We start from the raw sequence: 93401 nt of genomic DNA, 5'->3' as shown, positions 1-93401 counted from the left end.
TGGGGCGGCTGACGGTCAGCAGTCGAGACAACGAAGTGGTGGACCAGCGCCAGTACGACGCGGCCGGGCGGGTGCTCGGCAGCGGCACCGTGCGGGCCGTGTTCGACTCGAACTACGCGCTGAACTATCTGGCGGCCACGGGCAGCAGCCTGCAGTACCGCACCAGCCAGTACGGCGCCAACGGCGAGCTCACCCACCAGAGCACCAGCGAGTGGCGAATGGTGCAGGCCGATCCAGTGTCGGTGCCGAACAGCTTCAAGAGCGATGTGAGCTACACCGACTATGACGGTGAAGGCAACCTGCGCAGCTACACCGCAGCCAGCCTGAACGCCACATCGCAGGCCTTCAGCAGCAGCACCACCACCTTGAGCTATGTGCGGGCGCAGGGCTATCAGCAGGTCAAGAACAGCACGCAGAGCGCGAGCGCTTCTGGCGATCTCTACCAAGACTATGACGTCAACGGCCACCTGATCCATACGGGCAACACAGGCGGCTTCAACACGCGCGACCACAGCTTCGTGAACGACGCCAATGGCACGGCGCTGTTCGGCTTCTACGGCGACAGCGCCAATCCGCAGCAGGGCCAGCGCCAGGTGGTGGTCAACGGCGAGGTGCTGGGCCGCTACGGCTGGGTGCCCGACGAGCGCTACGAGGGCTGGAGCTTCCCGGTGCCCGGGTTCACGCCCTTCACCCAGAAGACGGACATCCAGTTGGGCACTCAGCCCCTGAGCAGTGCAGCCAGCGCGCCGAGCACCTGGTCGGTGGCCCGGGGCGACACCCTGCAGGGCATCGCCCGAAGCGTCTACGGCGACGAGAGCCTGTGGTACCGGATCGCGGACGCCAATGGCCTGAGCGGCAATGCCGATCTCAAGCTCGGGCAGGTGCTGCGTGTCAGTGGCACTCCAATAATCCCCAGTTGTGGCATCTGAAATTTCCCCACCCATCGACAACGCGAAGGAGCGAGAGATGGAAAAGGAAAAGCAAGATCAAGATCAAGATCAAGACAAGGCGGCGCAGGCCGCTACCGTGCCCGTTGGAGAACGAAGCATGGAGGTGGCCGTGGTTGGCCAGGAGCAATGGCAGGCGATACGCGAGCGCGGAGCTGCAGGCCAGGCCGTCTCGTTGATCGCACGGGAGATGGGGCTGGATCGCAAGACGGTGAGGAACTGCTTGCGGCGCGAGACATGGAAGCCGTACAGGCGCGAAGTGACAAGGCCTACGCTGCTCGATGCGCACATGGAGTGGCTGCGCTGGCGGGCGCCACAAGTGGGTTTCTCCGCACGTGTGCTGTTCCAGGAACTGCGCACGCGCGGGTTCACGGGCTGCTACGAAGTGGTGAAGGTCGCAGTGCGGCCGTTGCGCGCGAACGCCTCGGTGGCCGCGCTCACGCAGATGCGCTTTGAGACCGCGCCGGGCGAGCAGGCCCAGGTTGACTGGGGCCAGGTCAAGGTCTGGCTGGGCGAGCAGCCCACGCGCGTGCACGTGTTCGTGATGACGCTGGGTTACAGCCGGCGCGGTTATGCCGAGGGTATCTGAACGAGCGCATGGACAGCCTGCTGTCGGCGCACGAACGTGCCTTCGCGCACTTCGGCGGCGTGTGCCAGACGCTGCTGTACGACCGTATGCGCACGGTTGCCATCGGCACGAGCGAGGACGATGCCGGTGTGCACCGGGCCAAGCTGAACGCCACCTTCCAGGCCTTTGCCGGCCACTGGGGCTTCGTGATCCGGCTGTGCCGACCCTACCGCGCCCAGACCAAAGGCAAGGTCGAGTCGGGGGTGAAGTACATCAAGCGCAACTTCGTGCCCGGCCGCCGGTTCCGGGATCTGGAGGACTTCAACGCCCAGCTCGCAGCCTGGCAGGCCGAGATCGCCGACGTGCGCGTGCACGGCACCACGCACCAGCGGCCCATCGAGCGCTTCGCCGAGGAAGCGCGCGCACTGATGCCTGCTACCGGCCAGCGCAGCTTCCTTGAGGCCATGGTGCGCGAGCGTGTGGTCGCCGAGGACTGGTTGGTGGCCATCGATGCCAACCGCTACTCGGTGCCGTTCCGCCTGATCGGCAAGACCGTGCAGGTCAGTCGTGAAGGCGGTCACTGGGTCATCCGTCACAAAGGCAAGGTGGTGGCCGAGCACGCGGTGCTCAGCGGGCGTGCACAACTCAGCGTGCTGCCCGAGCACGGCCCCGGGGCCATCCCGCGCAACCAGCGCCAGCGCTTCGCGGTGGTCGCGGACCGGCCGGCGCCGGTTCACAGCGAACGCGACGTCGAGGTCCGCGACCTCGGTGTCTACGACCAGTTGCTGGACGCCGTGCGGGAGGCTGCGTGATGACCAGCACCACTCGCACCCCGAAAATCGCCCAGGCGGTCATGACGCCCTCGGCCATGACGACACCGGCGCAGCTCGAACGCCTCGGCGAGCACCTGCGCAAGCTGCGACTGCTCAAGAGCGGCGAGCGGCTGGAGGCGCTGTTGCAGCACGCCGCCGCGCAGGAGCTGCCGTACGCCGAGTTCCTGGAGCAGGTGCTCGGCGAGGAGGTGGCGGCCAAGACCAGCAAGAACATCGCCATGCGCACGGCGATGGCCCGGCTGCCGTTCGTCAAACCGCTGGAGACCTTCGAGTTCGACTACCAACCCTCCATCGACCGCAAGCAGGTGCAGGTGCTTGCCAGCTGCCACTTCATTGAGCACGGCGACAACGTGATCGTGCTGGGGCCTCCGGGCGTGGGCAAGACGCACCTAGCGGCCTCGCTGGGCCTGAAGGCCATCGGCAACGGCTACCGGGTGTTGTTCACCACAGCGGCCAACCTGATCGCCGTGCTCACCAGGGCGCACGCCGAGGGGCGGCTGGAAGAGAAGCTCAAGGTCTACGCCACGCCCAGGCTGTTGATCATTGATGAGATCGGCTACCTGCCCATCGACCGGCTGGGGGCCAACCTGTTCTTCCAGCTGATCAGCCGGCGCTACGAGCGCGGTCCCATGATCCTGACCAGCAACCAGAGCTTCTCGGCCTGGGGTGACGTCTTTGGCGACCGGGTCATCGCCACGGCCATCCTGGACCGGCTGCTGCACCACGCAGTGACGCTGAACATACGGGGCAACTCGTACCGGCTGAAAGACAAACTCAAGGCCGGCCTCATCCGAACCAACGACAACGAGGGTTCACAACCGGGTGGGGAAATTTAGATTGCCATGGGTGGGGAAAATTGAAATGCCCTTGACACCCTACGACGGATGGGGCCGCCTGTCGGGCTACATCGACATCGGCCGAGCCAGCCACGGCTACGCCTACGACCACGCCGGCCAGCTCGTGGCACAAAGCAGCAGCCGGGGCCAGAACCGGGTCTACAGCTACGACGCGGCCGGCCAGCTGGTGCAGATCAACGACATCGCCCTGGGCCAGACCACCCGCTACCTCCAACTTCTAATCGCTTAGGCTCAGCCACAGTCCAACACCATCCACTGAAATCCTAGGTGTTGCACTTCAGGTTTGAATTTACCCAGGGACCTCGCCCTTCGCCAGCTGTCTAGGGAAGGTCTGCAAAACCCCGTTTTCGCGGAGACCGACGTGCATCGAGGCGTATTGATCGATGCTTGAGGTCCTGGGGGCGTCCCACAAGGCTCTGCATGCCCCTTCGTACCTGCACCTGCACGCTGTCACGGGGCTGCTGGTGCCCCAGCGGACACAGTTATCCCTGCGTGCTCAACAAATGCCGCCGCGCCATCCACAGATTGCTCATCGCGAACAGCATCGTCACGCGAGCCGTGTTCTTGGCCAAGCCGCGATAGCGGACCTTGGCATGGCCGAACTGCTGCTTGATCACTCTGAACGGGTGTTCGACCTTCGCTCGAACGCTCGCCTTCAGTTGCTCCAGTCCCTGCCGCAGACGGTCCACTTCGCTATCTGCCTGCAGCGCCCGGCGCTTGCCCGGGCGCATGGCGATGTGCCACGTCACGTCCAACTGCCTGGCCTCTTCGCGCTTGGCAACACCCTGGTTGCCCGCATCCCCGAATACATGCTGCTCCTGGCCGTGCAACAACGCCGCCGCCTGCGTCACGTCGTTGACGTTGGCCGCCGTGCCGATGACCGTGTGCACCAGTCCCGATTCGGCATCCACGCCAACGTGCGCCTTCATGCCAAAGTGCCATTGGTTGCCCTTCTTGGTCTGATGCATCTGCGGATCGCGCGCGTTGTCCTTGTTCTTGGTCGAACTGGGCGCCGCGATGATCGTGGCATCCACCACGGTGCCGGTACGCAGCATCAGGCCGTGCTCGGCGAGATGGGCGTTGATGGTGGCCAACACCTGCGGAGCCAGCGCATGCCGCTGCAGGAGGTGGCGAAAGCGAAGGATCGTGGTCTCGTCGGGCATGCGCGCTGCGCCCTCCAGCCCGGCGAAGCGGCGATACAGCGGGCGCTCGTGCAGTTCTTCTTCCACGGCCGGATCGCTAAGGTTCCACCAAAGCTGCAGGCAGTGGATGCGCAGCATGGTCTCGATGGCAAACGGGGGCCGTCCGCCGAGCGCCTGGTGCGCACCGCGCGCATAGGGCTGGATCAAGGCAACCAGCGCAGCCCAGGGCACGACCTGGTTCATCTCTTCCAGGAAGACCTCCTTGCGCGTCTTCCTGGGCAACGGATCAAGACCGAGTGGAATCTGGCTCATGCCCGCATCCTCACCGATGCTCGACTACTGCGCCAGCCCTATCGCAAGGGGTTTTGCAGACCTTCCCTAGCAATAGAAAACGAGAGGCTGTTGATCGGATCGATAACCAATGAAGGTCGCGCAAGCGATTCGCTGACGCGCCCCTTCCGTCATGACGATCGCGTGCATGGAAGTTGATCTAAAGAGAATGAGATCCCCCTGCTCCGGGCCGATGCGGAGCGTCGAGGGCGGCAGTTGATCGCGCAGAACACCCGCCTTCCCCGGCGCGCGGATGGACTGATACGCGGAGCGGGGCAACGACAGATCCCAGATCTCCAGTTCACCGCCCTTGCTTGACGTGCGCAGATAGATGTTCGCCGCCAACTGCTCGGCAATGCTCGCGGACAGGTCAATGTCTCCCGCGATCAGGCGATCCTGATGGGGTTCGGTAGACCCTCCGGCATTGACGATGCGCACCACGCCCGTGAAGGCTTTGGAGCCATTGATGACCCCTAAGTGCGCGCCAGCCGGCCAAGCCTCGTCCAAGGCCAAGCGCAGCTTGTCGATCGGAGTGAGATAAGGTGAGCACAGGGCCCTGAGCGCGCCGACCTCTTCAGCAGCGGCCTGCTGATAGGCCTGCATGGCAACCGGCGACCCCGCAGATTCTCCAAGGGATGGTCCATACCGCTCCATGCGGGTGGCCAGTTTGAACTGCCGCAAAGCCGGATAGTCAAGAACACGCTCAGCGACTTGCTCGCATTGGGCTCGGGGATAGAAGTGAGAGATTCGCAGCGCGAGGAAATCACCTCTGATGAGGGCGAGCAGATCCGCCGTGCAAAGATCTTGGCATTCTTTCAATGTACTTTTCATGAGGCTGCGGCGCTCTGCTCTAAAAATAAACTGACTTCGTTGGACAGTCGAACAACTCGCTGAGCATCGTGTCGTAGCCGTGGTGGGGAAAGAGAGGGTTCGAATTCAATTCAAGCCACCACAGGCGGCCCTCGTTGTCGAGCACTGCGTCGATGCTGCTGATCACAGGGGCGCGGGTCGCTTGCTGGAGGGCTCGGGCCACGGCCGTGCCTGCGCCGAGAAGCTGGGATCCGCATCGTTGTTGCAGTTCGGGAAGTCGGTTGGGCGTGTTCCGCAGCGCGCTGGGCGGGCGAAAGGTTCGACCGTACCGGAAATCGATCCAGACGGACTGTCCCGGTTCGGGAATGCTGTCGCTGTCCAGACCTTGGAACCGGACGCACGCCAGCATCAAAGCGCTATCGGCGCCGAAGCTGGAACCTTCGGCACCATGCAGGCGTTGAGTGATGAGCGCCTCCATCCGTGAGATGCCATCGCCAGTGACAGTGGGCCAGTCCTGTATGTCGGCGCATACGGGGCGAGCGCCCCAAAGCCACACCTTGACGCTGCGGCCCTCCAGGAATTGTTCGGCAAAGCAACCACTGGACGTTGGCATGCAGGGGGGATCAAGTTGGCCCGGCAGAACCGGGCCGCACATGCCCTCACCAAAGGAGCCACCTTGCCGCTTCTGGATGTAGGGAAGTGCAGGTCGCTGGTCCGCAGGCCAAGTGGCCGGTACACGAAGCCCTTGAGAGGCAAAGTACGACTTGAAAAGCAGCTTGTCGGTAGTGAGGGGCGTCTTGTACTCGCGGTACGGGCGCCAGCCGCAGAATCCGCCGGCAGCAGGCGTCAATTGGCGCGTATAGCCAAGTTGCCCTTGATGGACGACGCTGAATTGCGGGTAGAAGACGAAGTAGCGGTTGGCGCAGCGAATCTCCACTTCGAAGGTTTTCACGTCGAGAGTGGCCTCCGCACTGTGCCTCTCTGCCCACGTGCGGACTGCGCGGAAGTGATCCAGCAGGGTAGACATGGCCATGTGACAGACAGCCTCAGGGGAGGGGGTGCGGAAAGCGACCATGGGGATGGACATCAGTGCCCATTCCCCGCGGCAAGGCATCCCAACCAATTGCCAAAGGGATGAGCCCCGGGACCAGCACCCGCACCGTTCTTATGATCTGGCCACTGGGCGCGAGCGGGGCATCGAGAGGTGTCATGTCGACCCAGGCGGCCCCGACCAAGCCGTGCTCTTCCAGACGGGCCTGCAATGAAGTGGGCCACCTCTGCCGGGCGTGCTCGAAGCTCAGCTCGATAGTGCTTTGTGTGATGGCGTGGGCACGGCGGAAATAGCGGCGTTGTGCGTACAGATCACCATGATCTACCGCCCGCCGGCAGTTGAACGGCCCCACATTGCCCCCACGGGAAGGCAGACTGCATCGGAGCACCGCTGTTACGAGCGACTCGGCCAGGGAATGCTCCAACGCTGCTTCCAGGTCGTTTCCACAGGCGGTCGACACGACGCAAACGCCTTGGCGGGCATGGGTACAGGCAGTTATCACCACGGGGCCCCCTGCTCCTTGGAGGATGCCAACATCCACCTCCAGCGACTGCCCTTCGGCGTGTCGCAGCAACTCGCGGACGATGGGTGGCAGCGTCTTCCGCAGGATGGAATGCGATGGCTTCTGCGCGAGCCAATGTCTTGCCAGGGCGTCGCGCTCGACGACCTCCAACCCCGCCCTCTCAATGGCGAGGTGCACGTTTACGTCGCTTGCACAACCAGAGGTGGTCGGCCACATGAGCGCGCAATCTGGCGCTTCCCCATGGGAGGAGCGCACGTCGTAGACCAGTTGAGCATGACACCACGTGGGCTGATCGTCCTGAAGCTGAGTTGCCTTCAACCAGGGATGTTGATCGCTACTTGAATACGGCTTCAGGGCCAGTGCTGGATTCCTGTACTGTTCCGGCGCGTACTGAATCAGCGTCAGAGGACTCATGTGGCGCGGCAATTCCGAGGATTTACAAACGCGGATCGCTCGCGGAGGATGGCGGTACGCGTACCTTTCGCATGCCTCGGAGCGTGCGATATCCATGGCCATTTGCGCCTCTGCTGACCGGCCGAACCCCATTGCCAGAGGTGCGGCGGAGCCCATGACCGTCGCTTGAAAGGACTTGAAGCCAAGGTCGGTGACTGCTGCTGGCAGTTGTGGGTCAAGCGACGTCAATTGGATGGCCGCTCGCCGCGGCTGCACTGCGGCCGGGCCATCCGTCGTCATCGCCCCTTGAAGAAGCAGGCCATCCAGAAACCCAGACACAAATGGCCAAGCAGTCCGTGCAACCAACTCTGCTTCAATTTCGGAGCGTGAGCGGGAGCCGTCGCCCACGTGAATCAGTGCGTTCAACACCCTAGCCGGCGCTTGAATCTCTGCTTTTCCATCCGCCTTCTCCACAATCAAGCAGCGTGAACCATGCTTGAGGATCTTTCCCAAGCGCAGAAGTGGTGAAGTTCCGCGCGCGGACGTCATGAGCATCAGGCGGAGTGAAGCTCAAGCTTTCTCAACAGGTCTTGCGCGGCGGGGCGACCACTTAACCCCTGCCAGCCATTGGCGGGGGTAAGGGAGCCAAGGCAGTGACTGAACGCTGCGAAGCCTTCAACAAAGACCGCGCAGCCTTTCTCTGTAGCGATGTTGTACAACTGCGTCGATGGTGCCAAGTGATGGTAGATCGGCTGCGCATGCACCCAACCGGTCTCGTGGGCCAGTTGCTCTGGAATGTCGATTTGCAAGGGCACGGGCAGCGACGGTAGCCGCGGCTCGATGGAGTTACGCATCTCGTACATGAGGTGGTTGAGGTTGTATGTTCCCCATGTGTCGTCGCTCTTTCCATCTGCGTCCAGACGACGCACCCAAAGAGGATGCTCGTCTGAGATCACGAGGCAGTCATCGCCAAGGCCGCGCAGTTCGATGACTTTTCGGGACAATCCAAGTTTGGGCTGCTCCAGGGCCCGGACCCGGTCGGGACCTTGCATCGTCAGCACAAGATCACCGATCTTGATGCGCTCGACGGCCTTTTGTGACCCGTCCGCCATCCGAACGCGATTGCCGGCCAGATAACAGGTGTTTTCCCCAGTGTTGCAAAGAAATTCGGGTGGGATAGCCCCAGTTTCCAGTGCTGGCCGATAGGGCCGGGTGGTAATCGACCACCCTTCAGGATCATCCTGCTGCGACTCCCGATCAAGCACCGCGGACACATTGCCGTTCACATGTACAGCGCCAGAGTTTTGAATGATGCCCATGGCTGATTCCTCTATAGATCTGCTGTTGTAGAAAGCCACCGGCGAATAGACCTGCGGCTAGCCGCATATCCGATTGCTCTCTCCTTTGTTTAGTAGCCTTGGACGTCGCTCGGATACTAGGCGCCTGCGCTGTCCGTATAGGGATCGCGATGCGCATCGTGGTGCTCTCGCGGGGCCAGATCGGACGTAAGCGTCCCCTCACGCTACCCTGCAGTGCAGGTTGCAATACAGCAGCATGCCTGCACTTGCGAGACAGAGCACCCATCCCGATGTGGCGCGATGAGCGCATCGAGCGCACCAACGCAGGCGGCCGTCATCGTTGTCCGTTCCGATCAATGGAGAGTGGCCCCTCATGGGCCCGGCGGGAAAGTGCAAAGGTCTTGTATTGGGGCGACGCCAACACCCAAGGTTCGCCACCCCCGACGGTGCGCGTCGGGACGCGTCTCAACTCAGTCCGTGCTTATGGACGAGGCGCCACCGCTTTCGCGCCGGCTGCGTTGGGGCAGTAGCCCACGCAGTGCCCGAGCGCTTCCGGGAACGCCTGACTGAGGAGGAGCGTCCTGTCCAGAACGACCTGCAGGCGAATACGGGGAGCAGCGTGTACGGCCGCAGGAAGCGCTCGGCTGGGCCGAGGCCGTCGAAGTGTTAGCCCGAGCTATGGACGGTGCGCTCCTGATGAGAGCGTTCCGGCGTTGCCCCTCACTCCACCGTCACGCTCTTCGCCAGGTTCCGCGGCTTGTCCACATCCGTCCCCCTTGCACAGGCCGTGTGATACGCCAGCAGCTGCAGCGGCACCACATGCAGCAGCGGTGACAGGCGACCGTAGTGCTCGGGCATGCGGATCACATGCAGGCCTTCGCTGTTCTCGATGTGCGTGTCGCCGTCGGCCAGCACGTAGAGCACGCCGCCGCGGGCGCGCACTTCCTGCAGGTTGCTCTTGAGCTTGTCCAGCAGCGCGTCGTTGGGCGCCACGGCCACCACGGGCATCTCGCTGGTGACCAGCGCCAGGGGCCCGTGCTTGAGCTCGCCGGCGGCATAGGCCTCGGCATGGATGTAGGTCACTTCCTTGAGCTTGAGCGCGCCTTCCAGGGCAATGGGGTAGTGCAGGCCGCGGCCGAGGAAGAGCGCGTTCTCCTTGCGCGCGAAGTCCTCGGCCCAGGCCACCACCTGCGGCTCCAGCGCCAACACCGACTGCAGCGCCACGGGCAGGTGACGCATCTCCTTGAGGTAGCGCGCTTCGTCCTCCTCGCTCAGCCGGCCCTTGGACTGGGCCAGCGCCAGCGTCAGCAGGAAGAGCCCGGCCAGCTGCGTGGTGAAGGCCTTGGTCGAGGCCACGCCGATCTCCACCCCGGCGCGCGTGATGTAGGCCAGCTTGCATTCGCGCACCATCGCACTGGTGGCCACGTTGCAGATGGTCAGCGTCTGTTCCATGCCCAGGCTGCGCGCATGGCGCAGGGCGGCCAGCGTGTCGGCCGTCTCGCCCGACTGGCTGATCGTGACCACCAGCGTGCGCGGGTTGGGCACCGAATCGCGGTAGCGGTATTCGCTGGCGATCTCCACCTGTGTCGGCACGCCGGCGATGCCCTCCAGCCAGTACTTGGCGGTGCAGCCGCTGTAGTAGCTGGTGCCGCAGGCCAGGATCAGCACCTGGTCGATCTCCTGGAACACGCGGTAGGCGCTGGCGCCGGGCTGGCCGTCCACCTCGGCGCCGTCGAAGAGCTCGGGCACGATGCCTTCGACGCCTTCCAGCGTGTCGGCGATGGCGCGAGGCTGCTCGAAGATCTCCTTCTGCATGTAGTGGCGATAGGGGCCCAGCTCGGCCGCGCCACTGTGGGCATGCACCGTGCGCACGCGGCGCTCCACCCGCTTGTGCTGGCGGTCGGCGATCCAGTACTTGCCGGGCTGAAGGTCGACCAGATCACCCTCTTCCAGGTAGACGATCTGGTCGGTCACGCCGGCCAGGGCCATGGCGTCGCTGGCCAGGAAGTTCTCGCCCTGGCCCACGCCCAGCACCAGCGGCGAGCCGGCGCGCGCGCCGACCACGCGGTGCGGCTCGTCGCGGCAGATGACGGCGATGGCATAGGCGCCATGCAGTTGCGCCACGGCGGTCTTCACAGCCTCGAACAGGTCGCCGTCGTAGGCGCTGTCGATGAGGTGGGCGATGACCTCGGTGTCGGTCTGGCTGGCGAAGACGTAGCCGCGCGCCTGCAGTTGGGTGCGCAGGCTCTCGTGGTTCTCGATGATGCCGTTGTGCACCAGTGCGATCCGCGGCGGGCGCTGGCTGTTAGGCAGCTCGCCCACGCCATGGCTGAAGTGCGGATGGGCGTTGTGCACGGCCGGCGCGCCGTGCGTGGCCCAGCGCGTGTGGGCGATGCCGGTCTGGCCCTCGATGTGCTCGGTGCTCACCTGCGTGAGCAGGTCGGCCACGCGCGAGGTGGTGCGCGCCCGCCCCAGGCCGCCGCCCGCATGCACGGCCACGCCGCAGGAGTCATAGCCGCGGTATTCCAGCCGCTGCAGGCCCTGCACCAGCAGGGGAACGATGTCGCGATGGGAGGCTGCGCCGACGATGCCGCACATGGGGAGGTCTCCAGAAAGGTGGGAGCAGCAGGCGTGCTGCCGAGGTGGGCGATGCTAGGCGAGGCAGAATGAACGTTGCTTTCGTTTTTCTTTCCTAATTGACTGTTTATTCCGTTGCCTCCGATGAATGGAATAAACCCTCATTCAAGCATCAATTCATGGAATTTTCTAACCTCGATGCCATTGACCGGCGTCTGCTGGAAGCCCTCCAGCGCGATGCCTCGCGCACCAACCAGCAGCTGGCGGCCGACCTGCACCTGTCGCCTCCTACCTGTCTGCGGCGCGTGCAGCGCCTGCGCCAGTCGGGCCTGATCGCGCGCGAGGTGGCGTTACTGGACGTGGACCGCTTGGGCGCCACGCTCACGGCCATCGTGGAGATCTCGCTGGACCGGCAGGACGAGCAATCCCTGACCGCCTTCGAGGCGCGCGTTGCCCTGGACGAGGCGGTGCAGCAGTGCTACCGCGTCTCGCCCGGGCCAGACTTCGTGCTCATCGTCACCGTGCGCGACATGCCCGCCTACCAGGCGCTGGCGCAGCGACTGTTCACCAGCGATGCGAACGTGCGCAACGTGAAGGCCTTCTTCAGCGTGCGCCGGGCCAAGTTCGAGCCGCGGGTGCCGTTGGAATAGGGCACCTGCCCATTGCACCTGGACGGCGAACCCTTCTCCCCGTGCGGCAGTGGGATTGGGGGAAAGGGGATGCTTCACCCCAGCCGGGCCGCGCGCCCGCACTGCGGCCCCTCGTCCCCACCCTCTCCGGCGACGGAGAGGGAGCCGGTCATGCTGTCAGGGCTTCTTCGCGCCCTTCACGGGCCGCTTCCAGTTCGCGAAGCTCACCTGCCGCGCCCGGGCCACCGTCAACGCACCGGGCTCGGTGCTCTTGCCGATGGTCGAGCCGCCGCCGATGGTGCCGCCGGCACCGATCGTCACCGGCGCGATCAGCACGCAGTTGCTGCCCACGTGCACGTCGTCGCCGATCACCGTGCGGTGCTTGTTGGCGCCGTCGTAGTTGGCCGTGATGCTGCCGGCGCCGTAGTTGACACGCTCGCCCACCGTGGCGTCGCCCAAGTAGGCCAGGTGATTGGCCTTGGCGCCGTCGGCCAGGATCGAGTTCTTCACCTCGACGAAGTTGCCGATGTGCACCTCGCGGCCCAGTTGCGCGCCGGGGCGCAGGCGGGCATAGGGGCCGATGAGCGCGCCCGCGCCCACGACCACGCCGGCCGCTTCGCCGGCGATGTGGGTGTAGGGATGGATCACCGCGCCGGCCTCGATGCGCGCATCCGAGATGACGCAGTGCGCGCCGATGCGCACGCCCTCGCCCAGGTTCACGCGGCCTTCGAAGATGCAGTTGATGTCGATCTCGACATCGGCGGCGCATTCCAGCTCGCCGCGCAGGTCGAAGCGCGCCGGGTCGGCCAGGCGCACACCGGCGTCCATCAGGCGCTCGGCCTGGCGGCGCTGCCAGTCGCGCTCCAGGGCAGCCAGTTGCGCGGGGCTGTTGATGCCGGCCACCTGCAGCGCGTCGGTGGTCTTCTGCGCCACCACGGGCAGGCCCTCGGCCACGGCCATGCCGACCACGTCGGGCAAGTAGTACTCGCCCTGGGCGTTGTCGTTGGACAGCCGCGCCAGCCAGCCGGCCAGCGCGCGGGCGGGCGCCGCCATCACGCCCGAATAGATCTCTCGCACCTGGCGCTGGGCCTCGGTCGCGTCCTTGTGCTCGACGATGGCCTGCACGCCACCGGCCGCATCGCGCAGCACCCGGCCGTAGCCGGTGGGGTCGGGCAGGTCGATGGTGAGCAGCGCCAGACGCTCGCCCCCGCTGGCCTCGACCAGGGCGCGCAGCGTGTCCTCGGCGATCAGCGGCACGTCGCCCGAGAGCACCAGCACCACGCCATCGCCGGCCAGCGCCGGCACCGCCTGCTGCACGGCGTGGCCGGTGCCCAGCTGCGGCGACTGGCGCACGCAGCGCACATCGGCGCCCACCTGCCACGCCGGGATGGCGGCCTCGACCTCTTCCGCGCCATGGCCGGTGACGACCACCACGCGCCGCGCGCCCAGGCCGGCAGCCGTACGCAGCACATGGGCAAGCAGCGGCCGGCCGGCCAATCGATGCAACACTTTGGGCAGGCGACTCTTCATGCGCGTGCCCTTGCCGGCGGCCATGACGACGACATCGACGGCGATCGAGGAAAGGCTGGACGTGGTGGGTGCAATGGTCATGGTCGGTGCTGCGTCGGCAGCGTTCGAAGAGGCGGAAAGCGGTCCGCGCGAGGGGCCGCGAGGCGGCGGCAGCGGGCTGCGAAAAGTGGCGCGGATTATCGGCGCGCTGCTGCTGGCCTTCGTGCTCGGCGGCTGCAGCGCGGTGCGCCTGGCCTACAACAACCTGCCCGAGATCAGCTACTGGTGGCTGGACGGCTACCTGGACTTCGACGGCGCCCAGAGCCTGCAGGTGAAGGCGGCCCTGGCAGGCCTGCAGGAGTGGCACCGCCGCGAGGAACTGCCCCGCTTCGTCGCCCTGGCCGGTCAGGCCCGGGACCTGGCACGCGGCGACATCACGGCCGCGCAGGTCTGCGCCATGTCGGACGCGGTGCAGGCCCGCCTGCTGGCCCTGGCCGTGCGCGCCGAGCCCGAGGCGACCACGCTCGCACAGAGCCTGTCGCCCGCCCAGCTCCAGGTGCTGGAGCGCAAGTTCACCCGCATCAACGGCGAGTTCCGCCGCGAATGGCTGCGCCTGCTGCCGGCCGAGGTGCAGGACAAGCGCTACGACACCTTCCTGGACCGTTACGAGGACTTCTATGGTCCGCTTGATGCGCGCCAGCGCGAGCTGCTGCGGCAACTCGTGCGCCAGTCGGCCTTCAGCCCGCAGAAGCTGGACAACGTGCGCCGGGCGCGTCAGGCGGATGTGATGGCGCTGCTCCGGGGACTGCAGCAGCAGCCCGGCCTGCCGGCGGCGGAGGCGCAGCAACGTGTGCATGCGCTGGTGATGCGCGTCTTCGAGCCGCCGCCGGGCGAATGGCGCACGCAGCAGGACGCGCTGACGCAGGAGGGCTGCCGCAACACGGCTCAACTCCACGCGGTGATGAGCCCCGCGCAACGCGAGCGGGCCGCTCAACGCATCGAGGACTACCGGCAAGACCTGATCGCACTCACCGCGCCTTGAGGCGGCCGCAGCGCCGCGCGGCGTGTCAGTTTTCCACGGCAGTGACGCGCCGCCCACACGGCATGAAACGGGCGCCGCCACCCCGATCAAAGGGCCGCGGAGCAGGCCACGCCAGTGCACCCGCGGAACGGGCTTTGCCCGGCCGCCGGGTGCGCCCCTTGAGGGGGATGGGACTTCCACACGCAGTGAGGAAGTCCAAACGGGGTGAGCGTTAAAGCAACGGCACCGGCCGCATCGGCCGCTCGAAGTAGTCGCCCAGCGCCTCCAGCGCATGGGGCTCCAGGATCTCCAGCCAGCCGCCTTCCAGCCGGTGCAGGCCCAGGCGCTGCAGCTTGCGCAGCGTCTTGTTGGTGTGCACCAGAGACAGGCCCAGCGCATCGGCGATGTGCTGCTGCTGGAAGGGAAACTCCACCTTGTCGCCTTCCGTCATGCCCAGGTGCTGGGCACGGCGGTACAGGTGCATCAGCAGCATCGCGACCCGTTCGGCCGCCGTGCGGCGTCCGGTGGTGACGAGGTTGTCGTCCACCATCTTCTCCTCGCGCGCGGCCAGCCAGGTGATGTCGTAGCCCAGCTTGGGATGCTGCAGAAAGAAGTCCCACAGCCGGTCACGGGGAAAGGTGCAGAGCACCACGTCCGAGGCGGCCTCCACGCCGTGGGTACGGCCATCGGCGAACTCGTCCTGCAGGCCGAGCAGGTCACCCGGCAAGAGGAAGTTCAGGATCTGCCGCCGCCCATCGCCGAGCGTCTTGTAGCGGAAGGCCCAGCCCGAATAGAGCGTGTAGAGCTGGTCGCTGCGCACATGCTCGCCGATGATGCGTTCTCCCGCGGCCACACGCCGGCTGCCGGTGCGCCATTCGGCGACGGCCCGACGCTCGGGTTCGGAGAGGGCAAGAAAGGCGGGAAGGCTGCGCAGGCGGCATTCGCTGCACGGATGGCCACAGGCCGAATGGGACACCGACATCGGGCGGATGCAAGGGTTGGAGGTCGCCCAATATAGACAGTCGCCCTGTGTCTTTTGACATTCGTCCAACCCCGCTGGACGTCGGCCGTCGCCCTAAAGTGGATGGCGATGCCTGCTGACGCCCACAGCCTTTACGAGTTCTTCTACACCAGCCAACTCGATCCCCAGACCTCCCCCACTGTGGTGGGACAGATCCTGTCGAGGGCCAGGCCCCACAACGCGCAGGCGGGCGTGAGCGGACTGCTGGTGTTCGACGGCCTGCGCTTCTTCCAGCACCTGGAAGGCCCACGCGCGATGCTCGAACCGTTGATGGGCCGCATCGTCGGCGACGCCCGGCACGAGGACGTGCGCATCCTGTATGAAGGCGTGCTCGACCAGCGGCGCTACCACCGCTTCGACATGGGCTACGCCCAGACCGACGACCTCGATGCGCTTGCCGCATTGATCAGCCTCTCCGGCCTGCCCGCCGTCGAGCGCTTTTTGCATATGCGATCAGGCTTCGACATCCAGGCCTGACGGCGCGCCGACGCGCTGCATTCAAGCCGCGCGCGCCACGTCCATCCGATCTCGGGCGGCCGCGGAGCAGGCCACGCGGGACCATCCGCGGAACCGGCTCCGCCGGGCCGCAGGATGTGCCCCCTGAAAGGGGGTGGGCGGCGCGCAAAGCGCAGAGCCTGGGGGTTAGTCTTGATCCCAGGTGTAGGTCGCGCCGAAGCCGTCCCACGGCTCCATCACGATGCGCTGGCCGGCCTCGACCACCAGCGACTCGCCGGGGCCGACGACCAGGTCTTCGCTGCCCCATTGGGCCGTGGCATCGCGGGTGACCCACACGCGGCCCTGCCGCATCCGCAGCACACTGCGGCTCTGCGCCCGCAGGCTGATGGCCTGACCCGCCTTGAGCTGCCAGGCGCCACGGCGCACGGCCGGCGGAATCGCGGCGGCAGGCGCGGCGATCAGGGCTTCGCGGGTCGTGGTGCTCAGGGTGGCGGCGGTCATGGCGGTTTCTCCTCGTCGGGCAGCGTGTCGCCCATTGCGCCACGTCTGCTTCGGGAACCGATCATCTGCAGCAAGGCGCGGCCGGTCCAATGAAAACGCGCTAGGCTACTGATGCCGGCGACGCATCAATCGCCGCCCGCCCCTCCTGTCCGTCCCGCCCATGCAGCACTCCCAGACCCACCTGCGCACCCGGCCCATCGGCGCCGGCTACCTGCGCGCCTTCGAGGCCGTGGCCCGACATCTGAACTTCCGCGCCGCGGCGGAGGAGATGGCGCTGACGCAGTCCGCGGTCAGCCGCCAGATCCAGTCGCTCGAAGAAGAGGTGGGCGTGCCGCTCTTCCTGCGCCACACCCGGGCGGTGGAGCTGACCAGCGCCGGCGCACAGTTGCTGCTGGCCACGCAGCAGGCGCTGCCGCGCATCGACGGCGCCGTGCGGCTCATCCGCCAGAGCGCCGGCCGCAAGAGCGTGGCGCTGACCACTTTTGCCTCTTTCGCATCGATGTGGCTGATCCCGCGGCTGGAGGCCTTCCAGCAGGAGCATCCGGACATCGACATCCGCATCGATGCCAGCGACGTGGCGGTGGACCTGGAACTGGTCGACATCGACATGGCGCTGCGCTACGGCCCCGCCGAAGCCATGCCCGCGGGCGCGGTGCGCCTCTTCGGCGAGACGCTGATGCCGGTGGCCAGCCCCTGGCTCATCAAGAGCAGCCCGGCCATCCGTGAGCCGGCCGACATCGCCCGCTTCACGCTGATCGAGGCCGGCGACGCACATCGCTCGCATCTGGAGTGGCTGACCTGGCGTCGCTGGTTCGAGACCAACGGCCTGGCCCGCACCCAGCCGCGGCGCTGGCTGTACTTCAACTATGCGTACCAGATGGTGCAGGCCGCACTGTCGGGCCAGGGTGTGGTGCTGGCGCGCAGCCCGCTCATCGCCGAGAGCCTGGCCAGCGGCGACCTCGTGGAGGTGCTGCCGCGCCAGCGCATGGATTCGCCGATGGCCTACTGGCTGCTGGTGGCGCCGCGCAGCACCGCACGGCCGGAGATCCGCGCCTTCTGCGACTGGCTGCGCCAACAGGCCGCGGTCACGCGCAAGACCATCGGCGACGGGCCGGACCCGGACACGCTCACGGAGTTGGACTGAACACCGGCCGCGCAGGGTGTCTGCGCGGTCGGCGCAATCGCCCATCCAGCGAGATCGGTACCCATAAGGCACCCAGAGGCGCAGGTCAGCCGACGGGCCAGACCACGCCGTTGTCGTTGAGGATCGCGTCCAGCGGCACGTCGTGCGCCTCGGGCTCGAAGTCGTCGACGAAGCCGTTGGCAAAGCCCAGGCCCACGGTGAAGGGCCGGGGCTCCAGCGCCGCCAGCGTGCGGTCGTAGAAGCCGCCGCCGTAGCCCAGCCGGTAGCCGCCGGCGCTGTAGCCCAGGCAGGGCACGAACAGCAGCGTGGGCACGATCAGCTCGGTGTCCTTGGGCTTGGGGATGTCGTAGGCATCGTTCTCCATCGGGCAGCCGGGGTACCAGACGTGGAAAGTGAGCGTCTTGGTCTCGCGGTCCACCACCGGCAGGCCGATGCGGCGGCGCTGGGGCTCTTCCATCAGCTCGCCGTCCTCCTTCCAGCGATGCAGCGCCGGCAGGGGGTCGAACTCGCCCTTGATGGGCCAGTAGGCGCCGATCACCGTGTCGGGCCGGCCCACCAGCCAGAAGCGCATCACGCGCTGCAGCAGGTCGGCGCGCTGTAGGCGGTCGGGCATCGCCAGGCGTTGCTCGATGAGCGCCGCGCGGACCTGGGACTTGAGAAAGGCCGCCGTGCCCGCGCGTTCTTCACCGTGTGCTTTGTCCATAATCCTTCGATGCAGTTTCAAGGCATTTTGTCACCCCGCCGCGGCTGGCTCGCCGCCCTGGCCCTGGTGGCCGCCACCCTCGCACCGCCAGCCTGCGCCCAGGCCAACCGCAACGACGATGTGCTGCTGCAGATGAAGCAGGCCTTCCAGCGCGGCGACAAGGCCCGCCTCACGGCCCTGCTGCCGCAGGCCCGCGGCCATGTGCTCGAACCCTGGGCCGCGTACTGGGAGCTCAAGGCGCGCCTGGGCGACGCGAGCAGCGACGAGGTCAACGCCTTCTTTGCGCGCTACCCCGGCACCTACCAGGAAGACCGCCTGCGCAACGACTGGCTGCTGCTGATGGGCCAGCGCCGCGCCTGGGACGAGTTCGCCGCCGCGCATGCGGCCTTCCGCATGAACGACGACCGCGAGGTGCAGTGCTATGCCGTGCTGGTCGATGCGCTGCGCAGCGGTCGCGCCACCACGGCGCAGGTCGAGCAGGTGCGCCGCAACTGGCTGGCGCAGCGCGACCTGGACGACGGTTGCCTCACCGCCGCCGATCGGCTGATCGCCGCCGGCGCCATGCCGAAGTCCGACGCCTGGAAGAAGGCGCGCATCGCCATGGAGGCCAATCGCCCCAGCGCCGCCCGCGCGGCCATCAACCTCGTCGCGCCCGAGGCGCTGCCCACCTTCGACCAGGTCAACGCCAGCGCCGTCAAGTTCCTGCTCGGCGCGGCCTCGGCCGCCTCCCGTGGCCGCAAGGAGATGGTCGTGCTGGCGCTGCTGCGCATGGCCGTGGCCGATCCCGACACCGCCGCCGCGCAGCTCGACAGCAAGTGGGGCCCGATGCTCAGCCCCGAAGAGCGCAACTGGGTCTGGGGCAGCATCGGCCGCCAGGCCGCGCAGAAGCTCTCGCCGCAGGCCTTCGGCTACTTCGCCAACGTCAGCAAGAACGGCGACCTCACCGACGACATGCTCGGCTGGAAGGTGCGCGCATCGCTGCGCATGGGCCAGTGGAAGGAGGTCGACGCCGCCGTCCGCGCCATGAGCGAAGAGGCGCAGCAGGACCCGACCTGGGTCTACTGGCGCGCCCGCGCCCTCCTGGCCCAGGGTGGCGAACGCCGCCAGCAGGAGGCCCGCACGCTGCTGGAGACCATCGCCGGCACGCGCGGCTTCTACGAACTGCTGGCGCTCGAAGAACTGGGCCAGCGCGCCCAGGTGCCCACGCCGCCCGCGCCCCTCACGCCCGAGGAGCGCGCCGCCGCGCAGAACAACCCCTCGCTGCAGCGCGGCCTCTACGCCATCGCCATGGGCCTGCGCCCCGAGGGCGTGCGCGAGTGGAACTACGCCACCAACCTGCACGACCGCGGCGGCATGGACGACCGCGCGCTGCTGGCCGCCGCCGACCTGGCGTGCCAGCGCGAGGTGTGGGACCGCTGCATCAACACCAGCGAACGCACCAAGGGCACCATCGACGCGGTGCAGCGCTTTCCCATGCCCTTCCACGACACGGTTCTGCGCAAGAGCCAGGACATCGGCCTGGACCCGGCCTACGTCTACGGCCTGATCCGCCAGGAAAGCCGCTTCATCATGGATGCGCGCTCGGGCGTCGGCGCCTCGGGCCTGATGCAGGTGATGCCCGCCACCGCACGCTGGACGGCGCGCAAGATCGGCCTGCCCTATTCGCCGGACATGATCACCGACCGCGAGACCAACATCACCATCGGCACCAACTACCTCAAGTTGGCGCTGGACGACTTCGACGGCTCCATGCCGCTGGCCGCCGCCGCCTACAACGCCGGCCCGGGCCGGCCGCGCAACTGGCGCAACGGGCCGGTGCTCGACGCCGCCATCTGGGCCGAGAACATTCCCTTTGCCGAGACGCGCGACTACGTGAAGAAGGTGATCGCCAACACCACCAACTATGCGGCGCTGATCTACGGCCGGCCGCAGTCCATCAAGGAACGCCTGGGCAGCGTGGGCCCGCGCAACCCGACAGAGCCCGAACCCAACAAGGACCTGCCCTGAACCGCTGAACCACCCGAAGCGCCATGGACTGGATGGACATCGTCGCCGACACGCTGGCCACCGAGTTCTCGGACGTGCCCGATCTCGCCCAGCTGGTGCGCATCGTGGTGCGCCTGCTTCTGGCGGCGCTGCTGGGCCTGCTGCTGGGCTTCGAGCGCGAGTACGAGGGCAAGGCCGCCGGGGTGCGCACGCACATGCTGGTGGCCATCGGCTCGGCGCTGTTCGTGCTGGTGCCGCAGCAGGCCGGCATCGAGCCGGCCGACATGAGCCGCGTGATCCAGGGCCTGGTGGCTGGGGTCGGCTTCCTGTGCGCCGGCACCATCCTCAAGCGTGGCCGCAATGAGGAGCAGGTGGAAGGCCTGACCACCGCCGCCGGCCTGTGGATGACGGCCGCCATCGGCATGGCCTGCGGGCTGGGTCGCGAGGTGACGGCCATCCTGAGCGCGCTGCTCGGCTTGGCGGTGCTGCAGGCCATGCCGCGGCTGGTGATCTGGGTGAGCCGCAGGGCCGGGCCGCCGCGCGGCGCCGACCGCATGGACGAGACGCGGATGACCGCCAGCCGGGGCGTCGACACCAAGCAGGGCCGCAGCACGAGGGACTGAGCGATGCGCTGGCGCCGGATGCCGCCACGCGGCGGCAGCGAAGCCGCTGGCACGGCACGGCACGGCACGGCACGGCACGGCACGGCACGGCACGGCACGGCACGCATCAATCTCCGCCATTTTTTGCATCGATGGGCCGGGGAATCGCCCCTAGCATGCCTCTCGCCCGCTCTTTCACTCAGCCCCGGAGATCTCCATGTCCACCCTCCAGCTCTACATCGGCAACAAGAACTACTCGTCCTGGTCCATGCGCCCCTGGGTGCTGATGAAGCAGGCGGGCATCCCCTTCGAGGAGGTGATGGTGCGCTTCGACAGTTTCGAGGCCGACTCGCGCTTCAAGGCCGTGGTGGGTGCCGTCAACCCAACGGGCAAGGTGCCGGTGCTGGTGGATGGTCCGGTGGTGGTGTGGGACACGCTGGCCATCGCCGAATACCTGGCCGAGCGCTTCCCCGACAAGCAGTTGTGGCCTGCCGACGTCGCGGCCCGCGCACATGCCCGCAGCATCTGCGCCGAGATGCATGCCGGCTTCGGCGCCCTGCGCAACCACTGCGGCATGAACATCGAGGCGTCGCTGCCCGAGGTCGGCGCCCGCCTCCTGCGCGAGCAGCCCGGCGTCGTGGTCGATCTGGACCGCATCTGCCAGATGTGGGAAGGGCTGCTGCAGGCCCACGGCGGCCCGATGCTGTTCGGCGATTTCGGCATCGCCGACGCCTACTACGCGCCCGTGGCCACGCGCATCCGCACCTATGCGCTGCCCGTGCCCGCCGCCATCGATGCCTACATCGACCGCCTCTACGCGCTGCCCGGCGTGAAGGCCTGGATCGACGAGGCGCTGGCCGAACACGACTTCGTCCCGATGGACGAGCCCTACCGTACCTCGCGCGACTGAGCCACTCAGCCGCTGAGCGAAAGAGCGACCAAGCGGGCAGGCGGCAGCGCCACCGATCAGCGGTGCGCCCGCCCCTACACTGCCCCGATGCAGAAGTTTCTTGTGGGCGGCGCCATCCGCGATGCGCTGTTGGGGCGGCCCGGCAGCGACCGCGACTGGGTGGTGGTGGGCGCGACCCCGCAGCAGATGCTGGACGCCGGCTACTTGCCGGTGGGCCGCGACTTTCCGGTCTTCCTCCATCCCGACACGCGCGAGGAATACGCCCTTGCGCGAACCGAGCGCAAGAGCGGCCCGGGCTACCGCGGCTTCGTGGTCCATGCCGCGCCCGAGGTCACGCTGGACGAGGACCTGGCCCGCCGCGACCTGACCATCAATGCCATCGCCCTGTCCGCCGATCTGGCCGACACCAAACCGCTGCGCACCGACGCCCTCGTCGACCCCTTCCACGGCCAGCGCGACCTGCAGCAGAAGGTGCTGCGCCATGTGACCGACGCCTTCCGCGAGGACCCCGTGCGCATCCTGCGCCTGGCGCGCTTCGCCGCCAAGCTGCACGACTTCAGCGTGGCGCCCGAGACCCTGGCGCTGATGCGCGGCATGGTCGAGGCGGGCGAGGCCGATGCGCTGGTGCCCGAGCGCGTGTGGCAGGAACTGGCCCGCGGCCTGATGGAGCCGAAGCCTTCGCGCATGTTCGAGGTGCTGCGCGCCTGTGGCGCCCTGCGCGTGCTGTTGCCGGAAGTGGACCGCCTGTGGGGCGTGCCGCAGCGCGCCGAGCACCATCCAGAAGTCGACACCGGCGTGCACCTGATGATGGTGCTGGACATGAGCGCCCGCCTGCAGGCGCCACTGCCCGTGCGTTTCGCCTGCCTCACGCACGACCTGGGCAAGGGCACCACGCCCGCCGACGTGCTGCCGCGCCACATCGGCCACGAACAGCGCAGCGCCCGCCTGCTTGCCGGCCTGTGCGAGCGCTGGCGCGTGCCCACCGAGGTGCGCGAGCTGGCCGACGTGGTCGCGCGCGAGCACGGCAACATCCATCGCAGCAATGAACTGGGCGCAGCGGCCCTGCTGCGCCTGCTGGAGCGCTGCGACGCCCTGCGCCGGCCCGAGCGCTTCGCGGATGCACTCCTCGCCTGCGAATGCGACGCCCGCGGCCGCCTGGGCTTCGAGGAGCGGCCCTATGCGCCGCGCGAGCGCCTGCTGGCCGTGCTGGCCGCCGTGCAGGCCGTGGCCACCGAGCCCATCGCCCGAGAAGCCCTGGCCCGCGGCGCCAAGGGACCGCAGATCGGGCAGGCGATCCAGGCGGCGCGCGAAGCGGCGATTTCAGGGATGACGGGCTGATCCCGCGGGTGGCGCGGCAACGTCGGGCATGGGGCGCAGCACAAGCTCCACGGCACTGTCCGCCACCGACACCCGCGGCGCTTCGGGATCCGCGTCCCAGCCGTTGATGCGGCGCACCTGCAGCACCCAGCGGCCGCCGCCGCGCAGATCGACGCGGGCCGTCACGGCATTGCCGTACTCACGGCAGCCCGCGCCGGCCGCTTCGTCGGCCAGCTTGAAGGGCAGGTCGCCCTTGCGCACGGGCACCGCCGACAGCAGCGTCACGCAGGCCGCGCGGTTGACCCGGAGCTGCGATTCGCCGTCGATCCGCAGGCCGACCGCCGTGGCGGCGGCTTCGGCAATGAAGCCGGCCCGGCCGACGAAGACGATCAGGCCGAGCAGGAGGCCCACGAAGACGTTGCTGACCAACGAGGCGCCCTTTCCCAATCCGGGCAGTGCATTGATCACGGTGAGCAGGCATGGCGCCGCCAACAGCGCGAGCCAGACTCCCCACTCTGGCACGTTGGGGTCCAACACGCCGAGCTTCAGAAGCCCGATCAAGGCGCCAAGGGCGAGCGCACAGCCCCCCGTACCGCTCGCCAGCACACTCAGCGTAGCGCGCCACCATCTCGCCCTCCTTGCCCGAATCAGTCGAAAGAGCGCCCCAGCCACCACGGCGAGTGCGATGACCAAGCCTCCGATCCATCCCGAAGCGTCACGCGTGGTCCTCGCGACAATCCATATGGCGAATGCCAGAAACGCCACCAACTGTGTGAGCACGGCCTCCTTGAAGCCGAGACGCGGAAGTTCATACAGCGCAGTGATCCAGACCGGCGCCTGCAAAAGAATCCACAGGCTCACCAAGCCCAGCAGCACGACCAGCGCGACGGCCGCCCCGAAACCGATCGACACGCTCGCCTCCGGGCCATAGCCGATCAACATGCAGTAGCGGTGCACCACCGCAGCGCCCGCCATCACCGACAGCGCGCTCAGCGCCGCCATCGGCACTTCCTGGAGCGTGGCAAAGAGGTTGCGCACGACCGGCCACCAGAACGACCGCGATGGCCCTTGAGTGCTGCGCTTTCGCGCAGCCATCCGCGCGGATGGCTTGATGGACATGGGGTGGCTTTCAGCAGTTTTCACAGACTCCCTCCTCACTGACGTATTGGTATGGCCACGCCGCGCGGCGCGAGCGCAGATCATCGTCCCTGCGCCCTCAGCACCGCGCGGCATTGGCCGACGCAGCCCCCGCCCTCTGGCTGCTAAGGTCCAGTCGATGCAAATGCCTTTCCTGCCAGGGCGCGACGCCGCCCTGTTCCTGGACTTCGACGGCACATTGGTCGGCATCGCGGAGACGCCCGAGGCCGTCAAGGTGCCCGACGGCTTGGTGCCGCTGCTGGCCCAGTTGCACGACGCCCTGGAGGGCGCCGTGGCCATCGTCTCCGGCCGGCCTGTCGATGTGCTCGACCGCTTCCTCGCCCCCCTGCGTCTGCCTACCGCCGGTGAGCACGGCGCGCATCGGCGCGATGCCGACGGGCACTTGATGGAGCGTGCGCCCACCGACCTGTCCGAAGTCATTGCCGCAGCCAACGCGCTGGCCAACCGCCATACCGGCCTGCTGGTCGAGCGCAAGCAGGCCGCCGTCGCGCTGCACTACCGCCTCGCCCCCGAGCTTGAGCAACTCTGTCTGGACACCATGGCCGAGACGGTCGGCGACCGCCCGGAGTTCGAACTGCTGCACGGCAAATGCGTGGTGGAGATCAAGCCGGCCGGCACCAACAAGGGCACGGCCATCACGGCCTATCTGAAAGAAGCGCCCTTCCTCGACCGCAAGCCCTTCTTCTTCGGCGACGACACCACCGATGAGAGCGGATTCGCCGTGGCACAGGCCCATGGCGGTCTGGGCATCAAGGTGGGGCCGGGCAGCACCCGCGCCACGGCGCGGGTCGACGGTCCGGCTGCCGTGTACGAATGGCTCAGGCAGGCGGCCGACGCGCTGGCCGCCGCAGGGACGGCGCCCCGCTGAGCCGCCGCGCAACCGACGAGGAGAAGCAAAGAGACATGGCAAGACTGGTCGTGATTTCCAATCGCGTGGCCGATCCGCGCAAAGTGGCCGCAGGCGGCCTTGCGGTGGCACTGGGCGAATCCCTGCAACAGACGGGCGGCCTGTGGTTCGGCTGGAGCGGCACCATCGTCGAAGACGGCCCAACGGGCGAGGGCGAGCTGCACCGCCACCAGGCCGGCAAGGTGACGCTGGCCACGCTGGACCTCTGCCGCGAGGATCACGACGCCTACTACCTGGGCTACAGCAACAAGGTGCTCTGGCCCGTCTTCCACAACCGGCTGGACCTGGCGAATTTCGACGCCGGCTTCATCGGTGGCTACCGCCGCGTCAACCAGCTGTTCGCGCGCAAGCTGATGCCCCTGCTGCAGGAAGACGACATCCTGTGGGTGCACGACTACCACCTGATCCCACTGGCCGCCGAGCTGCGCGCCATGGGCTGCAAGCAGAAGATCGGCTTCTTCCTGCACATCCCGCTGCCGCCGCAGATCATCCTGGCGGCGATTCCGCAGCACGAGTGGCTGATGCGCTCGCTGTTCGCCTATGACGTGGTGGGCTTCCAGGCCCAGCAGGACGTGCAGCACTTCGAGCGCTATGTGAGCAACGAGGCGCATGGCGAGGCACTGGGCAACGACCAGTTCCGCGCCTGGGGCCAGACGGTGCGGGCGAGTGCCTTTCCCATCGGCATCGACGTGGACGAGTTCCTGGCGCTCACGCATGCCAAGGAAGCGCGCGACATGCACGAGACGGTGCGGCGCGAGTATTCGCAGCGCCGCCTGATGCTGGGCATCGACCGGCTCGACTATTCCAAGGGCATTCCGCAGCGGGCGCGGGCCTTCCGCGAGCTGCTGGCACGCTATCCGGAGAACCACCGCAGCGCCACGCTGATCCAGATCGCCTCGCCCACGCGCGAGGACGTGGATGCCTATGGCGACATCCGCCGCGAGCTGGAGTCGCTGTGCGGCGCCATCAACGGCGACTACGGCGAGCTCGACTGGATGCCGGTGCGCTACATCCACCGCACGGTGGCCCGCAAGCGGGTCCCGGGCCTGTGCCGCGCGGCGGCCGTGGGCCTGGTGACGCCGCTGCGCGATGGCATGAACCTGGTGGCCAAGGAGTACATCGCCGCGCAGGATCCGGCCGATCCGGGGGTGCTCGTGCTCTCGCGCTTCGCGGGTGCCGCGGAGCAGCTGAAGGAAGCGTTGCTGGTCAATCCCTACGACACCCACGGCACGGCCGAGACCATCCAGCAGGCCCTGCACATGCCGCTGGAAGAGCGCCGGGCCCGCCACCAGAAGCTGCTGTCGCGCATCCGCGAGCAGGACGTGCACTGGTGGCGCCGGACCTTCCTGGACGCGCTGCGCGACGCGCCGGGCGTGGACTGACCGCGCCGCGCAGAGTGCTCAGCGGCTGCGGGCCGCGTCGTCCTCGGCCAGGGCCTGGCCGACCAGGCCGGCCAGCCAGTCCATGAAGACCTGCAACCGGCGCGGCACCTGCCGCCGGTGCGCATAGAGCAGCGTGATCGGCAGCGGTGGCGCGCGCCATTCGGGCAGCACCTCCACCAGTTCTCCGCGCGCCAGCGCCTCCCGGTGGCCCAACACGGGCGCCTGGATCAGCCCCAGGCCGGCGCGGCAGGCGGCCTCGTAGGCCAGCGTGTTGTTCACCGTGATCACCGCCGGCATCTCGAAGCTGCGCGGCTCACCGCCCTCCTCGTACTCCCACAAGGCCGGCCAGCCCGCCAGGCGCGATGAATAGCGCACCAGCTGGTGGCCCTGGCGCAGCTCGTCCAGGTTGCGCGGGTGGCCGTGCTTCGCCAGGTAGGCGGGCGAGGCCAGGTTGGCCTGCACCATCTGCCCGACCGGCCGCGCCACCAGGCCCGACTCCTGCAGCACCCCGACGCGCAGCACGCAGTCGAAGCCGTCGTGCACCAGGTCCACCCGGCGGTCGGTGCTGCCCAGATCCACTTCCAGCAAGGGATGGTCGGCCAGGAAGGCGGGCAGGTTCGGCAGCACCACGCGGGCGCCCAGTTGCAGCGGCACATCGGCACGGATGCGCCCACGCAACGATCCCGGCTGGCGGCTGAACAGCGATTGCAGGTCCTCCGCCTCCGCCAGCAGCGCCTGCGCCCGCTCCACGAAGGCCTCGCCATCGGGCGTGACCCGAACGGTGCGGGTCGTGCGCTGCAGCAGCCGGGTGCCCACCGTCGCCTCCAGCTGCTGCACGACGGCCGACACGCGGGCCCGTGTCAGGCCCAGCCGCTCGGCGGCGCGGGTGAAGCTGGCCAGCTCGGCCACCTGGACATACACACGCAAGGAATCGAGGTCCATTGGTCACTCAGAAAAGACAGTGAATTCATTTTCTACGGATTTTTCTGGAGATTGCATCTTCTTAAAGTACCAGTCATCCCATCCACCCCTCCCCACAAGGAAGCAGCCATGACCGACACCGCCACCACTTCGATGCCCCGCATCGCCCTCATCACCGGCGGCAGCCGCGGCCTGGGCAAGAGCGCCGCCCTGCACCTCGCCCGCGACGGCGTGGACCTGCTGATCACCTACCGCAACCGCGCCGACGAGGCCGAGGCCGTGGTGCGCGAGGTGCAGGCCCTGGGCCGGCGCGCCGTGGCCCTGCCCCTGGACGTGTCGCGGGCCGACACCTTCGCCGGCTTTGCCGCCGCCGTGCGCGAGGGGCTCGCCGCCACCTGGGGCCGCACGCAATTCGACATCCTGCTCAACAACGCCGGCATGGGCATCCACGCCAGCTTCGAGGCCACCACCGAGACGCAGTTCGACGAGCTGATGGTCACGCACCTGAAGGGCCCCTTCTTCCTCACGCAGGCGCTGCTGCCGCTGCTGGCCGATGGCGGCAATGTGCTGAACGTGTCCTCGGGCCTGGCGCGCTTCTCGCTGCCCGGCTATGCGGCCTACGCCACCATGAAGGGCGGCATCGAGGTGCTGACGCGCTACCTGGCCAAGGAACTGGGCCCGCGCCGCATCGCCGTGAACGTGATCGCCCCCGGCGCCATCGAGACCGACTTCGGCGGCGGCGTGGTGCGCGACAACGCGCAGATGAACGCCGCCATCGCCGCGCAGACCGCGCAGGGCCGCGTCGGCCTGCCCGACGACATCGGCGGTGCCGTGGCCGCGCTGCTGCGGCCGGGCAACCACTGGATGACGGCGCAGCGCGTCGAGGTGTCGGGCGGGATGTTCATCTGAGCGCAGTCGGCCCACTGACCCTGCCGACGCGCGCCAGTCGCGCCAGGGCCGTCCGCCAGAGCGCCTGCAAGCAGGCCGCCAGCGCGGAGGTCGGCGCCGTTGGCGTGAGCCGGGCGACCCGCGCGGGCGCATCGTCCAGCGCCAGCACCTGAACCCAGCCCTCGGCATCGACCTGATGGGCTTGGCCAGCGTCCAGATGCTGGGACACGGCCAGCATCTGCTCCGCCACCCAGCGCGGCGCCTCCACCACCCGCACATGGCCTTCGACGGCGAAGAGCAGGGTGCCGCGGCTCACCGGCAGCAGCAGGCATTCGCCAGGGGCGATGCAGGCCGGATCGGCAGCACGGGAAAGGGCGGCATGGCGGGCGGTCATGGAAGCTCCTTGAACAGGGCGTTGAAGTGGCCTCCAGCGTAGGCCTGACGCTGCCAGCAAAACAGGCACACCCGGCGCGGACATCGACCGCAACAGCGGCGCCGAAAGGCGTTCTGTTATGGTCGATTCGCCGCCCAACTGCATCTGTTCCGATGCACCCGGCCGGCGCACCATCGCAGCCATGCCCCCCCTGCCCCGCTACCGCCAGCTGGCCCAGCACTACACCCAGGCCATCCGCGCCGGCACGCTGCAGCCCGGCGAGCGCCTGCCCTCGCTGCGCGAGCTGATGAAGCTGCATGGCGTGAGCCTGTCCACCGCCCTGCAGGTCTGCCGCACCCTCGAAGGCGATGGCTTCGCCGAGGCGCGCGAGCGCTCGGGCTACTTCGTGCGCCAGCCGCGCCGCCTGGCCATGGTGCCCATGGACGAGCCCGCCGCCGACCGGCCGCCCGATCCGGCGCAGTTCGTCGGCATCCACCAGACGGTGTCGGACTTCGTCACCCGCCGCCGCTGGGGCGAGGTGCACCTGGACCTGTCCTCCGCCCGCGCCTCGCCCGAGTTCTACCCGGCCGAGGCCCTGCGCACGGCCATGATGCGCAGCCTGCGCCAGCGGCCGCAGTTGCTCACGCAGGCATCGCCCTCGCGCAGCCGCACACCTTTCCGCGAGGCGGTGGCGCGGCGGGCGCTACGCGCCGGCATGCACCTCGCGCCCGAGGACGTGCTGCCCACCAACGGCTGCATCGAGGCGCTGAACCTGGCGCTGCGCGCGGTCGCCCAGCCCGGCGACACGGTGGCCGTCGAATCGCCCACCTTCTACGGCCTGCTGCAGGCGCTCGAAAGCCTGGGCATGCGCGCACTGGAGATTCCCACCAGCCCGCAGACCGGCCTGTCGCTGGACGCGCTGGAGCTCGCCCTGCGCACCTACGAAGGCATCAAGGCCGTCGCGGTGGTGCCGCACCTGCAGAACCCGCTGGGCAGCGTCATGCCCGACACCCACAAGCAGCGGCTGGTGCAGTTGTGCCGCGCGCACGGCACCGCGCTGATCGAGGACGACACCTACACCGAGCTGCTGGACATGGACGCCGTCCCGCGTGCCGTCCAGTCCTTCGACACCGACGGCGGCGTGATCCATTGCGCCTCGCTGCACAAGGTGCTGGCGCCCGGGCTGCGGCTGGGCTGGATCCACGCCGGCCGCTGGCATGCGCGGGTGGAGATGCTCAAGTTCGCCCAGACGCGGATGAACGAGGAGCTGTCGCAATGGGCCGTGGGCGAGTTCATGGCCACGAGCGCCTACGACCGCCACCTGCGCCGCCTGCGCGAGACGCTGCGGCTGCAGCGCGAGCGCACGGCCGATGCCATCGCCGCGCACTTCCCGGCCGGCACGCGCATCAACCTGCCGCCCGGCGGGCTTCAGCTGTGGGTGGAGCTGCCGGCTGGCACGCAGGCCCAGGCGCTGTTCGATGCGGCGCTGGAAGAGCACATCCTCGTTGCGCCGGGCACGCTGTTCTCCAACAGCGCGCGCTGCGACGGATTTGTGCGCATCAACTGCGGCCTGCCCTGGTCACCGGCGCTGGCGGCAGGCTTGAAGCGGCTGGGGGAGTTGGCCGTCCAGGTGGCGAGGCCCGCGGTGCGCCGGGCGGCCTGAGCGGCCAGCCCCGACGCGCCGCTGTTCTCTTGCGCTGACGCTTCGCCGGACGTCAGCGGGTCAGTCGACCAGCGCCAGCGCGGCGTAGTCCCCGACCTTGTCGCCCAGGCCCGCTGCGACCAATTCCACACCCTCGGTGAGCGAGGGCAGGCGCCCCTCCAGTTGCGACTGCAGCCGCGGGAGCAGGAAGTCGCGGTTGTGCCAGAACACGCTTCCACCCAGGCTGATGCGCGACAGGTCCAGCGCGGCCACCAGGTTGTAGAGCAGCCTGCCCATCACGCGGCACAGCGCGTCCACCGTGGCCAGGGCCTTCGCATCGCCCTGCTGTGCGGCACCGAAGAGTTCGGCCGCATCCACCCCGAAACGCCGGGCGATGGCGTTGCCCGCCACCAGCGACTCCACGTCGCCGCGGTTGCCGCAGCCGCACAACGCCTCGTTGTCGTCATCGCTGACGAACAGGTGGCCGGCGTGGCCCGCGTTGCCGTTCTTGCCACGCAGCGTACGCCCGTCCACGCACAGGCCGACGCCCACGCCGGTGCTCCAGGTGACGTAGGCGCAATGGTCCTGGCCCTGCAGCGCACCCCAGCGGCGCTCGGCCTCCAGCGCGGCGACGGCGTCGTTCTCCACCCGCACGCGGCCGAAGCGGGCGGCCAGCGGCGCCTCGATGGGCGCGAAGGTCCAGTCGTTGGGCAGGCCACGGTCCGGGCCCGCCAGGCCGCCGCAGATATTGGGCGTGGCCAAGGCGATGGCCCCCTCATGCAGCACGAAGGGGCCGGCCGACGACACGCCCACCTGGTCCACCGCCGACACCGGCACGCCGGCCTCGGCACAGGCCGCCTCGATGAGCTGCATCACCTGCCGGGCCACCGCCTCGTTGTCGCCGGTCTTGGCGGTGGGCGCGTTCTGCCGGGCAATCAGGTCGGTACTGCCAGCTTTGGCCAGGCTCACCGCCACCTTGGTGCCGCCGATGTCGATGCAGGCTTTCATGCGCGGGTTTCCTTGGATCGTTGAAAGAGAAGAGGAAGCTCAGAGTAAGCGCGCCACGCCGGCCGCGATCATGCTCAGCACCACGGTGCTGGCGATGGGCACTTGCCACACGCGGCCGAAGAGCTTGAATTGGAAGTCACCCGGCAGCCGGCCGAAGCCGAGCTTGCGCAGCCAGCCCGTGAGGCCCTGCAGCAGCAGCAGGGCCAGCATGGTGACAAGCAGCCAGCGCAGCATGAGCGACGGGGTTGCGGCTCGCTCAGCCAGCCAGGGCCGCGAGGGCCTGTCGGTGCAGCTCGGGCGTGGCGGCGGCGACCACGCGGCCGTCGGAATGCAGGCCCAGCGGCTGGCCGGCCCAGTCGGTGATCACGCCACCCGCGGCCTCCACCAGGCCGGCGGGGCCCAGGTAGTCGTAGGGCTGCAGGCCGGCCTCGACCACCAGGTCGATGGTGCCGCCGGCCAGTTGGGCATAGCTGTAGCAGTCGCCGCCGAAGCGGCGCATGGCGCACTGGCGGCTCAGGCGGTCGAAGGCCGTCCATTCGTCGGCCGAGAAGATGTCGGGCGAGGTGGTGAAGATGCGCGCCTCGGACAGCTGCGTGCATTCGCGCACGCGCACCGGTTGGCCGTTGCGCATGGCCACGCCGTCCTGACCCACCCAGCGCTCGCCGAGCACCGGCATGTCGACCAGGCCGAGCACCACGCGCCCGCCCTCCATCGCGCCGATCAGCGTGCCCCACAGGGGGGAGCCGGTGATGAAGCTGCGGGTACCGTCGATGGGGTCGAGCACCCACACGCGGGCCGCGTCCAGGTTCTGCTGACCGTGCTCCTCGCCATAGATGCCGTCCTGCGGCAGGGCCTGCCCCAGGATGTCGCGCATGGCCTGCTCGGCCGCGCGGTCGGCCAGCGTGACCGGGCTTTCGTCGGCCTTGGTGATGATGTCCAGCGGCTGGCGGAAATGCGCCATCGACTGGGCGGCGGCGGCATCGGCCAGGGCGTGGGCGGTACGGAGCAGGTCGTTCATGGGCGGGCGGGGATGGCGCGATGCGGTCGGTGAAATCAAAGGAATCAGAGCGTGTGGCTGCGGTCGCCCTGGCGGAAGCCGATGGCGTCCCACGGCTCGCCAGCGGCGAAGGCGAGCACCTTGAACAGCTCGCCCATCTCGTGCTCGTGGATCAGGCGGGCCGCCAGGGCCCGTTCCGCCAGCGGGGCGGCCATCATGCGCTCGGCCAGGCCGCAGTCGAGCAGAAAGCGCGCCTGGCTGGTGTAGCCCAGCACTTCCAGGCCGGCGTCCTGGCCGGCCAGCGCGACGCCGGTGAAGTCGACGTGGGCGGTGATGTCCTTGTCGCCCACGGCCACGAGGGGGTTGTCGTCGGAGCGGTGGGCCTGGTGGCACATCAGCGTGCCCATGTGGCGCTGCGGGTGGTAGTACTCGACCTCGGGAAAGCCATAGTCCAGGAAGTAGGCGGCGCCGCGCTTCAGGCGCTCGGCCAGCGTGGCGATGAAGGCGCGGGCCTGGGGATGCACCTCGGTCAGGTAGTCCTGAGGGCCGTCGGGCTCGACGGGCGGGCGCAGCCCGGTCGGTCGGTCGTCCCAGCCGAAGCGGCCATCGGTCTGCACGACGACGCCGCGCTCCAGCCACTCGCCGGCGCGCCGCACCAGCAGTTGGACCGGCATGGCGTCCAGCACCTCGTTGCCGACCACCACGCCTTCGATGCCGTCGGGCAGCGCATCGACCCAGCGCACGCGGCCGGCCCAGGGCGCGAGACGCTCCTGCTGGCGCGCGCGCAGGGCGCCGGAGAGGTCGACGATGGTGTAGCGCGCGACGCGCTCGCCCAGGCTTTCCAGCAGCTGCGCGGCCAGGGCGCCGCTGCCGGCACCGAATTCCCAGACCTCGTCGGTACCCGTGTGCTCGAAGGCATCGGCCACGGCCACGGCCAGGCTCTGACCGAACAGCGAAGACAGCTCGGGCGCGGTCACGAAGTCGCTGCCCGACTGCGGCAGGTGGCCGAACTTGCGGCTGCCGTGCGCGTAATAGCCCAGCCCCGGCGCGTAGAGGGCCAGCGCCATGAAGCGGTCGAACGGCAGCCAGCCACCGTCCCGCTCGATGGCGCGCCTCACCAGCGCTGCACAGGCAGAAGAGGCGGTCGGTACACTGGGCGGGGTCGTCGGGGTGCTCACGGCACCCATTCTCCCTGCAACCTCCGGGTGGCCCGGCGCCTGGGGTCCTTGCCCTTTGGCGGCATGCCCGGCCGACCGACCGATGCCCCCCACCGATCACCCATCCATGAGTGCCCTTCCCTCCGCCAGTGAACCGCGTACCGTGCTGGTGACCGGCGCCGGCCGCCGGCTCGGACGCGAGATCGCCCTGGCCCTGGCGGCCGGCGGCTGGCAGGTGGCGGTGCACTACCGCAGCTCGCGCGATGAGGCCCAGGCCACCGCCGCCGACTGCGCCCGGCTGTCGGGCCGCGCCGCGATCATCAGCGCCGAGCTGGAGGACGAGGCCGCCGTCCGCGCGATGGTGCCGCAGGTGGTGGCCGAGTTCGGCCGGCTCGACGCCGTGGTGCACAGCGCCTCGCGGTTCGAGCACGACGATGCCGCCAGCTTTGGCTATGCCGCCATGGAGGCCCATCTGCGCAGCAACACCGGTGCCGCCATCGTGCTGGCGCAGGCGCTGCGCCAGCATCTGGACGAACGCGGCGGTCAAGGCGCCGTGGTCCATCTGCTGGACCAGAAGCTGTGGAACCCGAATCCCGACTTCCTGAGTTACACGTTGTCGAAGGCCGCGCTGGAAGCCGCCACGCCGCTGCTGGCGTTGGCCCTGGCACCGCGCGTGCGCGTGGTGGGCGTGGCCCCGGGTCTCACGCTGACCAGCCACATGCTGAGCGACGAGCGCTTCCAGCAGTTGCATCGCCTGTCGCCGCTGGGCCGCTCCTCCACGCCGCAGGACGTGGCGGCCACGGTGCGCTTCGCGCTCGAGAACAACTCGATGACCGGCACCACGCTGCTGGTTGACGGCGGCCAACATCTCATGCGCTTCGAACGCGACTTTTCATTGATGTGACGAGCACTTCCATGACCGCTCCCCTCCTCGGCCAGCAACGCCTGACGCTCACGGGCCTGCGCTTCGATGCCAACTTGGGCATCCTCGACAGCGAGAAGACGGCGCCGCAGCCGATCCGCGTGGATGCCGAGCTCAACCTGGGCCCGCAGCCGCTGGCACCGCAGGACGACGACATCTTCCATGTGCTCGACTACCGCAAGGTGCGCAAGATCATCATCGACGAGTGCACCGCCCATCATGTGAACCTGCTGGAGAGCCTGATCGGCCAGGTGGCCGGCCGGCTGATGCAGTTGCCCGGCGTGCTGGGCGTGCGGGTGAAGATCGCCAAGCTGGAAATCTTCGACGACTGCGAAGTCGCGATCCAAGTCGAGACCGGCCAGTGGTGAGCGCTGGCGAGGCCCATCGAGTCGGATTGCATCGTGCTCATTCGGGTTGGATCCCGGCACGCTTGGCGAGCGTGCCGTAAAGGCCGATGTCCCGGTGGAGGAGTTCCGCCAGCTGACGCGGCTCGCCGCCCACCGGCACCAGACCCTGCTGCGCCAGCACCTGGCGCATGCCCGGATCGTCGAGCGCCGCACGCACGTTGGCATTCACGGCCCCGATGACGGCGTCCGTGGTTCCGCGCGGCGCAAAGAGGCCGTACCACAGCGTCATCTCCAGGCCGGCCAGACCGCTCTCGGCAAAGGTGGGAACGTTCGGGAAATCAGCGCTGCGGCGCTTGGCCGCGAACGCCAGGGCCCTCAGGCGACCCACCTGCAGCTGGGGCCCGACGCTGGGCGCCGAGCCGATCAGGAACTGCACGTCTCCCGCCATCAGTGCGGTGACGGCCTCTCCTGCGCCTTTGTAGGGAATGTGGACGGCCTGCACGCCAGCGACATTGAGGAAGTTCTCGGCGGCCAGGTGAAAGGCATTGCCCACACCCGGAGAGGCATAGGCCAGCTTGGCGCCCGGCCGTTTGGCCGCCGCGATGAAGTCGGCCAGCGTCCTGGCAGGGTTGGCCGCATTGACGACGAGCAGCATGCCCTCGGCCGCACAGACCTCCACCACCGGGCGCAGGTCGCGCTCCGTATCGAAGGGAAGCTTCTTGTAGATGCTGGGATTGATGGCCAGGGAAGGACCATGCAGGAGCAAGGTATGGCCATCCGGCGGCGCCTTGGCCACGATGTCGGCGCCGATGTTGCCGTTGGCACCCGCGCGGTTCTCGACGATGAAGGTGTTTCCGGTGCGCTGGCCCAGCACATTGGCCAGCAGGCGGGCCACGATGTCGGGCGCACCGCCCGTGCCGAAGGGAACGATGATCCGCGTTACCCGGCTGTCGCGCTCCTGCGCCAGCACCGGCGGCACGCCACCCAGGCAGGCTGCGGCGGCCAGTGTGGCAAGGAAGGATTTTCTTGTGATTCCAGAGTCGGACATGGTGTCTCCAAGGTAGGGCCCGCGCTGTCTGGCCGGCCTCTTTCTGAGCCCGAGGGCTTCTGCTTCACGGTGACAGGAAGGCGTCCACCGTCTCGGTGAACGTCGCAGCCTGCTCGACATGACTCATGTGCGCGGCGTCGGCCATCAACCGCAACTCGGCATGCTGGATGCACGCGGCCAGCGCCTGCGAGACCGCCGGGCTGACCGCCATGTCCTGTTGACCTGCGATCACCAGCGTCGGCATCTCCAGCCGCCCCAGCGAGGCGACGTGGTCGAGGCCGCAGATGGCATGGACCGCCGTGACGTATCCCGTCAGGGAGGTGTCGGCGACCATGCGGCCGATCCAATCGGTGGTCGCGGGCGCACGGCCCAGGAAGTCCGGCGTGAACCACCGGTCCAGGGTCGGACGGACCTGCTGCGCCATGCCGCCGGCCTGTGCGTCCGCCACCCGCTGCTGCCAGACGGCCCTCACCGGCGCCGGCGTCACCGCGCCGCAATGCGCGAGCACCAGTCGTCGGATGCGGGAGGGCGCCGCGAGCGCCATGGCCTGGGCCACCATGCCGCCGAACGACAGGCCTGCGAGGGAAAACTCCCGCAGCCCGAGGGGCTCGAGCGCGAGCAGGACCGCGGCCGCGTAGTCATGCAACGCCGCCCCGGGTGGCAGGGCCGCAGAGCGGCCATGGCCGGGCAGATCCGGAACGATGACGCGGAAGCGACGCGCCAGCACGGGAATCTGCAGGCGCCATGCCTCCGCGCGGGTCGCGATGGGATGCAGCAGGACGACGGCTGGCGCGGACTCGGCACCGAAGACGTCCAGGTGCAGCGGCCAGCTCATGCCGGAACTCCCAGCTGACCCGCAAGCCAGGCAACGATGGTGGGCAGGGTCTGCGGCGTCAGGCCCATGTGCCCGCCCGGAAACAGCCGCACATGCTTGGGATTGCCGTGTTCTGTCAGCAAGTGCAGATCGGCGATCGGGCACTGCTTGTCCTCGCGCCCGTTGACCAGCAGCAGCGGTGCGCTGCGGCGGTCGAGCAGTCCCTGGTCGAGCAGGGACAGGCGCTTGAAGAAGGCCAGGTATTCCTCGTCGTTGCGGGCACCCAGCATGCGGCAGCGTGTCTCCACCAGTCCCATCAGGTAGCTGTCGGGGTAGCGGGACGCGCCGATCCATTCAGGCTGGAACATGTAGTGCGCGCCACCGCCCCAGTTCACTGCGCCCCGCAGCCGGTCGGGGTAGAGCAGTGCAAGTTTGGTGGCCCAGTAGCCGCCGAACGAACGGCCCAGGCAGGCCAGGCGTTGGCCGTCGAGATCGGACTGCGTGTCGATCCAGTCGAACACCGTGGTGAACTGCCTTTCGGCGTCCTGCACACCCTTGACCGGAGACTCCCCCGTGCCCGCGTTGTCCATCGCGACCGTCGCGATGCCCAGCGCCAGCAGGGCATCGCAGGCCTGGGTCATCTGCTCCTTCCAGGCATCGACGCCGCCCCACATGACCACGACGGGAGGACGTTCGACATTCGCGGGCCTGCGCAGAAGGGCGGTGATCGAGTCCCCCTCGCCCTCCCGGCCAGCGAACGGAATGCGCACCACCTGCACCGGCAGCGTCCAGAGCCGGGCGGCTCTCAGGTAGGTTTCCCGCTCGCGTTCGGCGCAGCGCAGCTTGGCCGGATGATCCGGGCAGGGGAAGCGGCCCATGAAGTAGAGACCGCTCGCCTTCATGAACAGCTTGCAGGCCTCGTCCAGGGCGCCCGCCTGCTCGGCCTTTTCCGCGGAGGCGCTGCAGGCATCGCCTGCCTCGCGCCAATGCGCGGCCCACTGGGCGCCGTCGAGTCCCGGAAGGCGGTCGATCAGGTCGACGCCCTCGTCCGGATCCAGCGCGTTCATCGGGTGGGTGCGAGAGCGCAGCCTCGTCTTCATCCAGACACGCGCCTCGGCGAGCGTCTTGGGGCGTCCCTGGACATCGCCGTCCGGCGTCTGCTGGGCATCCTGCATGGGGTCTCCTGTTCAATCGGCGTTGTTCGCAACGGGACTGTGCCAGTGGGCGGGCATAAGCAAAAACTGTTCTTGTGGATTCAAACTATTTGCCTGACCTATAGTTTGCGGATGCGCATCAACCGGCTGGACCTCAATCTCCTCGCATGTCTGGACGCATTGCTGGCGCACCGCAACGTCAGCCGGGCGGCGAAGCAGATGCACCTGAGCCAGCCTGCGACCAGTGCCGCGCTGGCAAGGCTGCGGGACTACTTCCAGGACCCATTGCTGCTGCGGGAAGGGAGGCATTACGCGCTGACGCCGTTTGCGGAATCCCTGGTCGACCCTGTGCGGGACATCCTGTCGCGCGCCCAGGCGCTGACGCAGTTGCGGCCCGAGACGGACCCGCTGCGCATGGAGCGGAACATCACGATCGTGGCGTCGGACTATGTGTTCAGTACCGTCCTGGTGCCGCTGTTCCGGATGGCCGAGACGACCGCGCCACGGCTCACGTTCGCGGTCCGGCCGGTCTCGGGATACGACTCGCCCGAACTGGAGAACCAGCATGTCGACCTGGTGTTGCTGGGCGCCTCCGCCGTCGCCAGCCATCACCCCAGCGAGCTGCTGCTCTCGGACTCGTTCTGCTGCATCGCGTGGGCCGAGAACCCCCTGATCGGCCGGACCCTTTCGCTCAAGGCCTTCCAGAAGATGGGGCACGTCGTTCCGCTCCTCGGCGACGGCCGATTGCCGACCCTGGATCAGGTCGCTTATGAGATGCAGGGCGTCGTGCGGCGCATCGCGATGCGCGTCCCGACCTTTTCGGCCGTGGCGGATTGCGTGGTCGGGACTTCGCACATCGCCACCATTCCGAAATCCTTCGCCAAGGGCTTGTTGAAGACGCTGCCGCTGCGGCTGATGACCTGCCCGATCCACATCCCGCCCGTGCGCATCGCGATGCAGTGGCACCGGCACCAGGTGGACGACCCGGTGCTGCGCTGGGTGAGGCGCAACCTGCAGGATGTGGCGGTACAGCAGGGATTCCTCCGCCCGCACTCTCCGTCGTGAACATCGCTGGCGTGGTCGCGCAGAAATCGTCCGCGATAGTCAGCGCCCGAGGCATCCCTGCGCACCGCCGTTTCACGGCACCGAAGGCCCGCGCGGTCCATGAGGATGTGGCGTCCCGGGCAAAATCGCGCCCCATGAACGCCGTCTGGACCGAACCCGAAGCCCCTGCAGCCGCCGCCCCCAGCCACCAGGCGGCCGCGAAGATCGAGCGCGAGACGCACAAGCTCGAAAAGCGCCTGTGTCGCGAGGTCGGCCGCGCCATCACCGACTACAACATGATCGAAGAGGGCGACAAGGTCATGGTGTGCCTCTCGGGCGGCAAGGACAGCTACGGCATGCTGGACATCCTGCTCAAGCTCAAGGCCCGGGCGCCGGTCAACTTCGAGCTGATCGCCGTCAACCTCGACCAGAAGCAGCCCGGCTTTCCGGAAGACGTGCTGCCGGCCTATCTGAAGCAGGTGGGCGTGCCTTTCCACATCGAGGAGCAGGACACCTACAGCATCGTCAAGCGCGTGGTGCCCGAGGGCAAAACCACCTGCGGTCTGTGCTCGCGCCTGCGCCGGGGCATCCTCTACCGCGTGGCCGACGAGCTGGGCGCCACCAAGATCGCGCTGGGCCACCACCGCGACGACATCCTGGCGACCTTCTTCCTCAACATGTTCTTCGCCGCCAAGCTCAAGGCCATGCCGCCCAAGCTGGTGAGCGACGACGGCCGGCATGTGGTGATCCGCCCGCTGGCCTACGTGGCCGAGAAGGACCTCGTGCGCTGGGCCCAGCACCGCGGCTTCCCCATCATTCCCTGCAACCTCTGCGGCAGCCAGGAGAACCTGCAGCGCCAGGTGGTCGGCGACATGCTGCGCGACTGGGAACGCAAGCATCCCGGCAGGCTCGAGAACATGCTCCACAGCCTGCAGAACGTGGCGCCCTCGCACCTGCTGGACGGAACCCTGCACGACTTCAAGGGTCTGAAGCCGACCGGCGTGGCCAGCGAGGACGGCGACCGGGCCTTCGATCCGCCCGAACTGCCGCCCGTGCCCGCCATGCCCTCGGCGGTGCAGGTGTTCAGCCTCGGCTGACGCGCGCTTCCCGCCGACTTCCAGCCACGACGCGCCGCCGCGCGTCCAGCCGATGCGACAACGACACAGGGGCCGGCCAACGGCCCCAGGGATGACGACGACATGCAACGCGCATTGCGACTCCTCGGCCTGGCCGCCGTGACGGCGGTGGCCGCCGGCCTGACGGGCTGTGCCACCTCCTACGTGGTGGACAACAACGTCCAGAGCTATGCCAAGGCACCCATTCCGCCTGGCGCCACCTACCGCTTCGAACGCCTCCCCTCGCAGCAAGCGAACGACGCGGCCCAGACCGACCTGGAAACCCTGGCCGAGCCCTCGCTGGCCGCCGCCGGGCTCCGGCGCGACGACGCCAATCCGCGCTATGCCGTGCAGGTGAGCGCCCGCTCGCAGCTGGAACTGTCGCCCTGGGCCGATCCGTGGTTCGATGGTCCGGGCTGGGGCCCCGGCTGGGGTCCGCGCTGGGGCGTGGGCCTGGGCTATGGCCGCCCCGGCTGGTACGGCGGCGGCTGGTGGGGCCCGGGCGCCCTGCCGCCCAACCAGACCTGGTACGGCCGCGAGGTGTCGATCGTGATGCGCTCGCTGCCCGACCGGCAGGTCGTCTACGAGACCCATGCCCGCCACGACGGCCCCTACCCGGACACGCGGCGGATCCTGCCGGTGATGTTCCATGCGGCGCTGCAGGGCTTTCCCAACCCGCCGCAGGCCGTGCGCCGCGTGGATGTGACGGTCGAGACGAAGCCGCCCGCGTCCACGCAGGCCGCCCCGCAGCCCGCAACGGCCGCGCCGGCTGCCCCGACGCCGACGCCCGCGCGCCCTTGAGCGCCTCGCGGGGAGTGGGCAGGCGCCCCGCCCACCGCCGCGTTCTCGGTGACACTCGCCCGATGGACATCACCCGCCTCATCGCCGTGCGCCACGGCGAGACGCTCTGGAACGTCGACACCCGCATCCAGGGCCAGCTCGACATCCCGCTCAACGACGAAGGCCAGTGGCAGGCGCAGCAGGCGGGCCGCGCGCTGGCCGAGGAGCCCGTCGCCGCCATCTACGCCAGCGACCTGGCCCGCGCCTGGCAGACGGCCAGCGCCATCGCCGAGGCCCATCCCGACGCGCCCCCACTCATCGCCGAACCCCGGCTGCGCGAGCGCGGCTTCGGCATCTTCGAGGGTCGCACCTTCGCCGAGATCGAGGCCGAGCTGCCCGAGCAGGCGCTCAAGTGGCGCAAGCGCGTGCCCGACTTCGCCCCCGAGGGCGGCGAAAACCTGCTGGTCTTCCGGGACCGCATCGTGGCCGTCGCCGCCGAACTGGCGGCACGCCATCCCGGCGAGCTGGTGGTCCTGGTCGCCCACGGCGGCGTGATGGACGTGCTCTACCGCGCCGCCACCGGCCAGGAGCTTCAGGCGCCTCGCACCTGGGAGCTGCGCAACGCGGCCATCAACCGTCTGCTGTGGACGCCGGAGGGCTTCTCCCTGGTGGGATGGGCCGACACGGGACACCTCAACCGGGATCTGGCGCGCGACGAGACGAGCACCTGAGGCCACCTAGAATCCGCGCTCGCCAGCCTCTGGATGAACCCCATGAACCGCTGCAGCCTCCCACATTTCCTGCTTGCCGCCGCCCTGAGCTGTATGGGCACCGCGGCCCTTCTCTCGCCCCTGCCTGCGCAGGCCCAGACCCAGAACGAAGCGGCCGTCGGCGGCCGCAACTTCCCCGACGGCACATTGCGCGGTCGCCTGCGCATGCTCGACTTTCCGCAGGCCGACCTCGACGGCCGGCTGGAAGTGCTGGCCCCCGGCACCCGCATCCGCAATGCCCAGAACATGGTCGTGACCGGCAGCACGCTGCTGGGCCAGGACCTGGCGGTGAACTACCTGCGCGATCCCGCCGGGCAGGTGCAGCAGATCTGGATCCTCTCGCCCGACGAGGCTGCCACCGACCGCGCGACGGCCAGTGGCAAGCCGCTGCTCAACATCTGGCCCTTCGTCACTCGGGCCGACAACGAAGGCAGCTGAGCGCGCCGCCCCGGCGCCCAGCCCGCGGGGCACGGCCGGCCACCGCTGCGCTACGCCTCTCCATTCGATTCCAGCCTCCGGCGCCCCCCGGCAGCCCCCCCTTTGCACAGAAAGCCCCCACCATGTCCCGCAAAGTCTTCATCAAGACCTTCGGCTGCCAGATGAACGAGTACGACTCGGACAAGATGGCCGATGTCCTCGCCGCCGCCGACGGCTACGAGCCCACCCAGAACGTGGACGAGGCCGACCTGATCCTCTTCAACACCTGTTCCGTGCGCGAGAAGGCGCAGGAAAAGGTCTTCTCCGACCTCGGCCGCGTGCAGCACCTGAAGGCCAAGGGCGTGAAGATCGGCGTCGGCGGCTGCGTCGCCAGCCAGGAGGGCGAGGCCATCATTGCCCGCGCGCCCTACGTGGACGTGGTCTTCGGCCCGCAGACCCTGCACCGTCTGCCCGAGCTGCTGGCCCGCCGCGAGGCCGAGCGCCGGCCGCAGGTGGACATCTCCTTCCCCGAGATCGAGAAATTCGACCACCTGCCGCCCGCGCGCGTCGAGGGCGCCACGGCCTATGTGTCGATCATGGAAGGCTGCTCCAAGTACTGCAGCTACTGCGTGGTGCCCTACACCCGCGGCGAGGAGGTCAACCGCCCGCTCGACGATGTGCTGGTCGAGGTGGCGGGCCTGGCCGACCAGGGCGTTCGCGAGGTCACGCTGCTGGGCCAGAACGTGAACGCCTACCGCGGCAGGATGGGCGACACCGCCGAGATCGCCGACTTCGCCACGCTGATCGAATACATCGCCGAGATTCCTGGCATCGAGCGCATCCGCTACACCACGAGTCACCCCAACGAGTTCACGCCGCGGCTGATCGAGACCTACGCCAAGGTGCCGCAGCTGGTGAGCCACCTGCACCTGCCGGTGCAGCACGGCAGCGACCGCATCCTGATGGCGATGAAGCGCGGCTACACCGCCATGGAATACAAGAGCACGATCCGCAAGCTGCGCGCCATCCGGCCGCAGCTGGCGCTGTCCAGCGACTTCATCGTCGGCTTCCCGGGTGAGACCGAGGACGACTTCGCGAAGATGATGAAGCTGATCGAGGACGTGGGCTTCGACGCCAGCTTCAGCTTCATCTTCAGCCCGCGGCCCGGCACACCCGCCGCCGCGCTGCACGACGACACGCCGCACGAGGTCAAGCTCGCGCGCCTGCAGCACCTGCAGAAGACCATTGACGACAACGTCCGGCGGCTGTCCGATGCGCTGGTCGGTACCACGCAGCGGCTGCTGGTCGAAGGGCCTTCCAAGAAGAACCCGGCCGAACTGATGGGCCGCACCGACTGCTTCCGCGTCGTCAACTTCGAGGCGCCCGCGCGCCTGGTGGGCCAGATGGTGGACGTGACGATCACCCAGGCCCTCTCGCACACCCTGCGCGGCGAGGTGCTGACGCACGAGCATGACGGAGCCGGCGCCAAGCGCGCCGCGCAGGCCGCCTGATGTCGGCCGGCCGGCCACGCGCCCGCGGCTCCTTCCAGCAGTTGATGCTGGCCGCCTTTCTGGTGGTCACGGCGCTGGTGGTGGGCGTCGCGCTGCGCGCCGTCTTCCAGTACGACCAGCTCATCACGCAAAGCCGCGAGGCGGCGCGTCGGGCGCTGCTGCTCTCGGGTGCCGCCCAGTCGCTGGCCGAGCGCAGCGCGGCCATGGAACGCTCGGGCCGCCAGTCGCTGGTGCTCAACGACGCCGTGCTGCGCCGCCGCTTCGCCGACGCGCAGAAGGATGCGCAGAACGTGGTGCAGCGGCTGGTCGACAACGGGCTGCTGCCGCAATCGGCCCAGCAATGGCGCGCCCAGATGGCCACCATCGAGGACCTGATGAACGGCGCGCCCGAGACGGCCCTGGCCCGCGAGGGCTCGATGGCGCTGCAGTTCCGCGAACTGGATGCGCTCAACACCCAGCTCGCCCAGCAGGCGCAGATGCTGATCGAGGCCCAGAACAACGCCCTGGCCGACCGGCTGGAGGCCGCGCGGCGCCGGCTGACGCTGCAGGTGGTGGCGGCCAGCGGGCTGGCCGCGGCCCTGGCGCTGGCCTTCGGCATCTGGCTGGCGCGGCCCTTCAAGCGGCTGGAGCGCGCCATCGTGCGCCTGGGCGAGAACCGGCTGGACGAGCCCATCGACATCCGCGGCCCGGCCGACGTGCGGCGCGTGTCGCAGCAGCTGGACTGGCTGCGCCTGCGGCTGATGGAGCTGGACGCCGACAAGGCGCGCTTCCTGCGCCATGTGTCGCACGAGCTCAAGACGCCGCTGGCGGCGCTGCGCGAAGGCGTGTCGCTGCTGGAGGACGGCGTGACCGGCGAGCTCAACCCGGCCCAGCGCGAGGTGGCGCAGATCCTGCAACAGAACGCCGTGTCGCTCCAAAGCCAGATCGAGGCGCTGCTGCGCTTCAACGCCGCCGCCTTCGAGGCCCGCCAGCTCAAGCGCGAACGCTGCAACCTGGTCAAGCTGGTGCAGGAGCAGATCGACGCCCAGCGGCTGCAGTGGCAGTCGCACGGCCTGACCGTGCGGGTGGAGGGCGAGCCGGTGACAGTGATGGCCGATCCGGCCAAGCTGGGCACGGCGGTGGCCAACCTGCTGTCCAACGCGATCCGCTTCTCGGCCCGAGGCGGCACCATCGCGCTGGCCGTCTCCAGCACCGGCGACACCGCCAGCATCGAGATCAGCGACGCCGGTCCCGGCATCGCGCCGGACGACCGCGACCGGGTGTTCGAGCCCTTCTTCCGCGGCGAGCGCCAGCCGGAGCACACCGTGAAAGGCACAGGCATCGGCCTGTCCATCGTGCAGGAGTACATTGCAGCCCATGGTGGCCGCATTGCGCTGCTGCCCACCGGCCCCGGCGCGCGATTCCGCATCGACCTGCCGCGCGGCTGACCTCTCCCGACCCCACGCCCATGACGACCTTGTCCGTCCGCAGCCCTCTCCTTGCCGTTGCCCTGGTCCTGGCCGGGGTGCTGGCAGGCTGCGCCACCCCAGCGCCCACGCCGAGCGTGCCGGCCCCTGCGCCAGCCACCACGGCCAACCTACCCGTGCCGGCCACCCGGCCGGCCGTCCAGCCGGTGGAAGTGCAACCCGTCGCCCCAGCCACCCAGATGCAGTCGGCTGGCAACGGCATGGCAGCCAGTGGCTACGGCAGTGCCAGCAGCGAAGCGCTGTCCCGCATGCTGGCCTACGCCGACCGGGCCCGCAGCCTGCAGTCTGGCGAGGCGGCCGCGGAGATCGCCCGCATCGGCGACCCCGGCGACTCGGCCCCCCTGCAGATGCAGCTGGCCCTGGCGCTGGCGCAGACCCGCAACCCCGCCGATCTGGCGCGCGCCACGGCCCTGATGCAGCGCGTCGCCGGCAGCACGCAGGCCGAGGCCCAGCCGCTGCAGCCGCTGGCGCGGGTGCTGGCCGCCCGCTACCTGGAGCAGCGCCGCGTCGAGGACGACCGCGACCGGCAGGTGGCGCAGCTCAAGGAAGCGCAGCGGCGCATCGACCACCTCAATGACCGCATCGAGGCGCTGCGCGCCATCGAACGCAGCTTCGGCCGCCCGTCCAACGGCGCGGCGCGCCCCTCGCCCTGAACCGGCCGGCCCGGCCGCACCCACCCGATCCAGGCAAGCCCATGAGCGACACCGCCAAAGCCGCCGCCACCGGCGCCCGCATCCTGGTCGTGGACGACGATGCCGACATGCTGCGGCTGCTGTCGCTGCGCCTGGCTGCGGCGGGCTACCAGGTCACGGCCGTCACCTCGGCCGAGTCGGCGCTCACGCAACTGGAGATCGAGCATCCGCGGCTGGTGCTCAGCGACGTGCGCCTGCCCGGACGCGACGGGCTGCAGCTGTTCGACGAGATCCGCAAGCGCCATCCGACGCTGCCGGTGATCCTGCTCACGGCGCACGGCACCATTCCCGACGCGGTGGAGGCGACATCCCGCGGCGTCTTCACCTACCTCACCAAGCCCTACGACGCCCGCGAGCTGCTCGACAAGATCGGCCAGGCGATGGCCCTGGGCGCCCCCGCCGCCACGCCGGCCGCGGGCGGCGACGAAAGCTGGCGCGCCGAGATCGTCAGCCGCTCCAGCCGCATGGCCGAGGTGCTGGCCGAGGCGCGCATGGTGGCCAAGTCGGACGCCAGCGTGCTGCTGCGTGGCGACTCCGGCACCGGCAAGGAAGTGCTGGCCCGCGCCATCCACAAGGCCAGCGACCGCGCACGCAAGCCCTTCGTGGCCGTCAACTGCGGAGCGATTCCCGAGGCGCTGCTGGAATCCGAGCTGTTCGGCCACGTCAAGGGCGCCTTCACCGACGCCCACGCCAACCACAAGGGGCTGTTCCAGCAGGCCGATGGCGGCACGCTGATGCTGGACGAAATCGGCGACATGCCACCCGCCCTGCAGGTCAAGCTGCTGCGGGTGCTGCAGGAGCGCGCGGTGCGCCCGGTGGGCGCCACGCAGGCGATAGCCGTGGACGTGCGCATCATCTCCGCCACCCATCGCGACCTGGAGGCGGCCATGGCCGCCGCCCAGTTCCGCGAGGACCTGTACTACCGCCTGAACGTGGTCACGCTCACGCTGCCGCCGCTGTCGGCCCGGCGCGAGGACATCCCGCTACTGGCCAACCACTTCCTGCAGAAGCTGGCCGGCAAGTACGGCAAGCGGCTGTCGGGCTTCGCGCCCGAGGCGCTCAAGGCCCTGACCACGGCCCCCTGGCCGGGCAACATCCGCCAGCTCTACAACGTGGTCGAGCAGGTGTGCGCCCTGTCGAGCTCGCCGCTGATCCCGCTGGCACTGGTGCAGCGGGCGCTGCGCGTGCCCACCGTGGAGGTGCAGACCTATGCCGAGGCCAAGCAGCGCTTCGAGCGCGATTACCTGGTCGGGCTGCTCAAGCTGACCGACGGCAACGTGGCCGATGCCGCGCGCCTGGCCGACCGCAACCGCACCGAGTTCTACCGTCTTTTGCAGAAGCACGAACTCACGCCAGGCCACTTCAAGAACGACGGCGTCGCTGGCGCTTCGGAGCCTGTCGCCGACGAGCGACAGGGCTAAGTCGTTGATTTGAAAAGGATTGGCCGCCACCCCTCGGCGAGTTGTCGGGCTGTGGCGACAGATTCGGTGCTATTACGGCCGCGACGGCTGAAAACGCCAAGAATCAATCGAGAAAATCTCCGTAACTCGCTGATTTTCAACAATTAAATCGTGTTGGCATGGGGATTGCCCCATAGCCTGCATGACCCTCCTCACCACCCCCCCTGTCATCCTGCGTCCGCAGCGTGACGCCCTGCGTCGCAAGAACGCGCAGACGGCGCGCGCCCGCTCGACGCGGAGCCAGGCCCATGCGCCGGCACTCGCCGCCAGCGCCAGCGCGGACTGCGTCTTCAAGCGCCTCCCCGCCATCGGTGAGACCCCCCTTTCGAATTTCCAGCACTGGTAAGGACTCGCCATGAAACCGAACGAGTTTTCGCACCTGAAGGTCCTGACGCCCGAGCAGTTCCAGCCGCGCCGCCCTGCCGCCCGCGAGGAACGCCATCCCAACGCCGTCACTGCGCCCCCGATCAACCGCGGCTCCATGACGCCTCGCCCCTGGCGCGGTTTCTGGAACAGCATCGGTACCGCCCTCCTGCTCAAGATGGGCGCGGGTCGTGCCACCGCGGCCGCCCAGCCTGCCGGTCCGGTCCAGCCCTGGGAGCGCGCCGCCAAGCGCCGCCGACTGACCTTCACGATGCTGGCCCTGTTCAGCACCGTGCTGGCCTCGGCCCTGTTTGCCCAGGTGCAACCCGACTACGACAACGCCTTCCTGGAATACGGCCAGATCGCGCTGTATGGCCTGCTCTCCGGCTGGGTGGTCACCGGCTTCGTAACCGCGCTGATGGGTTTCTACGTGTCTGTGCGTGGCGACAAGTACGCCCTGTCGGCCAAGCAGGTCGCCGACCATCCGATGAATCCGGAGGCCCGCACCGCGATCATCATGCCGATCTGCAACGAGGACGTGGCCACGGTGTTCGCCGGCCTGCGCGCCACCTGCGAATCGGTGGCCAACACCGGCCATGCGAAGCAGTTTGATGTGTTCGTGCTGTCCGACAGCTACAACCCCGAGATCGCCAAGGCCGAACGTGCCGCGTGGGAAGAACTGCGCGCCGCCCTGGCCCAGTCCTTTGCCGACAGCCCGAACAAGCCGCAGGTCGAGGTGTACTACCGCCTGCGCACCCGCCGCACGCACCGCAAGGCCGGCAACGTGGCCGACTTCTGCCGCCGCTGGGGCAAGGACTACCGCTACATGGTCGTGCTTGATGCCGACAGCGTCATGAGCGGCGACTGCCTGACCAGCATGGTCAAGCTGATGGAAGCCAATCCCACCGCCGGGATCATCCAGACCGCCACGCAGGCCATCGGCCACGTGACGCTGCACGCACGCGCGCAGCAGTTTGCCAGCCGCGTGACGGGCCGCCTGTTCACCCTGGGCATGCAGTTCTGGCAGCTGGGGGAATCGCACTACTGGGGCCACAACGCCATCATCCGCGTCGCGCCCTTCATGGAGCACTGCGCGCTGGCCCCGATCAAGGGCACGGGCGGCATGTCCGGCGGCATCATGAGCCACGACTTCGTCGAGGCCGCCCTGATGCGCCGCGCCGGCTACCACGTCTGGCTGGTGTCCGACCTGGTCGGCAGCTACGAGCAGCAGCCGCCGGATCTGCTGGCCGAACTGCAGCGTGACCGCCGCTGGTGCCAGGGCAACCTGCAAAACGCCCGCCTGATGGCCGAGCCCGGCATCCACCCCGTGCACCGCGCCATGTTCGTGACCGGCACAATGGCTTATGTGTCCGCCCCGATGTGGCTGGCTTTCATGACCCTGGGCACCGCCCTGTGGCTGACCGGCTCGCGTCTGGTCCAGGACTGGGCCGTGCTGCCCATGGAGCTGGCCGGACTGTGGATCTGGACGCTGTGCCTGCTGTTCCTGCCCCGCATCCTAGGCGTGGCCGCGGTGTTCATGCGCGGTGAGCAGAAGAACTTCGGCGGTGCGTTCAGCCTGTTCAAGAGCGCCGCGCTGGAAAGCGTCATGGCCATCGTGCAGGCACCCGTGCGCATGCTGGCCCACTCGCTGTTCGTGATCGTCGCCCTGACCGGCCTCAAGTTGGAGTGGAAGTCGCCCCCGCGGGAAGCGGCCGCCGTGCCGTGGAGCGAGGCCTTCAACCGCCTGGCGCCGATGAGCGGTCTGGTGGCTGTGCTGGCCTGCGGCGTAGCGCTGATCGACGCCAGCGCGCTGGTGTGGCTCATGCCCGTCGGCCTGCCGCTGCTGCTGGCCATTCCCATGGCCGTGCTGACCAGCCGCATCGATGTCGGTGGCGTGATGCGCGAGCGTCACTACCTGCTGATTCCCGAGGAATCCCGGTCGCCCGCCGTGCTGCGCCGCGCGTGGGCCCACGCGGACCGACTGGCCCTGAAGGCCGCCTGAGTCCGGCGCCTCGCCAAAACAAAACGCCCGCGAATTTCGCGGGCGTTTTTCATTTGGGGGTTCGGTCGTTTTACCGAAGGATGGATGGGTCGAAGGGCTTGCGCCGAGGATTCGACAGGCTCAGCCCGAACGGCCTCGGGTCAACCGGACTGCATGACCGGGCGACCCGATCCTCGCGTCAGAACGGCAGCTTGGGCCCACCCGGCCCGCCCATTCCCGGCAGCCCGGGCATGCCCTTCATGCCGCCCAGGCGCTTCATCATCTTCATGAGGCCGCCGCCCTTCATCTTCTTCATCATGCCCTGCATCTGCTCGAACTCGTTGAGCAGGCGGTTGACCTCCTGGACCTGCACGCCGGCGCCCGTGGCGATGCGCTTCTTGCGGCTGGCCTTGATGAGCTCGGGCTTGCGGCGCTCGGTGGGCGTCATGCTGTGGATGATGCCTTCCTTGCGGCGAATGTCGCGCTCGGCGCGCGTCAGGTCGGCCTCGCTGGCCTTGGCGGCCAGTTGGGTGGGCAGCTTGTCCATGAAGCTGGAGAGGCCGCCCATCTGCTTCATCTGCTGCAACTGGGCCAGGAAGTCTTCCAGGTCGAAGTGGCCGCTCTTGACCTTGGTGGCGAGCTTCTTGGCCGCCTCCATGTCGACACCGGCCGACACCTGCTCGACCAGCGCCACGATGTCGCCCATGCCCAGGATGCGGCCCGCATGGCGCTCGGCGTCGAAGACCTCCAGCCCGTCGATCTTCTCGCTGGTGCCGGCGAACTTGATGGGCACGCCCGTGATCTGCCGCACCGACAGCGCCGCACCGCCGCGCGAGTCGCCGTCCATCTTGGTCAGAATGATGCCGGTCAGCGGCAGCGCGTCCTTGAAGGCCTTGGCGGTGTTGGCCGCGTCCTGGCCCTGCATGGCGTCGACGACGAACAGGGTCTCGACCGGATTCAAGGCGCCGTGCAGCGTCTTGATTTCCTCCATCAGCACTTCGTCGATGGCCAGGCGGCCGGCGGTGTCGACCAGCAGCACGTCGAAGTAGTGCCGCTTGGCGTAGTCGAGCGCGGCGCGGGCGATGTCCAGCGGCTTCTGGTCGGGCGTGCTGGGGAACCACTCGGCGCCGGCCTGCTTCGTCACCGTCTTGAGCTGCTCGATGGCCGCCGGGCGGTAGACGTCGCCCGAGACGGTCAGCACCTTCTTCTTGCGCTTCTCGATCAGGTGCTTGGCCAGCTTGGCGGTGGTGGTGGTCTTGCCGGCGCCCTGCAGGCCGGCCATGAGCACCACGGCCGGCGGCTGGGCGTTGAGGTTGATGTCCGAGACGCCCTCGCCCATGGTCGCCGCCAGTTCGCGGTTGACGATGCCCACCAGCGCCTGGCCGGGCTTGAGGGAACCCATCACCTCCTCGCCCATCGCCTTGTCCTTGACCCGGTTGACGAAGTCGCGCACCACCGGCAGCGCGACGTCGGCCTCGAGCAGCGCCATGCGCACCTCGCGCATCATGTCCTGCACGTTGGTTTCGGTGATGCGCGCCTGCCCGCTCATCTGCTTGACGAGGCGGGAGAACTTGTCGGTGAGGGCGGTGGCCATGGATGGGAGGGGAAGAAGGCTGGGGAAGGAAGCGGCGGCGCCGCGGCGGCGGCCGAGTCCGGGGCGGGCACGGCGGGGTGTCCGGCGGGCCCCGTCCGCTGGGGGCCAAAGGCTAAACTCAGCGGATGATTCTAGCGAGCCCCTCCCCACTCAGCGTGGCCCTGGGCATCGCCACGGCCGCGGCCTACGGCGTGACCGCCGCCTTCTCCCACAAGCTCAACCGCAGCGCCACCCAGACCGTCGTCGCCATCGCGTGGCTGCTGCACGCGGCAGCGCTGGCCGCCGGCCTGCTGCCAGGCACGCCGCGCTTCGGCTTCGCACCGGCCCTGTCGATCACGGCCTGGCTGGTGATGACGGTCTATGCCGTGGAAAGCCGGCTCTTCCCGGGCCTGACGGTGCGCCGCGTGCTGGCGGGGCTGGGCGCGCTGGCGGCACTGCTGGCCGCAGCCTTTCCGGGTTCGCCGCTGCACATGAATGCCTCGCCCTGGCTGCCGCTGCATCTGGCACTGGGCATCGCCAGCTACGGGCTCTTCGGCGCAGCCGTGGTGCATGCCTGGCTCATGACGCGGGCCGAGCAGCGCATCCGCCAGGCGGCCGATCCGCATGCGGGCCTGCCGCTGCTGACGCTGGAGCGCCTGACCTTCCGCTTCGTCACGGCCGGTTTCGTGCTGCTGTCGGCCACGCTGCTGGCGGGCCTGTTGTTCAGCGAGACGCTCTACGGGCCCCAGGTGCGCGCCTGGAAGTGGGACCACAAGACGGTGTTCTCGCTGCTGGCCTGGCTGAGCTTCGCCATCCTGCTGGCCGGCCGCAGCCGCTTCGGCTGGCGGGGCCGCACGGCCAAGCGCGTACTCTATGCGGGGGCCGTGCTGCTGCTGCTGGCCTACGTGGGCTCGCGCTTTGTGCTCGAAGTGGTGCTGCACCGGCCCGTCGCCTGATGAAATTCCTGCTCGTGACCCTCGTGGTGGCCGTGGCCATCTGGATCTGGCGGCGCAACCGCCAGGAAGAACTGGACGCCGCACCGCCGCCCCGGCCCAACGCCCGGCCGGCCGTCCGGGGGCCACAGCAGATGGTGCGCTGCGCCCATTGCGGCCTGCACCTGCCGGCCTCCGACGCCGTGTCCGGCCGCCACGGCACCTATTGCAGCGACCGGCACCGCGACGCCGCGGAGCCATGACACCGGACACGGACTTTCCGTCGTCAAACACGGACTGGTCCGCGCTGGAAACCCGCACCGAGCGCAGCCAGGCCCTGCAGCGGGTGTGGCGTGGCTTCATGACGGCCCGGCCGGCGGTGGGACTGCTGCTGCTGGCGCTGCAGGGCATTGCCTTCGCCCTGGGCCAGTCCACGCACGCGCCGACCCTGGCCATCACGGCCCTCTACGCCGCCTTCACCCTGGCCGACCGGCTGCGTACACCCGCGCGCCTGCCGCTGCGACGGCTGGGCATGACCTGGCTGCTGTGCATCGGCCTCGACGTTGCCGTGTTCGCACTGCTTCAGGCGCTGCAGACCGGCACCACGGTCAACTACACGCCCTTGCTGGCCCTTCCGGTGCTCATGGCGGCCGTGGCCGGGGGCCTGGTGGTCGGGCTGGCCACCACCTCGGCCGCCACGCTGCTGATGCTGGCCGAGGCGCTGCGCTTCCAGCTCACGGCCGGCCCCGACGGGCCGGGCCGGCTGCTCCAGGCCGCACTGACCGGCACGGGCCTGTTCGTGCTGTCGCTGCTGGCCCACCAGCTGGCGCTGCGGCTGGCCCGCGAAGAGGCCCGCGCCAGCCGCAGCCAGGATTCGGCCCAGTTGCAGGCGCAGATCAATGCCCTCGTGATCGAGGCGCTGGCCGAAGGCGTGCTGGTGGTGGACGAGGCCGGCCGCGTGCACACGGCCAACCCGGCCGCCGATGCCCTGCTGGGGGGCGGGCTGGACCGCGGCTCGCTGCCGCGCTCGCTGCTGGCCCATCCGGCGTGGCAGCCGCTGGCCAGCCTGGCGCAGCGCACCTTCGAGGACAGGGCCGACCTCGGCGCCGACCTGCCGATCGCCCAGCCCCAGGCCACGCCGCGCGAGCTGCGGGTGCGCACCCGGCTGACGGCCGTGGACGGCGCCCGCGACCGCGGCTTCTGCGTGATGTTCCTGCAGGACCTGCGACAGCTGGAAGCCCGCATCCGCACCGAGAAGATGGCTGCGATGGGCCGCATGTCGGCGGCCGTCGCGCACGAGATCCGCAATCCGCTGGCCGCCATCACGCAGGCCAGCGCCCTGCTGGAGGAGGATCTGACCGAGCCGGCACAGCAGCGCCTCAATGCCATGGTGCAGCAGAACGCACGCCGGCTCGGCCGCATCGTCGACGAGGTGCTGGACGTCGCGCGCGTGCGCCAGCAGGGCAGCGACCTGGGCCAGGGAACGGCCCTGCCCCTTGCCGCCAGCGTCTACACCATGGTCGACGAGTGGAGCCGCCAGAGCGGCCGCGCGCAGCCGGCCCTGCGCCTGGTGGAAAGTCTGCCGGCGGTGCGCTTCAACGAGGAGCACCTGCGGCGCATCCTGGTCAACCTGCTGGACAACGCCGCCCGCTATGCAGGACCGGGCGAGGAATCCATCCGCGTCCACACCTTCGCCGCGGGCGACGGCCGGCCCACCCTGGCCGTCTGGAGCGACGGCGCGCCCCTGGAGCAGGGCGTGGAACGCCACCTGTTCGAGCCCTTCTTCTCGTCCGAGAGCCGCTCCAGCGGGCTGGGCCTGTTCATCTGCCGCGAGCTGTGCGAGCGCCATGGGGCCACCATCCGCTACGAACGCCTGCGTCCCGCACCCGACGTGCCGGCCGGCAATGCCTTCCTGCTGAGCTTCGCGCCAGCGCAGGCGGGCGCTTTGCCACAATAGCTCGGTGAGCAGTTCTCCCGCATCGCCGCCGGCGCAGATCCTCGTCGTGGACGACGAGCCCGACCTGCGCACCCTCTACGAGCTGACCCTGCTGCGCGAGGGCTACCTGGTCGAAGCGGCCAGCAGCGTGGAGGAGGCGTGGCAGCACCTGCAGGCCAACCGCTTCGATGCCGTGATCACCGACATGCGGCTGCCCGACGGGCTCGGCCTGGAGCTGCTGCAGCGCATCGCCCGCCACCAGCGCAGCGAACGCTGCGTCGTGATGACCGCCTACGGCTCGGCCGAGAACGCCGTCGAGGCGCTCAAGGCCGGCGCCTTCGACTACCTGACCAAGCCGGTGGACCTGAAGCAGTTCCGCAGCGTGGTGGCCTCGGCCGTGCAGGAGCGCCCGGGCGGCACGCCGGCACGTCCCGCGTCGCCACGCGAGTCCGCGCCGATCGTGCCGGCCGAAGAAGCGCCGGCCGAGGCAGGCGTCGCGCCCGCGGCCCGCGCCGCGCTGGCGCGCCTGGTGGGCGAGTCGGACGTCATGCGCGCAGTCAAGGCCCGCATCGTGCGTGTGGCACGCGGCATGGCGCCGGTGCTGATTCACGGCGAATCGGGCACGGGCAAGGAATTGGTGGCGCGCGCCCTGCACGGCTGCAGCCAACGGGCGGGAGGCCCCTTCGTCGCCGTCAACTGTGGCGCCATTCCGGAGGCGCTGCTGGAAGCCGAGTTCTTCGGCGCACGCAAGGGCTCCTACACCGGCGCGATGCAGGACCGTGACGGCTACTTCCAGGCGGCGCGCGGGGGCACGCTCTTCCTCGACGAGATCGGCGACCTGCCTCTGGCCATGCAGTCCAAGCTGCTGCGGGCCATCCAGGAACGCTGCGTGCGCCCCATCGGCAGCACGCAGGAGGAGCCGGTGGACGTGCGCATCGTCAGCGCCACACACAAGGACCTGCAGGCCGAGGTGCTGGCGGGCCGCTTCCGGCAGGACCTGTTCTACCGCCTCAACGTGATCGAGGTCCGGCTGCCGCCGCTGCGCGAGCGCCGGGAAGACCTGTCGGCCCTGTGCACCGCCCTGCTGGCGCGCATCGCCGAGGAAAGCGGCCAGCCGGTGCCGAGGATGACGATGCAGGTGCTACTCAAGCTCGAATCGCATCCGCTGCGCGGCAACGTGCGCGAACTGGAGAACCTGCTGCATCGCGCGGTGGCACTGAGCGAGGGCGACACGCTGCAGCTGGACGTCGAGGCCGCTGACGGCAGCGGTATGCAGGACCTGTCCATGCCGCTCTTTGCCACGCCAGCGCCGGGCGCCGTGACGGCCGTTCCCGTGCCGGAGGCCGCGCCCACCCGATCGCCGGCAGTCGCGGGAGCCCCCCCCGTGCCCACTGATCTGCAGCAGTACCTCGACGACCAGGAACGCGGCATCGTCGAGCGCGCGCTGCGCGAGGCCAACTACAACCGCACCGCGGCTGCCGCGCGCCTGGGCCTGAGCCTGCGCCAGATCCGCTACCGCATCGCGCGTCTGGGCATCGCGGTGCCGCATGGCGACGATGACTGAGCCCGACACCGCCCCCTGGGACGGTGGCTGGCTGCGGGCGGCGCGGCGGCTGGACACCCCCAACTTCGGCCCCCGTCCGGCGGGGGCCTGCATCGACCTCCTGGTGGTGCACTCCATCAGCCTGCCGCCCGGCCACTATGGCGGTGAGGAGGTGCAGCAGCTCTTCACCAACCGGCTGGACTGGGACGCGCATCCCTACTTCGCGCAGATCCGGGGCCTGGAGGTCTCGGCGCACTTCTACATCCGTCGCAATGGCGAACTCTGGCAGTTCGTGAGCGTGGACGACCGGGCCTGGCACGCCGGCGTCTCGCAGTGGCGGGGACGCGCCAACTGCAATGACGATTCGGTCGGCGTGGAACTGGAAGGTCTGGAAGGCGAGCGTTTCGAGGACGCGCAGTACGAGACGCTGGCCCAGCTCGCGCGGGCACTGTCGGCCCGCTATCCGATTGCCCACGTCGCCGGCCACGAACACATCGCCCCCGGCCGCAAATACGACCCGGGGCCGGGCTTCGACTGGGCCCGCTTGGCGCGGCAGCTGGCGGGCACCACCATCGCCTTCCCGGCCGCTCCTTAAATTTTTCAATCGGACCCCGGGGAGCGATGGCGCCAGCGCTCCGGGGCGGGCCGGATGGCCGGGCGTCGCCAAGCCCCTGTTCATGCGGGTTTGCGCGCCAAATCGCCCGCCAAGCCCCATCGTTGCGGCCTCGGCCGCGCAGGCACCTACTGCTGCTTGGCTCCGGCGCGAAATCCTGGGGTTTCACCGGAAGTCAAGCTTGACCCGGTCGCCCGACCAAACACTACCGGTAGTGCATTGGCTCTCCTTCGGACACCAGATATAGTGCCCCTCCATCGACGCGGCGGCATGGATCCCTGCCCGCCCGCGCCCTGATCGACGAACACCAAGCCCCCTCAAGAGGAACCGCATGCAGACTGCCTTGAACTCCCCTGCCACCTCCGCCCAGCCCCTGCCGACGATGCCCGCCGGCCGCGATGTGGCGGGCACGACGGCCCCGGCCCTCGCCCACTACCAGATCATCCGCCGCAACGGCGCCGTGGTGCCCTTTGCGCCCGAGAAGATCACCGTGGCGATGATGAAGGCCTTCCTTGCGGTGCACGGGACGCAGGGCGCGGCCTCGGCCAGCGTGCGCGAGACGGTCGAGGGCCTGACGCAGGCCGTGGTCCGCGCGCTGGTGCGCTCGCGCCCGGGCGGCGGCACCTTCCACATCGAGGACGTGCAGGACCAGGTCGAGCTCGGCCTGATGCGCGGCGGCTACCAGGAAGTCGCCCGCGCCTACGTGCTCTACCGCGAGCGCCGTGCGCAAGAGCGCTCCAAGCAAGTCGAGCAGACGGCTGCGGCCGCCGCGCCGCAACTGCATGTGCTGGACGGCGGCGAGCGAGTTCCGCTGGACATGGGCGCCCTGCAATCGCTGCTGCAGTCCGCCTGCGTCGGCCTGGGCGATGGCGTGAAGGCCGAGCCCATCGTGGCCGAGACCATGCGCAACCTGTACGACGGCGTGCCGCTGGACGAGGTCTACAAGGCCTCGATCCTGGCTGCCCGCACGCTGATCGAGAAGGATCCCGACTACACCTACGCCACCGCGCGCCTGCTGCTGCACACCATCGTCAAGGAAGTGCTGGGCCGCGAAGTGGCGCACGCCGAAATGGGCGCCGCCTACGCCGACTACTTCCCGCAGTTCATCAAGAAGGGCGTCGAGAACGAGCTGCTCGACGAGAAGCTGCTGCAGTACGACCTGGGCCGCCTGGGCGCAGCCCTCAAGGCCGACCGCGACCTGAAGTTCGACTACCTGGGCCTGCAGACCCTGTACGACCGCTACTTCCTGCACGTGCGCAAGAGCCGCATCGAGCTGCCGCAGGCCTTCTTCATGCGCGTGGCCATGGGCCTGGCGCTGGGCGAGATCGACCGCGAGGCGCGCGCCATCGAGTTCTACGAGGTGCTCTCGTCGTTCGACTTCATGTCGTCCACGCCCACGCTGTTCAACAGCGGCACGTTGCGCTCGCAGCTGTCCTCCTGCTACCTGACCACGGTGCCGGACGACCTGGACGGCATCTACGAGTCGATCAAGGAGAACGCGCTGCTGTCGAAGTTCGCCGGCGGCCTGGGCAACGACTGGACCCGCGTGCGCGCCCTGGGCTCGCACATCAAAGGCACCAACGGCGAATCGCAGGGCGTGGTGCCCTTCCTCAAGGTGGTCAACGACACGGCCGTGGCCGTCAACCAGGGCGGCAAGCGCAAGGGCGCGGTCTGCACCTACCTGGAGACCTGGCACCTGGACATCGAGGAGTTCCTGGAGCTGCGCAAGAACACGGGTGACGACCGCCGCCGCACCCACGACATGAACACGGCCAACTGGATCCCCGACCTGTTCATGCGCCGCGTGATGGAAAAGGGCAACTGGACGCTGTTCTCGCCCTCTTCCGTGCCCGACCTGCACGACCTGTTCGGCGCCGACTTCGAAAAGGCCTACGTCGCCTACGAAGAGAAGGCCGCGCGCGGCGAGATCAAGCCCGCCAAGACGGTGCCCGCCACCGACCTGTGGCGCAAGATGCTCTCGATGCTGTTCGAGACCGGCCATCCCTGGATCACCTTCAAGGACGCCTGCAACGTGCGCTCGCCGCAGCAGCATGCCGGCGTGGTGCACTCGTCCAACCTCTGCACCGAGATCACGCTCAACACCAGCGACACCGAGACCGCCGTCTGCAACCTGGGCTCGGTCAACCTGCTTCAGCACTTGAAGGACGGTGGCGTCGACCACGAGAAGCTCAGGAAGACCATCTCGGTCGCCATGCGCATGCTCGACAACGTCATCGACATCAACTACTACGCCGTCAAGAAGGCGCGCGACTCGAACCTGCGCCACCGCCCGGTGGGCCTGGGCCTGATGGGCTTCCAGGACGCGCTGTACGAGCTGCGCATCCCCTATGCCAGCGAGCAGGCCGTCCAGTTCGCCGACAAGTCGATGGAAGCCATCTGCTACTACGCCTACTGGGCCTCCACCGAACTGGCCGCCGAGCGTGGCCGCTACAGCAGCTTCAAGGGCTCGCTGTGGGACAAGGGCATCCTGCCCATCGATTCGCTCGACCTGCTGGAAAAGGCCCGCGGCGGCTATGTCGAGGTGGACCGCTCGCGCACCCTCGACTGGGACGCGCTGCGCGCCAAGATCAAGCAGGACGGCATGCGCAACTCCAACTGCGTGGCCATCGCACCGACGGCGACCATCTCCAACATCATCGGCGTGGACGCCTCGATCGAGCCCTGCTTCGGCAACCTGTCGGTCAAGTCCAACCTGTCGGGCGAATTCACCGTCATCAACCACTACCTGGTGCGCGACCTCAAGCGCCTGGGCCTGTGGGACGACGTGATGGTCATGGACCTCAAGCACTTCGACGGCTCGCTGCGTCCCATCGACCGCGTGCCGCAGGACGTGAAGGCGCTGTACGCCACGGCCTTCGAGGTCGAGCCGCAATGGCTGGTCGAGGCCGCTGCGCGCCGCCAGAAGTGGATCGACCAGGCGCAGAGTCTGAACATCTACATGGCCGGCGCCTCGGGCAAGAAGCTGCACGACACCTACACGCTGGCCTGGACGCGCGGCCTCAAGACCACCTACTACCTGCGCACCATCAGCGCCACGCACGCCGAGAAGTCGACCGTGCAATCGAGCCGCCTCAACGCCGTGTCCTCCGGTGGCAGCTCGTCCATGGCCATGCAGCCCGCTGCTGCAGCCAGCGCGCCCAGCGCACTCGAAGCCGCAGCCGCCGCGGCGCAAGCGCAGATGAACGCGGTGCCCGCCACCGACATCAAGTTCTGCGCCATCGACGATCCGGGCTGCGAAGCCTGCCAGTGATTCCAGCGCGCGTCGCGCGTTGCTGCATGCGTTCCTGCGCAAAGCAGGAACGCATGCCTTCATGTCGGGGCATCGGACGACAGACCCGATGCCCAGGCACAACAAAATTCAGCAACGACACAGCCGAAGAACTTTTCAATCGCGTGTCGTTGCTCTGATAATTGAGCATTGGATTTTTCTATGTTGACCTGGGACGACGAAGTCAAGCCCTCCAATTCGGGCGCACTGTCGAATGCATCGGACATGGCCGCAGGCCGGTCGATGGCATCCCCTTCCTCCCCAGCTTCCTTTGCACAGCCCGCGCTGGCCACGCACAGCTTCAGCGCTCCTGCTGCTGTGCAACCCGGTGCTGCCACGACTGCCGCCGCGCGCCGCGTGAATGCCGCCGACAAGCGCATCATCAACGGCCAGACCGACGTCAACCAGCTGGTGCCCTTCAAGTACAAGTGGGCCTGGGAAAAGTACCTCGCCACCTGCGCCAATCACTGGATGCCGCAGGAGGTCAACATGAACCGCGACATCGCCCTTTGGAAAGACCCGAACGGCCTGACCGAGGACGAGCGCCGCATCGTCAAGCGCAATCTCGGCTTCTTCGTCACCGCCGATTCGCTGGCCGCCAACAACATCGTGCTGGGCACCTACCGGCACATCACCGCGCCCGAATGCCGCCAGTTCCTGCTGCGCCAGGCCTTCGAGGAAGCGATCCACACCCATGCCTACCAGTACATCGTGGAGTCGCTGGGCCTGGACGAGTCCGAGATCTTCAACGCCTACAACGAAGTCCAGTCGATCCGCGACAAGGACGAGTTCCTGATCCCGTTCATCGACGCGATCATGGATCCGAACTTCAAGACCGGCACGCCCGAGACCGACCAGACGCTGCTCAAGTCGCTGATCGTCTTCGCCTGCCTGATGGAAGGCCTCTTCTTCTACGTCGGCTTCACGCAGATCCTCGCGCTCGGACGCCAGAACAAGATGACCGGTGCCGCCGAGCAGTACCAGTACATCCTGCGCGACGAGTCGATGCACTGCAACTTCGGTATCGACCTGATCAACCAGCTCAAGCTCGAGAATCCGCATCTATGGACGCCCGAGTTCAAGGCCGAGATCAAGGCCCTGTTCCAGAAGGCGGTCGAGCTCGAATACCGCTATGCTGAAGACACCATGCCCCGCGGCGTGCTCGGCATGAATGCCTCCATGTTCAAGGGCTACCTGCGCTACATCGCCAACCGGCGTGCCACGCAGATCGGCCTGGAAGCGCTCTTCCCGAACGAAGAAAACCCGTTCCCCTGGATGAGCGAAATGATCGACCTGAAGAAAGAGCGCAATTTCTTCGAAACCCGCGTGATCGAATACCAGTCGGGTGGCGCGCTCTCATGGGACTGAGCACGCCTCTTTCCTGAAGGACGAATGGATCTGAGACCCGCCCCGGACGCCAGACGCACCCCAGAGTGCGGCGTCCGGGGCTTTCCCATTCGTGGTGGCGGGGTGTGCCCCGACGTCACGGATCGCTGGCCGCAGGCACACGGGCGGCCCGTGCAATTCGAAGGTTGATTTCCAACTTGATCAAGGAGAAAGAAATGGCAACTGCAAAGAAGGCTCCGGCCAAGAAGGTCGCTGCAAAGAAGGCCGCTCCGGCCAAGAAGGTCGCAGCGAAGAAGGCGGCTCCGGCCAAGAAGGCTGCCGCACCGGCGAAGAAGGTTGCGGCCAAGAAGGCGGCACCGGCCAAGAAGGTCGCAGCGAAGAAGGCTGCACCCGCCAAGAAGGCGGCGCCGGCGAAGAAGGTTGCGGCCAAGAAGGCGGCACCGGCCAAGAAGGTCGCGGCGAAGAAGGCTGCGCCCGCCAAGAAGGCCGCAGCGCCGGCGAAGAAGGTCGCCGCCAAGAAGGCAGCAGCACCTGCGAAGAAGGTCGCCGCCAAGAAGGCTGCACCGGCCAAGAAGGTCGCCGCCAAGAAGACGACGGCGGCCAAGACGGCTGCGGCCCCCAAGGCCCCCGCCAAGAAGGCCGCTGCCAAGAAGGCCGCCGCCAAGAAGCCTGCCCCTGCGAAAGCGCCTGCCCCTGCGGCTGCGCCCGCGCCCGCCGCTGCAGCCCCTGCAGCACAGACCACGCTGAGCCCGCAGGCCGCCTGGCCCTTCCCCACGGCCAGCAAGCCCTGAGGCTGAATGAAGCGCCGCGCCAGCGGCCTTCGAAGCCCGAACCCGGCGACCGCAAGGCGCCGGGTTTTTTATTGCCGCGTCGCGAGCCCGCTCAGAGGCCCAGCGCGGCGCGGTCGACCTGGTAGTTCTGGGGGCCGCGCTGTGCGATCTTGAGCGCGCCAAGACGATTGCCCAGTTCGGCGCAGCGCACCAGATCCCAGCCCTGCTCCAGACCATACAGCAGGCCGCCGCGCCAGGCGTCGCCACAGCCGGTGGGATCGACCACGGCCTCGGGCGTCACGGGCGCCACGCGCGTCGCCTCGCCCCCCACCCACACATCGCAGCCCTCGGCGCCCAGGGTGACCACCATGCCGCGCGCGCGGCGCGAGATCTCGGCCGTGCTCCAGCCCGTGCGCTCGCTGAGCATGCGGCCTTCATAGTCGTTGACCACGACCCAGTCGGCCTGATCGATGAAGTGGGCCAGGTCCTTGCCGTCGAACATGGGCAGGCCCTGGCCCGGATCGAAGACGAAGGGAACGCCGGCAGCCTTGAACTGCGCGGCATGCTGCAGCATCGCCTCGCGGCCATCGGGCGCGATGATGCCCAGGCGGATGTCCTCGCGTGCCTCGATGCGGTTGAGGTGGGCCTGCTGCATCGCGCCCGGGTGGAAGGCCGTGATCTGGTTGTTGTCGCGGTCGGTCATGATCATGGCCTGCGCGGTGTAGCTGTCGTCCAGCTGCAGGATGAACTCGGTGCCCACGCCCAGTTCCTTCAGGCGCTGCACGTAGTCGGCGCCATCGCTGCCCACGGCCGCCATGGGCAGGGCGCGACCGCCCAGCGCATTCAGGCTGTAGGCGATGTTGCCGGCGCAGCCGCCGAAGTCCCGGCGCAGGCCGGGCACCAGGAAGGACACGTTCAGGATGTGCAGCTGGTCGGGCAGGATCTGCTCGGCGAAGCGGCCCTCGAAGGTCATGATGGTGTCGAATGCGAGCGAGCCGCAGATCACGGAAGCCATGGCGGGATCAATCCTGCAGAAGCGGTGGGAGACAAGGCGAAGCCGCGGGCACGGTATGACCGTCGGCCTCAGGGATAGAAGGCGAGCACGCTGTGGCCCACCACGGAAGGCAGCGGCCGGCCGGCCGCCGCGTGCAACTCGAGCGCCAGCGCGACCTCCTCTTCGGCCCGGCCCGGCAATACGGCAGCACGCGCCATCTCGACCGGCTGGACGACGCGCCGCAGCACCGGGCGTTCGGAGCCGTCGAGCAAGGACAGTTCGATCGCCGGCATGGCCACGGCCACCGGCGCCGCATTGCGCAGCGTGAGGACCAGCCGGTAGCGGCCTTCCGCGCCGTCGCGCATCAACGTGGAGCCATCCACGCGGATGTCGTCGATGCGGCGCGGTGCCTCGATCGTGCAGGCCGTCGCCTGGCACACGGCCGTCAGCAACGGCAGCAGGGCTGGCCGGGACAGCGCCCACTGGTCGCGTTCATGCCGCATCACCTGCGCGCCCAGCACGATCAGCAGGCCCAGTGCGGCCAGCGACCACAGCCAGAAGCGGCGGCGACGCGGCGCCCCGCCTTCTTCTGGCGCGTCCGGCGTGTCCAGAAAGCTGGGGCGCAACGGGGTGAACGGCGGCGCCGCCAGGTCGTCACGGGCAGCCGGCTCATCGGCCATCGGCAGAGCGGACGACGGCGGGGTCGACTCCGCCGTCGGGGACGCTTCGACCAACGGCTGGGGCGCCTGTCCCTGCGCTTCGTCGATGTCGGCGTCTAGGGATGGGCGGTCAAGGCCCGCATCCGGCGCGGGGACGACCGGGGCCGGCGGCAGATCCGACTCCAGCGAGGGCTCGAAGGGGGCCGGGCGCGGCTGTACCGCGGCGCGCCCGGGCCGCAGGAAGGCGGCGAGCGCGGTGGGCTCGGCATTCACCCATGCGCGACCGCGGCGCAGGACGCGGCCGACCTGCGCCGCGTCGGCCGCCGGGCGCCCGGGGATGGCCGAGGGCATGGAGGACGCCGACGGCGCCTGGGCATCCTGCGTCGACGCCGCCCTGTCTTCGGGCTGCGCCAGATCCAGCAGGTCGCGCGCAGGCATCCGGGGCTCGATGCCTTCGGCCGCCGGGGGCGCAGATGTCGCACCACCCGCAGACAGATCGAGCCAGTCGACAGAGGGCCAGGGCTGGGCGGTCGGCGAAGTGTTGGCAGACAGCGAGGGCGACGCTGCGCCGGGCACATCGTCGTCCACCGGCACACTCTCTCCGTCCCGCATCGCAGAGGCCGACTCCGCGTCGCCCAGCCCCGCCGCAGCCCCCGGCTCCGCGACAGGCCATGCGCCCCCGGAGGCGGGCGCCGCCAGCACCACCCAGCGACCGTCAGGCAACTGCTCGCGCAGGTCGGACTGCGCATCGAACACCTCGCCGCAACGGCCACAGCGCACCCATCCGTCGGACAGCCGCAACTGGTCGCGCACCACCTTGAAGGCGGTCGCGCAGGACGGACAGCGGGTGACGAGACTCATGCCGCGCGGCGGCCGGTCATCAGGATCCAGCCGTCTTCGGTGTCGGCGACCTCGAGCGCGATCCAGGGCGCATAAGCCTCCTTCAACTCGTCGGCCTGCCGCGCCAGGATGCCGGCCAGCACCAGGTGGCCGCCCGGTCGCACGTGGGCGCAGAGCAGCGGCGCCAGCACCTTGAGGGGTGTGGCCAGGATGTTGGCAAGCACGGTGTCGTATTCGCCCTGGGCCCGCTCGGGCAGGCCGGGCGAGAGCTCGACGGCATTGGCATCGGCATTGAGGCGGGTCGATTCCACGGCCGCCTCGTCGATGTCGACGGCATCGATATCGGTGGCGCCGAACTTCGCGGCGCCGATGGCCAGGATGCCCGAGCCGCAACCGTAGTCGAGCACGCGCGAACCCAGCATGTCGGCCGGCTGGGTCGCAATCCAGCGAAGGCACATGCGCGTGGTCGGATGCGTGCCTGTGCCGAACGCCAGGCCCGGATCGAGGCGGATCACCTGCACGGCCTGCGCGGGCGGCTCATGCCAGGTCGGGACGATCCAGAAGCTCCCGGTGATCTCCACCGGCGCAAACTGCGACTGGGTCAGCCGCACCCAGTCCTGCTCGGGCACTTCGGCGATGCCCGCCAGGCTGCAGCCTTCGAAGAAGTCCTGCGCCTGAAGCAGCGCGGCGGCCTCGTCGGCCTTGGCGCGGGTGTCGAAGAGGGCCACCACGCGCGAGCGCTGCCAGCCTTCGCGCGGCGGCGGCATGCCGGGCTCGCCGAACAGGGCCTGCTCTGCCTCGGTGTGGGCATCGGCGTCTTCCACCGAGACGGAGAGGGCATCGAGCGCATCGAGCGCATCGCCCACCACCTCGACCCGGTCTTCGGGCGCCAAGAGCCGCAGTTCGAACATGAATCGCCTTTCCTCAACGGGCCGCGCGCCCATGACGCGCGGCCCCATAACGAACGCGCCGCGGACCGGAAGGCCGGGCCGCGGCGCAAGTCTTCACAAAGTATCGCCGGTGCGGGTCGCCCCGCCCAGGTCCGCGCGCCGACTAGCGCTTGTGGGCGGCCATCCACTCTTCCAGATAGTGGATGTTGGTGCCGCCGGCCATGAACTTGGCGTCCACCATCAGCTCGCGGTGCAGCGGGATGTTGGTCAGGATGCCCTCGACCACCGTCTCGTTGAGCGCCGTGCGCATGCGGGCCATGGCCTGCTCGCGCGTGTCGCCGTAGACGATCAGCTTGCCGATCATCGAGTCGTAGTTGGGCGGCACGAAGTAGTTCGTGTAGACGTGCGAATCGACGCGCACGCCAGGACCGCCCGGCGGATGCCACATGGTGATGCGGCCCGGCGACGGCGTGAACTTGTACGGGTCTTCGGCGTTGATCCGGCACTCGATGGCATGGCCCTTGAGCTGGATCTGGCGCTGGGTGAAGGGCAGCTTCTCGCCGGCGGCGACCATGATCTGCGTCTTCACGATATCGATGCCGGTCACCAGCTCCGTCACCGGATGCTCCACCTGCACGCGGGTGTTCATCTCGATGAAATAGAACTCGCCGTTCTCGTACAGGAACTCGAAGGTGCCGGCGCCGCGGTAGCCGATCTTCTTGCAGGCAGCGGCGCAGCGCTCGCCGATCTTCTCGATCAGCTTGCGTGGGATGCCGGGCGCGGGCGACTCCTCGATCACCTTCTGGTGGCGGCGCTGCATGGAGCAGTCGCGCTCGCCCAGGTAGACGGCGTTCTTGTGCTTGTCCGCGAGGATCTGGATCTCGATGTGCCGCGGGTTCTGGAGGAACTTCTCCATGTAAACCGCCGGATTGTTGAAGGCCGCGGCCGCCTCGGCCTTGGTCATCTGGATCGCATTGACCAGCGCGGCTTCGGTGTGCACCACGCGCATGCCGCGGCCACCGCCACCGCCCGCGGCCTTGATGATCACCGGATAGCCGATGGCGCGGGCGATGCGCTTGTTGGCCGTCGCATCGTCCGACAGCTCACCATCGGAGCCGGGCACGCAGGGCACGCCGGCCTTGATCATGGCCTGCTTGGCCGACACCTTGTCGCCCATGATGCGGATCGACTCGGGTGTGGGGCCGATGAACTGGAAGCCGCTCTGCTCCACCCTTTCGGCGAAGTTGGCGTTTTCCGAGAGGAAGCCGTAGCCGGGATGGATGGCCTCGGCATCCGTGACCTCGGCGGCCGAGATGATGGCCGGCATGTTGAGGTAGCTCTGCGACGACGGAGCCGGGCCGATGCACACGGCCTCTTCGGCCAGCTTGACGTACTTGGCCTCGCGGTCGGCCTCGGAATACACCATGACCGCCTTGATGCCCAGTTCGCTGCAGGCGCGCTGGATCCTCAGGGCGATCTCGCCGCGGTTCGCGACCAGGATCTTCTTAAACATTGCAGCCTCCGCGGCGCGATCGCCCGCACGCTGCGCGTGCCAGTGCGATGTGCCGGCCTTCGGCCGTCCGCGCCAGCGCGCGAGCGCCGCGGTTCGCGACCAGGATCTTCTTGAACATTCAGGCGCTCACTCGATGATGAACAGCGGCTGGCCGTATTCGACGGCCTGGCCGTTCTCGCCGAGGATCTGCTTGACGGTGCCCGACTTGTCGGCCTCGATCTCGTTGAGGATCTTCATCGCCTCGATGATGCAGAGGGTGTCGCCCTCCTTCACCTGGGAGCCGACCTCCACGAACGCGGCGGCGCCGGGACTGGAGGAGCGGTAGAACGTGCCGACCATGGGCGACTTCACCACATGGCCCGAGGGCGCCGCCTCTGCGGACGCAGCGGCCGGCGCCGCGGCCTGCGCTGCCGGGGCAGCCGCCATGACGGCAGGCGCCGCTGCCGCGGGCATGGCCGCCTGGACATACTGAACGGGGGCGGCTTCGCCCGCCTTGACGATGCGCACCTTGCCTTCGGCTTCGGTGATCTCGAGTTCGGAAATATTGGATTCAGACACCAAGTCGATCAGTGTCTTGAGTTTGCGCAGATCCATGATTCTCCAGCGCCGGCCGCGGAGGCCGTCTATCGAACTTGCTTGAAAGTCGGCGTACGTCGGCGTTTTGACGCCATCTGCCGAGAAGGTCGCGGATTCTACCCGTGAACCACTGCGCGCTGCCAAGCCTGCAGGTCAGCCGGCTCGACCTTGCCCATTCTACGGTCGCGCACGGCACCGCCCGAATCGAGCACGAGCGTGAAGGGCAGGCCGCCGCTGTCATTGCCCAAAGCCTTGACAAGCGACAGGGCTTGCGCGCCTGCGATGCCGATCGGAAAAACCACCGGAAGCCGCGCCAGGAACCTGTCCACGGGCTCCGCGCGATCGACGGCGATGCCGAGCACCTGCCAACCATTGGCCGTGTTTTCGCGGTGGAAGCGGTCGAGCAGCGGCATCTCCTCGACACAGGGGGGACACCAGGTCGCCCAGAAATTGACCAGCGTCGGCTTGCCGCGCAGCGCCGCGAGGGCCAGCTCGCCACCGCCGGGCCGCGGGAGGCGCAGCGACCACAGCGCGTCCGGGACCTCCCCCGTCGCCGGCACGCCGACCTGCGGCTGTTCACGATGCCGCCACAGTGCCAGGCCCGCGCCGGCGGCCACCGCGGCGGCACCGCCATACGCCAGCCACTGCCGACGGTTGGCTGTCATTGCCCCTCCTCCACCAGGCGCCGGACCGACGCCAGATCGCCCCGGGGTGTGCGCCCCTGGCTGTCGGGCCGCAAGGCACCGCGCAGGTCGTCCAGGTCATAGATCATCAGGTGCACCCCCACTTCGGTACCCAGTTCGCGGCTGCGGGCATGGACGCTGAGCGCCTCGACGCTCTCGCCGTGGAAGCCGGTCACGGTACGGGGCTCGTACTCGACATGGTGGTCGATGAGCGCGATTTCCGCCGACTTGGAGTCATCGCAGAACAGTTGGATATAGATGTCGCTCAGGCGGGTGGCGGTCCCGTGCCAGACAGAACCCCCGAGATGCGGCCTGAAGGCCGCCATGTGCTCCATCCATTCGAGCGCCAGCCGTCGCAGTGCCTGCAGTTCGGCCGGCTGGGTGTCGGCGCAGAAGATGCGGATGTAGTCGCGCACCTCCTCCTCGACCTCGTCGTTGCCGGGCAGGGCCGTGCGTTGCGGCAGGCCGAGGTCGCGCAGGGCACGGCGCTTGGCAGGGCCGTATTCGAGCCCCTCCTCCACGATGAGGCGGGCAGCGGCGGCAGCGATGTCGCGCTTGGCGGAGTCCATCGGCGCATTGTGCCGCCGCGAGGCCGGCCCCGGGGCGGACGGCCCTGCGGCCCTTCCTAGAATCCGCCGATGCATATTCACATCCTCGGCATCTGCGGAACCTTCATGGGTGGCCTGGCCGCCCTGGCCCGCGAGGCCGGCCACCGCGTCACCGGCTGTGATGCGGGCGTCTATCCGCCGATGAGCACCCAGTTGCGCGAGCTCGGCATCGAACTGCTCGAAGGCTATGGCGCGGACCAGTTGGCGCTCGCGCCCGACATGTTCGTGATCGGCAATGTCGTCTCCCGTGCGCGGCTGGCCGATGGCCGTCCCAAGTTCCCGCTGATGGAAGCGATCCTGGACGCCGGCGCGCCCTACACCAGCGGCCCGCAGTGGCTGGCCGAGCATGTGCTGCAGGGCCGCCATGTGCTGGCCGTGGCCGGCACCCATGGCAAGACCACGACCACCTCGATGCTGACCTGGGTGCTGGAGCAGGCGGGCCTGCAGCCCGGATTCCTGGTGGGCGGCGTGCCGCTGGACTTCGGCGTTTCCGCGCGCCTGGGTCGCGGGGCTGCCGAAGCCCTCGCCTCGACGGGCATGGAAGAAGCGGCCGTCGCTTCCGCGGCGCAAGCAAGCCATCCAGCCCCCTTCGTCATCGAAGCCGACGAGTACGACACCGCCTTCTTCGACAAACGCAGCAAGTTCGTCCACTACCGGCCGCGCACGGCGGTGCTGAACAACCTGGAGTTCGACCACGCCGACATCTTCGACAACCTGGCGGCCATCGAGCGGCAATTCCACCACTTGGTGCGAACCGTGCCCTCCACCGGCCGATTGGTCGTCCACGCGGGCGAACAGAGCCTGGAGCGGGTGTTGGCCCAGGGCTGCTGGAGCGAAGTCGCCCGCTTCGGCGAGGCGCCGGAGGCACAGTGGCGCGCCCGCGGCCCCGCCCATGCCTTCGACGTGCTGCGCGCCGGCGAGGTGGTCGGCCGCGTCGAGTGGGCGCTGAGCGGCCGGCACAACCAGGCCAACGCGCTGGCCGCCATCGCCGCGGCCGAGCATGTGGGCGTGGCGCCGGCGCAGGCCGCCGAGGCGCTCTGCCGCTTCCGCAATGTGCGACGCCGCATGGAACTGCGCGGCGAAGTGGCGCGGCAGGGCGGTGAGCCGATCCGCGTCTACGACGACTTCGCCCACCATCCGACCGCCATCCAGACCACGCTGGATGGCCTGCGCCAGCGGCTGGACGCCGACGGGCGCCAGGGCGAGCGCATCGTGGCGATCTTCGAGCCGCGCAGCAACACCATGAAGCTCGGCACCATGGCCGCCCAGTTGCCGGGCAGCCTGCGCGATGCCGCCCTCGCCTTCTGCCACACGGCCGGCCTGGACTGGGACGTGGCCGGCGCGCTCGCGCCGATGGCCGAACGCGCGGTCTGCTTCGACAACGTCGACAGCCTGGTCGAGGCCGTGGCCGCTGCTGCGCGACCGGGCGACCATCTGGTTTGCATGAGCAATGGCGGCTTCGGCGGTATCCATGGCAAGCTGATCGCCGCATTGCAGGCCGCCTGAACGCCGGAGAACCCACCACATGGCCCAAGCCACATCGCGCGCCCGGCAGCTGATCGAGACGCTGCAACTGCAGCCCCATCCCGAGGGCGGTTGGTACCGCGAGGTGTTCCGCGCACCGACCCCGGTGCAGCCCGCCGACCACCGGGGACCGCGTGCGGCACTGACCAGCATCTACTTCCTGCTGGAGGCCGGCCAGCATTCGCGCTGGCACCAGGTGCTGTCGGACGAACTCTGGGTGCATCTGGAGGGCGTGCCGCTCACCCTGTGGACCGCCGACGCCGCCTTCCGCACGGCGCCGGCCCATGTTCGCCTGGCCCCGGTGGACGTCCACGGCGGCCGCCCCCAGCACATGGTGCCCGCCGGCCAGTGGCAGGCGGCGCAACCCGTGGCCACGCACAGCGCCGGCGACTACACGCTGGCCGCCTGCGCCGTCGCGCCGGGCTTCGACTTCGCCGACTTCACGCTGATGGATGCCCAGGGCGAGGTGGCCGCCGCCGTGCGGCACCACTGGCCCGCACTGGCTTCCTTCATCTGATTCAACCGCGACGTTTCTTCACCGCCTGCGACAGCACATCCAGCAGGCTGCGCGAATCGTCCCACCCCAGGCAGGCGTCGGTGATGCTCTTGCCGTATTCCAGCGCCGACGGCACATCCTTGCCCGGCGAGAACTTCTGCGCGCCGGCCTGGATGTGGCTTTCCACCATCACGCCGAAGACCTTGCGGCTGCCGCCGGCGATCTGCTCCGCGATGTCCCGTGCCACGTCGACCTGTTTCTGGTGCTGCTTGCTGCTGTTGGCATGGCTGCAGTCCACCATCAGCGTGGGGGGCAGCCCGGCGGCCTCGAGGTCGCGGCAGGCGATCTCGACGCTGGCGGCGTCGTAGTTGGGCGCCTTGCCGCCACGCAGGATCACGTGGCAATCCTTGTTGCCATTGGTCTGCACGATGGCGACCTGGCCGTTCTTGTGCACCGACAGGAAGTGGTGGCCGCGCGCCGCCGCCTGGATGGCGTCGGTGGCGATGCGGATGTTGCCGTCGGTGCCGTTCTTGAAGCCGATGGGCGCCGACAGGCCAGAGGCGAGCTCGCGGTGCACCTGGCTCTCGGTGGTGCGCGCGCCGATGGCGCCCCAGGCGATCAGGTCGCCGATGTACTGGGGCGAGATCACGTCCAGGAACTCGCTGCCCGCCGGCAGGCCCAGGCGGTTGATGTCGATGAGCAACTGGCGCGCCATGCGCAGACCCTCGTCGATGCGGTAGCTCTCATCCAAGTACGGGTCGTTGATCAGGCCCTTCCAGCCGACGGTGGTGCGCGGCTTCTCGAAGTACACCCGCATCACGATCTCCAGCGAGTCGGCGTACTTGTCGCGCTCGGCCTTCAGGCGGCGGGCGTAATCCAGGGCCGCGGCGGGGTCATGGATGGAACACGGCCCCATCACCACCAGCAGCCGGTCGTCCTGGCCGGCCATGATGTTGTGGATGTTGCGGCGGGTGTCGGTGATCAGCTTCTCGACGGCCGTGCCATGGATGGGGAAGAAGCGGATGAGGTGTTCCGGAGGGGGCAGCACGTTGATGTCCTTGATGCGTTCGTCGTCGGTCTGGCTTGTTTTCTCGACGGGCGCATACCAGGGATTGGCGGTGGCGTTGCTGCTGTTCATGGGAACGATCCTTCTTGTGGGTTGATGTGTGACGGAAAACGGGGGACGAAAAAAAACCGCCGGGCTTTTGGCACCGGCGGTTTTTGAGGGTTGGGTTGTTGCGTTTACGCGCGCGCCTCTCGTCCGCCGGAGTCCGGGAACCAAAAGTAGGCAAAGTAATAAGCGCGTTGAGCGAACATGGAGCCCGACTCTAGCACGTGAAAACGGCTTGCCAAGCTGTATTTATGTTCAGGCCGTGCCGCCGACGGTGAGGCGGTCGATGCGCAGTGTGGGCTGGCCCACGCCCACCGGCACACTCTGGCCTTCCTTGCCGCAGGTGCCCACGCCGGTGTCCAGCTTCATGTCGTTGCCGATCATGCTCACGCGCGTCAGCGCGTCCGGGCCGTTGCCGACGATGGTGGCGCCCTTGACCGGGTAGAGCAGCTTTCCCTTCTCGACCCACCACGCCTCGCTGGCCGAGAACACGAACTTGCCGCTGGTGATGTCGACCTGGCCGCCGCCGAAGTTGATGGCGTACAGACCCTTGTCGATGCTGGCGACGATCTCGTCCGGATGGCGGTCGCCGCCGAGCATGTAGGTGTTGGTCATGCGCGGCATGGGCAGGTGCGCGTAGCTTTCGCGCCGGCCGTTGCCGGTGGGCGCGACGCCCATCAGGCGGGCGTTGAGCGAATCCTGGATGTAGCCCTTGAGGATGCCGTCCTCGATCAGCACATTGCGCTGGCTGGGGTTGCCCTCGTCGTCCACGTTGAGCGAACCGCGGCGGTCGGCGATGGTGCCGTCGTCCAGCACCGTGACGCCCTTGGCCGCCACGCGCTGGCCGAGGCGGCCGCTGAAGGCGCTGGAACCCTTGCGGTTGAAGTCGCCTTCCAGGCCGTGGCCCACGGCCTCGTGCAGCAGGATGCCGGGCCAGCCGGGGCCGAGCACCACGGTCATCTCGCCGGCCGGGGCCGGGCGCGACTCGAGGTTGGTCAGGGCCGAATTGACGGCATGGTCCACGTACTCGGCGATCTGCTCGTCGCCGAAATAGGCCAGACCGAAGCGGCCGCCGCCGCCGCCAGAGCCGATCTCGCGGCGGCCGTTCTGTTCGGCGATGACCGTGACCGACAGGCGCACCAGCGGCCGCACGTCGGCGGCCAGCGTGCCGTCGGCGCGCGCCACCAGCACCACGTCGTATTCGCTCGCCAGACCCGCCATGACCTGCGCGATGCGCGGGTCGCGGCTGCGGGCCAGCTTCTCGACCTTTTCGAGCAGCGCCACCTTGGCCGTGCTGTCGAGTGTGGCGATGGGATCGATGCCACCGTAGAGCTGGCGACTGGGCGCCACCTTGCGCGCGGGCGCCTTGACCCGGCCCGACTTGCCCGCCGCGGCGATGGCGCGCACGGTGCGGGCGGCATCGAGCAGCGAGGCCTCGGAGATGTCGTCGGAATAGGCAAAGGCGGTCTTCTCGCCGCTCACCGCCCGCACGCCCACGCCCTGGTCGATGGAGAAACTGCCCGTCTTGACGATGCCTTCCTCCAGGCTCCAGCCCTCGGCGCGCGTGTACTGGAAGTACAGATCCGCGTCGTCCACCTTGTGCGCGCGGATCTCGGCCAGGGCCTTGGCGAGGTGCGTCTCGTCGAGCCCGAAGGGCGTGAGCAACAGTTGCTGCGCCGTGGCCAGGCGCTCGAGGGTGGGTTCGCGGGAGATCATCGGCAGATTATTGCTCGCGCCTCCGGACGCTGCCCCCGTCCTCGCGGATCGGCAGGCCGGGGATCAGGGGCAATGCCAACGCTGCGCGCGCGGCTGCTGCAGACGGGTCGGGGCGCGTAGAGCCGGATCGGGGCGTGGGGCCGACGGCGCAAGCGCTCGCCAGATGCGACAGGCTTGGCGCGACGACCGGAAGATCAGGTCTGCATCAGGCGCCGCGAGCGCGCGATCGACATCAGGATGCCCAGCCCCAGCCCCAGCGTGACCATGGCCGTGCCGCCATAGCTGACGAAGGGCAGCGGCACGCCGACCACCGGCAGGATGCCGCTGACCATGCCCATGTTCACGAAGGCGTAGGTGAAGAAGATCATCGTCACGGCGCCGGCCAGCAGCCGCGAGAACAGCGTCGGCGCGGACGAGGCGATGGCCAGCCCGCGGAAGATCAGGAAGATGAAGCCGCAGATCAGGAACAGGTTGCCGGCCAGGCCGAATTCCTCGGAATAGGCGGCGAAGATGAAGTCGGTGGTGCGCTCGGGAATGAACTCCAGGTGCGTCTGCGTGCCCTGCATGAAGCCCTTGCCGCCCAGGCCGCCGGAGCCGATGGCGATCATGCCCTGGATGATGTGGAAGCCCTTGCCCAGCGGGTCACGGAAGGGATCCAGCAGCGTACACACGCGCTGGCGCTGGTACTCGTGCAGGATGCGCCAGTCCACGCCGTCGGCACACAGCTGCGGCTCGTACCAGACGATCAGCGTCACGGCGATGGCGATGATGATCACCGGCGGCACGATCAGCTTCCAGGGCAGGCCGGCGAAGAAGATGACCGACAGCCCCGCCGCCAGCACCAGCAGCGAGGTGCCCAGGTCGGGCTGCTTCATGATCAGGCCGACCGGAACCGCGAGCAGCACGAAGGAGACCACGAAATCCAGCGGCCGCAACTGGCCTTCTCGCCGCTGGAACCACCAGGCCAGCATCATCGGCATGGCGATCTTCAGGATCTCGCTGGGCTGGATCACCACGCCCACGTTCAGCCACCGCGTGGCGCCCTTCTTGGTGACGCCGAACAGCGCCACCGCCACCAGCAGCGTGACGCCGAACGCATACAGGGGCACCGCCAGGCTCATCAGCCGCTGCGGCGGCACCTGGGCCACCAGGAACATGATGCCCGCTGCCAGCAGCATGTTGCGGCCATGGTCCGAGAAGCGGGTGCCGCTGTCGTAGCCGGAGGAGTACATGGCGACCATGCCGGTCGAGGCCAGCACCACCAGTGCGAGCACCAGCAGGACGTCGAAGCCCTGGAACACAGGCGCGATGCGGCGCAGGAGCGAGGGGCGCTGGAAGACGGCAGACATGAGGCGCGCGATTATCCGCGTGCGCCGCTACAGTGCGGCAAATGTCGACCACCCACCTGCTCTACCTGCATGGCTTTCGCTCGTCGCCGCAATCGGCCAAGGCGCGGCTGATGGCGGCGCGGATGGCGGCGCGGCATCCGGCGGTGCACTGGTGGTGCCCGCAGCTGCCGCCCTCGCCGCGCGCGGCGGCAGAACTGATCGCGCAGGGCACCGCCGACTGGCCCAGCGACAGGATGGCCGTGGTCGGCTCCTCGCTCGGCGGCTTTTATGCGACCTGGCTGGCGGCGCACACCGGCTGCCGTGCGGCGCTGGTCAACCCGGCCGTCGATCCGGCACGCGACCTCGAAAAATACATCGGCGAACAGACGGCCTGGCACGACCCCGAGGCGCACTTCTTCTTCCGCCCCGAGTACATCGACGAGCTGCGCGCCCTGCAGGCCGGCGCGCTGCCGCACCCGGAGCGCCTGCTGGCCGTGATCGCCAAGGGCGACGAGGTGCTGGACTGGCGCGAGATGACGGCGCGCTACCCCGGCAGCCTGCTGCGCGTGGTCGAGGGCGGCGACCATGCGCTGTCCGATTTCGAGACGGCCCACCTGGACGCCGTGATCGCCTTCCTGCAACCGGCCTGAGCCCGCCGCGGGCCCGGCGCGCCGCGGGGCGCGTGTGACAATCGCCAGATGTTTGTGTTGTTCGAAGAAGCCGGCAAGTACCTCGGCGGCCGTGTGCTGTCCGAGGCCGAAGCGTCGGCGCAGGTGGAGCTCGATAGCGGCAAGCGCGTCAAGGTCAAGGGCGCCAACATCGTGCTGCGTTTCGACAAGCCGGCGCCCGCCGAGCTGATCGCCGAAGCGCGCGCGCTGGCCGCCACGATGGACCTGGACTTGGCTTGGGAATTCGCGTCCGACGAGGAATTCGGTTTCGCCGAACTCGCGGCCGACTATTTCAGCGACAAGCCCACGCTGGCGCAGCAGGCCGCCGCCCTCTTCGCCCTGTTCGACGCGCCCCACTACTTCCGCCGCAGCGGCAAGGGGCGTTTCCGCAAGGCACCCGCCGAGATCGTGCAGCAGGCCCTGGCCGCCATCGAGAAGAAGAAAGCCATCCAGGCGCAGATCGGCGAATGGTCGGCCGAACTGGTGGCCGGCCGCTGCCCGGCGCCCATCCGCGAGCAGCTCTACCGCATCCTCTTCAAGCCCGACAAGAACGCGCCCGAATACAAGGCCGTGGTCGAGGCCGCCCGCACCGCCCAGCGCCCGCCACTGGAGCTGCTGACCACCGCCGGCGCCATCGACTCGTCCTACCAGTTCCACTGGAAGCGCTTCCTGTTCGAGAACTTCCCCAAGGGCACGGGCTTTCCGGCCGCACTCACGGCGCCTGCGGTGGCCGACGACCTGCCGCTGGCCGAGGGCGTCGAGGCCTTCTCCATCGACGACTCGCAGACCACCGAGATCGACGATGCGCTGTCGGTGCAAGGCCTGGGCAGCGGCACGGTGACCGTCGGCGTGCACATCGCGGCGCCCGGCCTGGCGCTGGCGCCCGGCGACGCGCTGGACCAGGTGGCGCGCGCGCGCATGTCCACCGTCTACATGCCGGGTCACAAGATCACCATGCTGCCCGACGCCGTGGTGCAGACCTACACCCTGCTCGAAGGCGCGCCGCGCCCGGCGGTGTCGCTCTATGCCCGCTTCGACGAGGCCACGCTGGCGCTGCAGGGCATCGAGACGAAGATCGAACGTGTGCCGGTGGTCGCCAACCTGCGCCACGACCAGCTCGATGCGGTGATCGACGAAACCTGGCTCGAGGCGCCCGCACCCACCGGTGGCCCCGCCGAGGCGCAGCGCCTGCATGCGCCGCTGGCCTTCCTGTTCCGTCTGGCCAAGGCGCTGAAGGCGCAGCGCGAAGTGGTGCGCGGCAAGCCCGAGAGCTTCAACCGCCCCGACTACAACTTCCGCCTGGTCGGCCATGAGGACCGTGCCGAGCCCGACGGCAGCGAGACCGTGCAGATCACCACCCGCCGCCGCGGCGCGCCGCTGGACCTGATCGTCTCCGAGGCCATGATCCTGGCCAACAGCAGCTGGGGCGGCTGGCTGGGCGAGCTGGGCGTGCCCGCGCTCTACCGCAGCCAGGCCAGCCTGGCGCCCGGCATCAAGGTGCGCATGGGCACCAAGGCCCTGCCGCACGCCGGCCTGGGCGTGAAGAGCTACGCCTGGAGCACCTCGCCGCTGCGCCGCTACACCGATCTGGTCAACCAGTGGCAGATCATCGCGGCCGCGCGCCACGGCAAGACCGCTGCGCTGGCCGCGCCCTTCAAGCCCAAGGACGCAGGCCTGTTCTCCATCCTCTCCGGCTTCGACGCGGCCTACACCACCTACAACGCCTACCAGTCCGGCATGGAGCGCTTCTGGACGCTCAAGTACCTGCAGCAGCACGGCATCCGCGAGCTGGAGGCCACACTGGTGCGCGACGCCGGCGGCGGCGAGGCACTGGCCCGCGCCGACACGCTGCCGCTGGTGCTGCCGGTGATCGGTGCCCAGGGCCTGCCGCGCGGCGCGCGGGTGCGGCTGCGCCTGGGCGACATCGACGAGATCGCGCTGGCCGTCAATGGCAGCGTGATCGAGCGCCTGGACGCCGAGGCCTCACCCGCCGCCGACGATGCCGAGGCCGACGAGGAAGAAGCCGCCACCGGCGCGCTGACCATCGCCGTCGATGTGAACGACGCCGAACCCGAGGCCCCCGCGCCCGCCCCCGCGGCCTGATCCTGCATCGCTTCTCCGCCATGCGCCTGGCCGACCTGACTCCGCTGCAGATGGCACTGGGTGTGTCGGTGCTGGTGCATGCGGCGGTGCTGGGCGTGCGCGTGGCCGACCCGGCCGCCTTCGACCGCGTGCTGCAGGAGTCGCCGCTGGAGATCATCCTGGTCAACGCCCGCAGTTCGCAGACCGACCTGCCGGCCAAGCCGGCGGCCCTGGCCCAGGCCACGCTTGCCGGCGGCGGCGACCTGGAGCGGGGCCGCGCCACCAGCCCGCTGCCGCCCTCGGCCTTCCGCGCCGTCGGCGATTCCGACCAGGACGCCCAGCGCCGCATCGAGGCGCTGCAGGAGCAGCAGCAGATGCTGCTGGCCCGCGTGCGCAAACAACTGGCCGCCCTGCCCGCGCCCGACCCCAGCCGCACCGGCCAGACCGCCGACAGCACGGCGCAGGAAGAGCGCCGGCGCCAGCTGCTGGACCTGCTCGCCGAGATCGAACGCCGTGTCAACGAAGAGAACGCCCGCCCCAAGCGCCGCTACATCAGCCCCTCCACGCGCGAGGTGGCCTATGCGGGCTACGTGGATGCGCTGCGCCGGCGCATCGAGGCGCGCGGCACGCTGAACTTTCCCGAGGCGCGGGGCCAGAAGCTCTATGGCCAGCTCACGCTGCTGATCACCGTCAACCACGACGGCCGCCTGCTGGCGACCGAGTTGGTGGAAAGCTCCGGCAATGCCGACCTGGACCGCCGCGCCCAGGCCATCGTGCGCAGCCTGGGCAACTTCGGCACCTTCACCGACGCCATGCGCCGCCAGGCCGACCAGATCGTGCTGCCCTCGCGCTTCCGCTTCACCCGCGACGAGACGCTGGAGACCCAGGTGTCCGCCACGCCGCAGTGAGCCGTCCCCCGCCTTTTTCCTTCGACCGCATCAGAACCCCATGGACCGCTACTGCGTGATGGGCAACCCGGTGGCGCACAGCCGCTCGCCGTGGATCCACGCCCGCTTCGCCCAACTCACCGGCCAGACGCTGGACTACGGACGCCGCGAGGTCGCACCGGGCGCCTTCGCGCAGGCCGTGGCCGACTTCCGCCGTGAGGCGCAGGAGGCCGGCGACCGGGCCGGCGGCTGCAACGTGACGGTGCCCTGCAAGTTCGACGCCGCCGCGCTGGCCGGTGATCGCCTGAGCGCGCGCGCCCGTCTGGCCGGCGCGGTCAACACCCTGCGCTTCGACGAGGACGGCCATGTGCACGGCGACAACACCGATGGCGCCGGCTTGGTGGCCGACATCGTGCGCCATGCCGGCCGCGCGCTGGCGGGCGCGCGGGTGCTGCTGATCGGCGCGGGTGGCGCGGCGGCCGGCGTGATGGGGCCGCTGATCGAGGCGGCGCCTTCGCGCCTGGTGGTGGCCAACCGCACCGCCGCCAAGGCCGAGGCGCTGGTGGCGCAGCATGCCCACCTGGCCCGCGGCACGGATTGCGAGCTTCAGGCCGCCGGCCTGGACGGCCTGGGCGATGCCCGCTTCGACATCGTCGTCAACGGCACCGCCTCCAGCCTGGCGGGTGACGGCGTGCCCGTGCCGGCCAGCGTGCTGGCCGAGGGCGCCCTGGCCGTGGACATGATGTACGGCCCCGCCGCCGCCGGCTTCATCGGCTGGGCCCAGGCCCACGGCGCCATCGGTCGAGACGGCCTGGGCATGCTGGTCGAGCAGGCGGCCGAGGCGTTCGCCGTGTGGCGCGGCGTGCGGCCCGATGCGGCGCCGGTGCTGGCCGATCTGCGCGCCCTGGTCGACGCCAAGCCCGCATGATGCGTCCGCTCGGTCGCTGGCTGGTCTGTCTGCTGCTGGCAGGCGTGGCGCTGCAGCTGTTCTTCCTGCTGCGCATCGCGCTCATGCTGGTGCTCGATCCGCAGTCCACCAGCTTCCAGCGCTCGGAGATGTGGCGGCTCGCGCGGCAGGACGGGCCGCGCGCACAGTGGAGCCAGACCTGGTTGCCCTACGAACGCATCGCCGATCCGCTCAAGCGCGCCGTCATCGCCAGCGAGGATGCCGCCTTCGTCGAACACGGCGGCGTGGAATGGGAGGCCATCGAACGTGCCCGGCAGCGCAACGCGCGCGCCGAGGAGCTGGCTGCGCGCCGGGCCGCCCGTGCCGCCGCGCAGGGCCGACCCACCCGCCCGCCGCAGCTGCGTGGCGGCTCCACCATCAGCCAGCAACTGGCCAAGAACCTGCTGCTGTCGGGCGAACGCACGCTGCTGCGCAAGGGCCAGGAGCTGGTGCTGACGCAGCTGCTGGAGCTCTTCCTGGGCAAGCGCCGCATCCTGGAGATCTACCTCAACAGCGTGGAATGGGGCGAAGGCGTCTTCGGTGCCGAGGCCGCGGCGCGCCACTACTTCGGCAAGGGCGCCGACCGCCTGACGGCCAGCGAGGCGGCGCGGCTGGCCGTCATGCTGCCCAGCCCCAAGTTCTACGAGAAGCGGCCCTACTCGTCCTACCTCAATGGCAGGGCTTCGACCATCGTTGCGCGCATGGGCGCGGTCGAGCTGCCCTGACCCCCGCCCGTATCATCGACCGATGTACCTTGCCAAGCTGACGGGCGCCCTGCTGCTGGGCGTCACGCGCCTGCTCACCGGGGCCCAGGCGCGCTGGTGGGGCTGCCCGCCCAAGGCCGAGCAGCGCATCTACTTCGCCAACCACCAGAGCCACATCGACCTGGTCATGATCTGGGCCGCCCTGCCTGGCGAACTGCGCAGCATCACCCGGCCCATCGCGGCCCGCGACTACTGGGCCAATTCGCCCTTCAAGCGCTGGATCACCACAGAGGTCTTCAACGCCATCTATGTGGAGCGCGGCGGCACGCCCGCACCGGCCGAGGACGGCGCCGCGCCGCCCGACCCGATGGCGCCGCTGCAGCCGCTGATCGAGGCGCTGAAGAGCGGCGACTCGATCATCATCTTTCCCGAAGGCACGCGCGGCCATACGGGCGTGCCGCAGAAGTTCAAGTCGGGCCTCTACACGCTGGCGCAGATGTTCCCGGAGGTGGTGCTGGTGCCGGCCTGGATCGACAACGTCCAGCGCGTCATGCCCAAGGGCGAGGTGGTGCCTGTGCCCATCCTCTGCTCGGTGACCTTCGGCGCGCCCATCCGCATCGAGCCGGGCGAGGAGCGGCGGGCCTTCCTCGACCGGGCGCGCGAGGCCGTGATCGCCCTGCGCGACGTGTAGGAAGGACGGCGCCTCATGGAGAACTTCCTTCGCAACCTCGGCCCCTCGGAGCAGGTGGCCGCCCTCTTCCTGCTGGTCTTCGGCATCCTGGCCCTGGTCAGCGCCGCCCTCTTCTTCGTCGGCCTGCGCGAGCGCCGCAACCCCGTGCACGGGGAGGCCTGGGAAGAGGAGCTCGTGCACCTGCGCGCCCTGCTGCGCACCACCTGGGTGATGGTCATCGTCTTCTGGATCGGCTGGGCGCTCGGCGAGACGGTGGCCACGGTACTCTTCGGCCTGATCGCCTTCCTGGCGCTGCGCGAGTTCATCACGCTATCGCCGACGCGGCGCGGCGACCATCGCAGTCTGCTGCTGGCCTTCTTCGTGGTCCTGCCGATCCAGTTCGTGCTGGTGGGCACGGCCCGCTTCGACCTGTTCACGGTGTTCATCCCGGTCTATGCCTTCCTGGCGCTGCCCACGGCCGCCGCGCTGGCGGACGACCCGGACCACTTCCTGGAGCGCAATGCCAAGCTGCAGTGGGGCATCATGGTCTGCGTCTACGGGCTGTCGCATGTGCCGGCGCTGCTGCTGCTGCAGTTCCCCGGCTACGCCGGCAAGAACGCCTTCCTGGTGTTCTTCCTGGTCGCGACGGTGCAGACCTGCATGCTGGTGCAGCACCTGATCTATCGGCACCTGGCCGCCTCCGGCAGCGACAGCCAGGCCGGCCCACCGGCGCCGCCCGGCCGTGGCGGCCTGCTGCGCCAGATCCTGCGCCCGCGCGCACCCATAGCGCCGCATGTCAGCCGCAGCTTCAACTGGGCCAGTTGGGGCGTGGGCATGGGCGTGGCCAGCTTCGTGGGTGCGCTGCTTTCGTTCATCACGCCCTTCCATTTCTGGCAGGCCTTCGTGGCCGCGCTGGTGGCCTGTGTCGCGGGCTCCATGGGCCACCTGGTGATGAAGGCCCTCAAGCGCGACCGCGGCGTGCCGCACTGGGGCCGCAAGGGCGTGGGCATCACCGGGGCCAACGGCCTGCTGGATCGGGTGGATGCGCTGTGCTTCGCGGCGCCGATCTTCTTCCACTCCGTCCGTTGGTACTTCAACGCATGAGGACGATGCGCGTACTCGGCATTGATCCTGGACTGCAGACCACCGGCTTCGGCGTGGTGGATGTGGACGGCCCTTCGCTGCGCTATGTGGCCAGCGGCACCATCAGCACGCGACACCTGGGCAGCACCGACCTGCCGGCGCGGCTCAAGGTGCTGTTCGATGGCATCGGTGAGCTCAGCCAGCGCTACCAGCCGGATGCGGCGTCGGTGGAGATCGTGTTCGTCAACGTCAACCCGCAGTCCACGCTGCTGCTGGGTCAGGCGCGCGGCGCCTGCCTGACGGCGCTGGTGACCAGCGGCCTGCCGGTGGCGGAGTACACGGCCACGCAGATGAAGCAGGCGGTGGCCGGCCATGGCCGTGCGGCCAAGGCGCAGGTGCAGGAGATGGTGCGCCGGCTGCTGGAGTTGCCCGGCCTGCCCGGCAGCGACGCGGCCGATGCGCTGGGGCTGGCCATCACCCATGCGCAGGTGGGCCGGGTGCGCGCCCGGCTCGGTGAGGCCACCACGCTGCAGCCGCGGGCCAGTGGGCTCTACAAGGGCGGACGCTCGCGCTGAAGGCCCGACGCATGCATCGAACAGCCCGTTGCTTGAGCTGAGGGCGGGACGGGAGCACCGAGGCAGCGGCGACACCGAGTTCGGCGTCGGACCTCGTCCTATTGCAGCGCAGTCGCCGTGTCGCTCACCCAGCTGGCAGAGCGGCCGATGCTCTCCAGCAGGTGCTCCGTGAAGGCCCGCACCTTGAGGCTGGCCTGCGCCGCCGCCCGCAGCATGTAGATGCCGCTGGCCGGCTGACGTGGCGCGCCTTCGAGCTGGAGCTCGACGATGCGGCCGGCGGCCAGGTCCTCGCCGATGGCCCAGTTGGGCATCAGCGCGATGCCCAGGCCCTGCGCCGCGCAATGCCGACGCGAGTCGCAGTCGTCGCTCTCCAGCACGAAGTGCGGCGGCCGGCTCCAGTCGAAGCCGTCCAGTTCGCGCCAGCCGCGAGCGCTGGTGCTGTGCTGGCGGTCGATCAGGCGGTGATGGGCCAGGTCCTCGAAGCGCTCGGGCCGCCCGTGGCGCGCCAGGTAGGCGGGCGAGGCGCCCATGATGTAGCGCTGGCTCCCGATGCGCTGGCCCACCAGGCTGCTGTCGGGCTGTGGGCCGATGCGGATCACGAGGTCGAAGCGCTCCAGCACCGGATCGACCAGGCGCTCGGTCAACTCCAGTTCCACCCGCAGCGCCGGGTGGCGCTCGAACAGCGAGCCCAGGTGCGGCACCACGTGGCGGCGGCCGAAGGCCGGCACGCAGCTCACGCGCAGCAGGCCCTGCACGCTGCGGTCGAGCGAGACGACCTCGCTGCGCGCGTCGGTCATGTCGCGCAGGATCTTGCGGGCCCGCTCCAGCAGCAGCACGCCCGCCTCGGTGGGCACCAGCGCGCGGGTGGAGCGGGTGAAGAGCGGCACCTTCAGGTCCTGCTCCAGCGCATCGATCTGGCGTGCGACCGAGGAGGCCACCATGCCACGCCGCCGCGCCACCGCCGAGAAGCTGCCGGCCTCGGCCACGTCGACGAAGACGGCCAGGGATTCGGCGAAGCGGATCGATTCCATCTGTGCAAACCTCGCAAAGGCGTTTGGCGGCAGCGGCGGATTCTGCAGACGCCACGAAAAGAATAGCATCCAGCCCACTTCACAAGAACCAGGAATCGACCATGTTCCAGCAAGAGACAACGCGCGGCGGCGCCTCCCGCAGCAGGCTGATCGGCCAGGGCCTTTCACTCGGCATTGGCCTCGGCCTGGGCCTTCTGGCGGCCGGCACCGCGGCGGCGCAGCCGGCCTTCCCCTCGCGCCTCGTGACCATCGTCGTGCCCTTCGCGGCCGGCGGCACGGTCGACAAGGTGGCGCGCCAGATCCAGGAGCCGCTGGCCGCCCGCCTGGGCCAGCAGGTGATCGTCGACAACCGCGGCGGTGCCGGCGGCACCATCGGCATGGCGCTGGTGGCCAAGGCCGTCCCCGACGGCCACACGGTGGCGATGGTGTTCGACTCCTACGCGACCGAGCAGCACATCTATCCCCGGCTGACCTACTCCACCGAGCGCGACCTCACCGGCGTGGCCTACATCGCCCGTTCGCCCATGGTGCTGGTGGTGCCGGCCAGTTCGCCCTACCGGACGCTGCAGGACTACGTGGCAGCTGCCAAGGCCGGCAACGGCGTCTCCTATGCCTCGGTGGGGGCCGGCAGCTCCAACCACCTGTCGGCCGAGCTCTTCCTGGAGACCGCCGGCGGCAGGGGCACGCACGTGCCCTTCAAGGGCGGCGGCCCAGCCATGACCGACCTGATGGGCGGCCACGTGGATTCGATGATCGCCAGCCTGCCGCTGGTGCTGCCGCAGGTGCAGAGCGGCAAGCTGCGCGCCCTGGCCGTGACCTCGCCGCAGCGAAGCGCGGCCCTGCCCGACGTGCCGGCCGTGGCCGAGCGCTACAAGGGCTTCGAGGTCTATTCCTGGGTCGGCATGGTCGCGCCCGCCAAGGTGCCGGCGCCGGTGCTCGACCGCCTGGCGGCCGACGTGACCGCGACGCTGCGCCAGCCCGAGGTGGCCAAGCGCCTGGCCGATGGCGGCTTCGAGGTGGTGGCCGGCTCGCGCGAAGCCATGAACCAGCTCGTTCGCAGTGAGAGCGAACGCTGGGGCCGCCTGATCAAGGCCCGCAACATCGTCGCCGAATGAAGCCCTTCGTCTACGAGAGCCGGGCGCAGCGCGTGCTGTTCGGCGCCGGCACGCTGGCGCAGGTCGCGGCGGAGGTCGAGGCCCTGGGCGCGCGCAAGGCGCTGGTGCTGTGCACGCCCCCGCAGCGGGCCCAGGCGGAACAGGTGGCCGACCTGCTCGGTGAGCGGGCCGCGGGCGTGTTCGACGGCGCGGTCATGCATGTGCCCATGGCCGCCGCACGCGAGGCCCGCGCCGTGGCGCAGCGCCTGGGCGCCGATTGCGCGGTGGCGGTGGGGGGCGGCTCCACCATCGGCCTGGGCAAGGCCATCGCACTGGACTCGGGCCTGCCGATCCTGGCCGTGCCCACCACCTATGCCGGCTCGGAGATGACGCCCATCTACGGCCTGACCGACGAAGGCGTGAAGCGCACCGGCCGCGACCCGCGCGTGCTGCCGCGCACCGTGATCTACGACCCGCAGCTCAGCCTGGGCCTGCCCGTGGGCCTGTCGATGGTCAGCGGCATCAATGCCATGGCCCATGCGGCCGAGGGCCTGTATGCCGACGACGCCAACCCGGTGACGCAGCTGATGGCCGAGGAAGGCCTGGCCGCGCTGGGCCGGGCGCTACCGGCCATCCACGCGGACAGCGGCGACGCCCAGGCACGGACGGACGCACTCTATGGCGCGTGGCTGTGCGGCACGGTGCTGGGCAGCGTGGCCATGGCCCTGCACCACAAGCTGTGCCACACGCTGGGCGGCAGCTTCAACCTGCCGCATGCCGAGACCCACACCATCGTGCTGCCGCATGCGCTGGCCTACAACGCGCCGGCCGCACCGGTGGCCATGGCCCGCATCGCCCGGGCCCTTGGGGCGGAGAACGCACCACGAGCGCTGCACGAACTGGCGCGGCGGCACGGCGCCCCGGTGGCACTGAAGGAGATCGGCCTGCGCGAAGAGGACCTGGACCGCGCCTGCGCGCTGGCGATGCAGAACCAGTACCCCAACCCCCGTCCGCTGGAGGCCGCCGCCCTGCGCCGGCTGCTGCAGAACGCCTACGAGGGCATGCCGCCGTCGGCGTGAGGCCGGGCGGCTGCGGCCCTGCTGCCGCCGCTCAGGCCAGCCGCTCAGGCCAGCCGCTCGGCGATCAGCACGGCAAAGAAGCCGAGCGCCGCCAGGAAGGTCCACTTGAAGACGATCCAGCCCAGGCGCCGATAGCGCATCTGGCCGGTGGCCGCATAGAAGGCGAAGCACACACCCGCCACCAGCAGCAAAAGGAGGATGACCCAGCGAAAGAGCAGCATGCGAACGGGACGTGCGCCTTACCAGGCGCGAGCGATCTCGCCGAAGCCGTGCGGGGCCTGGCGCGTGTCCTCGAAGGTCACGATCTCGTAGGCATCGGAGTGGGCCAGCAGTTCCCGCAACAGCTTGTTGTTGAGCGCATGGCCCGAGCGGAAAGCGCTGTAGGCCGCTAGCAGGGGCTTGCCGACGATGTAGAGGTCACCCATGGCGTCCAGGATCTTGTGCTTGACGAACTCGTCGTCGTAGCGAAGGCCGCCGGCATTGAGCACCTTGTGGTCGTCCATGACGATGGCGTTGTCCAGCCCGCCGCCCAGGGCCAGGCCCTTGCTGCGCATGTACTCGACTTCCTTGGTGAAGCCGAAGGTACGCGCGCGGGCGATGTCGCGGGCGTACTGGCCCACGCTCAGGTCGAACTCGTAGCGCTGGCCGGTGGCATTGACCACGCGGTGGTCGAAGTCGATCTCGAAGCTCAGTTTGAAGCCGTGGTAGGGCTCCAGCCGGGCCCACTTGAGGTTGTCGCCCTCACCCTCGCGCACCTCCACGGGCCGCAGTACGCGGATGAAGCGGCGCGGCGCCTTCTGCAGTTCGATGCCCGCGCTCTGCAGCAGGAAGACAAAGGACGATGCCGAGCCGTCGAGGATCGGCACCTCGTCGGCCGTGATGTCGATGTAGAGGTTGTCCAGCCCCAGGCCGGCGCAGGCCGACATGATGTGCTCCACCGTCTGCACCTTGGCGCCGCCGGTGGAAACCGTGGACGCCAGGCGGGTGTCGGTCACCGACTCGGCCCGCATGGGGATGTCCACCGGCTCGGGCAGATCCACCCGCCGGAACACGATGCCCGTGTCCGCCGGCGCGGGCCGCAGCGTCAGCTCCACGCGCTGTCCGCTGTGCAGGCCGACGCCCACGGCGCGGGTGATGGACTTGAGGGTTCGTTGTTGCAGCACGGCGCGGATTGTAATTTTGGCCACCCCGCGCCAACCCCACTCTTCGGCCTATGACCGTGATAGCCGTAAGGAGGCGTAAGTGCCCTGCCGCAGATGCAGACGCAACGAAGCGCCATGCGTCGCTCGACACATGGCGTCGGGTTTGCACCGCAGCCGCAGGCTGCCGGTGCCTTCAGTCGAGCACAGGACGACTGATGGTGCAGCGGGCGTAGCGAGCGGTCCGAGGTCGCATCGAGCATCGCAGCCGTACTCAGGTACGGCGAGAAGCACAGATGCGAGATCGGGCCGCGCAGTAGCCCGATGCGCCGTCAGTCAGCTTGGCGGCGGAGGAATGCGGGGATCTCGAAATCGTCCATGCCGCCAGAAGACAGCGCATCCACCTTGGCGGCGGCCATCGTGCGGTTGGTGCGCCACACGCTGGGCACGGCCATGCCGTCGTACTTGGCCTGGCCGGCCGCGCCGGCGGCCACGCCGTTGGCCAGCGCGCCGCCCAGCGTCGGGACCTGGAAGGCCACGTTGTCGGTGCCGGTGCGGATGACCTGCAGCTCGGGCTGGCCGCGCCCGGCGGCCGGACGCGACAGGCCGGTGGCCACCACGGTCACGCGCATGTCGTCGCCCAGGCTGTCGTCGTAGGCGGCGCCGTAGATGACGTTGGCCTCGGGCGAGGCGTAGGCGCGGATGGTGTTCATCGCCAGCTTCGACTCCGACAGCTTCAGCGAGGCCTTCGAGGCCGTCACCAGCACCAGCACGCCCTTGGCGCCGGACAGGTCGATGCCCTCCAGCAGCGGGCAGGCCACGGCCTGCTCGGCGGCGATGCGGGCGCGGTCCGGGCCGTTGGCCGAGGCGGTGCCCATCATGGCCTTGCCGGGCTCGCCCATCACGGTGCGCACGTCCTCGAAGTCGACGTTCACGCCGCCGTACTCGTTGATGATTTCCGAAATACCGCCGACGGCGTTCTTCAGCACGTCGTTGGCATGCGCGAAGGCCTCGGCCTGCGTCACCTCGTCGCCCAGCACTTCGAGCAGCTTCTCGTTCAGGATGACGATCAGCGAGTCGACATTCGCCTCGAGTTCGGACAGGCCCGACTCGGCGTTGTTCATGCGCTTGCCGCCTTCCCAGTCGAAGGGCTTGGTGACCACGCCGACGGTGAGGATGCCCATCTCCTTGGCCACGCGGGCGATGACGGGCGCCGCGCCGGTGCCGGTGCCGCCGCCCATGCCGGCGGTGATGAACAGCATGTGGGCGCCGTCGATGGCGGTACGGATCTCGTCCACCGCCGCCTCGGCCGCCTCGCGGCCCTTGTCGGGCTTGCCGCCGGCACCCAGGCCGTTGTTGCCCAGCTGGATCAGCTTGGGCGCGCCGCAGCGGTTGAGGGCCTGGGCGTCGGTGTTGGCGCAGACGAACTGCACCCCCTGGACGCCCCGCTCCATCATGTGGGAGACGGCATTGCCGCCGCCGCCGCCGACACCGATCACCTTGATCTGCGTGCCTTGGTTGAACTCTTCGACTTCGATCATTTCGATGGGCATCATGAACTCCTGGATCCTTGCAGTTGCTGCTTGACTGACGTTGCTGTTGTTGTCTGGGGCGTGGTGGTGGAGGAAGAGGTCGAGGCTTCCTGCGGTGGCGGCGGCCCCGTACGCCGCCATCGCTCGTTGAAATGGATGAGGTGGAGCCGAGGTGCTGCGTGGCGCATCAGAAATTCCCCACGATGAAATCCTTGAATCGGCCGAAAGCCGTCTTCACTGAACCATTTTTTTGCGCGACCTTGTAGCCGCGCATGCGTGCATGACGGGCTTCTTCGAGCAGGCCCATGACGGTGGCGGCACGCGGCTGGGCCACCATGTCCGACAGGGCGCTGGCGTACTTGGGAATGCCGCGGCGCACCGGCTTGAGGAAGATGTCCTCGCCCAGCTCGACCATGCCCGGCATGACGGCGCTGCCACCGGTGAGCACCACGCCGGACGAGAGCACTTCCTCGTAGCCCGACTCGCGCACCACCTGCTGCACGAGCTGGAAGATCTCTTCCACCCGCGGCTCGATCACGCCGGCCAGGGCCTGCTTGCTCAGCATGCGCGGGCCGCGGTCGCCCAGGCCGGGCACCTCGACCTGCGTCTCGGGGTCGGCCAGCAGCTGCTTGGCGAAGCCGTTCTCGACCTTGATGTCCTCGGCGTCCTTGGTCGGCGTGCGCAGCGCCATGGCGATGTCGCTGGTGATCAGGTCGCCGGCGATCGGGATCACGGCCGTGTGGCGGATCGCGCCGTTGGTGAAGATGGCCACGTCGGTGGTGCCGGCGCCGATGTCCACCAGGCACACGCCCAGTTCGCGCTCGTCCTCGGTCAGCACCGCCAGGCTGGACGCCAGCGGGTTCAGCATCAGCTGGTCCACCTCCAGGCCGCAGCGGCGCACGCACTTGATGATGTTCTCGGCCGCGCTCTGGGCGCCGGTGACGATGTGCACCTTGGCCTCCAGGCGCATGCCGCTCATGCCGATCGGCTCCTTCACGTCCTGGCCGTCGATCACGAATTCCTGCGGCTCCACCAGCAGCAGGCGCTGGTCGCTGGAGATGTTGATGGCGCGCGCCGTCTCCACCACGCGGGCCACGTCCGTGGTGCTGACCTCGCGGTCCTTCACGGCCACCATGCCGCTGGAGTTGATGCCGCGGATGTGGCTGCCGGTGATGCCGGTGTAGACGCGGCCGATCTTGCAGTCGGCCATCAGCTCCGCTTCCTTGAGCGCCTGCTGGATGCTCTGCACAGTGGCGTCGATGTTGACCACCACGCCGCGCTTGAGGCCGTTGGACGGTGCCACGCCCAGGCCGGCGAGCTTGAGCTCGCCGCCCGGCAGCACCTCGGCCACCACCGCCATCACCTTGGCGGTGCCGATGTCGAGTCCGACGACCAGGTCCTTGTAGTCTTTGGCCATGATGTGTGAGTGTTCCCTCGGGGCTCTCGTTCGTTCTGTCTGTCTGTACGTCGGACCTAGCGCCGCCGGGCCGCGGCGGCGGCAGGTGCATCGGCCGAGACGGTGGTGACGCCGCGGATGCGCACCGCATAGGCGTCGGCATGGCGCAGGTCGGCGCTTTCGATGGATTCGATGCTGCGGCCGTACTGGGCGGCCACATGGCGGGCGCTGAGCAGGAAGCGCCGCACGCGCGCCACCACCTCCTCGGGCGTGCCGCGGCCGATCTCCACGGTGGCGCCGGAGTCGAGCACCGCCTGCCAGCCACCGCGGGTGGACAGCCGCAGCTCGGTGAGCTTCAGGCCGCTGCCGTCGAAGGCCGGAGCCAGCTCGCGGTACATGCCCAGCACCTGGCTGGCCTGGTCATCGGGGCCTTCCAGCCGCGGCAGGTCGTCGCCGGCCTCGTCGGTGTTGGCCTCGAAGACCTCGCCGTAGGTGTTGATCATGCGGGACTCGTCCTCGGCGCCCCACAGCGCGGCCGGCACATGCTCGGTGAGCGTGGCGCGCAGCGCGTTCGGGAACTCGCGCCGCACCACGGCCTTGCGCACCCAGGGCACCGACTCGAAGGCCACGCGGGCGCGCTGCAGGTCGACCGTGAAGAAGTTGCCGGCCAGCCGCGGCGCGACGTTGGCCCGCAGGGTGATCGGGTTGTTGTGCGTCACGTCGCCGTCCACACGGATCACGCCCAGCGGCAGGAAGGGCTGGCGCAGCACCCACCAGCCGCCGGCGGCGAGCAGCATCAGCCCGCACAGCGCGTACAGGACGGTCGCCGTGAGGTTCATGAGGCGCACGTCCAGCGGGACTGCGATGCCGTCGGCCATGGGTCAGGCACCTTCCTTCGGGACGGGCCGGGTGTCCAGCGCCGCCTGGGCCAGGATGCGCAGGCACAGCTGCTCGTAGCTCAGGCCCGCGGCGCGCGCGGCCATCGGCACCAGCGAATGGCTGGTCATGCCGGGCGAGGTGTTCATCTCCAGCAGGAAGGGCTGGTGGTCGCGCGCACGCACCATGAAGTCGGCCCGGCCCCAGCCGCGGCAGCCCAGGCTGCGGTAGGCGGCGATGGCCAGCTGGCGCACCTGCGCCTCCAGCGCATCGGGCAGGCCGGCGGGGCAGTGGTACTTCACGTCGTCGGTGAAGTACTTGTTCTGGTAGTCGTAGGCGCCTTCGGGCGCGGCGATGCGGATCACCGGCAGCGCGACGGCGCCGGCGCCCGTGCCGAGCACGGCGCAGGTCAGCTCGTCGCCGTCGATGAATTCCTCGCACAGCACCTCGGGGGCGTAGCGCGCGGCCAGCTGCACGGCCTCCTGCATCTGCGAATAGCCCTGCACCTTGGTGACGCCGATGGACGAGCCTTCGTGCGGCGGCTTGACGATCAGCGGCAGGCCCAGGGTGTCGGGCACCTCGCGCACCCGCTCGCGCGCCTGGCCGTCGGCCTGCAGCAGGACATGGCGCGGCGTGGGCAGGCCCTCGGCCAGCCACACGCGCTTGGTCATGGTCTTGTCCATGGCCACGCTGGAGGCCATCACGCCCGAGCCGGTGTAGGGAATGCCCAAGAGCTCGAGCGCGCCCTGCACCGTGCCGTCCTCGCCGTGGCGGCCATGCAGCGCGATGAAGCAGCGGTCGAAGCCTTCGTGGCGCAGCTCGGCCAGTTCGCGCTCGGCGGGATCGAAGGCATGCGCATCCACGCCCAGCGAACGCAGCGCCTGCAGCACGCCGGAGCCGGACATCAGCGACACCTCGCGCTCGGCCGAGCGGCCGCCGAAGAGCACGGCGACCTTGCCCATGGCGGCCACATCGGGCAACGGGGGAAAGGCGAACTGCGGGTTCATGCAGGCTGTCCTTGTTGCTGAGCGCGCTCCACCACCTGACCCGCCACGGCACCGATGGACCCGGCACCCATGCACAGCACCACGTCGCCGTCGCGGGCGTTGTCCAGCACTGCCTGCGGCAGTGCCCGCACGTCGTCGACGAACACCGGCTCGACCTTGCCGGCGACGCGAAGCGCCCGCGCCAGGCTGCGGCCGTCGGCGGCCACGATGGGTGCCTCGCCAGCGGCATAGACCTCGGTCAGCAGCACCGCGTCGGCACCGCCGAGCACCTTGATGAAATCCTCGAAGCAGTCCCGCGTGCGGGTGAAGCGATGGGGCTGGAAGGCCAGCACCAGCCGCCGTCCCGGGAAGGCGCCGCGCGCGGCCGCGATGGTGGCGGCCATCTCCACCGGATGATGGCCGTAGTCGTCGATCAGCGTGAAGCGCCCGCCGGTCGCGGCAGCCACTTCGCCATAGCGCTGGAAGCGCCGGCCCACGCCCTTGAACTCGGCCAGTCCGCGCTGCACCGCCTCGTCGGGCAGGCCCAGCTCGACCGCGATGGCGATCACCGACAGGGCATTGCGCACGTTGTGCTCGCCCGGCAGGTTGAGCACCACCGGCAGGTCGGGCAGCACCACGCCGTTGCGGCGCTGGGCGGTGAAGTGCATCTGCGCGCCCACGGCCCGCACGTCGATGGCGCGCACCTGCGCGTCCTCGCTGAAGCCGTAGCTGGTCACGGGGCAGGTCACCTGCGGCAGGATCTGGCGGATGGCCGGGTCGTCCACGCACAGGATGGCCGTGCCGTAGAAGGGCATGCGGTGCAGGAAGTCGACGAAGGCCTTCTGCAGCCGGCCGAAGTCGTGGCCGTAGGTGTCCATGTGGTCGGCGTCGATGTTGGTGACGACCGCCATCACGGGCAGCAGGTTGAGGAAGGAGGCGTCGGACTCGTCGGCCTCGACCACGATGTACTCGCCCTGACCCAGCCGTGCATTGGCGCCGGCGCTGTTCAGGCGTCCGCCGATCACGAAGGTCGGGTCCAGCCCCGCCGTCGCCAGCACGCTGGCAGCCAGGCTGGTGGTGGTGGTCTTGCCATGGGTGCCGGCAATGGCGATGCCGCTGCGCAGGCGCATCAACTCGGCCAGCATGAGCGCCCGCGGCACCACCGGAATCTTCTTCGCGCGGGCGGCTATCACCTCGGGGTTGTCGGCCTGCACAGCGGTGGACGTGACCACGGCATCGGCACCGGTGATATTGGCGGCGTCGTGGCCCACGAAGGTGCGGATACCCAGGCCGCCCAAGCGGCGCAGCGTGGCGCTGTCGGCCAGGTCCGAGCCAGAGACGCCGTAGCCCAGGTTGAACAGCACCTCGGCGATGCCGCTCATGCCCGAGCCACCCAGGCCGACGAAATGGATGTGGCGGATCGCGTGCTTCATGGCTTGACCAGCTCCTCGCAGGCCAGGGCCACCTGGGCCACGGCATCGGTCTTGCGCATCGCGTATGCGCGCTGCGCGCGCTCGAGCAGCTCGGCACGCGTCGTTTTCTGGATCAGGTCGGACAAGAGTTCAGGTGTCAGATCGGTCTGCTGCACCAGCCAGGCGCCGCCGGCGTCCGCCAGGAAGCGGGCGTTGGTGGTCTGGTGGTCGTCGACCGCGAAGGGAAAGGGAACGAAGAGCGCGGCGGCTCCGACCGCGGCGATCTCGGTCACGGTGCTGGCGCCGGCACGCGCCACGATGAGGTCGGCCGCGGCGAAGGCCTCGGCCGTGTTGTCGATGAAGGGCACCAGCTCGGCCTCGACGCCGGCGGCGGCGTAGTTGGCGCGCAGCTCGTCGATCTGTTTCTCGCCGCTCTGGTGCAGCACGACGGGCCGCTCGGCCGGCGCGATGCGCGACAGCGCCTGCGGCACCACGGTGTTCAGTGCCTTGGCACCGAGGCTGCCGCCCACCACCAGCAGCTTGAGCGGGCCGCTGCGGCCTGCGAAGCGCTCGGCCGGCGCGGCCTGCGACAGGAAGGGCTCGCGCAGCGGGTTGCCCACCCAGGCGGCATTCGGCAGCACGTCGGGGAAGGCGCTGAAGCAGCGGTCGGCGATGCGCGCCAGGACGCGGTTGACTAGGCCGGCCACGGAGTTCTGCTCGTGCAGCACCAGCGGACGGCCACGCAGCACGCCCATCATGCCGCCCGGAAAGCTGATGTAGCCGCCCAGACCGACCACCACGTCGGGCTGGACGCGGCCCACGGCCTGGAAGCTCTGCCAGAAGGCGCGCAGCAGC

The 93401-nt window shown here is 69.0% G+C and carries 91 protein-coding genes (1 of these 91 cut by a window edge); 50 read left to right on the top strand and 41 right to left on the bottom strand.

The window, feature by feature from the left end; all coding sequences use genetic code 11:
• From ACT54X_RS21715 to ACT54X_RS21695, 5 genes are all read left to right on the top strand, one after another.
• The coding region (locus ACT54X_RS21715; protein ID WP_476348511.1) for a LysM peptidoglycan-binding domain-containing protein at positions 1–929 on the top strand (929 nt) is incomplete at its 5' end.
• Positions 930–966: 37 nt separating this feature from the next.
• The gene (locus ACT54X_RS21710) at positions 967–1536 is read left to right on the top strand and encodes a hypothetical protein (protein WP_476348509.1); all 570 of its coding nucleotides are present in this window, start codon (positions 967–969) and stop codon (positions 1534–1536) included.
• An 8-nt stretch (positions 1537–1544) separates the two neighbouring features.
• Positions 1545–2327, top strand: a complete 783-nt coding sequence (locus ACT54X_RS21705) for a Mu transposase domain-containing protein (RefSeq protein WP_476348507.1) — start codon at positions 1545–1547, stop codon at positions 2325–2327.
• 41 nt (positions 2328–2368) lie between these two features.
• Complete coding sequence (istB, locus tag ACT54X_RS21700; RefSeq protein WP_476348524.1) at positions 2369–3184, top strand: IS21-like element helper ATPase IstB; 816 nt, start codon at positions 2369–2371, stop codon at positions 3182–3184.
• A gap of 25 nt (positions 3185–3209) precedes the next feature.
• The gene (locus ACT54X_RS21695) at positions 3210–3434 is read left to right on the top strand and encodes an RHS repeat domain-containing protein (RefSeq protein WP_476348505.1); all 225 of its coding nucleotides are present in this window, start codon (positions 3210–3212) and stop codon (positions 3432–3434) included.
• A gap of 253 nt (positions 3435–3687) precedes the next feature.
• Here ACT54X_RS21695 and ACT54X_RS21690 read toward each other — a convergent pair whose 3' ends face one another.
• The 6 genes from ACT54X_RS21690 to glmS all read right to left on the bottom strand — a co-directional run bounded on the left by ACT54X_RS21690 (position 3688) and on the right by glmS (position 11350).
• The gene (locus ACT54X_RS21690; protein WP_476348503.1) at positions 3688–4659 is read right to left on the bottom strand and encodes an IS5 family transposase; all 972 of its coding nucleotides are present in this window, start codon (positions 4657–4659) and stop codon (positions 3688–3690) included.
• 66 nt (positions 4660–4725) lie between these two features.
• Positions 4726–5508 (bottom strand): 2OG-Fe(II)-dependent halogenase WelO5 family protein, encoded by a 783-nt coding sequence (locus tag ACT54X_RS21685; protein WP_476348501.1) that lies wholly within the window; start codon positions 5506–5508, stop codon positions 4726–4728.
• Between the two features lie 19 nt (positions 5509–5527).
• Positions 5528–6514: a hypothetical protein gene (locus ACT54X_RS21680; RefSeq protein ID WP_476348499.1), complete on the bottom strand. Its 987-nt coding sequence runs from the start codon at positions 6512–6514 to the stop codon at positions 5528–5530.
• 19 nt (positions 6515–6533) lie between these two features.
• A complete protein-coding gene (locus ACT54X_RS21675; protein ID WP_476348497.1) occupies positions 6534–8003 on the bottom strand; it encodes a YcaO-like family protein in 1470 nt (489 codons plus the stop codon).
• Between the two features lie 5 nt (positions 8004–8008).
• Positions 8009–8773 carry a Hint domain-containing protein gene (locus ACT54X_RS21670; protein WP_294375350.1) on the bottom strand — a complete coding sequence of 255 codons (765 nt, stop codon included), beginning with the start codon at positions 8771–8773 and terminating at the stop codon, positions 8009–8011.
• Positions 8774–9472: 699 nt separating this feature from the next.
• Positions 9473–11350: a glutamine--fructose-6-phosphate transaminase (isomerizing) gene (gene glmS / locus ACT54X_RS21665; RefSeq protein WP_354319530.1), complete on the bottom strand. Its 1878-nt coding sequence runs from the start codon at positions 11348–11350 to the stop codon at positions 9473–9475.
• Positions 11351–11508: 158 nt separating this feature from the next.
• On the opposite strand from glmS, the gene ACT54X_RS21660 reads away from it, so the two are divergent.
• The gene (locus ACT54X_RS21660; protein ID WP_476348494.1) at positions 11509–11979 is read left to right on the top strand and encodes an Lrp/AsnC family transcriptional regulator; all 471 of its coding nucleotides are present in this window, start codon (positions 11509–11511) and stop codon (positions 11977–11979) included.
• Between the two features lie 156 nt (positions 11980–12135).
• On the opposite strand, the gene glmU is transcribed toward ACT54X_RS21660, so the two are convergent.
• Entirely contained in the window at positions 12136–13569 is a 1434-nt protein-coding gene (gene glmU, locus ACT54X_RS21655) for a bifunctional UDP-N-acetylglucosamine diphosphorylase/glucosamine-1-phosphate N-acetyltransferase GlmU (RefSeq protein ID WP_476348492.1), read from the bottom strand.
• Positions 13570–13654: 85 nt separating this feature from the next.
• Between glmU and ACT54X_RS21650 the strand changes: the two genes are divergently transcribed.
• Positions 13655–14509 (top strand): DUF6279 family lipoprotein, encoded by an 855-nt coding sequence (locus tag ACT54X_RS21650; RefSeq protein WP_476348490.1) that lies wholly within the window; start codon positions 13655–13657, stop codon positions 14507–14509.
• A 211-nt stretch (positions 14510–14720) separates the two neighbouring features.
• Here the strand turns inward: ACT54X_RS21650 and ACT54X_RS21645 are convergent, their stop codons facing one another.
• Entirely contained in the window at positions 14721–15470 is a 750-nt protein-coding gene (locus ACT54X_RS21645) for a Crp/Fnr family transcriptional regulator (protein ID WP_294373293.1), read from the bottom strand.
• Positions 15471–15578: 108 nt separating this feature from the next.
• Between ACT54X_RS21645 and ACT54X_RS21640 the strand changes: the two genes are divergently transcribed.
• Positions 15579–15986: a BLUF domain-containing protein gene (locus ACT54X_RS21640; RefSeq protein ID WP_294373295.1), complete on the top strand. Its 408-nt coding sequence runs from the start codon at positions 15579–15581 to the stop codon at positions 15984–15986.
• A 165-nt stretch (positions 15987–16151) separates the two neighbouring features.
• Here ACT54X_RS21640 and ACT54X_RS21635 read toward each other — a convergent pair whose 3' ends face one another.
• Positions 16152–16466 carry a DUF2917 domain-containing protein gene (locus tag ACT54X_RS21635; protein ID WP_476348488.1) on the bottom strand — a complete coding sequence of 105 codons (315 nt, stop codon included), beginning with the start codon at positions 16464–16466 and terminating at the stop codon, positions 16152–16154.
• A gap of 160 nt (positions 16467–16626) precedes the next feature.
• Here ACT54X_RS21635 and ACT54X_RS21630 point away from each other — a divergent pair, with 160 nt between their 5' ends.
• Positions 16627–17610 carry a LysR substrate-binding domain-containing protein gene (locus ACT54X_RS21630; protein WP_476348486.1) on the top strand — a complete coding sequence of 328 codons (984 nt, stop codon included), beginning with the start codon at positions 16627–16629 and terminating at the stop codon, positions 17608–17610.
• 85 nt (positions 17611–17695) lie between these two features.
• Here the strand turns inward: ACT54X_RS21630 and ACT54X_RS21625 are convergent, their stop codons facing one another.
• On the bottom strand, positions 17696–18313 hold the full coding sequence (locus ACT54X_RS21625) for a 5-formyltetrahydrofolate cyclo-ligase (RefSeq protein WP_114801292.1): 618 nt from the start codon (positions 18311–18313) through the stop codon (positions 17696–17698).
• 9 nt (positions 18314–18322) lie between these two features.
• Between ACT54X_RS21625 and ACT54X_RS21620 the strand changes: the two genes are divergently transcribed.
• From ACT54X_RS21620 to ACT54X_RS21605, 4 genes are all read left to right on the top strand, one after another.
• Positions 18323–20320, top strand: a complete 1998-nt coding sequence (locus ACT54X_RS21620) for a lytic transglycosylase domain-containing protein (RefSeq protein ID WP_294373303.1) — start codon at positions 18323–18325, stop codon at positions 20318–20320.
• A 23-nt stretch (positions 20321–20343) separates the two neighbouring features.
• Positions 20344–20922 carry an MgtC/SapB family protein gene (locus tag ACT54X_RS21615; protein WP_294373305.1) on the top strand — a complete coding sequence of 193 codons (579 nt, stop codon included), beginning with the start codon at positions 20344–20346 and terminating at the stop codon, positions 20920–20922.
• A 196-nt stretch (positions 20923–21118) separates the two neighbouring features.
• Positions 21119–21811 carry a glutathione S-transferase family protein gene (locus ACT54X_RS21610; protein ID WP_476348483.1) on the top strand — a complete coding sequence of 231 codons (693 nt, stop codon included), beginning with the start codon at positions 21119–21121 and terminating at the stop codon, positions 21809–21811.
• A gap of 87 nt (positions 21812–21898) precedes the next feature.
• Complete coding sequence (locus ACT54X_RS21605) at positions 21899–23149, top strand: multifunctional CCA addition/repair protein (protein ID WP_476348481.1); 1251 nt, start codon at positions 21899–21901, stop codon at positions 23147–23149.
• On the opposite strand, the gene ACT54X_RS21600 is transcribed toward ACT54X_RS21605, so the two are convergent.
• Entirely contained in the window at positions 23132–24247 is a 1116-nt protein-coding gene (locus ACT54X_RS21600) for a hypothetical protein (protein ID WP_476348479.1), read from the bottom strand. The two genes, ACT54X_RS21605 and ACT54X_RS21600, sit on opposite strands and share 18 nt — an antisense overlap.
• A gap of 157 nt (positions 24248–24404) precedes the next feature.
• Here ACT54X_RS21600 and otsB point away from each other — a divergent pair, with 157 nt between their 5' ends.
• Positions 24405–25154: a trehalose-phosphatase gene (gene otsB, locus ACT54X_RS21595; RefSeq protein ID WP_476348477.1), complete on the top strand. Its 750-nt coding sequence runs from the start codon at positions 24405–24407 to the stop codon at positions 25152–25154.
• Between the two features lie 35 nt (positions 25155–25189).
• Entirely contained in the window at positions 25190–26575 is a 1386-nt protein-coding gene (gene otsA / locus ACT54X_RS21590) for an alpha,alpha-trehalose-phosphate synthase (UDP-forming) (protein ID WP_476348475.1), read from the top strand.
• An 18-nt stretch (positions 26576–26593) separates the two neighbouring features.
• Here otsA and ACT54X_RS21585 read toward each other — a convergent pair whose 3' ends face one another.
• Entirely contained in the window at positions 26594–27517 is a 924-nt protein-coding gene (locus tag ACT54X_RS21585; RefSeq protein ID WP_294373316.1) for a LysR family transcriptional regulator, read from the bottom strand.
• Positions 27518–27625: 108 nt separating this feature from the next.
• Here ACT54X_RS21585 and ACT54X_RS21580 point away from each other — a divergent pair, with 108 nt between their 5' ends.
• Positions 27626–28405 carry an SDR family NAD(P)-dependent oxidoreductase gene (locus ACT54X_RS21580; RefSeq protein WP_476348473.1) on the top strand — a complete coding sequence of 260 codons (780 nt, stop codon included), beginning with the start codon at positions 27626–27628 and terminating at the stop codon, positions 28403–28405.
• Here the strand turns inward: ACT54X_RS21580 and ACT54X_RS21575 are convergent.
• A complete protein-coding gene (locus tag ACT54X_RS21575; RefSeq protein WP_476348471.1) occupies positions 28398–28778 on the bottom strand; it encodes a hypothetical protein in 381 nt (126 codons plus the stop codon). The two genes, ACT54X_RS21580 and ACT54X_RS21575, sit on opposite strands and share 8 nt — an antisense overlap.
• A gap of 181 nt (positions 28779–28959) precedes the next feature.
• On the opposite strand from ACT54X_RS21575, the gene ACT54X_RS21570 reads away from it, so the two are divergent.
• Positions 28960–30420: an aminotransferase-like domain-containing protein gene (locus ACT54X_RS21570; RefSeq protein ID WP_476348469.1), complete on the top strand. Its 1461-nt coding sequence runs from the start codon at positions 28960–28962 to the stop codon at positions 30418–30420.
• Positions 30421–30480: 60 nt separating this feature from the next.
• On the opposite strand, the gene ACT54X_RS21565 is transcribed toward ACT54X_RS21570, so the two are convergent.
• From ACT54X_RS21565 to ACT54X_RS21550, 4 genes are read right to left on the bottom strand one after another with little or no spacing between them, the layout of a single operon-like run.
• Positions 30481–31407: an ROK family protein gene (locus ACT54X_RS21565; protein ID WP_476348467.1), complete on the bottom strand. Its 927-nt coding sequence runs from the start codon at positions 31405–31407 to the stop codon at positions 30481–30483.
• A gap of 39 nt (positions 31408–31446) precedes the next feature.
• On the bottom strand, positions 31447–31641 hold the full coding sequence (locus ACT54X_RS21560) for a DUF2905 domain-containing protein (RefSeq protein WP_294373327.1): 195 nt from the start codon (positions 31639–31641) through the stop codon (positions 31447–31449).
• Positions 31642–31663: 22 nt separating this feature from the next.
• A complete protein-coding gene (hisN, locus tag ACT54X_RS21555; protein ID WP_294373330.1) occupies positions 31664–32425 on the bottom strand; it encodes a histidinol-phosphatase in 762 nt (253 codons plus the stop codon).
• A gap of 44 nt (positions 32426–32469) precedes the next feature.
• Positions 32470–33591 (bottom strand): class I SAM-dependent methyltransferase, encoded by a 1122-nt coding sequence (locus tag ACT54X_RS21550; protein ID WP_476348464.1) that lies wholly within the window; start codon positions 33589–33591, stop codon positions 32470–32472.
• Positions 33592–33688: 97 nt separating this feature from the next.
• On the opposite strand from ACT54X_RS21550, the gene ACT54X_RS21545 reads away from it, so the two are divergent.
• Positions 33689–34465, top strand: coding sequence for an SDR family oxidoreductase (locus ACT54X_RS21545; RefSeq protein ID WP_476348462.1), 777 nt, complete (start codon positions 33689–33691; stop codon positions 34463–34465).
• Between the two features lie 11 nt (positions 34466–34476).
• Positions 34477–34851, top strand: coding sequence for a dihydroneopterin aldolase (locus ACT54X_RS21540; RefSeq protein WP_354319549.1), 375 nt, complete (start codon positions 34477–34479; stop codon positions 34849–34851).
• A gap of 37 nt (positions 34852–34888) precedes the next feature.
• On the opposite strand, the gene ACT54X_RS21535 is transcribed toward ACT54X_RS21540, so the two are convergent.
• The 3 genes from ACT54X_RS21535 to ACT54X_RS21525 form a co-directional block, all read right to left on the bottom strand.
• A complete protein-coding gene (locus ACT54X_RS21535; RefSeq protein ID WP_476348460.1) occupies positions 34889–35878 on the bottom strand; it encodes a Bug family tripartite tricarboxylate transporter substrate binding protein in 990 nt (329 codons plus the stop codon).
• Positions 35879–35942: 64 nt separating this feature from the next.
• On the bottom strand, positions 35943–36713 hold the full coding sequence (locus tag ACT54X_RS21530; RefSeq protein WP_476348458.1) for an alpha/beta fold hydrolase: 771 nt from the start codon (positions 36711–36713) through the stop codon (positions 35943–35945).
• Entirely contained in the window at positions 36710–37867 is a 1158-nt protein-coding gene (locus ACT54X_RS21525) for an alpha/beta hydrolase family protein (RefSeq protein WP_294373341.1), read from the bottom strand. The genes ACT54X_RS21530 and ACT54X_RS21525 overlap by 4 nt, the downstream gene beginning before the upstream one ends.
• Positions 37868–37978: 111 nt before the next feature.
• Here ACT54X_RS21525 and ACT54X_RS21520 point away from each other — a divergent pair, with 111 nt between their 5' ends.
• The 11 genes from ACT54X_RS21520 to mdoH all read left to right on the top strand — a co-directional run bounded on the left by ACT54X_RS21520 (position 37979) and on the right by mdoH (position 49466).
• Complete coding sequence (locus ACT54X_RS21520; RefSeq protein WP_294373343.1) at positions 37979–38911, top strand: LysR family transcriptional regulator; 933 nt, start codon at positions 37979–37981, stop codon at positions 38909–38911.
• A gap of 134 nt (positions 38912–39045) precedes the next feature.
• The gene (gene ttcA / locus ACT54X_RS21515) at positions 39046–39987 is read left to right on the top strand and encodes a tRNA 2-thiocytidine(32) synthetase TtcA (RefSeq protein ID WP_294373345.1); all 942 of its coding nucleotides are present in this window, start codon (positions 39046–39048) and stop codon (positions 39985–39987) included.
• A 102-nt stretch (positions 39988–40089) separates the two neighbouring features.
• A complete protein-coding gene (locus ACT54X_RS21510; protein WP_294373347.1) occupies positions 40090–40806 on the top strand; it encodes a DUF4136 domain-containing protein in 717 nt (238 codons plus the stop codon).
• Between the two features lie 62 nt (positions 40807–40868).
• On the top strand, positions 40869–41516 hold the full coding sequence (locus tag ACT54X_RS21505; protein ID WP_294373349.1) for a histidine phosphatase family protein: 648 nt from the start codon (positions 40869–40871) through the stop codon (positions 41514–41516).
• A gap of 42 nt (positions 41517–41558) precedes the next feature.
• Positions 41559–41993: a hypothetical protein gene (locus ACT54X_RS21500; RefSeq protein ID WP_294373351.1), complete on the top strand. Its 435-nt coding sequence runs from the start codon at positions 41559–41561 to the stop codon at positions 41991–41993.
• A 122-nt stretch (positions 41994–42115) separates the two neighbouring features.
• Positions 42116–43483 (top strand): tRNA (N6-isopentenyl adenosine(37)-C2)-methylthiotransferase MiaB, encoded by a 1368-nt coding sequence (gene miaB, locus ACT54X_RS21495; RefSeq protein WP_294373354.1) that lies wholly within the window; start codon positions 42116–42118, stop codon positions 43481–43483.
• Positions 43483–44910 carry a sensor histidine kinase gene (locus tag ACT54X_RS21490; protein WP_294373357.1) on the top strand — a complete coding sequence of 476 codons (1428 nt, stop codon included), beginning with the start codon at positions 43483–43485 and terminating at the stop codon, positions 44908–44910. The genes miaB and ACT54X_RS21490 overlap by 1 nt, the downstream gene beginning before the upstream one ends.
• A gap of 20 nt (positions 44911–44930) precedes the next feature.
• On the top strand, positions 44931–45602 hold the full coding sequence (locus ACT54X_RS21485; RefSeq protein WP_476348453.1) for a hypothetical protein: 672 nt from the start codon (positions 44931–44933) through the stop codon (positions 45600–45602).
• Between the two features lie 41 nt (positions 45603–45643).
• The gene (locus ACT54X_RS21480) at positions 45644–47062 is read left to right on the top strand and encodes a sigma 54-interacting transcriptional regulator (RefSeq protein WP_295377509.1); all 1419 of its coding nucleotides are present in this window, start codon (positions 45644–45646) and stop codon (positions 47060–47062) included.
• A 181-nt stretch (positions 47063–47243) separates the two neighbouring features.
• Positions 47244–47447, top strand: coding sequence for a hypothetical protein (locus ACT54X_RS21475; protein ID WP_294373366.1), 204 nt, complete (start codon positions 47244–47246; stop codon positions 47445–47447).
• A gap of 9 nt (positions 47448–47456) precedes the next feature.
• On the top strand, positions 47457–49466 hold the full coding sequence (gene mdoH / locus ACT54X_RS21470) for a glucans biosynthesis glucosyltransferase MdoH (protein ID WP_017757351.1): 2010 nt from the start codon (positions 47457–47459) through the stop codon (positions 49464–49466).
• 178 nt (positions 49467–49644) lie between these two features.
• Here mdoH and ffh read toward each other — a convergent pair whose 3' ends face one another.
• Positions 49645–51039, bottom strand: a complete 1395-nt coding sequence (gene ffh / locus ACT54X_RS21465) for a signal recognition particle protein (RefSeq protein ID WP_294373371.1) — start codon at positions 51037–51039, stop codon at positions 49645–49647.
• Positions 51040–51164: 125 nt separating this feature from the next.
• Between ffh and ACT54X_RS21460 the strand changes: the two genes are divergently transcribed.
• The 6 genes from ACT54X_RS21460 (at position 51165) to ACT54X_RS21435 (ending at position 59313) form a co-directional block, all read left to right on the top strand.
• Positions 51165–51974 carry a cytochrome C assembly family protein gene (locus ACT54X_RS21460; protein WP_476348450.1) on the top strand — a complete coding sequence of 270 codons (810 nt, stop codon included), beginning with the start codon at positions 51165–51167 and terminating at the stop codon, positions 51972–51974.
• Complete coding sequence (locus ACT54X_RS21455; protein WP_476348448.1) at positions 51974–52213, top strand: PP0621 family protein; 240 nt, start codon at positions 51974–51976, stop codon at positions 52211–52213. The genes ACT54X_RS21460 and ACT54X_RS21455 overlap by 1 nt, the downstream gene beginning before the upstream one ends.
• Positions 52210–53907 carry a sensor histidine kinase gene (locus ACT54X_RS21450; protein ID WP_294373379.1) on the top strand — a complete coding sequence of 566 codons (1698 nt, stop codon included), beginning with the start codon at positions 52210–52212 and terminating at the stop codon, positions 53905–53907. The genes ACT54X_RS21455 and ACT54X_RS21450 overlap by 4 nt, the downstream gene beginning before the upstream one ends.
• Before the next feature lie 4 nt (positions 53908–53911).
• The gene (locus ACT54X_RS21445) at positions 53912–55450 is read left to right on the top strand and encodes a sigma 54-interacting transcriptional regulator (protein WP_294373381.1); all 1539 of its coding nucleotides are present in this window, start codon (positions 53912–53914) and stop codon (positions 55448–55450) included.
• Positions 55434–56024, top strand: a complete 591-nt coding sequence (gene ampD / locus ACT54X_RS21440; RefSeq protein WP_476348446.1) for a 1,6-anhydro-N-acetylmuramyl-L-alanine amidase AmpD — start codon at positions 55434–55436, stop codon at positions 56022–56024. The genes ACT54X_RS21445 and ampD overlap by 17 nt, the downstream gene beginning before the upstream one ends.
• 349 nt (positions 56025–56373) lie before the next feature.
• The gene (locus ACT54X_RS21435; protein ID WP_476348444.1) at positions 56374–59313 is read left to right on the top strand and encodes a ribonucleoside-diphosphate reductase subunit alpha; all 2940 of its coding nucleotides are present in this window, start codon (positions 56374–56376) and stop codon (positions 59311–59313) included.
• A gap of 59 nt (positions 59314–59372) precedes the next feature.
• Here the strand turns inward: ACT54X_RS21435 and ACT54X_RS21430 are convergent, their stop codons facing one another.
• Complete coding sequence (locus ACT54X_RS21430) at positions 59373–59558, bottom strand: hypothetical protein (RefSeq protein WP_234193751.1); 186 nt, start codon at positions 59556–59558, stop codon at positions 59373–59375.
• Here ACT54X_RS21430 and ACT54X_RS21425 point away from each other — a divergent pair.
• Both ACT54X_RS21425 and ACT54X_RS21420 read left to right on the top strand, forming a co-directional pair.
• A complete protein-coding gene (locus ACT54X_RS21425; protein ID WP_476348442.1) occupies positions 59494–60699 on the top strand; it encodes a ribonucleotide-diphosphate reductase subunit beta in 1206 nt (401 codons plus the stop codon). The two genes, ACT54X_RS21430 and ACT54X_RS21425, sit on opposite strands and share 65 nt — an antisense overlap.
• A 194-nt stretch (positions 60700–60893) precedes the next feature.
• A complete protein-coding gene (locus ACT54X_RS21420; protein WP_114801318.1) occupies positions 60894–61469 on the top strand; it encodes a histone in 576 nt (191 codons plus the stop codon).
• A gap of 91 nt (positions 61470–61560) precedes the next feature.
• Here ACT54X_RS21420 and ACT54X_RS21415 read toward each other — a convergent pair whose 3' ends face one another.
• From ACT54X_RS21415 to ACT54X_RS21385, 7 genes are all read right to left on the bottom strand, one after another.
• The gene (locus tag ACT54X_RS21415; protein WP_354319561.1) at positions 61561–62463 is read right to left on the bottom strand and encodes a carbohydrate kinase family protein; all 903 of its coding nucleotides are present in this window, start codon (positions 62461–62463) and stop codon (positions 61561–61563) included.
• Between the two features lie 68 nt (positions 62464–62531).
• Positions 62532–63962, bottom strand: a complete 1431-nt coding sequence (locus ACT54X_RS21410; protein WP_354319562.1) for a DUF3426 domain-containing protein — start codon at positions 63960–63962, stop codon at positions 62532–62534.
• On the bottom strand, positions 63959–64852 hold the full coding sequence (prmA, locus tag ACT54X_RS21405; protein WP_476348439.1) for a 50S ribosomal protein L11 methyltransferase: 894 nt from the start codon (positions 64850–64852) through the stop codon (positions 63959–63961). Before prmA ends, ACT54X_RS21410 begins: the two co-directional genes overlap by 4 nt.
• A gap of 142 nt (positions 64853–64994) precedes the next feature.
• Positions 64995–66344, bottom strand: a complete 1350-nt coding sequence (gene accC / locus ACT54X_RS21400) for an acetyl-CoA carboxylase biotin carboxylase subunit (protein ID WP_017759071.1) — start codon at positions 66342–66344, stop codon at positions 64995–64997.
• 126 nt (positions 66345–66470) lie between these two features.
• A complete protein-coding gene (gene accB / locus ACT54X_RS21395; RefSeq protein WP_017759072.1) occupies positions 66471–66938 on the bottom strand; it encodes an acetyl-CoA carboxylase biotin carboxyl carrier protein in 468 nt (155 codons plus the stop codon).
• 98 nt (positions 66939–67036) lie between these two features.
• Entirely contained in the window at positions 67037–67585 is a 549-nt protein-coding gene (locus ACT54X_RS21390) for a TlpA family protein disulfide reductase (protein ID WP_476348437.1), read from the bottom strand.
• A complete protein-coding gene (locus ACT54X_RS21385) occupies positions 67582–68172 on the bottom strand; it encodes a hypothetical protein (RefSeq protein ID WP_354319564.1) in 591 nt (196 codons plus the stop codon). The genes ACT54X_RS21390 and ACT54X_RS21385 overlap by 4 nt, the downstream gene beginning before the upstream one ends.
• Before the next feature lie 69 nt (positions 68173–68241).
• Between ACT54X_RS21385 and mpl the strand changes: the two genes are divergently transcribed.
• Positions 68242–69717: a UDP-N-acetylmuramate:L-alanyl-gamma-D-glutamyl-meso-diaminopimelate ligase gene (gene mpl / locus ACT54X_RS21380; RefSeq protein WP_476348435.1), complete on the top strand. Its 1476-nt coding sequence runs from the start codon at positions 68242–68244 to the stop codon at positions 69715–69717.
• A gap of 19 nt (positions 69718–69736) precedes the next feature.
• Entirely contained in the window at positions 69737–70252 is a 516-nt protein-coding gene (locus tag ACT54X_RS21375) for a cupin domain-containing protein (protein ID WP_354319566.1), read from the top strand.
• A gap of 1 nt (position 70253) precedes the next feature.
• On the opposite strand, the gene ACT54X_RS21370 is transcribed toward ACT54X_RS21375, so the two are convergent.
• From ACT54X_RS21370 to rodA, 3 genes are all read right to left on the bottom strand, one after another.
• A complete protein-coding gene (locus ACT54X_RS21370; protein WP_354319567.1) occupies positions 70254–71369 on the bottom strand; it encodes a 3-deoxy-7-phosphoheptulonate synthase in 1116 nt (371 codons plus the stop codon).
• 228 nt (positions 71370–71597) lie between these two features.
• Positions 71598–73058, bottom strand: a complete 1461-nt coding sequence (gene tldD, locus ACT54X_RS21365; RefSeq protein WP_294373415.1) for a metalloprotease TldD — start codon at positions 73056–73058, stop codon at positions 71598–71600.
• A 194-nt stretch (positions 73059–73252) separates the two neighbouring features.
• Entirely contained in the window at positions 73253–74407 is a 1155-nt protein-coding gene (gene rodA, locus ACT54X_RS21360; protein ID WP_017760158.1) for a rod shape-determining protein RodA, read from the bottom strand.
• Positions 74408–74448: 41 nt separating this feature from the next.
• Here rodA and ACT54X_RS21355 point away from each other — a divergent pair, with 41 nt between their 5' ends.
• The 8 genes from ACT54X_RS21355 to ruvC are packed head-to-tail and all read left to right on the top strand — an operon-like array spanning position 74449 to position 82001.
• Positions 74449–75036 (top strand): YqiA/YcfP family alpha/beta fold hydrolase, encoded by a 588-nt coding sequence (locus tag ACT54X_RS21355; protein WP_476348432.1) that lies wholly within the window; start codon positions 74449–74451, stop codon positions 75034–75036.
• A gap of 48 nt (positions 75037–75084) precedes the next feature.
• Positions 75085–77157 (top strand): ribonuclease catalytic domain-containing protein, encoded by a 2073-nt coding sequence (locus tag ACT54X_RS21350; protein ID WP_476348430.1) that lies wholly within the window; start codon positions 75085–75087, stop codon positions 77155–77157.
• A 20-nt stretch (positions 77158–77177) separates the two neighbouring features.
• The gene (locus tag ACT54X_RS21345; RefSeq protein ID WP_294373429.1) at positions 77178–78044 is read left to right on the top strand and encodes an energy transducer TonB; all 867 of its coding nucleotides are present in this window, start codon (positions 77178–77180) and stop codon (positions 78042–78044) included.
• Between the two features lie 40 nt (positions 78045–78084).
• The gene (gene aroE / locus ACT54X_RS21340; protein ID WP_294373432.1) at positions 78085–78951 is read left to right on the top strand and encodes a shikimate dehydrogenase; all 867 of its coding nucleotides are present in this window, start codon (positions 78085–78087) and stop codon (positions 78949–78951) included.
• Complete coding sequence (mtgA, locus tag ACT54X_RS21335; RefSeq protein ID WP_294373694.1) at positions 78951–79694, top strand: monofunctional biosynthetic peptidoglycan transglycosylase; 744 nt, start codon at positions 78951–78953, stop codon at positions 79692–79694. The genes aroE and mtgA overlap by 1 nt, the downstream gene beginning before the upstream one ends.
• A 22-nt stretch (positions 79695–79716) precedes the next feature.
• The gene (locus ACT54X_RS21330) at positions 79717–80364 is read left to right on the top strand and encodes a lysophospholipid acyltransferase family protein (protein ID WP_017761555.1); all 648 of its coding nucleotides are present in this window, start codon (positions 79717–79719) and stop codon (positions 80362–80364) included.
• 15 nt (positions 80365–80379) lie between these two features.
• A complete protein-coding gene (locus ACT54X_RS21325; protein WP_294373434.1) occupies positions 80380–81447 on the top strand; it encodes a phosphatidate cytidylyltransferase in 1068 nt (355 codons plus the stop codon).
• Positions 81448–81452: 5 nt separating this feature from the next.
• Positions 81453–82001: a crossover junction endodeoxyribonuclease RuvC gene (gene ruvC / locus ACT54X_RS21320; RefSeq protein WP_476348522.1), complete on the top strand. Its 549-nt coding sequence runs from the start codon at positions 81453–81455 to the stop codon at positions 81999–82001.
• A gap of 98 nt (positions 82002–82099) precedes the next feature.
• Here the strand turns inward: ruvC and ACT54X_RS21315 are convergent, their stop codons facing one another.
• Positions 82100–83032, bottom strand: coding sequence for a LysR family transcriptional regulator (locus ACT54X_RS21315; RefSeq protein ID WP_476348427.1), 933 nt, complete (start codon positions 83030–83032; stop codon positions 82100–82102).
• 101 nt (positions 83033–83133) lie between these two features.
• Here ACT54X_RS21315 and ACT54X_RS21310 point away from each other — a divergent pair, with 101 nt between their 5' ends.
• A complete protein-coding gene (locus ACT54X_RS21310; protein WP_476348425.1) occupies positions 83134–84147 on the top strand; it encodes a tripartite tricarboxylate transporter substrate binding protein in 1014 nt (337 codons plus the stop codon).
• Positions 84144–85205 (top strand): maleylacetate reductase, encoded by a 1062-nt coding sequence (locus ACT54X_RS21305; protein ID WP_476348423.1) that lies wholly within the window; start codon positions 84144–84146, stop codon positions 85203–85205. The genes ACT54X_RS21310 and ACT54X_RS21305 overlap by 4 nt, the downstream gene beginning before the upstream one ends.
• A 44-nt stretch (positions 85206–85249) precedes the next feature.
• Here the strand turns inward: ACT54X_RS21305 and ACT54X_RS21300 are convergent, their stop codons facing one another.
• The 8 genes from ACT54X_RS21300 to murG form a co-directional block, all read right to left on the bottom strand.
• Positions 85250–85426 carry a hypothetical protein gene (locus ACT54X_RS21300; RefSeq protein ID WP_017759907.1) on the bottom strand — a complete coding sequence of 59 codons (177 nt, stop codon included), beginning with the start codon at positions 85424–85426 and terminating at the stop codon, positions 85250–85252.
• Between the two features lie 18 nt (positions 85427–85444).
• Positions 85445–86368 (bottom strand): UDP-3-O-acyl-N-acetylglucosamine deacetylase, encoded by a 924-nt coding sequence (gene lpxC / locus ACT54X_RS21295; RefSeq protein ID WP_294373443.1) that lies wholly within the window; start codon positions 86366–86368, stop codon positions 85445–85447.
• Between the two features lie 308 nt (positions 86369–86676).
• A complete protein-coding gene (gene ftsZ / locus ACT54X_RS21290; RefSeq protein WP_043117752.1) occupies positions 86677–87897 on the bottom strand; it encodes a cell division protein FtsZ in 1221 nt (406 codons plus the stop codon).
• Between the two features lie 166 nt (positions 87898–88063).
• Positions 88064–89293, bottom strand: a complete 1230-nt coding sequence (ftsA, locus tag ACT54X_RS21285; protein WP_017759904.1) for a cell division protein FtsA — start codon at positions 89291–89293, stop codon at positions 88064–88066.
• A gap of 56 nt (positions 89294–89349) precedes the next feature.
• On the bottom strand, positions 89350–90150 hold the full coding sequence (locus tag ACT54X_RS21280) for a cell division protein FtsQ/DivIB (protein ID WP_354319576.1): 801 nt from the start codon (positions 90148–90150) through the stop codon (positions 89350–89352).
• Between the two features lie 3 nt (positions 90151–90153).
• Entirely contained in the window at positions 90154–91155 is a 1002-nt protein-coding gene (locus tag ACT54X_RS21275; protein ID WP_294373450.1) for a D-alanine--D-alanine ligase, read from the bottom strand.
• The gene (murC, locus tag ACT54X_RS21270) at positions 91152–92567 is read right to left on the bottom strand and encodes a UDP-N-acetylmuramate--L-alanine ligase (RefSeq protein ID WP_294373455.1); all 1416 of its coding nucleotides are present in this window, start codon (positions 92565–92567) and stop codon (positions 91152–91154) included. Before murC ends, ACT54X_RS21275 begins: the two co-directional genes overlap by 4 nt.
• On the bottom strand, positions 92564–93401 hold the 3' portion of the coding sequence (murG, locus tag ACT54X_RS21265) for an undecaprenyldiphospho-muramoylpentapeptide beta-N-acetylglucosaminyltransferase (protein ID WP_294373457.1). 233 nt of this gene lie beyond the right edge of the window; the window shows 838 of its 1071 coding nt (coding positions 234–1071); its start codon lies off the right edge, out of view; its stop codon occupies positions 92564–92566. Before murG ends, murC begins: the two co-directional genes overlap by 4 nt.

It is taken from the genome of Pseudacidovorax sp. DMC4, from assembly GCF_056314265.1.
This window is presented reverse-complemented; position numbering and strand designations above follow the sequence as displayed.

Bases quoted from the DNA above. Each gene is read 5' to 3' on its own strand.
- ACT54X_RS21710 (WP_476348509.1), top strand. From the start codon at position 967: ATGGAAAAGGAAAAGCAAGATCAAGATCAAGATCAAGACAAGGCGGCG.
- ACT54X_RS21705 (WP_476348507.1), top strand. From the start codon at position 1,545: ATGGACAGCCTGCTGTCGGCGCACGAACGTGCCTTCGCGCACTTCGGC.
- istB (WP_476348524.1), top strand. From the start codon at position 2,369: ATGACGCCCTCGGCCATGACGACACCGGCGCAGCTCGAACGCCTCGGC.
- ACT54X_RS21695 (WP_476348505.1), top strand. From the start codon at position 3,210: ATGCCCTTGACACCCTACGACGGATGGGGCCGCCTGTCGGGCTACATC.
- ACT54X_RS21690 (WP_476348503.1), bottom strand. From the start codon at position 4,659: ATGAGCCAGATTCCACTCGGTCTTGATCCGTTGCCCAGGAAGACGCGC.
- ACT54X_RS21685 (WP_476348501.1), bottom strand. From the start codon at position 5,508: ATGAAAAGTACATTGAAAGAATGCCAAGATCTTTGCACGGCGGATCTG.
- ACT54X_RS21680 (WP_476348499.1), bottom strand. From the start codon at position 6,514: ATGTCTACCCTGCTGGATCACTTCCGCGCAGTCCGCACGTGGGCAGAG.
- ACT54X_RS21675 (WP_476348497.1), bottom strand. From the start codon at position 8,003: ATGACGTCCGCGCGCGGAACTTCACCACTTCTGCGCTTGGGAAAGATC.
- ACT54X_RS21670 (WP_294375350.1), bottom strand. From the start codon at position 8,773: ATGGGCATCATTCAAAACTCTGGCGCTGTACATGTGAACGGCAATGTG.
- glmS (WP_354319530.1), bottom strand. From the start codon at position 11,350: ATGTGCGGCATCGTCGGCGCAGCCTCCCATCGCGACATCGTTCCCCTG.
- ACT54X_RS21660 (WP_476348494.1), top strand. From the start codon at position 11,509: ATGGAATTTTCTAACCTCGATGCCATTGACCGGCGTCTGCTGGAAGCC.
- glmU (WP_476348492.1), bottom strand. From the start codon at position 13,569: ATGACCATTGCACCCACCACGTCCAGCCTTTCCTCGATCGCCGTCGAT.
- ACT54X_RS21645 (WP_294373293.1), bottom strand. From the start codon at position 15,470: ATGTCGGTGTCCCATTCGGCCTGTGGCCATCCGTGCAGCGAATGCCGC.
- ACT54X_RS21640 (WP_294373295.1), top strand. From the start codon at position 15,579: ATGCCTGCTGACGCCCACAGCCTTTACGAGTTCTTCTACACCAGCCAA.
- ACT54X_RS21635 (WP_476348488.1), bottom strand. From the start codon at position 16,466: ATGACCGCCGCCACCCTGAGCACCACGACCCGCGAAGCCCTGATCGCC.
- ACT54X_RS21630 (WP_476348486.1), top strand. From the start codon at position 16,627: ATGCAGCACTCCCAGACCCACCTGCGCACCCGGCCCATCGGCGCCGGC.
- ACT54X_RS21625 (WP_114801292.1), bottom strand. From the start codon at position 18,313: ATGGACAAAGCACACGGTGAAGAACGCGCGGGCACGGCGGCCTTTCTC.
- ACT54X_RS21620 (WP_294373303.1), top strand. From the start codon at position 18,323: ATGCAGTTTCAAGGCATTTTGTCACCCCGCCGCGGCTGGCTCGCCGCC.
- ACT54X_RS21615 (WP_294373305.1), top strand. From the start codon at position 20,344: ATGGACTGGATGGACATCGTCGCCGACACGCTGGCCACCGAGTTCTCG.
- ACT54X_RS21610 (WP_476348483.1), top strand. From the start codon at position 21,119: ATGTCCACCCTCCAGCTCTACATCGGCAACAAGAACTACTCGTCCTGG.
- ACT54X_RS21605 (WP_476348481.1), top strand. From the start codon at position 21,899: ATGCAGAAGTTTCTTGTGGGCGGCGCCATCCGCGATGCGCTGTTGGGG.
- ACT54X_RS21600 (WP_476348479.1), bottom strand. From the start codon at position 24,247: ATGTCCATCAAGCCATCCGCGCGGATGGCTGCGCGAAAGCGCAGCACT.
- otsB (WP_476348477.1), top strand. From the start codon at position 24,405: ATGCAAATGCCTTTCCTGCCAGGGCGCGACGCCGCCCTGTTCCTGGAC.
- otsA (WP_476348475.1), top strand. From the start codon at position 25,190: ATGGCAAGACTGGTCGTGATTTCCAATCGCGTGGCCGATCCGCGCAAA.
- ACT54X_RS21585 (WP_294373316.1), bottom strand. From the start codon at position 27,517: ATGGACCTCGATTCCTTGCGTGTGTATGTCCAGGTGGCCGAGCTGGCC.
- ACT54X_RS21580 (WP_476348473.1), top strand. From the start codon at position 27,626: ATGACCGACACCGCCACCACTTCGATGCCCCGCATCGCCCTCATCACC.
- ACT54X_RS21575 (WP_476348471.1), bottom strand. From the start codon at position 28,778: ATGACCGCCCGCCATGCCGCCCTTTCCCGTGCTGCCGATCCGGCCTGC.
- ACT54X_RS21570 (WP_476348469.1), top strand. From the start codon at position 28,960: ATGCCCCCCCTGCCCCGCTACCGCCAGCTGGCCCAGCACTACACCCAG.
- ACT54X_RS21565 (WP_476348467.1), bottom strand. From the start codon at position 31,407: ATGAAAGCCTGCATCGACATCGGCGGCACCAAGGTGGCGGTGAGCCTG.
- ACT54X_RS21560 (WP_294373327.1), bottom strand. From the start codon at position 31,641: ATGCTGCGCTGGCTGCTTGTCACCATGCTGGCCCTGCTGCTGCTGCAG.
- hisN (WP_294373330.1), bottom strand. From the start codon at position 32,425: ATGAACGACCTGCTCCGTACCGCCCACGCCCTGGCCGATGCCGCCGCC.
- ACT54X_RS21550 (WP_476348464.1), bottom strand. From the start codon at position 33,591: ATGGGTGCCGTGAGCACCCCGACGACCCCGCCCAGTGTACCGACCGCC.
- ACT54X_RS21545 (WP_476348462.1), top strand. From the start codon at position 33,689: ATGAGTGCCCTTCCCTCCGCCAGTGAACCGCGTACCGTGCTGGTGACC.
- ACT54X_RS21540 (WP_354319549.1), top strand. From the start codon at position 34,477: ATGACCGCTCCCCTCCTCGGCCAGCAACGCCTGACGCTCACGGGCCTG.
- ACT54X_RS21535 (WP_476348460.1), bottom strand. From the start codon at position 35,878: ATGTCCGACTCTGGAATCACAAGAAAATCCTTCCTTGCCACACTGGCC.
- ACT54X_RS21530 (WP_476348458.1), bottom strand. From the start codon at position 36,713: ATGAGCTGGCCGCTGCACCTGGACGTCTTCGGTGCCGAGTCCGCGCCA.
- ACT54X_RS21525 (WP_294373341.1), bottom strand. From the start codon at position 37,867: ATGCAGGATGCCCAGCAGACGCCGGACGGCGATGTCCAGGGACGCCCC.
- ACT54X_RS21520 (WP_294373343.1), top strand. From the start codon at position 37,979: ATGCGCATCAACCGGCTGGACCTCAATCTCCTCGCATGTCTGGACGCA.
- ttcA (WP_294373345.1), top strand. From the start codon at position 39,046: ATGAACGCCGTCTGGACCGAACCCGAAGCCCCTGCAGCCGCCGCCCCC.
- ACT54X_RS21510 (WP_294373347.1), top strand. From the start codon at position 40,090: ATGCAACGCGCATTGCGACTCCTCGGCCTGGCCGCCGTGACGGCGGTG.
- ACT54X_RS21505 (WP_294373349.1), top strand. From the start codon at position 40,869: ATGGACATCACCCGCCTCATCGCCGTGCGCCACGGCGAGACGCTCTGG.
- ACT54X_RS21500 (WP_294373351.1), top strand. From the start codon at position 41,559: ATGAACCGCTGCAGCCTCCCACATTTCCTGCTTGCCGCCGCCCTGAGC.
- miaB (WP_294373354.1), top strand. From the start codon at position 42,116: ATGTCCCGCAAAGTCTTCATCAAGACCTTCGGCTGCCAGATGAACGAG.
- ACT54X_RS21490 (WP_294373357.1), top strand. From the start codon at position 43,483: ATGTCGGCCGGCCGGCCACGCGCCCGCGGCTCCTTCCAGCAGTTGATG.
- ACT54X_RS21485 (WP_476348453.1), top strand. From the start codon at position 44,931: ATGACGACCTTGTCCGTCCGCAGCCCTCTCCTTGCCGTTGCCCTGGTC.
- ACT54X_RS21480 (WP_295377509.1), top strand. From the start codon at position 45,644: ATGAGCGACACCGCCAAAGCCGCCGCCACCGGCGCCCGCATCCTGGTC.
- ACT54X_RS21475 (WP_294373366.1), top strand. From the start codon at position 47,244: ATGACCCTCCTCACCACCCCCCCTGTCATCCTGCGTCCGCAGCGTGAC.
- mdoH (WP_017757351.1), top strand. From the start codon at position 47,457: ATGAAACCGAACGAGTTTTCGCACCTGAAGGTCCTGACGCCCGAGCAG.
- ffh (WP_294373371.1), bottom strand. From the start codon at position 51,039: ATGGCCACCGCCCTCACCGACAAGTTCTCCCGCCTCGTCAAGCAGATG.
- ACT54X_RS21460 (WP_476348450.1), top strand. From the start codon at position 51,165: ATGATTCTAGCGAGCCCCTCCCCACTCAGCGTGGCCCTGGGCATCGCC.
- ACT54X_RS21455 (WP_476348448.1), top strand. From the start codon at position 51,974: ATGAAATTCCTGCTCGTGACCCTCGTGGTGGCCGTGGCCATCTGGATC.
- ACT54X_RS21450 (WP_294373379.1), top strand. From the start codon at position 52,210: ATGACACCGGACACGGACTTTCCGTCGTCAAACACGGACTGGTCCGCG.
- ampD (WP_476348446.1), top strand. From the start codon at position 55,434: ATGGCGACGATGACTGAGCCCGACACCGCCCCCTGGGACGGTGGCTGG.
- ACT54X_RS21435 (WP_476348444.1), top strand. From the start codon at position 56,374: ATGCAGACTGCCTTGAACTCCCCTGCCACCTCCGCCCAGCCCCTGCCG.
- ACT54X_RS21425 (WP_476348442.1), top strand. From the start codon at position 59,494: ATGTTGACCTGGGACGACGAAGTCAAGCCCTCCAATTCGGGCGCACTG.
- ACT54X_RS21430 (WP_234193751.1), bottom strand. From the start codon at position 59,558: ATGTCCGATGCATTCGACAGTGCGCCCGAATTGGAGGGCTTGACTTCG.
- ACT54X_RS21420 (WP_114801318.1), top strand. From the start codon at position 60,894: ATGGCAACTGCAAAGAAGGCTCCGGCCAAGAAGGTCGCTGCAAAGAAG.
- ACT54X_RS21415 (WP_354319561.1), bottom strand. From the start codon at position 62,463: ATGGCTTCCGTGATCTGCGGCTCGCTCGCATTCGACACCATCATGACC.
- ACT54X_RS21410 (WP_354319562.1), bottom strand. From the start codon at position 63,962: ATGAGTCTCGTCACCCGCTGTCCGTCCTGCGCGACCGCCTTCAAGGTG.
- prmA (WP_476348439.1), bottom strand. From the start codon at position 64,852: ATGTTCGAACTGCGGCTCTTGGCGCCCGAAGACCGGGTCGAGGTGGTG.
- accC (WP_017759071.1), bottom strand. From the start codon at position 66,344: ATGTTTAAGAAGATCCTGGTCGCGAACCGCGGCGAGATCGCCCTGAGG.
- accB (WP_017759072.1), bottom strand. From the start codon at position 66,938: ATGGATCTGCGCAAACTCAAGACACTGATCGACTTGGTGTCTGAATCC.
- ACT54X_RS21390 (WP_476348437.1), bottom strand. From the start codon at position 67,585: ATGACAGCCAACCGTCGGCAGTGGCTGGCGTATGGCGGTGCCGCCGCG.
- ACT54X_RS21385 (WP_354319564.1), bottom strand. From the start codon at position 68,172: ATGGACTCCGCCAAGCGCGACATCGCTGCCGCCGCTGCCCGCCTCATC.
- mpl (WP_476348435.1), top strand. From the start codon at position 68,242: ATGCATATTCACATCCTCGGCATCTGCGGAACCTTCATGGGTGGCCTG.
- ACT54X_RS21375 (WP_354319566.1), top strand. From the start codon at position 69,737: ATGGCCCAAGCCACATCGCGCGCCCGGCAGCTGATCGAGACGCTGCAA.
- ACT54X_RS21370 (WP_354319567.1), bottom strand. From the start codon at position 71,369: ATGAACAGCAGCAACGCCACCGCCAATCCCTGGTATGCGCCCGTCGAG.
- tldD (WP_294373415.1), bottom strand. From the start codon at position 73,058: ATGATCTCCCGCGAACCCACCCTCGAGCGCCTGGCCACGGCGCAGCAA.
- rodA (WP_017760158.1), bottom strand. From the start codon at position 74,407: ATGTCTGCCGTCTTCCAGCGCCCCTCGCTCCTGCGCCGCATCGCGCCT.
- ACT54X_RS21355 (WP_476348432.1), top strand. From the start codon at position 74,449: ATGTCGACCACCCACCTGCTCTACCTGCATGGCTTTCGCTCGTCGCCG.
- ACT54X_RS21350 (WP_476348430.1), top strand. From the start codon at position 75,085: ATGTTTGTGTTGTTCGAAGAAGCCGGCAAGTACCTCGGCGGCCGTGTG.
- ACT54X_RS21345 (WP_294373429.1), top strand. From the start codon at position 77,178: ATGCGCCTGGCCGACCTGACTCCGCTGCAGATGGCACTGGGTGTGTCG.
- aroE (WP_294373432.1), top strand. From the start codon at position 78,085: ATGGACCGCTACTGCGTGATGGGCAACCCGGTGGCGCACAGCCGCTCG.
- mtgA (WP_294373694.1), top strand. From the start codon at position 78,951: ATGCGTCCGCTCGGTCGCTGGCTGGTCTGTCTGCTGCTGGCAGGCGTG.
- ACT54X_RS21330 (WP_017761555.1), top strand. From the start codon at position 79,717: ATGTACCTTGCCAAGCTGACGGGCGCCCTGCTGCTGGGCGTCACGCGC.
- ACT54X_RS21325 (WP_294373434.1), top strand. From the start codon at position 80,380: ATGGAGAACTTCCTTCGCAACCTCGGCCCCTCGGAGCAGGTGGCCGCC.
- ruvC (WP_476348522.1), top strand. From the start codon at position 81,453: ATGCGCGTACTCGGCATTGATCCTGGACTGCAGACCACCGGCTTCGGC.
- ACT54X_RS21315 (WP_476348427.1), bottom strand. From the start codon at position 83,032: ATGGAATCGATCCGCTTCGCCGAATCCCTGGCCGTCTTCGTCGACGTG.
- ACT54X_RS21310 (WP_476348425.1), top strand. From the start codon at position 83,134: ATGTTCCAGCAAGAGACAACGCGCGGCGGCGCCTCCCGCAGCAGGCTG.
- ACT54X_RS21305 (WP_476348423.1), top strand. From the start codon at position 84,144: ATGAAGCCCTTCGTCTACGAGAGCCGGGCGCAGCGCGTGCTGTTCGGC.
- ACT54X_RS21300 (WP_017759907.1), bottom strand. From the start codon at position 85,426: ATGCTGCTCTTTCGCTGGGTCATCCTCCTTTTGCTGCTGGTGGCGGGT.
- ftsZ (WP_043117752.1), bottom strand. From the start codon at position 87,897: ATGCCCATCGAAATGATCGAAGTCGAAGAGTTCAACCAAGGCACGCAG.
- ftsA (WP_017759904.1), bottom strand. From the start codon at position 89,293: ATGGCCAAAGACTACAAGGACCTGGTCGTCGGACTCGACATCGGCACC.
- ACT54X_RS21280 (WP_354319576.1), bottom strand. From the start codon at position 90,150: ATGGCCGACGGCATCGCAGTCCCGCTGGACGTGCGCCTCATGAACCTC.
- ACT54X_RS21275 (WP_294373450.1), bottom strand. From the start codon at position 91,155: ATGAACCCGCAGTTCGCCTTTCCCCCGTTGCCCGATGTGGCCGCCATG.
- murC (WP_294373455.1), bottom strand. From the start codon at position 92,567: ATGAAGCACGCGATCCGCCACATCCATTTCGTCGGCCTGGGTGGCTCG.